The organism is Zooshikella sp. RANM57, assembly GCF_050749885.1.
Taxonomy (GTDB): domain Bacteria; phylum Pseudomonadota; class Gammaproteobacteria; order Pseudomonadales; family Zooshikellaceae; genus Zooshikella.
Window position 1 is genome coordinate 173,015 of the sequence record NZ_JBOIUB010000005.1, and the last position, 115,343, is coordinate 288,357.

General features: G+C 40.8%; 91 protein-coding genes and 1 tRNA gene (2 of these 92 running past the window's edge). 34 read left to right on the forward strand and 58 right to left on the reverse strand.

From position 1 onward, the window contains the following. The 4 genes from ACQ96U_RS12525 to ACQ96U_RS12540 form a co-directional block, all read left to right on the forward strand. Positions 1–535 carry the 3' end of an alpha-glucosidase gene (locus tag ACQ96U_RS12525; RefSeq protein WP_431721594.1) on the forward strand. It extends 1,097 nt beyond the left edge of the window, so only the last 535 of its 1,632 coding nucleotides appear in the window; its start codon lies beyond the left edge, outside the window; it ends in the stop codon at positions 533–535. Between the two features lie 19 nt (positions 536–554). Next, a complete protein-coding gene (malK, locus tag ACQ96U_RS12530) occupies positions 555–1,670 on the forward strand; it encodes a maltose/maltodextrin ABC transporter ATP-binding protein MalK (protein ID WP_431721595.1) in 1,116 nt (371 codons plus the stop codon). 223 nt (positions 1,671–1,893) lie between these two features. Next, entirely contained in the window at positions 1,894–2,115 is a 222-nt protein-coding gene (locus ACQ96U_RS12535; RefSeq protein ID WP_431721596.1) for a hypothetical protein, read from the forward strand. Between the two features lie 627 nt (positions 2,116–2,742). Next, a complete protein-coding gene (locus ACQ96U_RS12540; RefSeq protein WP_431721597.1) occupies positions 2,743–4,557 on the forward strand; it encodes an AAA family ATPase in 1,815 nt (604 codons plus the stop codon). 3 nt (positions 4,558–4,560) lie between these two features. Here ACQ96U_RS12540 and ACQ96U_RS12545 read toward each other — a convergent pair whose 3' ends face one another. Continuing rightward, the gene (locus ACQ96U_RS12545) at positions 4,561–5,409 is read right to left on the reverse strand and encodes a class I SAM-dependent methyltransferase (protein ID WP_431721598.1); all 849 of its coding nucleotides are present in this window, start codon (positions 5,407–5,409) and stop codon (positions 4,561–4,563) included. An 848-nt stretch (positions 5,410–6,257) separates the two neighbouring features. Between ACQ96U_RS12545 and ACQ96U_RS12550 the strand changes: the two genes are divergently transcribed. After that, positions 6,258–6,476, forward strand: a complete 219-nt coding sequence (locus ACQ96U_RS12550) for an Lpp/OprI family alanine-zipper lipoprotein (protein ID WP_215821402.1) — start codon at positions 6,258–6,260, stop codon at positions 6,474–6,476. Between the two features lie 399 nt (positions 6,477–6,875). Here the strand turns inward: ACQ96U_RS12550 and ACQ96U_RS12555 are convergent, their stop codons facing one another. From ACQ96U_RS12555 to ACQ96U_RS12600, 10 genes are all read right to left on the reverse strand, one after another. Then, positions 6,876–7,853, reverse strand: coding sequence for a L,D-transpeptidase family protein (locus ACQ96U_RS12555; protein WP_431721599.1), 978 nt, complete (start codon positions 7,851–7,853; stop codon positions 6,876–6,878). A gap of 558 nt (positions 7,854–8,411) precedes the next feature. Next, positions 8,412–9,302 carry a maltose ABC transporter permease MalG gene (malG, locus tag ACQ96U_RS12560; RefSeq protein ID WP_431721600.1) on the reverse strand — a complete coding sequence of 297 codons (891 nt, stop codon included), beginning with the start codon at positions 9,300–9,302 and terminating at the stop codon, positions 8,412–8,414. Between the two features lie 13 nt (positions 9,303–9,315). Continuing rightward, positions 9,316–10,857, reverse strand: a complete 1,542-nt coding sequence (gene malF / locus ACQ96U_RS12565; protein ID WP_431721601.1) for a maltose ABC transporter permease MalF — start codon at positions 10,855–10,857, stop codon at positions 9,316–9,318. A gap of 170 nt (positions 10,858–11,027) precedes the next feature. Beyond that, the gene (malE, locus tag ACQ96U_RS12570; protein ID WP_431721602.1) at positions 11,028–12,221 is read right to left on the reverse strand and encodes a maltose/maltodextrin ABC transporter substrate-binding protein MalE; all 1,194 of its coding nucleotides are present in this window, start codon (positions 12,219–12,221) and stop codon (positions 11,028–11,030) included. Positions 12,222–12,428: 207 nt separating this feature from the next. Continuing rightward, a complete protein-coding gene (locus ACQ96U_RS12575; RefSeq protein ID WP_431721603.1) occupies positions 12,429–13,355 on the reverse strand; it encodes a MalM family protein in 927 nt (308 codons plus the stop codon). Between the two features lie 106 nt (positions 13,356–13,461). Continuing rightward, positions 13,462–14,748 carry a maltoporin gene (locus tag ACQ96U_RS12580; protein ID WP_431721604.1) on the reverse strand — a complete coding sequence of 429 codons (1,287 nt, stop codon included), beginning with the start codon at positions 14,746–14,748 and terminating at the stop codon, positions 13,462–13,464. A 321-nt stretch (positions 14,749–15,069) separates the two neighbouring features. Next, positions 15,070–15,639, reverse strand: coding sequence for a hypothetical protein (locus ACQ96U_RS12585; protein ID WP_431721605.1), 570 nt, complete (start codon positions 15,637–15,639; stop codon positions 15,070–15,072). Positions 15,640–15,896: 257 nt separating this feature from the next. Continuing rightward, complete coding sequence (locus ACQ96U_RS12590; RefSeq protein WP_431721606.1) at positions 15,897–16,835, reverse strand: hypothetical protein; 939 nt, start codon at positions 16,833–16,835, stop codon at positions 15,897–15,899. Between the two features lie 472 nt (positions 16,836–17,307). Continuing rightward, positions 17,308–18,063 carry a substrate-binding periplasmic protein gene (locus ACQ96U_RS12595; RefSeq protein ID WP_431721607.1) on the reverse strand — a complete coding sequence of 252 codons (756 nt, stop codon included), beginning with the start codon at positions 18,061–18,063 and terminating at the stop codon, positions 17,308–17,310. Between the two features lie 162 nt (positions 18,064–18,225). Beyond that, positions 18,226–18,858, reverse strand: a complete 633-nt coding sequence (locus tag ACQ96U_RS12600) for a hypothetical protein (RefSeq protein ID WP_431721608.1) — start codon at positions 18,856–18,858, stop codon at positions 18,226–18,228. Between the two features lie 748 nt (positions 18,859–19,606). Here ACQ96U_RS12600 and ACQ96U_RS12605 point away from each other — a divergent pair. Then, positions 19,607–20,872 (forward strand): valine--pyruvate transaminase, encoded by a 1,266-nt coding sequence (locus ACQ96U_RS12605; protein WP_431721609.1) that lies wholly within the window; start codon positions 19,607–19,609, stop codon positions 20,870–20,872. A gap of 69 nt (positions 20,873–20,941) precedes the next feature. Here the strand turns inward: ACQ96U_RS12605 and ACQ96U_RS12610 are convergent, their stop codons facing one another. From ACQ96U_RS12610 to ACQ96U_RS12630, 5 genes are all read right to left on the reverse strand, one after another. After that, positions 20,942–21,598: an ABC transporter permease gene (locus ACQ96U_RS12610; RefSeq protein ID WP_431721782.1), complete on the reverse strand. Its 657-nt coding sequence runs from the start codon at positions 21,596–21,598 to the stop codon at positions 20,942–20,944. Between the two features lie 67 nt (positions 21,599–21,665). Continuing rightward, positions 21,666–22,358, reverse strand: a complete 693-nt coding sequence (locus ACQ96U_RS12615; RefSeq protein ID WP_431721610.1) for an ABC transporter permease — start codon at positions 22,356–22,358, stop codon at positions 21,666–21,668. 88 nt (positions 22,359–22,446) lie between these two features. Beyond that, positions 22,447–23,217: an ABC transporter substrate-binding protein gene (locus ACQ96U_RS12620; RefSeq protein WP_431721611.1), complete on the reverse strand. Its 771-nt coding sequence runs from the start codon at positions 23,215–23,217 to the stop codon at positions 22,447–22,449. A 75-nt stretch (positions 23,218–23,292) separates the two neighbouring features. Next, on the reverse strand, positions 23,293–24,063 hold the full coding sequence (locus ACQ96U_RS12625; RefSeq protein ID WP_431721612.1) for an ABC transporter ATP-binding protein: 771 nt from the start codon (positions 24,061–24,063) through the stop codon (positions 23,293–23,295). A gap of 492 nt (positions 24,064–24,555) precedes the next feature. Beyond that, positions 24,556–25,611, reverse strand: a complete 1,056-nt coding sequence (locus ACQ96U_RS12630; protein WP_431721613.1) for a GlxA family transcriptional regulator — start codon at positions 25,609–25,611, stop codon at positions 24,556–24,558. Between the two features lie 438 nt (positions 25,612–26,049). On the opposite strand from ACQ96U_RS12630, the gene ACQ96U_RS12635 reads away from it, so the two are divergent. The 8 genes from ACQ96U_RS12635 (at position 26,050) to astB (ending at position 40,136) form a co-directional block, all read left to right on the forward strand. After that, positions 26,050–30,870 carry an NAD-glutamate dehydrogenase gene (locus ACQ96U_RS12635; RefSeq protein ID WP_431721614.1) on the forward strand — a complete coding sequence of 1,607 codons (4,821 nt, stop codon included), beginning with the start codon at positions 26,050–26,052 and terminating at the stop codon, positions 30,868–30,870. An 80-nt stretch (positions 30,871–30,950) separates the two neighbouring features. Further along, the gene (locus ACQ96U_RS12640; protein ID WP_431721615.1) at positions 30,951–32,177 is read left to right on the forward strand and encodes an aspartate aminotransferase family protein; all 1,227 of its coding nucleotides are present in this window, start codon (positions 30,951–30,953) and stop codon (positions 32,175–32,177) included. Between the two features lie 272 nt (positions 32,178–32,449). Then, positions 32,450–33,694, forward strand: a complete 1,245-nt coding sequence (locus ACQ96U_RS12645) for a hydrolase (RefSeq protein ID WP_431721616.1) — start codon at positions 32,450–32,452, stop codon at positions 33,692–33,694. Then, entirely contained in the window at positions 33,681–34,700 is a 1,020-nt protein-coding gene (locus tag ACQ96U_RS12650) for an arginine N-succinyltransferase (protein ID WP_431721617.1), read from the forward strand. The genes ACQ96U_RS12645 and ACQ96U_RS12650 overlap by 14 nt, the downstream gene beginning before the upstream one ends. A 167-nt stretch (positions 34,701–34,867) precedes the next feature. Beyond that, a complete protein-coding gene (locus ACQ96U_RS12655) occupies positions 34,868–35,689 on the forward strand; it encodes a DUF1338 domain-containing protein (protein WP_431721618.1) in 822 nt (273 codons plus the stop codon). 417 nt (positions 35,690–36,106) lie between these two features. After that, a complete protein-coding gene (gene astA, locus ACQ96U_RS12660) occupies positions 36,107–37,147 on the forward strand; it encodes an arginine N-succinyltransferase (RefSeq protein WP_431721619.1) in 1,041 nt (346 codons plus the stop codon). Further along, complete coding sequence (gene astD, locus ACQ96U_RS12665; protein WP_431721620.1) at positions 37,144–38,613, forward strand: succinylglutamate-semialdehyde dehydrogenase; 1,470 nt, start codon at positions 37,144–37,146, stop codon at positions 38,611–38,613. The genes astA and astD overlap by 4 nt, the downstream gene beginning before the upstream one ends. Positions 38,614–38,795: 182 nt before the next feature. After that, a complete protein-coding gene (astB, locus tag ACQ96U_RS12670) occupies positions 38,796–40,136 on the forward strand; it encodes an N-succinylarginine dihydrolase (RefSeq protein WP_431721621.1) in 1,341 nt (446 codons plus the stop codon). A 56-nt stretch (positions 40,137–40,192) separates the two neighbouring features. On the opposite strand, the gene ACQ96U_RS12675 is transcribed toward astB, so the two are convergent. Then, complete coding sequence (locus ACQ96U_RS12675; RefSeq protein ID WP_431721622.1) at positions 40,193–41,602, reverse strand: YfcC family protein; 1,410 nt, start codon at positions 41,600–41,602, stop codon at positions 40,193–40,195. 1,277 nt (positions 41,603–42,879) lie between these two features. Here ACQ96U_RS12675 and arcA point away from each other — a divergent pair. The 3 genes from arcA (at position 42,880) to arcC (ending at position 46,205) form a co-directional block, all read left to right on the forward strand. Beyond that, positions 42,880–44,106 carry an arginine deiminase gene (gene arcA, locus ACQ96U_RS12680; protein WP_431721623.1) on the forward strand — a complete coding sequence of 409 codons (1,227 nt, stop codon included), beginning with the start codon at positions 42,880–42,882 and terminating at the stop codon, positions 44,104–44,106. Between the two features lie 86 nt (positions 44,107–44,192). Next, complete coding sequence (gene argF / locus ACQ96U_RS12685) at positions 44,193–45,194, forward strand: ornithine carbamoyltransferase (RefSeq protein WP_431721624.1); 1,002 nt, start codon at positions 44,193–44,195, stop codon at positions 45,192–45,194. An 84-nt stretch (positions 45,195–45,278) separates the two neighbouring features. Next, positions 45,279–46,205, forward strand: coding sequence for a carbamate kinase (gene arcC / locus ACQ96U_RS12690; RefSeq protein ID WP_431721625.1), 927 nt, complete (start codon positions 45,279–45,281; stop codon positions 46,203–46,205). A 260-nt stretch (positions 46,206–46,465) separates the two neighbouring features. Here the strand turns inward: arcC and ACQ96U_RS12695 are convergent. Next, positions 46,466–46,541: transfer RNA gene (locus ACQ96U_RS12695), tRNA-Glu, on the reverse strand. A gap of 252 nt (positions 46,542–46,793) precedes the next feature. On the opposite strand from ACQ96U_RS12695, the gene ACQ96U_RS12700 reads away from it, so the two are divergent. Both ACQ96U_RS12700 and ACQ96U_RS12705 read left to right on the forward strand, forming a co-directional pair. Beyond that, positions 46,794–47,585, forward strand: a complete 792-nt coding sequence (locus tag ACQ96U_RS12700; protein ID WP_431721626.1) for a hypothetical protein — start codon at positions 46,794–46,796, stop codon at positions 47,583–47,585. 94 nt (positions 47,586–47,679) lie between these two features. Continuing rightward, complete coding sequence (locus ACQ96U_RS12705) at positions 47,680–50,079, forward strand: response regulator (RefSeq protein WP_431721627.1); 2,400 nt, start codon at positions 47,680–47,682, stop codon at positions 50,077–50,079. A 28-nt stretch (positions 50,080–50,107) separates the two neighbouring features. Here the strand turns inward: ACQ96U_RS12705 and ACQ96U_RS12710 are convergent, their stop codons facing one another. Continuing rightward, a complete protein-coding gene (locus tag ACQ96U_RS12710; RefSeq protein WP_431721628.1) occupies positions 50,108–50,599 on the reverse strand; it encodes a glutathione peroxidase in 492 nt (163 codons plus the stop codon). Between the two features lie 32 nt (positions 50,600–50,631). Further along, entirely contained in the window at positions 50,632–51,060 is a 429-nt protein-coding gene (msrB, locus tag ACQ96U_RS12715; RefSeq protein WP_431721629.1) for a peptide-methionine (R)-S-oxide reductase MsrB, read from the reverse strand. Between the two features lie 356 nt (positions 51,061–51,416). Here msrB and ACQ96U_RS12720 point away from each other — a divergent pair, with 356 nt between their 5' ends. From ACQ96U_RS12720 to ACQ96U_RS12735, 4 genes are all read left to right on the forward strand, one after another. Then, positions 51,417–52,631, forward strand: a complete 1,215-nt coding sequence (locus ACQ96U_RS12720) for a pyridoxal phosphate-dependent aminotransferase (protein WP_431721630.1) — start codon at positions 51,417–51,419, stop codon at positions 52,629–52,631. A gap of 241 nt (positions 52,632–52,872) precedes the next feature. Beyond that, entirely contained in the window at positions 52,873–53,343 is a 471-nt protein-coding gene (locus tag ACQ96U_RS12725; RefSeq protein WP_431721631.1) for a hypothetical protein, read from the forward strand. A gap of 255 nt (positions 53,344–53,598) precedes the next feature. Continuing rightward, on the forward strand, positions 53,599–54,489 hold the full coding sequence (gene htpX / locus ACQ96U_RS12730; RefSeq protein ID WP_431721632.1) for a protease HtpX: 891 nt from the start codon (positions 53,599–53,601) through the stop codon (positions 54,487–54,489). A gap of 384 nt (positions 54,490–54,873) precedes the next feature. Next, positions 54,874–55,050, forward strand: coding sequence for a PA1571 family protein (locus ACQ96U_RS12735; protein WP_431721633.1), 177 nt, complete (start codon positions 54,874–54,876; stop codon positions 55,048–55,050). Between the two features lie 227 nt (positions 55,051–55,277). Here the strand turns inward: ACQ96U_RS12735 and pdxB are convergent, their stop codons facing one another. The 18 genes from pdxB to ACQ96U_RS12825 form a co-directional block, all read right to left on the reverse strand. Further along, positions 55,278–56,429 carry a 4-phosphoerythronate dehydrogenase PdxB gene (gene pdxB / locus ACQ96U_RS12740; protein ID WP_431721634.1) on the reverse strand — a complete coding sequence of 384 codons (1,152 nt, stop codon included), beginning with the start codon at positions 56,427–56,429 and terminating at the stop codon, positions 55,278–55,280. An 85-nt stretch (positions 56,430–56,514) separates the two neighbouring features. Then, complete coding sequence (gene gspM, locus ACQ96U_RS12745) at positions 56,515–56,991, reverse strand: type II secretion system protein GspM (protein ID WP_431721635.1); 477 nt, start codon at positions 56,989–56,991, stop codon at positions 56,515–56,517. A 25-nt stretch (positions 56,992–57,016) separates the two neighbouring features. Next, positions 57,017–58,234 carry a type II secretion system protein GspL gene (gene gspL, locus ACQ96U_RS12750; RefSeq protein WP_431721636.1) on the reverse strand — a complete coding sequence of 406 codons (1,218 nt, stop codon included), beginning with the start codon at positions 58,232–58,234 and terminating at the stop codon, positions 57,017–57,019. After that, complete coding sequence (gene gspK / locus ACQ96U_RS12755) at positions 58,231–59,406, reverse strand: type II secretion system minor pseudopilin GspK (RefSeq protein WP_431721637.1); 1,176 nt, start codon at positions 59,404–59,406, stop codon at positions 58,231–58,233. The genes gspL and gspK overlap by 4 nt, the downstream gene beginning before the upstream one ends. Continuing rightward, positions 59,385–59,996, reverse strand: coding sequence for a type II secretion system minor pseudopilin GspJ (gspJ, locus tag ACQ96U_RS12760; protein ID WP_431721638.1), 612 nt, complete (start codon positions 59,994–59,996; stop codon positions 59,385–59,387). Before gspJ ends, gspK begins: the two co-directional genes overlap by 22 nt. 49 nt (positions 59,997–60,045) lie before the next feature. After that, positions 60,046–60,435, reverse strand: coding sequence for a type II secretion system minor pseudopilin GspI (gene gspI, locus ACQ96U_RS12765; RefSeq protein WP_431721639.1), 390 nt, complete (start codon positions 60,433–60,435; stop codon positions 60,046–60,048). Continuing rightward, positions 60,416–61,015: a type II secretion system minor pseudopilin GspH gene (gene gspH / locus ACQ96U_RS12770; RefSeq protein ID WP_431721640.1), complete on the reverse strand. Its 600-nt coding sequence runs from the start codon at positions 61,013–61,015 to the stop codon at positions 60,416–60,418. Before gspH ends, gspI begins: the two co-directional genes overlap by 20 nt. A 16-nt stretch (positions 61,016–61,031) precedes the next feature. Beyond that, positions 61,032–62,252, reverse strand: coding sequence for a type II secretion system inner membrane protein GspF (gspF, locus tag ACQ96U_RS12775; protein ID WP_431721641.1), 1,221 nt, complete (start codon positions 62,250–62,252; stop codon positions 61,032–61,034). 42 nt (positions 62,253–62,294) lie between these two features. After that, a complete protein-coding gene (gspE, locus tag ACQ96U_RS12780) occupies positions 62,295–63,815 on the reverse strand; it encodes a type II secretion system ATPase GspE (RefSeq protein ID WP_431721642.1) in 1,521 nt (506 codons plus the stop codon). Positions 63,816–64,091: 276 nt separating this feature from the next. Further along, positions 64,092–66,263, reverse strand: a complete 2,172-nt coding sequence (locus tag ACQ96U_RS12785; RefSeq protein WP_431721643.1) for a hypothetical protein — start codon at positions 66,261–66,263, stop codon at positions 64,092–64,094. 15 nt (positions 66,264–66,278) lie between these two features. After that, positions 66,279–67,970 carry an O-antigen ligase family protein gene (locus ACQ96U_RS12790; protein ID WP_431721644.1) on the reverse strand — a complete coding sequence of 564 codons (1,692 nt, stop codon included), beginning with the start codon at positions 67,968–67,970 and terminating at the stop codon, positions 66,279–66,281. A gap of 177 nt (positions 67,971–68,147) precedes the next feature. Next, a complete protein-coding gene (locus ACQ96U_RS12795; RefSeq protein WP_431721645.1) occupies positions 68,148–68,291 on the reverse strand; it encodes a hypothetical protein in 144 nt (47 codons plus the stop codon). A gap of 250 nt (positions 68,292–68,541) precedes the next feature. Continuing rightward, the gene (locus ACQ96U_RS12800) at positions 68,542–69,027 is read right to left on the reverse strand and encodes a jacalin-like lectin (RefSeq protein WP_431721646.1); all 486 of its coding nucleotides are present in this window, start codon (positions 69,025–69,027) and stop codon (positions 68,542–68,544) included. Positions 69,028–69,325: 298 nt separating this feature from the next. Continuing rightward, positions 69,326–69,700 (reverse strand): VOC family protein, encoded by a 375-nt coding sequence (locus ACQ96U_RS12805; RefSeq protein ID WP_431721647.1) that lies wholly within the window; start codon positions 69,698–69,700, stop codon positions 69,326–69,328. Between the two features lie 92 nt (positions 69,701–69,792). Continuing rightward, positions 69,793–70,116 (reverse strand): DUF2834 domain-containing protein, encoded by a 324-nt coding sequence (locus ACQ96U_RS12810; protein WP_431721648.1) that lies wholly within the window; start codon positions 70,114–70,116, stop codon positions 69,793–69,795. Positions 70,117–70,388: 272 nt separating this feature from the next. Next, the gene (locus tag ACQ96U_RS12815) at positions 70,389–71,021 is read right to left on the reverse strand and encodes a LysE family translocator (RefSeq protein WP_431721649.1); all 633 of its coding nucleotides are present in this window, start codon (positions 71,019–71,021) and stop codon (positions 70,389–70,391) included. A 290-nt stretch (positions 71,022–71,311) separates the two neighbouring features. Then, positions 71,312–71,773: a hypothetical protein gene (locus ACQ96U_RS12820; RefSeq protein ID WP_431721650.1), complete on the reverse strand. Its 462-nt coding sequence runs from the start codon at positions 71,771–71,773 to the stop codon at positions 71,312–71,314. 75 nt (positions 71,774–71,848) lie between these two features. Further along, positions 71,849–72,700: a Dimeric alpha-beta barrel gene (locus ACQ96U_RS12825; protein WP_431721651.1), complete on the reverse strand. Its 852-nt coding sequence runs from the start codon at positions 72,698–72,700 to the stop codon at positions 71,849–71,851. Positions 72,701–72,920: 220 nt separating this feature from the next. Here ACQ96U_RS12825 and ACQ96U_RS12830 point away from each other — a divergent pair, with 220 nt between their 5' ends. Together ACQ96U_RS12830 and ACQ96U_RS12835 are read left to right on the forward strand one after the other, a co-directional pair. Continuing rightward, a complete protein-coding gene (locus ACQ96U_RS12830) occupies positions 72,921–74,084 on the forward strand; it encodes a hypothetical protein (protein ID WP_431721652.1) in 1,164 nt (387 codons plus the stop codon). Then, a complete protein-coding gene (locus tag ACQ96U_RS12835) occupies positions 74,081–75,379 on the forward strand; it encodes a hypothetical protein (protein WP_431721653.1) in 1,299 nt (432 codons plus the stop codon). The genes ACQ96U_RS12830 and ACQ96U_RS12835 overlap by 4 nt, the downstream gene beginning before the upstream one ends. A 141-nt stretch (positions 75,380–75,520) precedes the next feature. Here ACQ96U_RS12835 and ACQ96U_RS12840 read toward each other — a convergent pair whose 3' ends face one another. Continuing rightward, entirely contained in the window at positions 75,521–75,895 is a 375-nt protein-coding gene (locus tag ACQ96U_RS12840; protein ID WP_431721654.1) for a hypothetical protein, read from the reverse strand. 369 nt (positions 75,896–76,264) lie between these two features. Here ACQ96U_RS12840 and ACQ96U_RS12845 point away from each other — a divergent pair, with 369 nt between their 5' ends. The 3 genes from ACQ96U_RS12845 to ACQ96U_RS12855 all read left to right on the forward strand — a co-directional run bounded on the left by ACQ96U_RS12845 (position 76,265) and on the right by ACQ96U_RS12855 (position 78,386). Next, positions 76,265–76,777 (forward strand): MerR family transcriptional regulator, encoded by a 513-nt coding sequence (locus ACQ96U_RS12845; protein ID WP_431721655.1) that lies wholly within the window; start codon positions 76,265–76,267, stop codon positions 76,775–76,777. A 432-nt stretch (positions 76,778–77,209) separates the two neighbouring features. Then, positions 77,210–77,398 (forward strand): hypothetical protein, encoded by a 189-nt coding sequence (locus ACQ96U_RS12850; protein WP_431721656.1) that lies wholly within the window; start codon positions 77,210–77,212, stop codon positions 77,396–77,398. A gap of 358 nt (positions 77,399–77,756) precedes the next feature. After that, positions 77,757–78,386, forward strand: a complete 630-nt coding sequence (locus ACQ96U_RS12855; RefSeq protein ID WP_431721657.1) for a LysE family translocator — start codon at positions 77,757–77,759, stop codon at positions 78,384–78,386. Between the two features lie 222 nt (positions 78,387–78,608). Here ACQ96U_RS12855 and gcvP read toward each other — a convergent pair whose 3' ends face one another. Next, positions 78,609–81,488 (reverse strand): aminomethyl-transferring glycine dehydrogenase, encoded by a 2,880-nt coding sequence (gene gcvP / locus ACQ96U_RS12860; RefSeq protein ID WP_431721658.1) that lies wholly within the window; start codon positions 81,486–81,488, stop codon positions 78,609–78,611. 186 nt (positions 81,489–81,674) lie between these two features. Continuing rightward, a complete protein-coding gene (locus tag ACQ96U_RS12865) occupies positions 81,675–82,070 on the reverse strand; it encodes a glycine cleavage system protein H (protein WP_431721659.1) in 396 nt (131 codons plus the stop codon). Positions 82,071–82,685: 615 nt separating this feature from the next. Here ACQ96U_RS12865 and ACQ96U_RS12870 point away from each other — a divergent pair. Then, complete coding sequence (locus tag ACQ96U_RS12870) at positions 82,686–83,303, forward strand: helix-turn-helix domain-containing protein (RefSeq protein WP_431721660.1); 618 nt, start codon at positions 82,686–82,688, stop codon at positions 83,301–83,303. Between the two features lie 135 nt (positions 83,304–83,438). On the opposite strand, the gene ACQ96U_RS12875 is transcribed toward ACQ96U_RS12870, so the two are convergent. Further along, entirely contained in the window at positions 83,439–83,690 is a 252-nt protein-coding gene (locus tag ACQ96U_RS12875; RefSeq protein WP_431721661.1) for a hypothetical protein, read from the reverse strand. Positions 83,691–83,957: 267 nt separating this feature from the next. Between ACQ96U_RS12875 and ACQ96U_RS12880 the strand changes: the two genes are divergently transcribed. Further along, positions 83,958–85,358 (forward strand): alanine/glycine:cation symporter family protein, encoded by a 1,401-nt coding sequence (locus tag ACQ96U_RS12880; RefSeq protein ID WP_431721662.1) that lies wholly within the window; start codon positions 83,958–83,960, stop codon positions 85,356–85,358. Between the two features lie 62 nt (positions 85,359–85,420). After that, positions 85,421–86,545: a glycine cleavage system aminomethyltransferase GcvT gene (gene gcvT, locus ACQ96U_RS12885; protein WP_431721663.1), complete on the forward strand. Its 1,125-nt coding sequence runs from the start codon at positions 85,421–85,423 to the stop codon at positions 86,543–86,545. A gap of 89 nt (positions 86,546–86,634) precedes the next feature. Here the strand turns inward: gcvT and ACQ96U_RS12890 are convergent, their stop codons facing one another. The 11 genes from ACQ96U_RS12890 to ACQ96U_RS12940 all read right to left on the reverse strand — a co-directional run bounded on the left by ACQ96U_RS12890 (position 86,635) and on the right by ACQ96U_RS12940 (position 106,712). Beyond that, entirely contained in the window at positions 86,635–86,967 is a 333-nt protein-coding gene (locus tag ACQ96U_RS12890; protein WP_431721664.1) for a YdbL family protein, read from the reverse strand. An 8-nt stretch (positions 86,968–86,975) separates the two neighbouring features. Next, entirely contained in the window at positions 86,976–87,176 is a 201-nt protein-coding gene (locus ACQ96U_RS12895; protein ID WP_431721665.1) for a YnbE family lipoprotein, read from the reverse strand. Between the two features lie 19 nt (positions 87,177–87,195). Next, positions 87,196–89,607, reverse strand: a complete 2,412-nt coding sequence (locus tag ACQ96U_RS12900; RefSeq protein ID WP_431721666.1) for a YdbH domain-containing protein — start codon at positions 89,605–89,607, stop codon at positions 87,196–87,198. 150 nt (positions 89,608–89,757) lie between these two features. Beyond that, positions 89,758–91,653, reverse strand: coding sequence for a type II secretion system secretin GspD (gene gspD / locus ACQ96U_RS12905; protein ID WP_431721667.1), 1,896 nt, complete (start codon positions 91,651–91,653; stop codon positions 89,758–89,760). 70 nt (positions 91,654–91,723) lie between these two features. Beyond that, positions 91,724–92,353: a type II secretion system protein N gene (locus ACQ96U_RS12910; RefSeq protein WP_431721668.1), complete on the reverse strand. Its 630-nt coding sequence runs from the start codon at positions 92,351–92,353 to the stop codon at positions 91,724–91,726. A 275-nt stretch (positions 92,354–92,628) separates the two neighbouring features. After that, complete coding sequence (gene adhE / locus ACQ96U_RS12915; protein ID WP_431721669.1) at positions 92,629–95,280, reverse strand: bifunctional acetaldehyde-CoA/alcohol dehydrogenase; 2,652 nt, start codon at positions 95,278–95,280, stop codon at positions 92,629–92,631. 187 nt (positions 95,281–95,467) lie between these two features. Then, a complete protein-coding gene (pflA, locus tag ACQ96U_RS12920; RefSeq protein ID WP_431721670.1) occupies positions 95,468–96,256 on the reverse strand; it encodes a pyruvate formate lyase 1-activating protein in 789 nt (262 codons plus the stop codon). 159 nt (positions 96,257–96,415) lie between these two features. Beyond that, on the reverse strand, positions 96,416–98,689 hold the full coding sequence (pflB, locus tag ACQ96U_RS12925) for a formate C-acetyltransferase (protein WP_431721671.1): 2,274 nt from the start codon (positions 98,687–98,689) through the stop codon (positions 96,416–96,418). An 854-nt stretch (positions 98,690–99,543) separates the two neighbouring features. Continuing rightward, positions 99,544–100,668: a beta-ketoacyl-ACP synthase III gene (locus ACQ96U_RS12930; RefSeq protein WP_431721672.1), complete on the reverse strand. Its 1,125-nt coding sequence runs from the start codon at positions 100,666–100,668 to the stop codon at positions 99,544–99,546. Positions 100,669–100,727: 59 nt separating this feature from the next. Beyond that, positions 100,728–104,648, reverse strand: coding sequence for an ATP-dependent RNA helicase HrpA (hrpA, locus tag ACQ96U_RS12935; RefSeq protein ID WP_431721673.1), 3,921 nt, complete (start codon positions 104,646–104,648; stop codon positions 100,728–100,730). 375 nt (positions 104,649–105,023) lie between these two features. Further along, positions 105,024–106,712: an AMP-binding protein gene (locus tag ACQ96U_RS12940; protein ID WP_431721674.1), complete on the reverse strand. Its 1,689-nt coding sequence runs from the start codon at positions 106,710–106,712 to the stop codon at positions 105,024–105,026. A gap of 581 nt (positions 106,713–107,293) precedes the next feature. On the opposite strand from ACQ96U_RS12940, the gene ACQ96U_RS12945 reads away from it, so the two are divergent. Both ACQ96U_RS12945 and ACQ96U_RS12950 read left to right on the forward strand, forming a co-directional pair. Further along, positions 107,294–108,229: a lysophospholipase gene (locus tag ACQ96U_RS12945; RefSeq protein WP_431721675.1), complete on the forward strand. Its 936-nt coding sequence runs from the start codon at positions 107,294–107,296 to the stop codon at positions 108,227–108,229. Between the two features lie 53 nt (positions 108,230–108,282). Further along, on the forward strand, positions 108,283–108,765 hold the full coding sequence (locus tag ACQ96U_RS12950; RefSeq protein WP_431721676.1) for a MaoC family dehydratase: 483 nt from the start codon (positions 108,283–108,285) through the stop codon (positions 108,763–108,765). A 4-nt stretch (positions 108,766–108,769) separates the two neighbouring features. Here ACQ96U_RS12950 and ACQ96U_RS12955 read toward each other — a convergent pair whose 3' ends face one another. Beyond that, positions 108,770–109,948, reverse strand: coding sequence for a vWA domain-containing protein (locus tag ACQ96U_RS12955; protein WP_431721677.1), 1,179 nt, complete (start codon positions 109,946–109,948; stop codon positions 108,770–108,772). A gap of 13 nt (positions 109,949–109,961) precedes the next feature. Continuing rightward, the gene (locus ACQ96U_RS12960; RefSeq protein ID WP_431721678.1) at positions 109,962–110,834 is read right to left on the reverse strand and encodes an AAA family ATPase; all 873 of its coding nucleotides are present in this window, start codon (positions 110,832–110,834) and stop codon (positions 109,962–109,964) included. A 397-nt stretch (positions 110,835–111,231) separates the two neighbouring features. Here ACQ96U_RS12960 and cysK point away from each other — a divergent pair, with 397 nt between their 5' ends. Further along, entirely contained in the window at positions 111,232–112,200 is a 969-nt protein-coding gene (gene cysK, locus ACQ96U_RS12965) for a cysteine synthase A (RefSeq protein ID WP_431721679.1), read from the forward strand. Between the two features lie 97 nt (positions 112,201–112,297). On the opposite strand, the gene ACQ96U_RS12970 is transcribed toward cysK, so the two are convergent. The 3 genes from ACQ96U_RS12970 to ACQ96U_RS12980 all read right to left on the reverse strand — a co-directional run. Beyond that, positions 112,298–113,068, reverse strand: a complete 771-nt coding sequence (locus tag ACQ96U_RS12970) for a class II glutamine amidotransferase (protein WP_431721680.1) — start codon at positions 113,066–113,068, stop codon at positions 112,298–112,300. A gap of 160 nt (positions 113,069–113,228) precedes the next feature. Next, entirely contained in the window at positions 113,229–115,154 is a 1,926-nt protein-coding gene (locus ACQ96U_RS12975; protein ID WP_431721681.1) for a VWA domain-containing protein, read from the reverse strand. A gap of 68 nt (positions 115,155–115,222) precedes the next feature. Continuing rightward, positions 115,223–115,343, reverse strand: the end of a protein-coding gene (locus ACQ96U_RS12980) for a YEATS-associated helix-containing protein (protein ID WP_431721682.1). The gene runs 545 nt beyond the window's last position; 121 of the gene's 666 nt are visible here — the last part of the coding sequence; its start codon lies beyond the right edge, outside the window; its stop codon occupies positions 115,223–115,225.

A 115,343-nucleotide genomic window follows, 5' to 3' on the forward strand; every position in this document is an offset into this window, starting at 1 on the left:
CTGTGTTTATCAGGGAGAAGAATTAGGACTGACCGAAGCAGAGCTTGCTTTCGAAGAGTTACAAGACCCTTATGGCATCACCTTTTGGCCAGAGTTTAAAGGTCGTGATGGCTGTCGTACGCCAATGCCCTGGCAACATGATCAGCATAATGCCGGTTTTTCTGACGTTAAACCTTGGTTACCCGTACCTCAAGAGCATTATCAGCTCAGTGTTGACCAACAGCAAACACAAACTGACTCGGTGCTAAATGCCTATCGCGACTTCCTCGCTTGGCGGAAAACCCAGCCAGCCCTCCTAACAGGGAGCATTGATTATCTCACGGCACCTGAAGGGATTTTGTTGTATCAACGCAGTCATGAAAACCAACACCTACTGGTGGCTATTAACCTTAATCAACAAGCGGTGACAATACCTTTATCTCAAGTCACCGATGCCCAAGTCGAAGTTTTACCAGCACCGCACTGCCTAGGTCAGCTTCAACATAACACGCTTAATCTGGGTGCATTTGAAACACTCATCATGATGCTGAATTAATCGACAGTAGGAGTACAAAATGGCCAGTGTCAAGCTGTGCAATGTTTATAAACGCTATGGTGCAGCAGAAATCTCCAAAGATATTAATTTGGATATCCAAAGCGGGGAATTTGTGGTGTTTGTAGGTCCTTCAGGCTGTGGTAAATCAACCCTGTTACGGATGATTGCCGGTCTGGAAGACATCAGCGAAGGTGACTTATTCATTGATGACACACGGGTGAATGATGTTCCCCCAAAAGACCGCTCTGTGGGTATGGTATTCCAATCTTATGCACTCTACCCACATATGACCGTTGCAGAGAACATGGCATTTGGCCTCAAACTGGCAAAAGTAAATAAATCCACTATCAGACAGCGTGTAGAAACCGCGGCAGAAACCTTACAACTGTCTCCTTTGCTTGAACGAAAACCAAAAGACCTTTCTGGAGGTCAGCGACAACGAGTGGCGATTGGGCGAACTATTGTTCGCGAGCCTAAAGTATTGTTATTTGATGAACCATTATCTAACTTAGATGCAGGGCTGCGGGTTCAGATGAGGATAGAAATCGCCAAGCTCCATAAGCGTCTGCAGGCCACCATGATTTATGTCACCCATGACCAGGTCGAAGCGATGACGTTAGCGGATAAAATCGTAGTGTTAGATGCAGGGTTTATTTCTCAAATCGGTCGTCCTCTTGAGCTTTACCATTATCCAGCCAATCAATTTGTGGCTGGTTTTATTGGCAGCCCACAAATGAATTTTTTTCCCTGCACCATAGAACAAGCTCATCCATCCTCTGTCACAGCCCGACTCACCAATGGACGTCCCATTACGCTGAATGTGGATGGTTCACAACTACAGTCTGGAGAAACAGCCACTCTGGGCATTCGCCCAGAACATTTTGCGTTACCCCATAATGCCAATGTCACTATAGATGGTTATGTTAATGTGGTTGAGCGGTTAGGTGATCACACACTAATATATGCTGATATGCCAGGTCTGTCAGACAATATTACGATTCGTGCTGATGGTAATACTAAAGTGTACGAAGGAGAAACGTACACCATTGGCTTAGACGTCTCACGTTGTCATTTATTTCGAGCGGATGGCACAGCCTGTCGTCGATTAGTCAAAGAACCAAGCCTTAATTTTTAATCCCTCAACCCATACCACTACCCTGTTCAATGCTATTCTATTTGCACTCGATAATAAGACAGGGTAGTGTTTCCCCCTAGACACGCCTAGTGTATTTGTCGTATTTTTTTACAGTATAATTTTTATTTGAGTTATTATTCTAATATTTAACGCTACAATAATACCAAAATCAGTCAGATAGCCAATCTGGTACCACACATGCATAGTGTTCAGGGCCTTAGAAATGAACGGCTTGGAGATATTCATGGACTTGAAAGAAACACTAAAAGCCATGCGATTTAAATTATATCGTATGGACATGGCCTCTCAGCAGGATAACACTTCAGAATTAAGTGGCGCTGAGCTGGTCGAAAAATATGGTATCAGCCGATTTGAAACCTCCTGTACAATGCTTCAAGAAACCATCACCAAAAGCGATACGCTTTATTTCGTGCGGGTTACCTAGTAAAAGTTAATTAATGCAACGCTAACATTGAGCAGTAGCTTTTTATTATTTATACCCTTCACTGTGAGTATAGTTATTTTATATAATTGTTTTACCCATTTAGACTAAAGTCGTATTGACAAAAAATTTGATTTCCCTACTAATGACTGTATTTTTAAGATACCAGTCTAATAAATCCATCTTGGATTTTTTGTTAACCACTAACAAAGTCGCTGTTAATCAGCACTTTGTTAAAAAAAATCAGTATTGAGTCTCAAAACTGATTTGCAAATAACCACGAAAAACAACTAAAGTATCGCCTTTATGCCTTTTGTATACAAATGAATGATACAATTTATTTGTAGATTGAAAGTATTCAATTACCACCTTACCATTTTTTTATGAGAGAATACGTAAAACTACTTAATTTTCATCTGCAAATTTTAGCTGATACATAATCCACCTGTCTTCCAAGCCTTTCCAATTAAACTGAAATCCTTAACCATAACCATTAATGCAAATAACGTAAATTTCTGTTTTCCGTGTCTATTGCAAAACTTTTTTTAGCGCAGGTTTGTTATTTATACGTATTACTCAATGCAGTGTTACATTGGTTTGAACCTTCTCTTCTTACCTTAGGAGTTAAATGTGGAACACCCTCAGTTGATTGCGCTGCAAGAAAGCACTATCACTGCATACTACCAACATGTTTATGGAACATTGACAGAGTTTAATTACTCAATATTGGGTACCCAAGAACGCCCATCCACCACACCCATATGGCCTTATACCACCACATCTGGCAACACCATCCAACAACGTAAAGTAAAGCTTATTCAGTGCATCACCCATATTACTCCCCATAACCCGTTAGCCAGTGAAAAACAGTATTATGTCATCAGTCGTTTACAACGAGGACTGGCTATTGCTACGGCACTTGTTGAACAATTTAGTACGGTTACCAGACTTAAACAATTACAGGAAGAAAATATACAAAGCCTGCTACCGCCTGAAAAGCGTAATGAATTGACATTACTACTTAGTCAAGCATCATACGTTGCCCTGCACTGTTTAGCTCATTATTTATTACATCAGCTTGCTTCTTCCGAATACAGTTTTGAACAACGTTTACCTTCAATCAAGCAACTGAAACTTAATTCACCACTGGATTCAGTAAAACATTTCTTAGCTTATTTAGCCGAAGTGATTAATTCCTATGCTAAAACAGATCAATGCTTAATCGCTGTTGTCGTACAGGCCAGTGAAATATTAATTGATACATTGCGAGCCTTACGACCCACACAAACACAAAACAACCCATTTTTTCATACTCATTACCATGTCGCTCAGGAAGATTTTTCATGGACAATCTTTTTACCGCCCCATAAGGCTTACCATAAAAAATTACCACCCGTCACTTTCAAACAACCTCATGAAGTTTTTGGTAATTGTATGGCTAAACAAGAAATCCAAAAACTTGCAAAGATACTCGTTTGTTATGACTTTAAACGACAATTAAATCCATTTATAGCATTAGGTGGTGCACATTTTAACTTCGTGCTTTCAGGAATACCTGGCTCAGGTAAAACAACGTTAATTCAATTTCTGGCAGGATTGGTTAAACACTATTGTAAAGTAGCAAACTACCCTTTTTATTTTGAAAATCTCGATATTAACTGCCTCCATCCTTTCCAAGGACACTCTGCTGCCAATGCTAATCAATTTATTCAAAATGTGCTCAATCCTTATACTATCGCTATTGGTTGTATAGATCAGGCAGATTTTTTAACTGGAAAACAAAACCCTCAGCAAAGTGCACCAGGCCAACACGAAATTAGCACAGCACTATTGGATACTTTTTGTGGTATCAGAGCCCATACTAAAGGCAATTGTGTTTTTGCTTTAGTCTCCAACAACCCTGATAACCTCAATCCCCAACTTAAGCAATGTATCTCAACTCATCTGGAAACCGATAAGGTACAAAGCTCAGCGAACCTGACAAAATTACTTCATCATACGCTGAGTGATATAGCGACAAAAGGTGAGGAGGTAATACTAAACCCAAGCTGTTCACCCAGTAATGGGGATGAAAAAGAACAATCAAGTGCAGACCTAAGGCTAAGTGACCAACTGCAAACACTTTACCAAGAGACCCTTATTGAGATTGGAGAGCTAAACACATTAAGTCAGTTTGGTTATTATTTACACAAAATACAGCAAACCTATCCGCAGTTTACGTATCGTATTATCAAACAGATTATTGATGCCGTTAAAGCCTCTTGTTTGGATATTTCCCTACCGGATGAGTGGTTTGAAAATCCAGAACTTTTTCTCCATAAATCTTATGAAGAAAAAGTCAATATGCTTGCTGAACTCAGGCGTCCATTTGATGCAAGCATATTACTGCAAATAACCCACAACTATGCTGAACGTATTTTAAAGCAAACGCCCCCCATTAATTAACCGCTAATATACTCTGCGTTCTGGGTGTAATGTTGCTTTTGTAGACTCATACTGAGCAGCTTCCACGGAGCTTGCCTTTTGGATAACGGCATAAATACAGCGCATAGGGATTGCGATACCCTCTCCTTGACGCGCGTAGATGGCTAAAGCATTGTCCAGTACCTGTTCGATAAACAATGCATGTTGCTCTTCTGGCAACCATTCATGGAGGGGTAATAATGCAAGAAGAAAGCGTGAAAAATAATCTAAACTGGCGGTAAAGGGAAACCAGGTTCGATCTTCTAAGACAGAAATGCTTAAACCTTGATATTGACATAGCGTTTGTAAACAGCGCAGGTCTGCACTGGGAGGCATTGCTGTCAATGCAACAGATAACCCTTCCCAACGGGAGTCTGCCATAAGCTGTTTAATAGGGAGATAAATTGCTTCATTATAAGGCCAGTGAACAATAAAACACTGACCTCCTGGTTTTAAAACACGTTCTATTTCTGCAAAAGCCTTATCCAGTTCACCAACCCAGTGAAGTATGCTACACACCAATACCCAGTCCACGGATTGGCTTTTAACTTCATGTAAATTCGTCACATCAGCTACAGCAAAACGTATCTCTGAAGTTTCATAGTTTTGCTTTGCATGATTAATCATATCAGTTGATCGATCTACTGCTTGGACATGACTTAACTCAAACTGCTGTACAACTTTGTTAATTAAGCTACCGTCTCCACAACCAATGTCCAATACTTGGTCTTGATGACTAAGATTACAGTAACGATGTAACCCTAAAAGGGCAGACTCATGCTGTAACTGGTTGACCTGCCGATATGCTTCCGGATTCCAGCGTAATTTGGCCATGATTCCCCTATATAATCCTTACTCGTTATAGTTATTATTTGTTGTGTATCCTAGCGACTACTTTTCACAAAAACTGAAGTAGTTCACATGCAGAAATAAGTATTACTCTAAATTCATCGCACGTCTTTAAACAGTACAATGTAAAAATATAGTCCAAGGTTGGTCGCCAATGATAATATGTGTTACTTGTTTTGAAAAATCCCCTTTGCTGAGAATAAAGGGAAACGAATCAGTCAATTCAAGACTGTAAATAAAACATACGATGCAGTTAAAGCACAAATAGATTATTTATTAATCAGATGTAAACTCTATTGATATGCAAGACCTAGAAATACAACACATGCTGCGACTTGGAAAAACAAATGACTCTCTCGTATAATTCCACCCAACCAAAATTCATGTTTTACATGAAGTAAAAGCACTACTTGCAGTTTGTTAAAGTGCATAAGATAATTGACGCAATATTTATTTGTACAATTAGACAACAAGTCGTTACAAACTGATAAAGGCAAAATAACACACTTGTAATACAACAATCATGGAATAAATTTTATAGTACTTCTATCTAATGCCCAAAACTTTTGTCTGTTGGATCACAGCAGATTTTTTTGTGCCTGATATTATATTTAAGTCTTACAGCGTTTGTGAGACAGTTCAATCAGTCCTATACTGGCTGATAATAAAAAAGTAGTCCATACTCTAGCTTGGACATCGGCTTGCCCTTGAGACCTTTGGTCTGTAAGCCTTTGGGGGCATCTGGCCTGGCAGGTTTAATCAGTACAACCTGACCAGTTATTTTAACCCTCTTCAAATGAAGCTTTGCAACACAAACTGATAAGGAGTTCATAATGACTGCTAAACTCGTTAAGTTAGGTGTCGTCGCTGCTGCGTTAACTATTATGGCTGGTTGTGCTACTAACAGTCGTGTTGATGCGTTGGAGCAAGACATTAATGAAGTAAAGGATCGCCTCAGCCGCGTTGAGCAAACTGCTGCTAGCGCTGATGCAAAAGCCGATCAAATCATGGAGAAGCTAGATCGCATGAGTGGCCATCAGTACATGAAATAATTTATGATACTGATGTGAAAAGGCCGCAGTTGCGGCCTTTTTTTTTAATAAATCTATATAATTCAACCTGTATTTTTAAATACGTACTAATACTATGTAATGAAAAATATATTTTTTCCTATATTTATAAACAGCTATCTCAATTATTATTTTTTTGATGAGACTAATCAGACAGGTAATTACAGCAACAAAAATGCTCAAGTTTTAGCTGGGCACTTCAAGTGATGAAACACCCTAATGGCTTTCAATAAGAGGCAGGAGAAAGGGTAAGGACAGCTAAGTATCCTTCTCAAACTGTCTTTAATGGCGAAGATAAACCAGTCATATCCTACACAAACACGTTTATTTCAAAACCCCATAGCTTAATAAAACATTAGCTATTACTTGTATAGTTAAGCTTTAAAATAAATCCTTTACATATACTGAAGAAATCGAAACGCGCTGCGGCAAACCTGTTTCTTGCTGAATAACATCCAAAGCTACACTTTGGTTTATTGCCGTACTCGCTTCAGGCATTTTGTCTAACAAGTTACTCAGAACATACCTTGCGGGTTTACGAACAGTATCGGCTCGCTCAGATAATGGCTCATGTGCCTCAACATATATTTCACCATTCAAACGGCCAATTTTATATGACTCATGAATAATTCGAACAGGTGTACCACGAGAAACCTGGGCAAATAGTTGTTCGATATGATCTGGAAATAAACGAATACAGCCATGGCTAACCCGCATGCCTACCCCATACTTACGGTTTGTACCATGAATTAAATAGCTGCCCCCATTACCTAGTCGCATAGCAAATAAACCTAAAGGATTATCTGGCCCAGCAGGGACAACGCCAGGAAGAATATCTCCTTTTTCGGCATGCTCACGACGAATTGATGCAGGTGGCGTCCAAGAAGGATTTTTTATTTTTTGCATAATATGCGTCTTACCTTCTGGTGTTTGCCAACCTCTACGGCCGATGCCTACAGGAAAAACAACCACAACATCTTCATTAGGAGGAAAATAGTAAAGGCGTAATTCTGCTAGGTTGATAATAATCCCTTCTCTCTTACCTGGCGGTAATACCATTTGTGTTGGCAGTGTCACTAAAACACCTTCACCAGGCAGCCAAGGATCGATATCTGGATTTGCGGCTCGAACGGTTAAAAAACCTAACCCTTCTCGTCGAGCAATTTCCATAAACGTATCTTCATACGTAGTACTCACTTGGCGTATATAGCCTACAACATTATCACCATTGGCAGGCAAAGGATAAACAGCAGCCCAGCTTTGGCCACTGCATAGAAGAATAATGCCACACCACAACCATGCGCGACATTTAGATACAACGTATCTAAATACTTTAACAAGCATACTTACTTCGTTCATAAGAAGTTACTATAGATTAAATAAAGTCAATCAACCCGGAAAAATTAGCTACCTAACGTAGCAGCCAATTATCATACAGACAGAAAGAAAACGACATAAGTGTTCCTTCTTTTTTTGCTAAAAAAGTCACTTTATATAGCGCAATCAGTTAAACAATTTAAATATGCAAAGGTTTATTGTCTTTTTTAAAGCCTATTCAAGTATGCAGTTCACATTTATAACTATAACGGCGCAGGATACCCCTCTCCGCCGTCATGAGCACATACGAACACTGTAAATCATCAAGTAACACCTTGATTTTCTCTCTATGGGATAAAACAGGGCTAAGCCCATAGCTGTCACTCATCCCTCTTATCCATAGGAATACTTAAAGCCAAATGGAAAAAATGTCGTTTCTGTCCTTCATAATAGCGTGGGTTAGTCGACTTATACGCAACCAAATGATTAATTTTTAACCACAAGAACATGGCAAAATTATTCATAAGGATTATTTGATTATTTCTTCAAATTCATGAACAACAACTGTTTAAAATCAAATGTTAGGATGGTCTATATCAATTACCCTTTAACACCACCAGCCGTGAGGCCACTAATAATCCACTTCTGACAATATAAAAAGATCACTGTGATGGGTAATCCAGAAAGCACCGCCGCTGCAGCAAAATCTCCCCATAAATAATTTTGTTCATAGAGATACTGTTGAGCCCCCACCGCCAGTGTAAGTTGATCAACATCGAGTAATAATACTGAGGCAATAGGATATTCTGCAATTGTGGTAATAAATGCCAAAATAAATACCACAGCGAGTATTGGAATACTTAATGGCAGTAATATATAACGAAAGGCTTGCCAGATAGTTGCTCCATCTACAACAGCAGCCTCTTCAAGAGAAGCATCAATCGATTCAAAATATCCTTTGATTGTCCAAATATGTAACGCCATTCCCCCAAGCGAAGCGGTAATAACTGCACCATGAGAGTTAATCCCCAGCCAACTGATATGTTGCCCCAACTGATCAAAAAGCGCATAGATAGCAACTAACGATAATACGGGTGGAAACATTTGAAAGATCAGCATGGACTTAAGCATGATCCCTTTAAAGCGAAAGCGCATACGCGCAAAAGCATAAGCACTGGTCGTTGATAGCATCAAAATCAACAGTGCAGAAATCAATGCAATTTTTATGGAATTCCACAACCAAGTTAATACAGGGAAAGGTGGCTGAATAACCGTACCATCTGCTTGGGTATACGGAAAACCTAACGCCAGCGACCAATGTTCCAGTGATGGATTAACCGGTAATAAGTGTCCTGTTGCAAAGTTACCCGTTCTAAAAGAAATGGATAACACCATCAATAATGGAAAAATAATGATTGCAAGAAAGCCAATTAAGCCCGCATGTGTCAACCATACACGGTACTTAACAGATGGAGGGTGGACCATCGCCATCGTTATATCTCCCTTATACCTTGACCTTGCTGAGGCGCAATTGCATAACAGCCAGCGCACCCACCAGTAAAAAGATTAATGTTGCTATAGCCGCTGCCATACCAAAATTTTGTCCCGAATCCTGAAATGCTAATCGATAGGTATAACTCACCAATAAATCTGTAGTACCCGCAGGAGTCGTTGCACCAATAATATCTGGCCCCCCAGATGTTAATAAGGTTATCAGCACAAAATTATTAAAATTAAACGCAAATGAGGCGATTAATAGTGGGGTTAAAGGCTTAATTATTTGAGGTAACGTAATACTCATTAAATTACGCCACGGTGATGCACCGTCAATCGCAGACGCTTCATATAAATCTTTTGGAATAGCTTGTAATAGCCCCATACACAACAACAGCATATAGGGATAACCCAACCACGTGTTGACAATCAAGATCATAGTACGAGCCAGCAAGGGATCACTAAACCAGTCTGGCCGAACACCCAATAGTGAACCCAATAAATAATTCACTTCACCTGCATTCTGATTAAATAAGCCTTTAAACACTAAAATGGAAATAAAAGCAGGTACCGCATACGGTAAAATCAACATCATTCGGTAAAAGCCTTTTCCCTTCAAAAGCTCCCACTGTAAAAGATTCGCGAGGATAAGGCCCACCAGCAAGGTAAAAACAACGGTACATAGCGAAAATACAATAGTCCAAACAAAAATTTGTATAAAAGGCCCACTAATACTTGGATCAAATAACACAGTAATATAATTTTTCCAACCAACATAGGTTTTAAAACCTGGTGAAAATTTTACCCCCTGATTATTTTTATAAAACCCAGTTTGCCAATCGATGCTGAGTACATCACCGGTTTTTTGATTTATTAATTGCTGCTGATCATTTAATTGGTAAAGTGGTGCAACAGCCGCAAAATGCCGAAGCCCAACCCACTGTAAGTGCTGACCATTTGGTAAGTTCAACGTGATATTTTTGAGTTGCTTTTTATGTTTTATAATAGCTTTTATCGTTGCAGGTTTTTGATCAAGCAATTCACTCACCAAGGTTAACGCTACAGTCTTGTTGATAGCGTCTACAAGTAAGATGTTTGAACTTAGATATGTCGTATGATTCTCATCATCGACCAAAGCAATAACGGCTGTTTTTTCGCTCGTTTTTTGTTGTTGGAAGTAAAGATAATATTTATATTTTTTATCACTCACTTTATACGTTTGTTGTAAAAAATACTGCTGTGCTTTAGGTAAATCCAACAAATGTTTAGCGCTATAGTTAGTAAAACTTATGCCTATCGTGTAGAGCAGTGGAAAAATGACAAAAATAACCATACCCGCAACAGCAGGAAATACGTAGCGATGTGCATACGCTTCCTGCCGACAAAAAACAAAAGCGGCTGCACTCAACACCACTAAAAATAATCCCGCAAACGCTAGCTGTTGTTGTACATACATGACAACAACAAGGTATAAACCCACCCCTATAACACTTAGAGGTAAAACCCGTTTAAAAAAACGAAGAAAAGCACTTAGTTGAAGCTCGGTTAACATGATACTTCACCATGTTTTTCCAGTAGCAAAACTGTTTGCTGGTATACCCTCACCTTTTTCCCTTCAGAGAGAATACCCTCCACACACAACATATAGTAAAGTTGGGTATACCAAGCTAAACAGTCACTACTAGATGAATAAACAAATGTACCCAGCGCTATGGGTATAGGTTACTTGTTGCGTACAATACGTTTGGCCGCATCATCCAAAGCGGCTTTAACCGGCTGACGCCCTGAGGTGATATTTTGTAATGCCGCTTTCATCGCAGCCCAAAATGCCCCCATTTCTGGCACATTTGGCATGACTTCACCCGCTTGTGCATTATTAAATGTGGCCGCTATATTAGGGTCTTTGCTTAGCGCTTCCATAAACTGTTTATTGGCAACAGCCCCTAAGGGAACATCATCATTCACCTTTTTAAGTCCCTCAATTTGTAACATATAATTTTCTAAAAATTCTACCGCCAATTCTTTATTCGGGCTTGCAGCATTAATGGTTGCCGCTAATACACCCACAAATGGTTTACCTACCTGGCCATTAATCTTGGGCAACGGTGCTACGCCAAAGTCAATGCCACTTTTTTTAAGATTGCTCCATGACCATGGGCCATTAATCATCATAGCAACCTCTCCTTTATTAAAAGCTGCATCCATGACGCCATAATCAACACCTTTAGGCATTACCTTTTCGTCAATCATTTTTTTCAATAGCATTCCAGCCTGGTAACCGCCTTTATTGTTTACCCCGGTATCTTTTACGTCATAGCCACCAGCGGGTGTTTTTTTAAATGTATAGGCGCCATAGCCAGCAAATAATCCCCAGGTAAAATACGTGTTATTGTAATCCCATAAAATGGCTTTTTTATTTTTTTTCGCAAGCTGAGTACTCAAAGAAAAGATTTCATCCACGGTTTTTGGCGGCTGCTTAATAATTGCTTTATTATAAATTAAACCTACTGCTTCCATTGCCATGGGATAACCATACACTTTTCCATCAACCGTCACTGCATCCCAACTAAAATCAACAATACCAGATTTAATGGACTTACTCGGTGAAAGCGGAGCAATGAGTCCACTTTTAGCCCATTCACCTAACCGATCATGAGCCCAAATAAAAATATCAGGTCCATTTCCTGTCGCTGCAGCCTGTTGAAATTTATCTGTGGCTTTATCCGGGTGAGCGACCTTTACTGGAATTCCTGTTTCTTTAGCAAAACGGTCACCGACAGCTTGTAATCCGTTATACCCTTTATCACCGTTAATCCAAATGGTTAACTCACCTTCAGCAATTGCTGCGAATGCAGCTGTACTGATACACTGCGACATCAGTAAGCTTGAAGCCAGTAATGTTATTGTTTTTTTCATAAACGACATCCTATTAACAGCCTATCCCTTCGTGAATCATTATTCATAATGTATTTCACCCTGGGCATACTTCGTGATTATCCTTGTTTCTTAACCGACAACACTCTAATTAGTTGCTGTATCCTTCTTTGCATGATCCTGCCTGATACAGTCAAACTTCGCATCCCCCTTTATTTTTTTTAGGGGGGCGTAGTTTTCCGGTTGAGTTTATTGCTTCGGCCGAATACGCTCTAAGAAAAACGTGCGTATACCTTGAACACCGGCACGCTCTCCTTCTTCAACCAAACGTAGTGCTTTAGCCATGTCCTCTTTGGCGAGTGCCTGGTTAATCGCTTGTTGGTAATAGTGCTGCGTTTCAGGAAGTGCGGGTTTGCTTGCAGGTGTAGATGCTGTTGATGGATAGACAACAGCTGGGGGAACATAGTCTGCCCGCTCACCAAACGATTTACGTTCCTGCTCTATGCGTAACTGTAAAACCCCTACTGCTGAATGTTTAGCAACAGGGTCAGGAATGGCTGGAGGCTGATTATGTCGTGCTAACGCGTATGCTTTGGCGGGATGTAATAATGTCGTCTCACCTTGTCTATCTGATGCTGTGGTGTACAGTACCATGTAAGTTTCATTGAGTGGGTTACCAGGCAAACTTCGATCAACCCGAAACTGCCCATCTAAACTATCGCCTTTAAACCCTTTAGCAGGTCGATATTGAAAATCATTGCCTCGCAATAATCGAGTGACCCGAAATTGACTATCCATCAACATAACTACAGGTTTAAACACTGTTTTTCCAGCAATACTATACAGTGTAATCGTTAGCGAATTGGCTTCTTCAGGTAGTTTATAAGCTGCAAAAAAACTTTTTCCTGTGTCAAATAAATAGCTGGGAGAATCGAGATTAATCTCAACCTTATGTTGTTGCCCTGGCTTAATGGTCTGAAATGGTAAGTCTGCTAAGTGTTGACAGCAAACAGTCGATTTAACGAGTCCCTCATTAGCAACTTGTTGACTGACGGTAGATGCACGAGGCCATGTACCTGTCCAATTGGCAATATCTGCATACCCAGTGGATACAGAGGCCAGTATAAAAATAACCGAAAAATACCGGATAAATCGGTAATATACATTTTGGTACATAAGAGAAGTCCTAGCCTTGGGAAGAATACGGGCCACTTAATAAGTGGCCTGATGTATACCCTTCTCAGTGGATGTCATGTGAATAAGTGTAAATTGGCCTTATTAATTACCACCAAGCTTCTACCTGTACACCAAAGGTTAGACCGTCGTCTTCTCCAGTCTCAATCGCCTCACTGGCGGCATTATAATCATCACCATCCCAGCGAGCGTAAGTAGCAAAAGCTCTGATGACAGGTCTTGCCCAAAAGCTTCTTCCTGCAGACCACTGCTGAGCCAGTGTGACTTTGGTTAAGTCAACCGTTTCTGCGCCACTTGCCTGCGGCTTAACACGGTCGTAACCTACTTCTAAGGCAGTACTCATTACATCATTCCACTTATAAACAGGCCTAATCCCTGCCGACATCCATGTTTGCCCCTGATTGTTATCCAAATCTTTTTTCTCATAGATACCCACATACATCCCTTCCAGGTTTTCGGACAGTTCAATCACCCCCTGATTGACGATACGAAACATGTTACCATCCACTGCTCTGCTACCATTATGCCCTGTTCCTACCATGCCATCTGTAGCATACTGCAGCGCTAACTTGTTATAGCCTCCAAACCAATTACTTTGCGTGTGCTGTATAGTAAACAGGTAACCTTTTTCGTCATCAAAATCCTTATCATCTTGTTCAGAATTTAGGTTTGCACGGCCATAATCCAGACCGAGTTCCAATTTGCCATTCTCATTGACCGACAGGTCTGATAAACGTATGTCGAAGGTATCATTCGCCACATTCGTACCAGATGAACCACCTTTTGCTTGATAGTCCTCATCTGTATTACGTAACCAGGCCAAAGATAACTTACCAAACCCTACATCAATATTTTCGATACCCGCACCTGGACCGGATACATCCCAATAGTAATAATCATTAATATGCACATCATGTCGTTGATAGTAGCGCTTACCTGCCCAAATATTAGCGCCTGGAAAGCTTTCAAGTACATTTTCACCAATGACGTACATCTGTCTTAATGACGAGGTAGCACCATCACCATTAAGCTCTTCCCAATCATTTTCCTGATCAGAAACATAGGCAATCATAGAGTCAACGTAGAAACGTTTTCCCCCTTCATTAAAAAGTTCTTGTCCTAGCTGTATTTCTGCATAAGTCTCACACTCGTTACCTAATCGATACTTAGCACCAGCACCTCTTGCTTTGAAACAGGCTTGGTCCCCCCCTCCTTGAGTGCCACCAATACCAGACCGTAAATAACCATGAAAGTCAACCGCTGATACAGGAGAAGAAAACAAACTAGGAAAACAACAGATGAGGGTAATATAAGGAAGGTTATGTTTTATTTTTTGCCATCTACCACGATTACTATTTTTATTATCTCGACGCATAATCTAACACCTCTATGCGCATGGGCCATAAAAATGGACCTACATGCTTTTCACTGCTTTAGTCACAAACTAGATGGTGAAAAATTACGTGTCAAAAAACATCCTCCCCCCTGGATAAAATCCAGGGCGTAGTTGCAAGGGGGAGAATTGTTTAGCTTTAGACGTAGGGTCTACACGTGATAGGAGAGATCACATACCAAGATTATTTGGTACACAAGTAAGACCAAGAGGAACAAGTGAAGTTCAATCCCAACAGCAAAAAACGTAAAAAAGTATTTATCACTTGTTTCTCTTGCAAATGAGTTATCATTTATTACTAGTTCAAACAATAAAGCGCTTACGCGAAAACAACCCAGCTAATCCAATCAAGCCTAAACCAAATGTACTGGGAGCCGCGACCTTAATGATAGAAACCCCATCAATTAGAAAGAAACTATCAAAGCCGCCAAAGTTTTGCAGTGCAATAGCACCATCCTCATCTCCAGTAAACTCATAACTAAATGTCTGCCAAGCACCAATATCATCAACTAAACTGTCAACAATTCCACCGGTATAAGGCCAATCTGGATGTAACTGAAAGCTCCCAATAGCACCATCAGCGACCAAATACTGAAACTCAATTTTATCCCCTTTTCGCCACTGAACATCAGTCCAAATTAATGCAGCACCTGTGGGTATAGCTGCAAAATAATCTCCAGATGCAGCGGTATAAACTTGTCCCGAGCGATCAGTATACTCCTTAACAATAGAGGGCTCTCCCATCCCGAGTTCAAAAAAGCGATCTCCCAGATCACCATCCTCGAAATCATCGTTAATCAATGATGCCTGAATATTGCTCATCCACCCCATTGTCATGACACACACTAACAGGGTTTGCATTAACTTCAACATAGCCTCTCCAGTCAATCAGCACGAATGTACTCAATCAAAATGTACCAGAAAAAGCCATTGTAAGAAAAAGACAGCCCCTGTAGTGTAAAAAAACAATAAATCTTGCATGAGTTAACAATCAACAAGTGAACAACAACATAGTTGGTCAATAACAGGGGGTAACTGATTATATAAGGAGAAAGGTGGCTGGTTGCTTTGTTTAGTTTATAAGCACTAACAAAACGTACAAACAGAAAAGCTATAAACAGGAAACAGGACTAGCCAGCAAAAAGCAGTACTAACCCTACAATTAATACAAGTCCCATAACAAACCATAAGATACCTGCTGTAAGTGCAGCGGCAAATGCTTGCAAAATAGTGAATGTCCAGGCGATCCACTCACTTGAAGACTTATCTGATAAAATAGCTGAGCTTGATTTATCCAATGCAAGAATATCCGTTAATAAATTATAGTTTTGCATTTGTTGACTTGAGTGAGTGCGACTGAACTGTTTAGCCTTAATTGCAGCAATATTCTCAATCCATTGATTAGGTAACGTGAGTTGGTCTGTCGACACCAGTATCAACATATCCGCCATCAGTTCGAGATACTGACCACCAGGGTGTAAAAAATTTCCCAAGTACATGAAATCTGAAGCAGGCAATACATCGGCAGGTCCATCATAGTCCACAAATAGCTTAATCAGCGTACGTCCATCGTACTCTGCCAACATCATACAAGGCAGCGCTCGCCCTCCCCAATTAAGCATTGCTGGACACGGAAAGCGCTTATCTAACAACTGTTCATAGTGTGGAGGAATAACCGGATCACGCGGCATAATATTAAGGGGTTGTTCAAAAAGCACATCCAAGGAAAATAGTGGAAAACTATGACAAAAACCAAAACTGGCATCATCAACAGCCAAACAACGCGCCATGGCACGAGCTTCATAGTTCAGCAACTCAGAGGCTACGGCAGGATTAAGGCTAAAGTAATGAAATACATTCTCATCTGAGATCATCCAATACCCCAGATTTTGATCAGGTAAACGCTCACACAGCAGTTCTATACTCGGAAAGTCTGCATCAATATTATCTGGATCATCAGGCCAATCAGACACTAACTGCCAATAAAAACGGCTTCCCGAAATAAAGGGCTGCCACAGTGGCAGGAATTTTTCATCTGTCCGCTGGATGAATGAATCAAATGGCTCCATATACCTGAGCGCCTTTCAACTCATTTTAAACTCGTCGGATTTAAATTCATTCTATCCCCTCATTTACCTATTGTCGCTGTTTTAAGTTTAACTGGTTAATGATTGTTTACCTACCTAAAGCAGGAAAAAATTCGCCAAAAACGTGACTTCTGATAATATTTTTCAATATCTGCGCGTCAATAACCAGTTGAATCCAGGGAAAGAGGAATACAAAAACTAATCATTATGAGCATTAGAGCATTTATAACTTTTCCCCATTTAAAACAACACCTCAACAACAAGACTAAAACTGCTTTTTACACCTTTATTTTCAAACGGTTTTTTATAACACTCACTCAAAATTAAACATTAACAACATTAAAAAATTATCTGTAACAGCTTAGCGTTTATAGCCACGCAATATATTATAATTAAGTAACTACTCCATAAGGAGGAAAAATGATTATATCCTTTAATCGCCTCCCCCTTTTACTTATTTAAGATACTTCTCAGTAATTTTATCCATTATGGCTTTATCAGATTTTACAGCTTCAAGCGCCTTCTGATGAGCTTCAACAACACTATCATCAATACTTCTATTAAAAGCAAAGTAATGCTGCCCTAGTTTTGTAGTATAAACAAAATCAAAATCAGCCGGACTTAGTCCTTCTTTTTTTAATAACCATTTTGCTACGGTTCCATTGTAAGAAACAGCATCAACTTTACCATCCTGCAATTTTTTAACCATTGCATAAAAGTTTGTTGAGTGTGAAAGGTTAGATTTTTTAACACCGGCATTTGCTAATACTTGCTCACCAATATCATCACGAATGACAGCATATTTATATTTACCAAAGTCAGCATCTGATTCTATTTTCACCCCTTTTGGATTACCTTTTAGTACCATAATATCATTGGTGGCATCCGTTAAAGGTCCTACCCATTTAAATATCTTTTCACGTTCAGGCGTTCGTGTAGTTGAAAATAAAATATTCATACTACCGTCTTCTTGAGTAGTACGATAACCTCGCACCCATGGTTGTATCTTAATGTCCCTATAACTATTTTTACTGCCCATTTTTTTGAACATTTCAACTAAAACATCTGTATTGATACCTGTGGGGTTACCATCACTCCCTTTAAAATTAAATGGAGGAAACTCTTCCGTAAGATAGTTAACCCCTTGTGTTGGATCTGCCCAAGAGTTGAGTCCAAACGTTAAAAATAAAGCCATAACTAAAATACGCATAACTTATTACCCTTTTGCCATTTACTACTATACGTAATAGATAGACTAGCAGGGTATTTTTAAATGCGACGATAAAAGCAGGATTAATTTTGTTATTCAAACATATAAAAAAGCCGGTAAATACCGGCTTTAGATAATCCCAACATTTTGTATTATGTAAGATTAATATCTGCGCATTCGTCCAGCCAACAACAACATCCATGCGAACATTAACAAACCTGTTGCAGGCACAGGAACTGAAGTTATCGGTTGAGCTGCAGCTATCACTGGTGGTGGTATTTTAGTGTTGTTAGGTTGTTGAGGGATATCAGATAGAACAACAACAGGTGTAACAAGCTCTGCCCCCTCACAACGAGATAAAGCAGGGTCACAATCATCAATTAACAGCTTATCATCAATATCAGGGGCTTCTGCTACTGGTTGATTAGGTACTGCCAGTAGTGGAAGTATTGTTTGAAGTGGAGGCATGTTATCAGTATGTATAGGTGAAAGCTGACTCACTGCCTCATGCTTCCACTGGCTTCCATTAGGACCTTGGACTATAGGTAAGGCAGGTTCAACAGCTAACGCTCTAGGTTCATGATCAGTTTTAAGTTCTACATTAACTGTTGTCACAGTGCTTGTCTCTGCCTGCTCATCAACAAGCCATTCAATCACTCGCTTTGCACCATCACGCCAGCTACTTTCTTTCACTGACTGATCGTTTTTTTCAGGGTCAGCCTGTACTGGCAATGCGACAACTACTGCCAATAACAAACTACTCATCCCCAAAAATAATGAACCTCTTGTTTTCACTGCAAATACTCCTGTGTAACCCGTCCCCCATGATTGGGACTTTTTGTGGCCTACGTTGCCCAGTCCTTACTAATGACTCAAAACACAGTAAGCGTTTCATCAAGTACTGTATTGGGTTAGATCACTAAGTCACCATGCTAAACGCTTAGTGTCTTCTTCTCGTGTTAGCAGGTGAGTCCATCCACACATTTACCACTCATTTGATTCACAAATAGATTATTATTTTTTAACGAACTGACTTTATGCTTGTTATCTAATTACGAATTAATCTCAAGACTTCTGCCAATGCCGTATTTATTGGTTTTGTCATACATTCACGATTTAGTCATATTGTCATCAATAACAGCCTAATTTTTAACCACCCACTTCACATTTAATTTATGTAATGACTAGTAATTAACAAGCAAAATACAAATCTGTTCGATATTTCACACTGATGTTAATTTATGTAAAAGAGCCTGACATAAGACGGAACATGTATCCCATACATTGCTTGATACCACTTATGCTCAACTCACAAAACAACACAGATAATGTTTAAAAGCAGAGTGGATCAAATAGCTTGCCAGCCCATTTTTCTAGCGGTAGAGGTATACTTTTACGTCAAAATTGCGGAAAATTAGCCATTACGCACGTTCTCTAGAACATGATACTTATAGGCTTTGCATAAAACGTCTCATAGTCCCAATCAGAAGCTAGTGACTATTATGCTTGCAAGACGCTTTGATTCGCTTATTTTGAGGTATGCATGAAACTATCGGAGTTTGGAGAAAAGTTTACGAGTCAGACCGGTATACAATCCTTAATGGATGACCTGGGTAATGCCCTCGCCAGTGGTGAAGATTTCATCATGATGGGTGGTGGCAATCCAGCACATATCCCTGCCGTAGAAGATGCCTTCAAAGCCCGACTTAGTCGCATTCTCGATAACCATCATGAGTTCGTCAGACTCATTGGTATTTATGATCCACCCCAAGGTGAGATTGAGTTTATCAATCACTTGGTTAAGCTACTTCGTAATCAGTTTGGCTGGTCGCTTTCAGCCAAAAATATTGCCTTAACCAATGGCAGTCAATCTGCATTTTTCATGTTATTCAATATGTTTGCCGGGCAATGCAAAGATGGCACACAGCGTAAAATTCAACTGCCACTGGCACCCGAATATATAGGCTATGCAGATGCTGGACTCACTGAAAACTTTTTTTCAGCGAACCGCCCTAGCATCGAATATCTAGATAACCACCTGTTTAAATATCACGTTGATTTTGACCAGTTAAAGATTGATGAAACAACAGGTGCGTTATGTGTTTCGCGCCCCACAAACCCGACAGGTAATGTCTTGACTGATCATGAGATTGAAAAGTTAGATCGACTGGCCAAGGCTCACCACATCCCTTTACTGCTTGATGGTGCATACAGTACGCCCTTTCCCAACCTTATTTTCACTGATGCCACGCCTTATTGGAATGACAATATTATTCTCTGTTTAAGCTTATCAAAACTAGGCTTGCCTGCGGCTAGAACTGGTATTGTCATTGCCAACGAAGAAGTGATCACCGCGTTATCACGCATTAATGCGATTATGAGCCTTGCAACAAACAGCACTGGCAGCTTAATGGCAATGGATATGGTTAAAGATGGTAGTATCCTAAGCTTAAGTAATGACATTGTTCGTCCGTACTATCAACAAAAAGCCGAAAAAGCGACAAATGTTTTACAGCGCGCTTTAGGAGATCATGAGTATTATATTCATAAACCTGAAGGCGCTATGTTCTTATGGCTTTGGTTTAAAGACTTACCCATTAGCAGTCTAGAGCTTTACCAACGGTTAAAAGCGCGTGGTGTTATTGTTGTATCTGGCCACTATTTCTTTCCTGGAATGGATACCTCCTGGCGCCATCAACACGAATGTATTCGCGTTTCTTATGCGCAAGATGATAGTAAAGTAGCCAAAGGCTTAAAAATTATCGCAGAAGAAGTTAAACGCGCCTATCAGGAAGGTGAAATTAAGTAGAAAGCGACTTAGTAAAAAAGAAGGCCTTTATTAGGCCTTCTTTATTTAAACAGTACATACTAAATATATTTATGAGCGTGGACGGAGATGGGCTAACCAACGGTGTTCTAACTGCTTAAACACCCCAATAATCAGGAATGTCAGCATCATATAAAGCAAGCCTGCAAATATAAATGCTTCAAAAGGGGTATAAAAACGTGAATAAATGACACGTGCAACCCCTGTAATATCCATGATTGTCACCACCCCCGCAATGGCAGAACCATGAAGCATAAAAACTACTTCATTACTATAAGCTGGCAAAGCTCGCCTAAAGGCACTGGGTAAAATAATGCGGTAAAATGTCTGAAAATAACTCATGCCATACGCTTTAGCCGCTTCAATTTCACCTCTGGGTGTTTCTTTCATCGCCCCACGAATAATTTCTGTTGTATACGCGGCCGTGTTCAATGTAAAAGCAACAAGGGCACAATAATAGGCATCCTTGAAAAAAGCCCCTATGGATGAGGCATTTAAATCAATAAATTGGCCCATCCCATAATAAATTAAAAAGAGCTGTACCAGTAATGGAGTTCCTCTAAAAAAATAAGTATAAAGCCAAACTGGCCAGGCGACCCAACGGTTTTTGGATAAGCGTAAAACAGCCAATGGCACAGCCATACATAACCCAATCACTAGGGAAATAAACACCAGCTGAACGGTCATGACCAGACCATCAAAATACATCGGGAGATTATCAAGTACTACATTGTAATCAACATATTGGAGAATAACTTCTTTAAAATCCACGAGTTTAGGCCTCCCGACTGACACTGGCACTAAAGTGACGCTCAGCCCAGTTCAATAATAAAATTGAAACAGTAGTATACAATAAGAAAATCAAACAAACCGCAAAATAAAATGTAAACGGTTCTTGCGTTGAACCAGAGGCAAGCTGTGCTTTTCTGACCATATCTTCAAGCCCAATAATCGCCACTAATGCTGTTGTTTTAAGTAAAACTAACCAGTTATTACCAAAACCAGGTAACGCATGACGCATCATTTGTGGAAATAAAATCCGTCGAAAAATCAGCCATGGACTCATACCATAAGCCTTACCTGCTTCAAGCTGACCTTGGTCGACAGCCATGATGGCGCCTCTAAATGTTTCAGCCATATAAGCACCAAAAATAAAGCCGATGGTGAGTACACCTGCTATAAATGGGTTTACATCAATATATTCCTCATAGCCTACCGACTCAGCAATAACGTTAACAAGCATTTGGCCGCCATAAAAAATTAATAGCATTAAAACCAAATCCGGAATGCCCCGTATCACAGTGGTATAAATAGTACCAATGACGCGCAAAGGTAACGCTTTTGATAGTTTGGCCAGTGCTGTCAGAATACCCAAAACAACTGAAATTAACAAAGACCACAATGCAACCTGCAATGTAACCCAAGCACCACTCACTAAACTGGCTTCATAGCCATGCAAACCTAGCATGATTGTTACTTCTCACTATCTTTATTTACTATGGAATTTGACGTATTTATCTGCAAAAAAACAAATAAATACGCCAAAGCATCAAATGTTATTGTCCGTAAATATCGAAATCAAAATAGCGTTTTTGAATTTTATCGTAGGTACCATCTGCACGGATTTGCTTAATAGCCTTATTAAACAGGTCTTTCAGATCTTTATTTTGTTTACGAATGGCAATGCCAATACCTTCACCAAACCATTTTTGATCACTGATTGTCGGGCCAAAAAATTCGTAACTATCCCCACCATCTTTTTTTAAAAAACCATCAGATAGCGGAATAATATCACCTAATAACAAGTCCAAACGTCCCGCTTTCATATCCAGGTAAGCTTCATCTTGTGTACTGTAACGTTTAATTGTCACAGCTTGCCCATAAACATCCGTTAAATAACGATCAGAGGTGGTAGAACGTTGTACACCAACCACTTTCCCCTTTAAACCTTCAGGGGAAATAACGATGTTAACTCCTTTTTTCCGAACAAAGCGGACAGGGGTATGATAATACTTATCAGTAAAATCTACTTTTTGCTTACGTTCTTCAGTAATCGACATTGATGCAATAATGGCATCAAACTTTCGTGATAGTAAAGCGGGAATCATTCCATCCCAGTCCTGGGGTACCATCTTACATTTCACCTTCATGGACTGGCATAATGCATTGGCAATTTCAATATCAAATCCCTTAACTTCACCTGATTCTGTCGTATAACTAAAAGGAGGATATGCACCTTCAACACCTATCCGTATAGTTTTCCATTCCTTTGCAGCAGCGGTCGCTGAAAGTGTTAACACGACAGCCATCATCAGTATTTTCTTCATAAAGTGACTCCTGCTTGTTGTCTTTATTGTTTTTCCATGGTTAACAGCGTAGCTAAAAATATACTGGCTACGACGTTAATAGCTGGTTGACAGGAATTGTTGAAGACGTTCAGTTTGTGGATTATTAAATAATTCCTGAGGAGGGCCTTGCTCTGCAATTAACCCCTGGTGCAAAAACATCACATGATTAGATACATCCCGAGCAAAAGCCATTTCGTGGGTGACTATAATCATAGTACGCCCTTCTTCTGCCAGATCATGCATGACTTTTAAAACTTCACCGACAAGCTCTGGATCAAGTGCCGAGGTTGGCTCATCAAATAACATGACTTCAGGATCAACAGCTAATGCCCTGGCAATAGCCGCTCGTTGTTGTTGACCTCCTGATAGCTGCCCTGGATAGTAATCTCGACGCTCATAAATGCCTACTTTCTGCAATAAATGCTCCGCTGCTTCGATAGCCTGTTTTTTAGGTATTTTCAGCACATGTATTGGCGCCTCAACGATGTTTTGCAAAATAGTCATATGTGACCATAGATTAAAACTTTGAAAAACCATTGATAAACGTGCTCGAATACGCTCAACCTGTTTAGCATCAGCAGGAATGGTATTTCCTGAACGGTCCTGTTTCATTTCGATTAGTTCACCATGAACTTTAACCAATCCAGACGTGGGAATTTCCAGCATATTAATGCAACGAAGAAAGGTACTTTTTCCAGAACCAGAGGAGCCTATCATGGAAATCACTTCACCTTTTTCCGCAGTGAGTGATACCCCTTTTAGTACTTCGTGGGCGCCAAAATATTTATGAATATCTTCAAGCTCTAAGGCAGGTACTTCTGTCATTATTTTTCTCGCCCCTGGAAAGGGGTTACTCCTTTATAAATGATACACAAGGTACAACCGCCTATTTCGAAAAGCACACTAGGCTGTACTACCCGACTACTTAGTGGCTATTAGTGTCTGATTTTTTAAGCATTACTAAAAAACGACAAGAGACGTTTTTGAAACGCTTATATCAGAAAGTCATTACGCACTAAGTATTAAGACCGATTGTACATAAAATTTATTATTTTTGTAGCGCATCACACTTTTGGCAGATTAAATGCCATAAAACGTTCACTTATAAGCTTGACTTTTGATTAATAGCTAAAAAACTCTACTCAAGTAAAAACCACAAGCATGATACGTATTAACCGTATTCTATATTCGGTTTGCACAAACATACCAGATAATCATCTAACCTAATGTCGCAAATAAGTCTATCTTTTACACATTCGCGACCATTCTTAGTAAAAATGACTTACTAGATATCAAAAGCTTGAGCTAATTCTAATTTTATCGCTGATGCTGCTCGTGACTACCAAACAATGTTCCTGTGGGTGGTTGCTGACTGCGCTCTTGCTGTTTAACCCGCTCCTGCCTAGGGGTTATACCAAAATGATTACGGTAGGTCGTACTGAAGTGAGAGGCTGTGGCAAAGCCACACATGGTTCCAACTTGCGCAATGGGTTTATCTGTTTGCTGCAATAATTGCCTAGCGCGTTCCAATCTCAGCTGTAAATAGTATTTTGAGGGTACACTTTGCAGATGTTTTCGAAAAAGCCGTTCTAAGTGCCGTCGAGATAAGCCTACATGATAAGCAAGATCATCCGTACTCAATGGTTCTTCAATATTAGCCTCCATAAGGGTTACGGCTTCTATCAGTTTTGAGTGGCTGGTGCCAATACGTACTTTGAGAGGAATACGCTGAGGATCTTCACCAGGTCGAATTCGCTCACATACAAACTGTTCAGAAATTGTTGAGGCTAATTCCAGGCTATGATGCTTACCTATCAAAAACAGCATCATATCCATAGCGGCAGTACCTCCACTGCAGGTATAGCGCTGACCATCAATTTCAAACAAATTGCTGGTCACTCGTGTCTGGGGAAACTCCTCCCGCAAACTCACTAGGTCCCACCAATGGATTGTCGCCTTATAGCCATCTAATAACCCAGCACACGCAAGCACATAACTACCTGTACCAATACCACCAATAGCCATGTTGCCATGTTGATGTTTTCGCAACCAGGCAATCACACTCTCATTACCCGTTCGAGCAACAGGACTTGCACCACAGACAAATATTGCATCCAACTCAGGAATAGCTTCCAAGCTACAGTCAGCCAGGGTAGAAACGCCACTACTACTCGCTACAGCCTCTCCATCAGCACTAATTACCGTACACTCATAGAGTTCTTGCTCTGTAACCCAATTTGCCATCCTAAGTGGCTCTATCGCTGACGAAAAAGCAATCAATGAAAAATTAGGCAATAGCAGAAAACCAAAATGTAGTGGTTTCGCTGATACCTTTTCTTGTGCGTTATGGTGTTGTACTTCAAACACAACCATAGGGCATCTTGTCTCTTTATTCTGTTATCAATTAGCAATAGACCTAACCAAGCATATTATTCAATAACCCATAGAATGATTCGCCACAACAGCAAAATGGAGGGTATCGAACATTAGCTTGGTACGGTAAGTAGGCAAAATTTCACACACCATAGCCCAAAAACGAAAAAATGTCATATGCACATAACAACTTGTCGCATCCTTTAAAAAAATTAGCTATGCCTTCACATGGACAATAGCTCATAATCCAGCCTAGCCAAGAAAAAAATACCCAGCTTGTGCGTGTAGAAGCGTTGTTTTCATCACATAGCACATGTGAAGCATAAATAAGTGTGATGAACGCAACTGTAGCCCAATAAAGCAAAAATAATGGCTGCTGGATAATTATACTACACCACAACTGTAATATTTCGCCTATGTACTACCAGAACCAAATCTATGAGCAGTCAGAATCAAAATAAATACGACATTATACGTCAAATCCAGCAACGCCTTAGTGCTCAGCTGTCACCTGACCTAGTCAAACCTGTCAACGCACTGGCCTATCACTTTTATCGAGAAAGTATTAGCCGAGAACTGGTTCAAGCTCCAATTGATAAGCTTTGTGGGGCTATTATGAGCCTATGGGATTTTGCCCAACAACGTACCAGTAAACCAGCTATCCGCGCCTATAACCCTACCTTTGAAGAACATGGTTGGGAATCTCGGCATACTATTATTGAGATTATTGCTGCTGACCAACCCTTTTTAGTGTCATCTATTTCTATGGCATTAAATGCTGGCGAATTTTTCATTCACCGCATTACCCACCCTGTCATCCCTGTCGTCCGCGATAGTCATGGTGTGATCACCGATATTCCTGCCCCAGAAGACGTCCAATCTGACACTCCTTTTGAAGCCGTAATGCGTTTCGAAGTTGCGCGGGTGCTTGATCAAACCGTGCTAGACGATATGGTGCAACGTATTGAATGGGTACTTCAGGAAGTCAACCTGGCAGTAACTGACTGGCAAACCATGCTTAGCAACATGAAAACGGCTTGTGATGATTTAACCAAAGCTTCAATCCCAGGGTTAGACAGTAACGAGCAACAAGAAATTGTTGCTTTCTTAAAGTGGGTAATGGACAGCCACTTTACCTTTGTTGGCTTCCGTGCTTATACCCTTAGCTCTAATCCTCAAAGCCCTACAGGAAAAATGGTTCTGCAGGCAGATGAAAGTCTTGGCACATTCCGTAATATTGATAATCAAACTACCCGTGAACTGACATTGTCACCCTACTTGCTACAGCGAATGCTTGCTCCTTTCCCGCTGATTCTAACTAAGTCTACGACAATGTCATCTGTTCACCGCCCTGCTCACCTTGATTACATTGGTATCAAGCGGTTCAACAAACAGGGACAGGTGATTGGTGAATGGCGCTTTTTTGGCTTGTACTCTTCTTCTGCATACGCTGCACCTTATCAAGACATTCCGTTATTACGCCGCAAAGCTCAGCGTCTTATTGATACCATCCATATTCCAGCCAATAGTCACAAAGGTAAAATTCTACGGAATATTTTGAACCATTATCCTCGTGATGAAATGCTTCAAGCTGACTATGAGCAACTGAATGATACAGTACAAGGCATTTTAGAAACCCAGGAAAGACGACAGTTACGGCTATTTATTCGCCCTGACATCTACGGACGCTTTATTTCTGCGCTCGTTTTTGTACCACGTGACCGTTATAACACCGAAGTACGTATGCGGATGCAAGAAATTCTACTGCAAAGCTTTAACGGTCAAAGCGTCGAATTTAATGTTCAGTTTTCCGAGCAAGTCTCTGCTCGAGTGCACTTTACTATCCACTGTGAAAATGCTCACGAGCAAGAATACAACATCGATGAAATCGAAATGCAGATGACGAAAGCCATGTTGTCCTGGGCTGACAATCTGCATCTTTCACTACAAAGTCGTGTTGGAGAGGCTGAAGCGAATCGCTTATTCCGTCGCTATGGCAACGCATTTCCAGCGGGTTATCAGGCTGATTTCACTGTCGCCAGAGCGGCTGCCGATATACAACATTTGGAGAGTGTACTTTCTGGCCAAATCATTAGCACTTACCTTTATCGTCCTTACACCAGTGCTGGCAATCTCCATTTTAAAGTGATCGGCCGTGGTGATTTTATGGCATTATCTGATGTGCTGCCTATTTTAGAGCACATGGGGGTTAAAGTACTAAGTGCCCACCCTTATGCTATCAAATGTACAGACTGTGCAACCTGCTGGATCCTCGACTTTAATATTGCCACGATCAGTGCAATCGATTTAGACAACAATAGTGCCAAACAAGAGTTTCAAACCACCTTCATTGAGGCCTACCAGGAACGCATTGAAAATGATGGTTTCAATAAACTGGTGGTTGCAGCTGCGCTAACATGCCGACAAGTGGTGATGCTTCGTGCTATCTGCAAATATTTGCTTCAGCTTAAAGTACCCTTCAGTCAGGCTTACATGGAAACAACCCTGGCGAATAACCCGATTATTACCCGACAACTGGTGGAATTATTCAGTCAGCGTTTTGACCCGAGCCAACCCGTCAATGAAGAGCGCTGTCAAGAGCTACAACAGAATATCCAGGCTGCTCTGGATGCTGTGGCCAACTTGGATGAAGACCGTATTTTAAGACACTATCTTGAAGTTATCCTGGCTATGTTACGCACTAACTTTTATGTGCAAGATCAGGCCAACGATCTCAAACCTTATGTGTCCTTCAAACTGGCCCCTGAAAAAATTCCTACCGCACCACAGCCTCGCCCAGCCTATGAGATTTTTGTATATGCGCCCTGGGTAGAAGGCGTACACATGCGTGGTAGTAAGGTAGCCCGTGGCGGGCTGAGATGGTCAGATCGCCGCGAAGACTTTCGTACCGAAATTCTTGGCCTGGTCAAAGCCCAAATGGTCAAAAACTCCGTTATTGTACCTTCTGGTGCAAAAGGTGGATTTGTGGCTAAACGCTTACCAGTCAGTGCTGAACGTGAGCAGATACAGGCCGAAGTAGAATATTGTTACCGCACATTTATTAGTGGTTTGCTGGATATCACTGATAACCTCGTTGACCAACAGCTCACACCACCCACTCAAGTGCTCCGCTATGATGATGACGATCCTTACTTGGTAGTCGCTGCAGACAAAGGTACCGCAACCTTCTCAGACTTAGCTAATGAAGTAGCAATGAGCTATGGCTTCTGGCTAGGTGATGCATTTGCCTCCGGTGGCAGTAATGGTTATGACCATAAAAAAATGGGCATTACTGCTCGCGGCGCATGGGAATCAGTCAAACGCCTATTTAAAGAGATCAGTATAGATACACAACAACAAGACTTTACCTGTGTTGGTATTGGTGACATGTCAGGCGATGTATTTGGTAATGGTATGTTGCTCTCTAAACACATTCGTCTTGTGGCCGCCTTTAACCATCAGCACATTTTTATCGACCCTACACCCGATGCCGCAAGCAGCTTTGTTGAACGTCAGCGGCTATTCAACCTTCCTCGTTCAAGTTGGCTCGATTACAACACACAATTAGTGTCACAAGGTGGTGGAATCTATCCTCGATCAGCAAAAGTCATCGAACTTTCAACAGAAGCCAGACAAGCACTTGGCATTGAGAAGCAAAAACTTACACCAAATGAGTTGGTCAAACACATTCTGCAAGCACCAGTTGACCTCCTCTGGAATGGTGGCATTGGCACTTATGTTAAAGCCAGTACTGAGACCCATAGCGATGTTGGTGATAAAGCAAATGACAGTGTGCGCATCAATGCCAACCAGCTTAAATGTAAAGTCATTGGTGAAGGTGGGAACCTGGGCTTTACCCAGCTGAGTCGAATTGAGTTTGCGCGCCGAGGTGGATTAGTCACCACCGATGCTAGCGATAACTCAGCAGGTGTCGATTGTTCAGACCATGAAGTCAACATCAAGATTGTTGTTGATCAAGTCGTCAATCAAGGTGACTTAACCCAGAAACAACGTAACAAGTTGCTGGCGGATATGACAGATCATGTTGCATCACTGGTTCTGAAACATAACGTTCAACAAAGCCAGATTCTTAGCTTGATTAATGCTAAAGGCGTACAATTACTCAATGACCAAACGCGTCTACTGAGACTGCTGGAAAAAGAAAAACGTCTAAAACGTAAACTGGAATACCTACCCAACGAAGATCAACTGCAGGAACGTGCTCAAACCCAGGAAGGGTTAACACGACCAGAACTCTCTGTACTGTTGGCTTACAGCAAGATTCATTTATCCGATGCGTTAAAAGAAGAACGTATAGGCGATGATCCTTACTTTGCACAACAAATACAGGATTATTTCCCTTCACCGTTAATAGAACGCTGTTTATCTGCTGTTAAACAACACCCCCTGCATAATGAAATCATTGCTACTCACGTTACCAATATTGTGGGTAACCGTATGGGACCCAGCTTTATTATGCGCGTTCAAGAACAAGCTAACTGCTCAGCACTGGCGATTGTTCGAGCCTTTATTGCAACAACCCAGCTCTTTAATATTGATCAAATCTGGCAATCCGTTGACCAACTTACCACTGAGGTTAGCTATCCTACACAGTGCAACCTGTACTCCGTACTGCAAGAAATGACAGAAAAAGTAACACTGTGGTTGCTACGACATGGGGGCCATCCTTTAGATGTCGAAGCCACGGTTCAAAAATATTTGCCAGGCCTCGCTTATATCCGTCAGCAATTACATTCTCTACTACACGGTGAACTGGCCACTGCGTATCAGCAACGTGTCAATCACTACTTAGAGCAACATGTACCAGAGTCTATTGCAGCAGCCTGTGCCAGCCTTTCATTTGAGTACAATAGCCTTGATATTGTCCATTTAGCATTACAAGAACAACAGGACGTCAACCATGCTGCACAACTTTTCTTCGCGCTTGAAGAAAAGCTGACCCTGCAATGGTTGCGCACCAGCATCACCGCGCTACCCCAGCGCAACGTCTGGCAGCGAAAAGCACGTAACACACTGGCTGATGAGCTGGATGCGGCATTAAGTCAAGTGACCTGTCATGTTCAACAACAAATTGCTCATGAGCGGGACCAGATTTTACCCTGCCTGGATAATTGGCTAGCACAAAAAACAAACACCTTACGACATAGTCAGTCTATCTGGGCCGATATTCAATCCAGTGCAGAGCCTGACTTGGCTATGTTATCAGTAGCCGTTCGAGAACTGCATAACTTGGCCTAACGGCACACAAAAACAACAAAACGCTTTACACAACAACAACGAGTAAAAACACAAGCGAGTAACGCAAACGAGGTAAAAGCATGACTGAAAAGCAGGTAACACGAGAAGTCTTTGACGCTGTCATGGTCCCAAACTATAACCCACAGAAAATTATTCCTGTGCGAGGTGAAGGATCTCGGATTTGGGACCAATCTGGCAAAGAGTACATTGACTTTGCAGGAGGCATTGCTGTTACCGCACTTGGACACTGTCATCCACGTCTGGTAAATGCCTTATCCCAACAAGCAAAAACACTCTGGCATTTATCCAATGTCTACACGAACGAGCCCGTACTCAAACTAGCGCAAAAACTTACTGAGCTAACATTCGCTGATAAAGTATTTTTCGCTAACTCAGGCGCTGAAGCGAATGAGGCTGCGTTCAAGTTAGTGCGAAAATACAGCTATGATCATGTAGGCCCAGAAAAAAATGAGATTATTTCATTTACCCAGTCCTTTCATGGTCGAACGTTATTCACGGTATCAGTGGGTGGCCAACCCAAATATAGAAAAGGGTTTGAGCCTGCTCCAGGTGGTATCCGCCATGCAGAGTTTAATGATCTAGCTTCTGTTGAAGCGGTTATTTCAGATAAAACCTGTGCAGTAGTGCTTGAGCCTATTCAAGGTGAAGGTGGAATTATCCCTGCCGATCCGGACTTTCTCCGCGGTGTTCGTGAACTGTGTGATAAGCACCAGGCCCTGTTAGTGTTTGATGAAGTCCAAACAGGGGTTGGTCGTACAGGTCACTTGTACGCCTATATGGAATATGATGTAGTGCCTGACATTCTGACCTCAGCCAAAGCACTAGGTTGTGGCTTCCCAATGGGTGCCATGCTGACCACAGATAAGGTTGCAAAAAGTCTGGTATTTGGCACTCATGGTAGTACATCAGGAGGCAACCCACTCGCATGCGCGGTTGCCAACGAAGTCATCGACATTATTAAAGAGCCTGCTCTGCTAAAAGGTGTCAGCGAAAAGAATCAACGTATTATTAATGGCCTCAATGCCATCAATGCTCAATATGGAATTTTCAAGGAAGTTCGTGGTAAAGGCTTATTGATTGGTGGCGCATTAAAGGATGAATGGCAAGGCCAAGCGGGCCGATTCTTACAAGCTGGGTTAGCGGAAGGTGTGATGGTGCTCGTTGCAGGCCCCAATGTTATACGCATGGCTCCCTCATTGATTATTCCAGACAGCGACATTGATCAAGGTCTTGCCTTGTTAGAAAAGGGTATTGCCAAAGTTGTTGCTGAAGGGCCAAACACATAGTCGTCCAAACACAGGCTGATAGAACAGGTAAGCACCCTCTTCCGTGCTTACCCATCAATCAGCTTATTTTTATACCCCCAACAGCATGGTAGCACTGGTTGGGGTTTCTTTATTAAGTGATGCGTTTTGCTAAAAACGCCTATTCTGCGACTTCACAAAATTATAATTTGTCCAAATAAAAATAGTCTGGGTCGCATCACTAACAATCCTTGTCTAGGCCCTGACAAGGAAATACGGAATAATCAAAAGTAAAAACAAAGGAAATTAGGAGTATGAGAGAGTCCCCGTTCTATGAATGGTTGAATTGGCTTGATAATCGCCAAGAAGAGATGCTGGCAGCGACCATTAACCTGGCAAATATTAATTCAGGCAGTCTGAATCATAATGGTGTTCAAACAGTCGGCGACGAGCTATGTAAACTGGCTGCTCCGCTTGCAGGCAAAGTTGAACAGATCCCTATGCCTGCACACCAAGTAATTGACGATAGTGGGCAAATCAAACAGTACCCCCTTGCCAATGCCATAAGAATTACTAAGCGTCCTCAAGCACCCATTAAAGTTTTCCTATGTGGTCATATGGATACTGTTTTTGCTATGGACCACCCATTTCAACAAGTCAAATGGCTGGACGAAAACACCATTAATGGACCAGGCGTTGCGGACTTAAAGGGCGGCTTAGTGGTCATGTTAAATGCACTGGCCTGTCTGGAGCGAAGCCCTCTTGCGGAACAAATTGGCTGGGAAATTCTTTTCAATCCAGATGAAGAAATTGGCTCTCCAGGATCTTCCACACTATTTGCAGAATGTGCCCAACGCAATCACATAGGGATGATTTATGAACCCTGTTTCCCTAATGGCGATTTTGCTGGCCAACGCAAAGGCAGTGGTAACTTTTCAATTGTTGTCACGGGCAAAGCAGCCCATGCTGGGCGAGAGCATCATTTGGGGCGTAATGCCATTCGAGCGATGGCAGACTTTATCTCTGCACTCGATGATTTCAACCAGCAACGGGAAACGATCACCGTTAATCCTGGTTATATTCATGGTGGTGGACCAGTCAACGTTGTACCTGATAACTGTGTCAGTCAATTTAATATTCGTACGACAACAGCCGAAGATGAAGCCTGGTGTCAGCAAAAACTCGCTGAATTGACAGCAAACATTAACCAGCGGGATGGTATCACACTTAAACTTCATGGCGGCTTTGGTCGGCCACCCAAGTGCTTAACAGCTGCCAATCAACGGCTCTTTTCACTCGCAAAACAATGTGGTCAGCAAATTGGCCTTGATTTAACTTGGCATCCTACTGGCGGATGTTGCGATGGAAACAACTTAGCTGCTTACGGCTTACCTAATATCGATACGCTTGGCGTTCAAGGCGGTAAAATTCATAGTGATCAGGAATATATGCTAGTCAGTAGTTTAGTTGAACGCGCAAAGCTAAGTGCTCTTATGCTTTTTCATTTAGCAAATGATCATCCTGAAAACTGGGAACGGGGGGAACATGCTCCAGGTTAGACCCATCCATCATAATGACTTACCAGCACTTGAACGACTTGCTGTGCTCAGTCGAGGTCGTCTGACAACGCTTCCTGCTCATCGAGACCATTTAAGTAGCATTATCAGTGCAACACAGCGTGCACTACAAAATCCTGCACCAGAATTAGCAGGAAATAGTTACCATTTTGTGCTGGAAAATACAGAAAATAAACAAATCATTGGCGTTGCAGGCATTGAGTCTGCCGTTGGTATTAACTGCCCTTTCTACAGTTACCGCTTAAGCGAAATTGTCCATGCTTCTGCAGAACTTCAAATTCACAACCGCATCCCAGCACTTCATTTATGCCAGGACTACGCAGGCAGTTCCCGACTCTGTACCTTTTTTATTGATCCAGAATATTTATCCAATACAACACGCCAGCTTTTGCTGAAAGCACGCCTGCTATTTATGGGCATTCATCGAAACCGATTTGCTGATAGAACAATCGCAGAACTACAAGGTGTTCTAGATAACCATCAACTGTCTCCTTTCTGGGAATGCCTTGGCCGTCATTTTTTCTCAATGGATATCAGTAAAGCAGTATTTCTGGTTGGTATTAATTCAAAAGCATTTATTGCCAGTATGATGCCTCAATACCCTGTATATGTGCCTTTACTTTCTCCTGAAGCCCAGGCTGTCTTAGGTCAACCTCGAGCGGATATGCAAACACATATGGCATTATTACAAGCGGAACACTTTTGTTACCGCCACTATCTGGATATTTTTGATGCTGGTCCAACGCTTGAAGTTGAAACAGATCAAGTTGAAACAATAAGACGCTTGAAGTCTATAACTATAAAGAAAATAACTACAACACCTACAGAAAATCCGGCACTACCATTATGTTTACTGAGTACCGGTGAACTAAAGAATTTTCGTTGTATACTTCGCCGAGCTGACCCGGAAAACCTACAACTTTCATGTGAAGAAGCTGAATGTTTAGGCACAGCAGAAAATGACCAGATTCAGTGCGTCACGCTTTGAAATTAAACCATTTATGGAGGTTATAATTCTCAAAAAATACTTTTAATAAATAATAGATAGAGAAAATAATGTAGTTAAAAAAAGAAGTCATCGCCTGTTACAGAAATAAAGTACAAATAGTCTGTAACACATAATAACAACTCTAGCGGAGATGAAGGTGTACTGCTATGCAAAACACTCAAATAGATAACCTGTTAAATGCAATGTGGCAAGATTATCTGGAACTTAATCCCGATGCACAACGTATATATAATTTATTTTCCTCGCACAATAGTGGCCAGGTGATTAACGATCATATTGCATTACGCACTTTCCAACACCCCAAAGTCACTATTGATAAAGTGGCTAGACCCTTTCTTGCTGCAGGTTACCAAGAATCAGGAGAATATCACTTCCCTGAAAAAAAATTATACGCAAAACATTTTCAGCATGAAGACAACACTTTACCAAAAGTGTTTATAAGCGAGTTATGTTTAGACCAACTCTCTTCACAGTCTAAACAGGCTATAGAAAATTTATTACAGTATTTAGATAGTAACAGTTTACTTCAGGATAATTTTTGTTATTCTGGCCGCCACTGGCCATTAACACTTTCCACTTATCAGCAATTGCTTGAAGAAAGTGAATATGCGGCCTGGACAGCAGCCTTTGGCTACCGTCCAAACCACTTTACGGTATTGGTCAATGCCTTGCGTTCTCACCAAACCCTGCAAGAGGTTAATAGCTTTCTTCAGCAACAGGGATTTACCCTAAATAGTAGTGGCGGACTCATCAAAGGCTCGCCAGAAGTTTTTCTGGAGCAATCATCAACGTTAGCCAATAAAATTGAGGTTACCTTTGATGATACAACAGCAGTTATTCCTAGCTGTTTTTACGAATTTGCTTTGCGCTATCCGATGGATAATGGTGAACTTTACCAAGGGTTTGTTGCTGCATCTGCAGATAAAATCTTTGAAAGTACTAATGTCAAAATAGCTATGGCTAATTGATGAAAAAGTGCATTTTTAACGTTGCCCAAAAGTTTTTAATTGCACTTTTTTGTCATAAACAACATTACATTGTAAATACCCTCAGAGAAAGGTATAAACAGTGGCAACCTTAAATGCTTAAGTATTGTAAATATTCACTTACAGGGTATTTTCATTTTTGCATTCCTTAAAGATCGACTTGCAAGCGGTCTAGAAAAGAAGGGGGATAAAAATCAAAGCCCCCCACCTGAACTTATGCTCAGGAAAGTATAAAAAAGAGTATTTTTCTAATAAAAACAGGTTATTGGCAATTAAAATATTCGCGTTATTCTCAAGCTTTTAAAGAAAACGCTTAGCCAGGTTAAACCAAATAAGTCAATAAGCCTGAAGAACTATTTACTGATTAGGAGGCACCATATTTTTGGTGATAATGACCCCATGATGATTATTCGCCCCATCAACCAAAATGACTATGAACGCCTATACGATTTAGCAGAAAAAACAGGCACTGGATTTACTTCTCTACAGCCCAATGAAGCACAACTTAAACAGAAGATTACTGTTTCTGAAGATGCTATTGCTATGGATGAGCCAGAGTCACCAGGAGAAGAAACCTATTTATTTGTACTTGAGGATACAACAACACATCAGGTGGTCGGCATTTGTGGCGTTGCTGCTGCCGTTGGACTTTCTGAACCCTGGTACAATTACCATCTAGGTACCTTAGTTCACGCCTCAAGAGAGTTAAAAGTACATAACATTGTGCACACACTCCGGTTATCCAATGATCATACTGGCTATACTGAACTGTGCTCACTATTCCTCGACCCCGAATACCGCCATAGTGGAAATGGCAGTTTATTATCAAAATCGCGTTATGCCTTTATGGCACAATTTCCTAACCGCTTTGGTAAACAAGTATGTGCAGAAATGCGAGGTGTATCAGATGAAGAAGGCAGATCTCCCTTTTGGGAAGCATTAGGACGCCCTTTCTTTTCAATGGACTTCGCTCATGCTGATTACTTAACGGGTATTGGTGAAAAAGTTTTTATCGCCGAGTTGATGCCCAAACACCTGATTTATACAAATTTATTACCCGAATCAGCCCAAGCTGTGATAGGCGAAGTTCACGAAAATACACGCCCCGCCTTACGCATGTTAGAAAGCGAAGGGTTCCGCTATGAAGGCTATGTCGATATTTTTGATGCAGGCCCGACTGTTACCTGTCACTTCGATGATATTCGCGCAATTAGAGCAAGTCGTGAAGTCAAAGTGAAAGTAGCCTCTACTCTCCCCTCAAGTGATACAACATACGTCATTAGCAACACGCAACTAAAAGATTTTCGCTGTGGCATGTTACCGCTAGTAGAAAGCAATGGAATGGTGATGATTTCTCCAGAGGATGCGGCCGAACTTAAGCTTAACAACGGCGATCATGCAAGAATCTTTGAAATTTCTAGTGGGAGAGAACAGCAATGAGCAACTTGAGTGTAATGATTAATGGCCAATGGCAGTCAGGTCAAGGTGAAGCCATGCTCTCTTTAAACCCAGCTAACGGTGAAGTTATCTGGGAAGGAAAAAGCGCATCTACCGATCAGGTGGAACAAGCTGTCAACGCTGCGAGACAGGCTTTTGTGAGTTGGTCAAAGACCTCTTTTGCCGAGCGCGAAGCACTCGTACAAAAATTTGCAAAATTATTGGATGAACAGCGTGATCACCTGTCCCAAATCATTTCCCAGGAAACAGGGAAACCATTGTGGGAAACATCGACTGAAGTCGCGGCTATGATTGGTAAAGTGGCTATTTCCATCAAAGCTTACCATGAGCGGACAGGTACACATTCTAATGAAACGCCTGCAGGAACAGCTGTCCTGAGACACAAACCTCATGGTGTCGTAGCGGTTTTTGGTCCCTATAATTTTCCTGGACACTTACCAAATGGCCATATTATTCCTGCTTTGTTAGCAGGTAATGCCATAGTATTTAAACCCAGCGAACTTACACCACTCGTTGCAGAAACAACATTAAAAATTTGGCAACAAGCAGGTCTACCAGAGGGTGTCATTAATCTCCTCCAAGGCGAAAAAAATACGGGTATAGCCCTCGCAAATCATCCTCAAATTGATGGATTGTTTTTTACAGGTAGCTCTAATACAGGACATTTGTTGCATAAACAGTTTGCAGGCCACCCAGGAAAAATTCTTGCGCTGGAAATGGGAGGCAATAACCCACTCATTATTGACCATGTTGAAAATATCACCGCAGCCATTCACGAAACCATTCAATCTGCTTATATTTCTGCGGGTCAGCGTTGTACTTGTGCACGCCGTTTGTTTGTACCCAACAATGCGTGGGGAAATGAATTTATACAACAGCTAACCACTGCAGTTGAAAAAATTATTGTTGGCTCACCTGATACCAATCCTCAACCATTTATTGGTCCAGTAATTTCTTCAAATGCAGCAGATCAACTGCTTGCCGCACAAGAAAAGTTGATTGCTTTAGGTGGCAAGCCACTGGTCTTAATGAAAAAATTAAAAGAAAATACAGGTCTCATCACTCCTGGCCTGATTGATCTTTCCCCATCAACAGATATTCCTGATGAAGAACATTTTGGTCCTTTACTAAAAGTATATCGTTATGACTCATTTGAAGAGGCCATTGATCAAGCTAATAACACACAGTATGGTTTATCGGCTGGGCTACTTTCTGATAGTCGTGATTGCTATGAGTACTTTTTACAGCATATTCGTGCAGGCATTGTAAATTGGAATAAACAAACCACCGGAGCAAGTAGTGCTGCACCTTTTGGTGGTATTGGTGCAAGTGGCAACCATCGACCCAGTGCTTATTATGCAGCAGATTACTGTGCTTATCCTGTTGCTAGTATGGAGGTCTCAGATCTCACCCTACCCAACACGCTATCTCCAGGTTTATCCCTATAATAATATTTCATTAACCCTATACTTAACACGGATAGATAGAGGCTATTGGTATACCAAAAGCCTCTACTTATTAATGTTATAAAATGAGTTAAACGACAGTTAAGTTATTAAAGAGAGATGATAATACCTTTCGCAAAAGACAGAAGATATATGATCATCTCTTAATACTAAGAGACAAAAATATGCGTGCTGTTGAAGCAAATTTTGATGGCTTAGTGGGTCCAACCCATAATTATGCAGGGCTTTCTTATGGCAATGTGGCTTCAAGTAAAAATCAGCAAGTAGCTTCCAAACCAAAAGAAGCCGCGCTACAAGGGCTAGCTAAAATGAAAGCGCTTCATGATATGGGCTTTGTTCAAGGCGTGCTCGCACCTCAAGAAAGGCCAGATATCCGCACATTGAAACGCCTAGGCTTTAGTGGGTCTGATGCTCAAATTTTGAAGCATGCAGCTAAAAGTGATCCTGTATTACTCGCTTCATGTTGCTCTGCATCCAGTATGTGGACCGCCAATGCTGCAACTATATCGCCCAGTAGTGATACTCAGGATGGTAAAATTCACATTACTCCGGCCAACTTAGTAAATAAATTCCACAGAAGTATTGAACCTGAAACAACTGCACGTATCCTTCAAGCAGTGTTCAATGATAACCAATATTTCCACCACCATCCTCCACTCCCAGCAGTTGATGTATTTGGTGACGAAGGTGCTGCAAATCATACGCGCCTTTGTAACGACTATCATGATGCGGGTTTGGAATTATTTGTCTTTGGTCGTTATGGATTCTCATCCGAAAAATCAGCCCCTTGTCGTTTTCCTGCACGTCATACTTATGAAGCCTCTACTGCTATTGCCCGCCTCCATGGCTTAGCACTAGAAAGAACATTGTTTATTCAACAAAATCCAGATGTTATTGACCAAGGTGTTTTCCATAACGACGTTATCGCGGTAGGCAATCGAAACGTATTATTATTTCACGAACAAGCCTTTTTAGATAAAAATGAAATACTAAATAAACTTTGTCATTTTTTCCATGATAAACCATTTTATCCAATTGAAGTGAGTTCAAATTTTGTAAGTGTTAAAGATGCTGTTGACACTTACCTTTTCAACAGCCAATTACTATCTCTCGCAAATGGAGAAATGGTTATTGTTGTGCCAGAAGAATGTTTACATAATAGTGCTGTTAAACACTATTTATCTGAGTTGACAAATGCAGATAACCCAATTAACAAAGTACTGAGTTTCAATTTAAAACAAAGCATGCAGAATGGTGGCGGACCCGCTTGTTTACGATTACGAGTAACACTCTCTCCAGAGGAACTCAATGCTGTAAACCCACACTGTATTCTTAATGAATCCCTTTATGCAAAATTAACCCATTGGGTTAACAAACACTATCGAGACCAATTGATGATTAAAGACTTAAGTGATCCCTCATTACTTGACGAAACTCAAATTGCGCTTGATGAACTCACCCAAATACTAAAATTAGGCAGTATTTATCCCTTTCAACGAAATTAATCACCTATAAAAAAAACCCGGCTACTGCCGGGTTTTTTAGGTACTCAAAACACCACTTATGAAAGTATTGCTGCGACACTGAGTACAGCCATAATAAGAACAGTCAAGGCAACTAATAAAGGCCAAATAAACTTCAACCAACGGTTGTAGGATACTCGACCTATAGCCAAACCACCCATAACAACAGCAGAGGTAGGCGTAATCAAGTTAACAATACCTGAAGCAGACTGATATGCGGTTACCACCAAATCACGACCAACGCCAGCAAAATCAGCGAGAGGTGCCATAATTGGCATAGTTAACACAGCTAGACCTGAAGATGAAGGTACTAAGAAAGAAAGTACAACTTCTAACCAGTACATTAAATTAATGAATGCAATATTATTAAGCCCCGCAAGCGCTTGCTCAGAAGTATGAAGAATCGTGTCAGTGATCATACCGTTATTCATCACTACCACAATACCACGAGCAATACCAATAATAAGCGCGACACCCAGTAAATCACGAGCGCCATCAACAAAGTTAGAGGTAAAGTCCTCTTCACTCATGCGAGCTAATAACCCTATAACTAATGCAAATACGATGAATAGTGCAGAAATTTCTGCCATCCACCATCCTTGAGATGATACCCCCCAAATCATAATGGCAAATGCTAACCCAAAAGCAATCAAAATTAGCTTTCTGGCACCACTTAAGGTCATATCCTGGTTTTGGTCTTTACCATGCAAAAAGTGCTTTTTATTGTCTTCAGCAAGGTCTGCAACCAAAGATGCTGATGGATCTTTTTTCACTTTTGCAGCGTAACGCATAACAAAAATAACACAGGTTAACCAACCTAATCCTAAAATTGCCAAACGCCACATCATACCCACTGAGAATTTTACCCCTGCAGCATCAGATGCAATTACAGTTGCAAAGGGGTTAATAGTAGAGCCAAGAGTACCAATACCGGCACCTAACAGAATAATTGCAACACCAGTCACTGCATCATAACCAGCTGCTATCACCACAGGTATTAATAATGTGTAAAACGGTATGGTTTCTTCTGCCATACCATAAACCGTTCCCCCAGCCGCAAAAAGCAACATTAATATCGGGATCATTAAAATTTCTTTTCCCTTTAAGCCGCTAACAGTGCGAGCAATCCCTGCATCAATTGCACCTGTTTTATTAACGACACCTAAAAATCCCCCAATGATCAAGACAAATAATGCAACATCAATTGCGTTAGCTTCATAGCTACCATGGTCATAAAAACCATCAATGGGTGCTAAAAAGATGTCCCACACATTTTGAGGGTTTGCATCGACCTCTTTATAGGTCCCTGCTACCGGTACTTCTTTACCAAGTGCTTCATTTTGAACCCGATCATATTGACCAGCAGGCACTAACCACGTTAAACCTGCCACCACTATGATAAGGAGAAAGAGAATGCTATACGCTGAAGGGAACTTAAACTTTGCCATCGCAGTACTTCCTTTTTATGGGGTAAACTGGATTTTTTGTTTTATTGGCTTACGTTGTTGACTTGAACTAATATTAAACGCAATTAAAAGTTTATTATTGATAGTCATGATGTCTAATACCACTTTCACACCATAACACCAAAAACTTTTTCATAATGTTTAATCCAACCATCAACACCAACTCATTAGATTTAAGCCAAAATAAATAAAATATTGACTGAGCGCCGTATGTGATTTACCACGCGGTTTATCTCGAATGTAAGAGCACGCAAAACACGTTTCACTAGGTATTTCTTCCACTCTATGCGACATTTCTCTTTAGGCTTAAACGCTCTGTCAGTAACGGTTATCAAGCTAGAATTGAGTTAAAGGTTGTTTCAGCCAACGATTAACTCCGGATTGTAGTCCATCTAAAACACTTGTTCTTGATAAAGATCAAACGCCTGAAAAGAAAAATTATTGAATCAACAGTATTTAATTTTTCTTTTTAAAAGGCGTCACTTATAGCGCAAATATGCAAGTTTTCTAGACAGATCTCTTGTTAAAATATTAACCAACAAATTTACTTTATGCGAAATTATTTAGTAGAATTAACAAAAAAAATAATTATAGAGCAAATATTAATCATTTTTCTTGTAACTTTACTACAAGCCCTCATTCTATCACTCACAGTAGCTGAGCAACCTACCAAAAAGTGACTACTTATTTCTGTTTAGCGACAAAGCAAGTGCTAAAAAATTAAATCACATGCAGAATTATATAACTTAACTTTACTTTTGCCACAACCAGGTTAATAGTTAGCCTATATTTAACTTTTTAGGAAATAGTTCATAAGTAAGCTGTCGTTTAAACATACATACAGCCATCCATAAAAACAAAAGCCTTAAATTGTTATTTTAGTCGTTTAGTTAAAATTCACATTAAAATGGGTATTTTTACGTACAGTCAAAAAAAAATCGTAGCGCTAGCCTATGTCGCGCATTGAGAGCTTTCAAGCTAATATCAGCTTATATATTTTAAATACTTTCCTACTTGCGACAGCTTCTTATCAAAATGCCGCAAGTGTTTTTTTAAAATGAATAACACTTCATAAATAGTGTTTTCTGTCAAATTTCTTGAAGTACTTACAGATAACTTACTTTAGTTTAATAGCACTCAAGATTTTTTATGATAAAACTATTAAAAATTGTGTTATTCATCCAAACTTAGTGTTCTACACTAAAATGTTAATTTTATCCTTTACTTTAGTCGCTTGTTGACAGGCAAGGAGAGAGCAAATGTCTCGCTTTTATGTTGGTTCAGAAATTGGACAACTACGCAAAGTACTACTTCACCGACCAGAATTATCTTTACGGCGCCTGACTCCCTCAAACTGTGAAGACCTCCTCTTTGATGATGTTTTGCGTGTAGAAGAAGCTGGTAAAGAGCACGATGTATTTGCTCAAACACTGCGCGATAATGGTGTTGAAGTCTTTTTGCTACATGAAGTTTTAGCCGAAACGTTGTCCTCTCCTGAAGCCAAAAACTGGGTACTTGATCGTCAGATTTCTGAATACCGCTTTGGCCCTACTCTATCAGTAGAAGTTAGAAATTATCTTAATAACATGGATAATGTTCAGTTAGCTTCACATCTTATTGGTGGAATAACCGTTGCCGAGCTTAATTCAGAATGTCCAAGCCCTGTCTTGCAAGTGATGCGAGAAACCGATTTTATCGTAGACCCCATTCCAAATCATTTATTCACCCGTGATACTTCATGCTGGATTTATGGCGGTGTTTCCGTCAACCCTATGGCCAAACCAGCCCGCAAGCGTGAAACAGTCCATTTACGTGCAATCTACAAATTCCACCCATTGTTTAAAGATGCCAATTTCGAAGTTTACTTTGGTGATGAAGACCGTAACTTTGAATTATCCACATTAGAGGGCGGAGACGTACTGGTTATTGGTAAAGGCGCGGTATTAATCGGAATGTCTGAGCGTACAACACCACAAGGTGTTGAATTATTAGCGCGTAACCTGTTTAAGACAGGTCAAGCCAATAAAGTAATTGCGTTGCAATTACCCAAAGCACGTAGCTGTATGCACTTGGATACAGTGATGACTCATATGGATTATGACTGTTTTACTGTTTACCCTGATATTATGCGTGATGATATACCTGCTTGGGAACTTACACCTGGAAAAGCAGCGGGTGAGATTAGTTATACCCGTATCAAAGACAGCTTTATCAAATCAATTGCCCGTACGTTAGATGTACCCGAATTACGCTTGATTCACACTGGAGGTGACGCATTCGAAGCTGAGCGTGAACAATGGAATGATGCGAATAATGTACTTACTGTACGTCCTGGTGTTGTTATTGGTTATGAACGTAATGTTTATACCATTAAAAAGATGGAAGAAGCAGGAATTACTGTACTTCCAATACCTGGTGAAGATTTGGGTCGCGGCCGCGGTGGAGCTCGCTGCATGAGCTGCCCACTGGAGCGTGATGATATCTAATTCAACTCATTGAATAACCTTTGACTTATGGTTCTTAACTCAAGACCATACAACAACTGTTTTAGATAAGATTAAGGTAAAAAGCCATGGCATTTAATTTAAGAAACCGCCATTTTCTCAAATTAGAAGACTTAACTCCTCGTGAAATTAAGTTTCTATTACGTCTTGCCGATGACCTGAAAGTAGCTAAGTACACTGGCTATGAAAAACCTCGTCTTCAAGGTAAGAATATCGCGTTAATTTTTGAAAAAACTTCAACTCGCACACGTTGTGCATTTGAAGTAGCTGCTTATGACCAAGGCGCAAATGTCACTTATCTTGGCCCATCAGGCTCTCAAATAGGTGCCAAAGAGTCTATGAAAGACACAGCACGTGTTTTAGGTCGCATGTACGATGGCATTGAATACCGTGGCTTTGGTCAAGAGGTTGTTGAAGAGTTAGCCGCAAGTGCTGGCGTACCTGTGTGGAACGGTCTCACGGATGAGTTTCACCCAACTCAAATTCTTGCCGACTTCCTTACAATGACAGAGCACAGTGGTAAGCCTCTCAATGAAATTGCTTACTGTTACCTTGGTGATGGTGGTAATAATATGGGCCACTCGTTAATGATTGGTGCAGCAAAAATGGGTATGGATTTCCGTATGGCTGCTCCAGAAGGTTGTCGCCCAGATGAGAAGCTTGTCAATATCGCACAAGAAATTGCCAAAACCACTGGCGCTAAAATCATGATTACTGACGATGTTGAAGCTGCAGTGAAAAATGCAGACTTTTTATACACTGATGTATGGGTATCTATGGGTGAGCCTGACAGTGTTTGGGAAGAACGTATTAAGCTGTTGAAGCCCTATCAAGTTAACCGTGAGTTAATTGAAAAAACAAGCAACCCGAATGTGAAATTCATGCATTGCTTACCAGCATTTCATAATAGAGAAACCAAAGTTGGTGAAGAAATTTACCAAAAATATGGCCTCGATGGTATGGAAGTTACTGAAGAAGTATTTGAGTCTAAGCACTCAATTGTCTTTGATCAGGCTGAAAACCGGTTACACACTATCAAAGCCGTAATGGTTGCCACCTTAGGCAGCTAAAAGCCATCTAGTCTGCTAGAACCTGGCTGCCCCTTTTCCCCATCCAAGGCAGCCAGTCCCCACTTATAGAGAGAGGAAGCAAGCATGTTAGTTGTAATCGCGCTTGGAGGCAATGCTATTCTCCAACGGGGTGAGCCCTTAGAAGCACACATTCAGTATCAAAATATCAAGAAAGCCGCAGCGGCAATTGCTAAGGTTGCTGAAAACCATACTGTCGTATTAACCCACGGTAATGGTCCACAAGTCGGCTTATTAGCATTGCAAAATGATGCGTATAAAGATGTATCACCCTATCCCCTTGATGTACTGGGTGCAGAAACAGAAGGCATGATTGGTTATATGTTTGCTCAGTGCCTTAATAACGAAATGCCTAAACAATCCGTTGCAGCACTACTCACGCAAACGATTGTAGACAAAGACGATCCTGCCTTTGCAGACCCAACTAAATTTGTTGGCCCTGTTTATAGCCAGGAAGAAGCGACTGAACTTACCCGTACAATGGGTTATACCATTAAAGCAGATGGCCTTTATTTCCGTCGTGTCGTACCTTCTCCTTTACCCAAAGCCATTGTTGAGCTGGAAACCATCAAAACGCTAGTTGACCAAGGTAGTCTTGTCATTTGTACTGGCGGTGGCGGTGTTCCTGTGGCTAAGACAGGGGACAAACTTGAAGGTGTCGAAGCGGTAGTTGACAAAGACCGTGCCTCTGCCGTGCTTGCTCACGACCTAAAAGCAGACGCCTTGATTATTCTGTCTGATGTGGATGCTGTCGCTATTAACTGGGGTACACCTGAACAAAAAAATATCAAGAAAGCCACAACAGCTCAAATGGACACATTTGACTTTGCTAAAGGTTCCATGGGACCCAAGGTTGAAGCTATTTGTGACTTTGTTAAGCAAGGTGGCAAAATAGGTGCCATTGGATCGCTTGATAATGCAGAAGGCATCCTTCGAGGTGTGACTGGTACTGTCATTACCGAAGATCATCAAGGTGAGATCGAGTACTACTAATTAAGTGAAATGATCAAATTGAGATACCAAGCAGCTTGGTATCTCAACCCAAATATCAGTTAAGACACTTCCGCCAGCCTTCCCCTCTCATCACCAAACTATCCAGCCACGCCAAAGCAACCAGACCGTCGTAGAAAGTGCTTACAGGCAGGAAGTTCAAATAGAAACTCAAATTTCGCAACAGCTAACACGCTGTGGTATTACGGCGTATTGCTCAGACACAAAAAAGCCAGCACTAAGCTGGCTTTTTTATTAGATTATGGCGTCCCCTAGGGGACTCGAACCCCTGTTACCGCCGTGAAAGGGCGGTGTCCTAGGCCACTAGACGAAGGGGACGCAGGCCTTCGTTCTTAACCATCAGTGGCGAACGGGAGCGTATCCTACGAGTTAATTACTCATCGGTCAAGCTTTTTATATCTCCTCTCCGCAATAAATATCAACAAACAAGCTTACCTGATATCCCTCATTCTCTTCACGTAACACAAATACAGCACCATCCATACTAGAATTTACCTAAACACCTTTTGGTAAGCGGCCTATACTCAATTAAGAAATAAGGTGAATAATAACCAGTAAATGGAGAGTTCGGTGTCACCTATTACGATTACAGCGGCGATTTTGGTATTTGTCATCATATTAGTAGGCGTTGCCTATGCCTATCATAGTGCTGAAAATGCCAAAATTGAAAAAAACCGAAAAGCCTCAATGTATACCAACCGTATCCGACGTATAGAAGAGGTCATGAGCACGTTACCACTTCCTTATCTTGGTCATGGTTTGGGTGAGTTTCTGATGAGCGAAAAGCTTGACGCTTTAGAGTCAATTAAAAGCTTATCACTAAAAGAACATAATTCTTCCATTGAAGAACGCATAGCCAACACAAAAGGTGAAATTGCAGAATTTTTGGATAAATTAGTTCAGGAGCAGCATAAAGCTGTCAACATCACCTCTGAAGCGCAAGCTCAACAACTTCACAATACCTTCCATGAATGCCACCGCTTGGTTTTGGCCAGTTTTAAAAGTAGCCGATTAAGTAAAGTGGATGCGTCAAAGCTCATTAATCACATTAAAGAACGCCTTGTCATTATTACCTATGAGCTTTTTTCTTATAGCGCTTATAATGCACAACAAGTAGGTAAATACACGCTCGCAATTCACTATTATGAACGCGCCATTGATGAATTACGTAAACATAATGCCAGCCATACGTATGACGCATATATTCAAAAACTAAAAAGCCGTATTGCTCACGCAGAGGAACAACAAAAAACCCAAACAACACAGGAGACACCCGAAAACGAAAGTAGCAGTCTAGTCAGTAAGCTTGATGAGCTTGTTGACGAAGACGATACTTGGAAAAAGAAAAACGTCTACGACTGATACTTACCCTGCCAGAATGATCCAGGGAATGGTATCCTACCTTACAAACCATTAATCGCTATTAATATTTAACAGGTCATACAACACCTGACTAATGAATATCAAGTTTACAAAACGACTATCGTATAAACAGGCTAGAAACACTGTACTTGTTGCCTTTTTACTTGGGCTGGCACTCAGTATTGCTCAAGTAACACTTGATTATATATATGAAAAAGCGTTTATTGATGTACAAATTCGCTCTATTCTGGATATCACTCGCAATCCCGCTGCACGTATGGCCTACATCATTGACCATGAGCTTGCACAAGAATTAGTCAATGGTTTACTTAAGTCTCCCAGTGTCATTGGTGTTGAGCTGATTGACAGCAATGCCAATGTCCTTGCTTCAGCCAAAGAAGCAATGTACGACGCCCCTTATCGAGGTATTAGCGATTTCCTATTTGGCAAAACCCGTTACTACCAAGAACCTTTAACTATTGACTATAACCCGAATGAACTACTAGGTTATCTCAATCTGGAAATTGATACCTACGCTATTGGCTCTAGCTTTCTGCAACGTTCACTCACCACATTAGCTACAGGTTTTGTACGTAGTTTGGTGCTATCCGTCATTTTATTAGTTTTATTCTACTGTACATTAACGAAGCCTTTAGTCAGCCTGATAAAAGCATTAACCCAGGTTAACCCTGAAGATGAAAAAAATGCTGTCCAACTCCCCTACCCTAAACACCATGAAGATGATGAAATAGGCTGCCTAGTCAAAACAACCAACCAGTACCTGCAAAGCCTTCACTCGAACCTGACCCGACGGCAAGAAGCTGAAGCACAACTTCGTCATTACCTTGGGCAATTAGAAACCATTGTTGATCAGCGTACTGGAGAGCTGCGACGAACCAATGAGCAATTACAAACCAGTAATGCCATGCTTGAACGAGCACGTCACCAAGCAGAACAAATGGCCGAAGCACGTTCTGCTTTTCTTGCCAGCATGAGTCATGAAATCAGAACGCCTTTAAATGGGGTATTAGGTATGATCGGACTGACGCTGGATAGTGAACTAAATCATGAACAGCAACAGCAACTCACGATTGCCTATAATTCGGGTAAAGTTTTGGTGGAGTTACTCAATGATATACTCGATCTGTCGAAGTTTGAATCCGGTAAATTATTGCTAGAACAAATCGAGTTCGACCTGCGTGGCACAGTAGAAGATGCCGTTAATTTACACAGTCAAAGCGCTAATGAGAAAAAACTTGCCCTAGAGTGTGATATTGCACCAGAGATTCCAGAAAATTTACAGGGAGACCCAACACGCATTCATCAAGTTATCAGCAACCTGTTAAGCAACGCAATTAAATTTACCAGTCAGGGATTTGTCCAACTCAGTGTTCAAGTAGCTGATGAAAATGATCAGGAATTCATTGTGGCAATTAATATCAAAGACTCAGGTATTGGTATTAGTAAGGAAGCTCAAGAAAAAATCTTCCAGCCTTTCTCACAAGCCCATGTGGATATTACCCGCAAATATGGTGGTACTGGTTTAGGTTTAGCATTATGTAGAAATTTAAGTGAAGCCATGGGTGGACACCTTAAAGTCAGCAGCGAACCCTCCTTGGGGAGTACATTTACCGTCATTTTGCCGCTGGCTAAACCCGAGCACATTTTCCGCCCACAAATTAACCCTCAACTGCAGTATTATCAAATTCTCTTGCTATGTCATGACGCCCTTCAGCAAACATTATGTAATCACTTAAATTACTGGGGAACTCCATATAAAACGCTGAACTATAAGCAACCACTGGTACCTCAGCTAGAACAAATCAAACCCCATCTTTACTCATGTGTCATCCTTGATCGGGCCGCTGATGCAAATGCATTTATCAACGCAAACGATGATATGAGTATTATCTTTGCGACAGCCCACCAAGATATGCTCGATAAAGAAACACAACAGATTCTGGGTATTAGCACGCAGTTACAGTTACCCTTACGTAGAAATGAACTCTACAATACCTTGCTTCAAGTTTTTCACTTATCGACTCAAAAAACGATAGAAGAAGTTTCTCATACGCCTAAGCCATCATTTGAGGCAATGCATATTTTGGTAGTTGAAGATAACCATATCAATCAGCTTGTGGTTAAAGGCATGCTAGAGAAAATTGGTCACCATGTAGATGTGGCTACTCAAGGCAAAGAATGCCTGACGTTATGTCAACAACACCACTATGATTTAGTCTTTATGGACTGCAATATGCCGGTGATGGATGGCTATGAAGCCACCCAAAAACTACGTACCATTAATCATATGAAGTCAGTACCGGTTATAGCACTCACGGCAAATGCACTGAGTCATGATCGTCAAAAATGCTTGGATGCCGGTATGAATGACTATCTGGCAAAACCCTTCAAAAAAGACCAACTGGCTTATATGGTAGAAAAATGGGCAGGTCAACACCGTAATACACTCACTGCAGAGCCAGCTCGCGTGTAACCTAATTTAGCGTAGTAGTCTATGCCTCTCAGGCACACATTAAATAACCTTCAATCTGCTGACTAATCGCCAGTGGCGACGTTATTGGCGAAAACCGTTGTATAGTTTTCGCCTGAGGGGAAACCAGGAACTTGGTAAAATTCCATTTAATCTTATCCAGTCCAAATAAACCAGGTGCTCGACGTTTAAGTAATCCATACAGCGGGTGAGCATTTTCGCCATTGACACTTACTTTCGCAAACATAGGAAAACTAACGTGAAACTGCTGCTCACAAAATGCAGCTATTTCATTATCACTTCCTGGCTCTTGCTGTAAAAACTGATTACACGGAAAACCTAAAACCACAAAACCCTGTCCCTGAAATTGCTGATAAAGGGTTTCCAACTCTGCATACTGTTTAGTAAAGCCACAGTGACTTGCAGTATTTACAATTAACATTACCTGGTCTTGATAAGGAGCTAGTGTCACCCATTCGCCTTTAATCGTTTGACAAGGAATCTCATAAAGTGAATCAGCCATTGCACATCTCCTCTTGTTAAAATAAAAGTTTATTATCTATCTTCCTTGGTCGGCTCTGATGTAGCAGTAGTAAAACATAATGAAGCTGAATTAATACAATAACGTAAACCTGTGGGTTGTGGCCCATCAGGAAATACATGGCCTAAATGTGCCTCACATTGACTACACATGACTTCTGTTCGCATCATGCCGTGGCTGTGGTCTGTTTCTGTGTCAATGGCCTCTTGAACGATTGGCTGATAATAACTAGGCCATCCTGAACCAGAGTCATATTTTGTTATTGAGTCAAATAGCGGCTGTCCACAACATGTACAACAATAAACACCTTCATCTTTCTTATTCAAGTACTCTCCAGAAAACGCAGGCTCAGTTCCCTTTTCTCGACATATACGATATTGCTCAGGCGTTAACTGTTGTTGCCATTCCTGAAGAGATTTCTTAATTTTCTTATTTTTCACCATGAATAACTCCATTTACTGTCCTTTTGCGACACAGGTACAAATGACCATTTCACTATTTAATACTCACTCAAGGTTAATGTTCACTCAAGGCAGTCAGTATTTAATCTCCCTAATACACCTCAGTGAAGATAACATCTATGGCACTACATGACACTTTGCGTATGATACTGAAATCATTATTTCAGAGATTGCTTATAACACCCAGATTACAATACTATGGCATATACTCAGCAATAAGATGAAACGAACATCCTTTGTGCCACAGTAGCTTTTATGAAATCAGGAGGCTAATGAAATGGCTATTCACCTGCTGCTGAGTGGGTATACCTTAGTTGATTATTCAAAGAGTCCTAACCATGCAGGAAATCAATAAGTCCCTTAAACTCAGTAACGTTTGCTATGATATTCGTGGGCCAGTACTTGCGGAAGCGAAACGTTTAGAGGAAGAAGGTCATCGGGTTTTAAAATTAAATATTGGAAATCCAAGCCCGTTTGGTTTTGATGCCCCTGAAGAAATCATTCAGGATGTTATTCGCAACCTGCCTCAGGCACAAGGTTACGGAGACGCCAAAGGACTCTTTGCCGCGCGTAAAGCCGTCATGCAGTATTATCAACAAAAGCCAATCAATAATGTCAATATTGACGATATCCTCATTGGTAATGGGGTCAGTGAGCTTATTGTGATGGCCATGCAAGCACTGCTCAACACCCATGATGAAATCCTCATTCCAGCGCCAGATTATCCCCTTTGGACTGCAGCTGTTACGTTATCCAGTGGTAAACCTGTTCACTATATCTGTGATGAACAACAGGACTGGTTACCTGACCTTGATGATATTCGCAGCAAAATTACCCCTCAAACTCGGGGCATTGTCCTGATTAATCCTAATAACCCAACAGGTGCTGTCTATAGTAAAGCATTTCTACTTGAGGTCATTGAAATTGCCCGTCAGCATCAACTCATTATCTTTGCGGATGAGATTTACGATAAAATTCTTTACGATGATGCAGTACATCACTCCGTAGGTGCTCTGTGTGATGATGTATTAGTGATAACCTTCAATGGGCTATCAAAGGCCTACCGTGCGGCAGGCTTTCGTTCGGGCTGGATGGTAATAAGCGGGCCGAAACATCATGCCAAAGGGTATCTTGAAGGGTTAGATATGCTTGCCTCTATGCGGTTATGCCCGAGTATGCCAAGCCAATACGCCATCCAAACCGCACTGGGGGGTTACCAGAGCATTAATGACCTCATTCTACCTGGAGGCCGTCTCCTTGAGCAACGTGATCGCGCCTGTGAGCTGATTAATGCCATTCCAGGTGTGAGTTGTGTAAAGCCTAAAGGTGCCTTGTATTTATTCCCCAGACTTGATCCTAAGCGCTACCGTATCCAAGATGACGAACAGATGGTATTGGATTTACTCACTCAGGAAAAAGTCTTACTCGTCCAAGGTACGGCTTTTAACTGGCCTTACCCTGACCACTTCAGAATCGTCACCTTACCCTATGTTGAAGACCTGACAGCAGCCATTGAGAAATTTGCACACTTTCTCAGCCGTTATGAACAATAAATCCAGCGAATAAACCTTAAGTCTGTCTACAAGCTCATCGCGTCATAAGACCATTGGTTTTTAAGTGGCTTTAGCCCGTCAAACCAATGGTTAAACCACCGCTTTGCCCATTTCATTGAATAATCAAATTGAAACACAGCGGCAATTTTGAGCCGTTTATCCAATGATAAATGGTTCATTTGTTTATAAATCACTACAGTGCTGTAATAACATTAATTCACCACATATGATGTAGATTTTCATGGCTGATATTCATATTGATGACTTTTATCGAGACTGTGCACTGACATTATTACGTCTTTATAATTTTTTTCCTCGAAAGTGCACACTCTATGTAGACGACATTATATCTCCCGAACATCCTGATGAGTTCGGTATTCCAACACAACGCCATCTAGCCTGCTTTGGCTGTATGATTTGGCTTGCCGAGGAAGGCTATGCCCGCTATGAAGATACTATCCGTCATGATGCGTTAGACCAAATTGTGCTGACTCAAACCAGCTTTATTAAACTGTCAGGACTGTTACCTACCCAATTGTGCCAACCCATACCGCCTCAACCAGCAGACCAGATGCTTCCGCCTTCCGTAGCAGAGCAACAAGCGACACTTGCACAACAGTTACGCAATGCCATCAACCACCAACAGGCACTTATGGTAAAGCACTTGTTACGTTATTTTTTCAATCAAGAACTGCCACCCCCTCATACTTGAAGGTGTTATTATTAAATAATTACAATAACCACAGCCTCGCAGCAACTTAAGACACTGCTAAAAAAACACCTCATCCGGAACTGCTAGCGCAATTAAAAGCCCCCTAATATTTCAGTATTTATTTATAACAAAGCCACATAAACTAAACCTGTAAGAACACATCTAACTGTTGTGTTCAAGCATATATACTCTTGAAAAACAATTAACAAACCACATATCAGACTAATAGATTATTGATGAGATAGGTAACCAAGCATGAAACGAATTATGCTTTTTCTTGCCACCAACTTAGCTGTACTGGTCGTTGCCAGTATCACGCTCAACATATTGGGTGTTGGTAGTTACTTAACGAGACAAGGGTTAGATTTTGGCAACCTGTTAATGTTTTGTGCTGTATTTGGTATGGCAGGTTCTTTTATTTCCCTGCTACTTTCAAAAGCAATAGCCAAATGGTCAACAGGTACACAGCTAATTGAGCAGCCCACCTCAAGCAATGAGCGCTGGCTGGTAGAAACAGTACAAGATCTTGCTAATAAAGCAGGCATTGGCATGCCAGAAATTGGTATCTTCCACTCACCACAAGCCAACGCATTTGCTACCGGCTGGAATAAAAATAATGCACTTGTAGCAGTAAGCACCGGCCTTTTAGAACGAATGAGTGCCGATGAGGTTCGTGCGGTTATAGGTCATGAAATTGGTCATGTTGCCAATGGCGATATGGTGACACTGTCGCTGATACAAGGTGTAGTGAATACATTTGTGATGTTCTTTGCCCGAGTCATTGGCTATGCCGTTGATAGTTTCCTTCGTCGTGATAATGATAGTGGCGGCGTAGGTTTTGGTTTTTACATCACCACATTTGTTATGGAAATTGTACTTGGTATTCTGGCTTCTACAATTGTCATGTGGTTCTCTCGTCAGCGCGAATACCGGGCCGATCAAGCAGGTGCTGAATTAACCAGTCGTGAAGCCATGATTGGTGCCTTACAACGCTTACAAGCCGATTATGCTGAGCAGAGTGCATTGCCCTCAACCATGACAGCGTTTGGCATTAGTGGCGAACAAAAATCCAGCTTACTTGCCAATTTATTTTTGAGCCACCCACCCTTAGAAGACCGCATTGCTGCTTTGCAAAACATGAAATAATCACTCATTAGTACCTAACGATTAAGGGTGGCAAGCAACCGCCCTTGATCAAATGTCCCCCTTCTTTTTTTACAAATGAACTGCATTTTCTGCATATCCGCGTCCAACATTATTGATCCCATGAATTAAAGTGTGTAACCGCTAACTACAGAGTATTAATAATAGCAAGGAACTTTTTTTTTAGTTCATTTAGGTATAAAAACCACTGCACATACGTGTTGCAGTTAGCATGGGATGTCGTTTAATCTCACATTTAGAAAACATAAAAAAAACTTTTGTGACTCGTTAAGCGCCTTGCCAAACATATTAAAAACTTATTACATAGTGCGGCGTCATACAGGTGCGTAACGAATTTTGTACTGATTAGGCTAAGAGGTAACGAACATGCACCTACAAACCGTCCCAAGCGGCAATAAAACCACTCTGCCCCATCGTCCTGATATTTTTAATGGTGGTGCCATCATTGATGAAAATGGCAAAGAAGTGCCTATCACGGAAGAAATGTTGCAAAAAGCATTTAAACGGCTAGAAAAAGCCTGGGTGCTTCCCAGAAAAAAATGAAAACTCTTACAAAAACCAGCACACTGACAGTAAACGTGACATTACAAAAAAGAGCTGATAATCATTCGCAACACTTGAAAATAACCTAATTGCACACAGTCTGTAGTCGTGTGCAGCATTAATCAGTAATAAACTGCTACTAAACCTGAAGGCTTAGTAACAGGCTAAAAAATTATAATAATATACGGCGTGAAAAGTGTAGCGTATTTGAAACCTACCACTTAACACTAATGAATGACTACTTTAAAACCTAATGCCTTAAATGCATTAACTACATCGCCAGGGCAGTTTTTCAACTTAATTTTTAGTGTCTTAAATTCACGTCGTTCACGATAATTCTTACGTAAACCATCAAAAATTTTTCCAACCTCTGCACCCGGCTTTAGCAATTCACGTCGTAACATGACATCATCACAACGTATATCGTATAAAGAACGTATTGCTGTAGAAACCGCTTGTTGGCGAGGGACATTGCCCGCAAAACTAATGCTTTTCATTACGGGTATTGGTGCAATACCTGGCAGCTTGATTCGGGTAGGCAATCCAAAAAAGCGACAAGCCGCTTTATAAATCATTTCTGTACCCTGCATTTTTCCATCCAAGCTATAACCAGCGATGTGCGGTGTAGCAAGTTCAACATAAGGTAATAAAGCGGTATTAATCTCCGGCTCGCCTTCCCAAACATCAAGCACAACAGTGGTATCAAAACCTTCACTTTTTAATTTAAGTAAAGCCTCATTATTAATGACAGCCCCACGCCCCGAATTGATTAAAATCGTACCTGGCTTCAGTTGTCGTAAAACCTGATCATTAAACAAATGATATGTTGGATAGGGACCTGAGTGAGTCAGTGGTGTGTGCAATGAAATAATGTCACTTTCAGCAATCAGCGTGGGAAGATCTACATAAGCGCCATGAGGCTCACTTTCTTCCAGAAAAGGGTCACAGACACATGTCGCTACACCCAAACGCTGTAGTACTTGGTGTAACGTACCACCCACATTACCTTTACCAACAATCCCCACCACTTTATCGCGAATATCAAAATCCTGCTGTTCCGCTAACACATTAAGCGCACTGAGGACATACTCAACAACAGCATTGGCATTACAACCAGGTGCACTAGCAAAACCAATACCTTTAGCTGACAAAAATGGTTCATCTATATGATCTGTACCTATCGTTGCTGTCCCAACAAAACGTATAGCACTGTCCTGTAACAGCTCTGCATTTACCTGAGTAATTGAGCGCACTAGGAGCATGTCAGCTTCACGCAAATGCTCAGCCGTAATAGCCCGTCCAGGCAGACGAATAATATCCCCAAAAGAAGCAAAAAAAGCATCTAACAACGGAATATTTTCATCAGCAACGATCTTCATGTCCAATACCTGTCACAAATAAACCTCATTAAGCCATGCTCATACATCAGGTGCAAGATACATATTCAACTATTAATATAATCTGTTATGTACTTGTTAACTGAAAGCTTACCCTCAGGTCAACCAATCCATTTTCTTGTTTACGTGAGATATGAACATTGAGTAAAGGGATCTTTTGTTTTTCAACAATATCGTATAGCCAAGTTAACACCCTTTGAAAAGGCACCTGTTCCAACCATAGTGTCATAGCCTTTTGTCCAGGCTCTAAACGTTTGATGTCCAGTTGCTGCTGACGAGCAACCTGAGTAATGCGTTGTCTTGCCTGGTCTGCCGTCAACGAGGGTGCATGCTGTACCTGCTGAAGGGCTTTCGCTTGTTGTTGATGGCTACTAACAAACTGATAAGCATCCTGCCAATACAACAGTTGCTCATTAGCTTTACTAAAACGTTGCTGAGTAGGCTGCCAAATACCCCAATATAAAACCATCATCCCCATAAATGCGCTGAGTAAAATTAACGCTCTTCGATCGCGAGATGATAATGATGCTAGAAATGCCTGCATAGATGTTCTCTGTGGGTATAATCTATTAATTTGCTGCCAGCTCAATACGAGCTAAAACCTGCTTGCTTTGATTATTAGCTGAACGTAAATTAGCCTCTAACCCTTGTGCTTTACTGGTCGTAATAAGTTGCTCAATACTGGCTAAATCTTTTGCTAACAGCTCCATCATAAAGCTACCATCGTTACGAAAATCAAGAGAACGCACGGTATATTCTCCAGGCTGTCCCGTTTGTAAAATATGTCCTAACTGAAACAACGAGTGTAAAAAAGTACTATCCTGGCCACCAGAGCGTTGTTTTAATTCAGCTTTAAATTGACTGACCACATCAATCACCTTTTTCTGGTCAGGAAATATTTTTCGGTATAAATCAATCGTAGCCTGTTCTAACTTACGAGCTTGTACCTCCTGGTGCCAAGCATAACCATGCATACCTGCTAACCCCAGTGATACAACCATAATGATCCCTGCAACTGACCAGCGCCACTGCTTCCAGCCTGAATTATTGCGGTGGTATGGCTGCCATTCATGATGCAATAAATTAACACTGTCTATTTGCTGCCAACGAGTAAACAACCAACTAAGCCAGTGTTCTGAAATAATCTGCCAGTCAATGGGTAAAAGCATTACAGAGGGCAATGTTGATTGCGGACTAGCCCAAGCATGTTGCACTTCTGTCAAATCAATCAGCTCAGGTACCAGTTGAGGAGCCAATGCCTCAGGGATAATCCCCACTGAACACGTTGCTGTCACTACTGTCACCTGAGACTGATGACATACGATAGTATTTGGCTGCTGAGCTAATAACCAGCTTTCAGGCACCATAACATCCAGCGGTAGTCCAGCTTCAGAAAATGCTTCAACCAACTGTCGAATATCATCTTTCAATAATGCAATACACGGCACCTGACTATCTTCGTTGGGTGACAACATCGTCAGATGGTACTGATCAATATCTGCCACTAATCGCTCTTCCAGCAAATAAGGTACCGCTTGCTCAATATGCTTACGCTGCTTAGAGGGAGTAGCCACCCAGGCCAATGTGGTCAATGCACCTGGCACAACTAAAACCAGCCTAGCACCTGGGTAGTCAGCATACCGTTCGGCCAATTGAGCAATACTTCCCTCTTCAACGTTACTTTGCTGTTCTTCCTGTTGAACACACCAGCATAAATGACTGGCTAACAATGTCTGTGCTTGGGCTGCGATATTAACAAACCCAATAAAAAATGTTGTTTTACTCATGATGACTTACTTTGCTCTGAGATCACCAAGGGTGCTGATAACGGCAACCACTGACGACTGATAACATCAATTTCTTTTTTATTTTTCCGGTGTAACAGGCTGCTTAACACTTGCCGTTTACCAAACAAGACCACTTCCACCTGTACCCAAAAATAACTGCTTTTAACTTTGTAATCCACACTACTGTTAAAAGGCGAAACATCTTTAATCGGTTTGCTTTTACGCTGATCAATTATTTTTGAGGCATTTGTAGTATCTATGGCTTTCAACAAATCTTCTGAAGCTGTATTTATATTTAATGCAAACGTATCAATACCTGGTAACACACAACTAGTGATTGCCAGCGTATTCATTACTTTTTGATTAAAACCTTTTATTTGCCGCAACTCACTAAAGTCATAAAGCAATTGATTCGCTGTTCGATAAGGTGGCTTTAAACCGAGGTAATAATAATCTTCAGCTGAACTCACACTCTGGTCGCTATCAACCCAGTCTTTTAAACTCGCATACAATGTTGAAGGCAATTTACTGGCGTTTAATAACTGCTCAAACTGTACTTTTGAATTATTTTTTCTCGCTTTTGTTGGGACAGCACCTCTGTCATCCCTTTTATCTATAGAATCAGCAAACGACTCAGCCATCCCACCAAACTCAGAGTTTTCCCTTTCTACTAGAGCATTTCCTGTTTCTTTATCATCTTTATCATTATTTGAGCTGTTTTGGTTCCTACGGAATAGACTGTTTAAGTTAAAACAACGCTCAGCATCAATCACCCAAACCCGCGTATAGGCCTCTTTAATTGGGTACTGTTCCAACTGCATGGGCTGGCCACGATATTTACTCCAGTCTTCCTCAATTAGCGCATCAACATCTGGGGTTTTATCCTGGGACAGTACGTATTTAATCAATGCTTCACTACCCAATGCATAGCTTCTCAACTGCGCTTGAGTCACTGAGTGGCTGGTCATATTAATGAGTTGATCTAACCGCTTAATTAAAGCCGCGGCTAATATGGAAACAACCGCAAACACCAACATCACAGTAATTAATGCAACGCCTTTTTGTGCCTTTACCGGTATAGAAGGTTTAACAGCCCGTTTAAAAGCCGTATTACTTAAACGATGATTTTTTATATGGTTAGAGTGCTGCATTATTTTGACATTGATACCCATACTTCCATTTCTCCTAATGATTTATGGGTAAATATCACTTTAATCGCTTGCGGTACTGATGATGTCGATTGAGTATTATTAGGTGGCCAATCAGGGTGCCAGGTATCCTGCTTATCCAAAAATTGAAAGTGTAAGTCATTCACATCCGTTAGTAATACTTGCTTTTTTGGTTTAACTTCAGGAGGACGATCCAAAAAACGCCAATAATATCTGACTAGCTCATTATTCACGTTTTCATACTTTACACGTTGTAAACGACTACGTTTACCATCAGGATGTTCTAGCCAACTTTGTAACGGGTTATCCCAACCTAAGCGCGTAAATTCCAACGTATTTTCATCAATAATAAAAGCCTCTTCTTTATCGCCAAACTCATTACGAATAGGCCGTTCAACCCACTGTTCTATATCGTGACGAATAAAATAAAAGGTTTTTTGTAAATCAACCATCTGCTCGCCATGATCAAACACCGTTACTTGAGTTTTTAATAAGCTGTTAAAAAGCTGATAAACCGCCAACCCAATAATACTAAAAATAGCAACTGCAATGAGGACTTCTAATAAAGTAAAACCATGTGTACGTTGCCTCATGGTTTGCCTATCCTAACGATTGTTAGCTTCACATTAAAATACTTTGTATTCATGATGCATCAGCCTCCATAAAGGCAACAAGCGTCGCCAATTGATAAGGCTCATCTTCACGCCAGGACAATTTACGCTCTACCGATATTTCAATACGAATAATTCCTTTGTTATCAGTCTTTTTAATGGTGCTCTTTACCAACCACTCTCGATCTGCAAACGTTATTTTTTTTTCAGCATCGCCCGATTTCTTTTTTTTCGTCCAGCGTAATTCACTTAAATAATTTTCAGCCACCTGAACAGCCAACGTTTTTTCTTCCAATAACTGTACTTTTTGCAAAGAGCCACTACCAGCCATGAGCAAAATTGAAGCCGCCGCTGCAAATACAGCCACTGCAAGCATAACCTCTAGTAACGTAAATCCCTGGTTAGCGTTCTTTAATTTCAAACCCTGCCGTTCCATCAGTAGCAATCATCCACTCTCGTTCAGTTTGTTGCTGTTCATTAATAATGACTAACCGAAATGGCGTCACTTCGTAACTTGATAAAAAAACAATATGAGGGGTTACTCGATCCTTATCTTTATCTCGTGATGTGTTTTTGCGAGAATCCTCTTTTGTATCATCTTCCGCTTCTTTTTTACGCATGGTGGGCGGTTGCCAATAATCTTCCCGGTCGTCCAGTAATAAGCGAAATACCAATCCATCAGGTAAAGTGATGGATGTAAAAGGTTGCTCGTCATTTTTTTGGCACTGCCAGTTTTCCTGTGTACAGGTAAGCAATGATAACTGCTGATCCGTGACAACCAGTCCATACTGTCGTTGTTGATAGACCGCAGCTAATGAAGTTTCACTGAATACTGTCTGTAGATTACCGAGTAACTGACGTATTTCCCGATCTCGCGAGCCATCCCCAAGTGAAATCACGGTTAAACTCACCATCACACCAATAATCACAAGTACAACAAGCAGCTCAATTAATGTAAAACCTTGTTGTGTGTTTTTTAGTAATGGCCTTGAGAGATGCACGTTATCCACCACGGCTTTAAACAACGAGCGCATTAAGATTAAGAATGGGCAATAACACTGCCAGTACAATAACCAACACCACAGCGCCCATAAATAACAACATCATGGGTTCGAATAAGCCCACCAGCATAGCGACAAAGCCTTCTACCTCCTGTTGCTGATTTTCTGCCGCACGCCCTAACATATCATCCAGTTCACCACTGGATTCACCACTGGCCACCATATGTAAAATCATCGGGGGAAACACATTGGTTCGCTCTAAGGCCTTTCGTAAACTATTACCTTCACTCACCCATAATGCAGTATCTTTCACCTGATGTTTAATGGACAGATTATCAATAACTTCCACAGCAATATGTAATGCATCCACTAACGGCACGCCACTGCGTACCAAAATACTGAGCGTACTGATAAAACGTGCCGTTTCCATATTTAAGAGTAATTTACCCATCACGGGTAGTTTTAGCCAAAAACGATGGACTCGCTTTTTAAACGATTCATGACGCATACCATAGCGATACCCCATCCAAGCCAATACGCCAACAATGGCCACATAATACCAACTGCTTTTTACCCAATCACTGGCCGCAATAATCACTTCAGTTAATACTGGCAGTTGCTGTTTAGAATTAATAAACACTTTAACAATATCAGGCACAACATAACCTAATAAAAAGCCCACAATCAGTAATGAGGCACAGAGAAGAATAATAGGATAAACCAATGCTAACTGAATTTTTTGACGGGACTTTTTTCGGTCTTCGGTATAGTCTGCTAGACGGTTTAGCACTAAATTCAAGTGCCCTGATTGTTCTCCCGCGGATACCGTTGCTCGATACAAATTCGGAAATACCTGAGGAAAATCGGCCATACTATTCGCCAAGGAGTAGCCTTCTAACACCCGGGAGCGTACCGATAATATAATCGCTTTAATTTTCCGTTGGTCATTTTGATCAGCAACGGCCTTCAAAACTTCTTCAATAGGCATACCCGCCTGTATCAACGTTGCCAACTGACGAGTAATAAGCGCTAACTGGTGTGCGGAAATTCGTTTACCGACTTGCAAGCTAAAGCGGGGCTGAGTATCACTACTGCGCTCTTTTGTTGCTGTTACTGTCAGCGGTGCCAGTTGTTTATCCCGAAGCAACTGACGTACCTGCTTGATACTGTCCGCCTCAATAATGCCCTTTTCTTCCTTACCCCGCGGGTTTAGCGCGATATATTCAAATGCAGCCATATCTGTACTACTATTAACCCCTTTGCATTAACCCTTCAAGCATTACCCTTCTTGTGTCACCCGCAACACTTCTTCTACGGTAGTTAACCCCGCTAACACTTTGGCTTTTCCATCTTCACGAATGCCTGGCCCAAGCTTACGCGCATGAACAGCAATTTCCTGCTCTGAAGCTTCAGTGTGAATTAATGTACGAAGGGTTTCGTCAATAGCAATCACTTCATAAATACCTAACCGCCCCCGATAACCCGAGTGATTACATTCCTCACAGCCTTGTGGATGGTACAATGTAGGCGCAGCGTCTTCATCAAACCCCAGTGCACGACAATCCCGTACTGTTGCGGTATAAGGTGTTTTACACTCATCACACAGTACACGGACTAAACGCTGAGCAACCATGCCAATTAAACTGGAGGCTAATAAAAAAGGCTCAATACCCATATCTTTTAATCGGGTAACTGCACCTATCGCGGTATTAGTATGTAATGTTGATAATACCAGGTGCCCGGTTAAACTCGCTTGTACAGCAATTTGTGCCGTTTCCATATCACGAATTTCACCCACCATGACCACATCAGGGTCTTGTCGTAATATAGCTCTCAAACCTCGCGCAAAGGTCATATCTGTCTTAGTATTAACCTGTGTTTGGCCAATGCCTTCAAGATTATATTCAATAGGGTCTTCGACCGTGAGAATCGTACGCGTTTCAGCATTTAACTCGGCCAAACTGGCATAGAGTGTGGTGGTTTTTCCTGAACCTGTAGGACCTGTGACCAAAATAATGCCATGTGGCCGAAACAACAAATCACGAATTGTCTGGTCATCACGCTTGGCGAGTCCCAATTTATTTAAGTCCAAACGACCCGCTTGTTTATCCAACAAACGCAGTACAACGCGCTCACCGTTACTGGAAGGTAATGTGGATACCCGTATATCCACTTCACGACCAGCAATACGCAACGAAATACGTCCATCCTGAGGAATGCGTTTTTCTGCAATATCCAGCCGCGCCATTACTTTTATCCGAGATACCAGCAGTGAGGCTAATTCTCGTTTAGGTTCAATCACTTTACGCATCACACCATCGACGCGAAATCTCACAACTAAACGTCGTTCAAAGGTTTCGATATGGATATCTGAGGCTTGCAGATGAATCGCTTCAGATAAAATAGCATTAATCAGCCGTATAATCGGTGCATCATCTTGTTGTTCCAGCAAATCCTCTGCTTCTGGAACTGCCTCAGCTAACCGCGCTAAATCAATATCATCGCCTAGCCCTTCCATCGCCTCCATGGTTTCAGACGAACCACCCTGGTAGCTTTCTGCCAACTGCTGATTAAAACCACCTTCGTCTAATTTAACGACCTGATGAATCTGATTGGCAGCACGCACCACCTCAGAATAAATGTCTGTGGTTAGCTGCTCACGAAAAAACAAGGTTGTTACTGCATCATCCCGCTTCAGTAATACACCATGCCGCTTCGCATAACTGTAGGGTAATGGTTTGAAGGCAATTGGAGTTGCTTCCTGAATATCTGCTGCTTCTGTATTGTATTGATCTGCCATGCACAACCACCAGCACTGTGACCGAGGGCACGGATGATAACAAAACTATTTCGAAAAAGCTCGCTGAATCCCTTTTCTTAGGACGGGCATTTAGAACAAGAAATTAAACATTAATTTTTTGAGTTCAATTGAGGCAACATTTTCATTCTTGCTAGCTGATAGCAAGCACTTAGCCTGCTATCAGAATATATCAGCCTGACAAACGTTCCAATTATAAATAACATAAATAGGAGTATTCAGGCTTTAACTCGTTTAAAGCAAGGTAGTGTAATGTACTCATAAAGAATAAAGATCACTATACCCTGTATCTATTGCTCCTTTATAAGGGTCTAAGTTACCATGACCAAGATTATAGGGATCAACATTGCCTTGGTAAGGATCAAAGTAACTTCCATACGAGTCTTGATACGCATCAACTGGAGAGTAATGGTCACTATACCCTGTATCTATCGATACTCTATAAGGATCTAAGTTACCATTACCAAAGTTATAAAGATCAACATTGCCTCGATAAGGATCAAAATAACCTCCATAGAGGTCTTGGTAAACGTCAAATGGAGAATAAGGGTCACTATACCCTTTATCCACTGATCCTTTATTATATGGATCTAGATTACCATTACCTAAATTATAGGGGTCAACATTGCCTCGGTAAGGATCAAAGTAACCTCCATAGGGGTCTTGATAAACGTCAAATGGAGAATAAGGGTCACTATACCCATTATCCACTGATCCTTTATTATATGGATCCAGATTACCATTACCTAAATTATAGAGATCCACGTTACCTTCACCTGAACAGTGAATCTCTTTACTATCAACTTCTTTACAGAGCTCATTTAACTTCAATACAAAGCTTCCAAACTCATAAGCATTTAAAGTCGTTAACTCAACAGTATAATAACCAGGTTCAAACCACTGAGAAGCCTGATTACCATCATGTCGTTGCGACTGTTTTTGAAACAATTTTATGCCGCGACTGTTTGGGCCCTTCACCAAAGTCATAAACATCGCAAAGTCACTTGATGTAGCTTCTAGTCTATAATATCCAGCATGGTTAATTTTAAAGCTATACGTTTTTGCATAAAATTGCTTTAAACTAACAGGATTATAAGGGTCATAGTAGCTTTCATCTACTCTCAATGACGATGTACAACGTGAATAGTTATCTATCTCTCCACTCAGAGCTGAATTGACACTTATTAATCCATGGCATGGTTCGCTATCAGCTTCAGATAATACAAGATCAAATTGGCCATTTACATGAGGATTACGGGTGGTTACATCAAGCACATAGACTCCCGTATTTAAAGTACGAACCATTTCACGACTTAAGGCTGTACTATAGGATTCATCAAATGTTTCATCCAGTAAAACCAAACGTCCACTCTCTTTTTTCGCTAAATAGACATATGCGCTATTATTTGAAAAAAAAGCATTAACTCGTACGTCTGTTGGTTTTTCTAATTTGAACTCAAACTGTTTAGCATTAAAGTCTGACTGGTCAATTGAATTATAAGGGTCATAATAACCAGTCTCTCTAAACTGTGAGTAGCAGCTATCAGATAATAACCCTCCCAATGTTTGACCAATAGTCATATGTGTATAACAGCCACTCACTGGGTAAGCGCTTAGCCTAAAACGATAATTTCCTGAAGCAATCTGATTATGAGCAGTTACTTCTAATGTATAAAATCCTGGTATCAAATGAAAGTCTAACGTATCACTCGTACGAGACCAGCTAACCCCATCGCTATTACTAATCACTTTTTGACTAAAATCATTATCTCTATAAAAATTAAATAAAGGGGCTGGCTTATTATAATCCCCAAGATTTTCAAGTCTAAAATCCGTTTCTTTACTTACTGAAAAAGCGTAATAATTAGCTCGCTCTGGATTGATTGGCGCGTAAGGATCAGTATTTGAAATATTGTAATTTTGTATTAAACAGTTAGCAGACCAATGACCTTGCATAACACTATTTATATCAAGAGGATTAATACAGCTTGCATTATCTTCCACAGAAGTCAGCAATAGGGTAAAAGGTTCAGATAACAATTGATCTTGCGTTGCTAACTCAATGGTATACTGTCCAGCTTGAAGAGAAATAGTATTATCCTTTCCTCTATAGTTTCCAAGTACTTGCCCATATTCACCATGCCCTTCTAATAAATAAAAATACGTATCTCCTTGTGCAGTCACTTCTACATTTATCTCTTCAGGTTTATCTAAAGTAAAAGTAAAGTACTTAGCATAAATAGGCTTAGTATTATATGGGTCTCTCCATCCTCCATCGTCCCGGTGATTAGATAAACAATTATTGCCCCATCGAGATGAAATGACCTTACTCAAGGAAATATTTTCTTGACATTCTGTCACATACGAAGTAGCAAATACCGTTGATGGTAACATGAAGCATGCTGCCGTCATCAACATAGTTTTTTTCATTTTTACTCCTGATGTCTATGTTGTTTTTCTTAAGTGTTGATTAACCATGAAGTGTAACCTCTTAGCTCTATCAAATTTTGGATAAAAAGATAAGAGTTTACTTAACGTATAATTAGCACCAATATAGTCTTTTAATAACCACTGTCTTTCGGCCTTTATCATAAGGCCACTGATATGGTATGGATACAACGATAAAAACTCATCAATGTTTTTCAGGCTTCCCTTACTATCTTTAAACCGATACCATCTAATTTGTGATAGGTTATATAATGCACGATCATTACTCGAGTTAAACTTTAAGGATAATTCAAGATCGCTAATATCTTGCCTCACCAAACCTCTAAATGCGTAAAACTCCGAAGCCATCCAACTCAATGACATTGCGGGTACTAATAGCAACAAGACGTACGCACCTCTAGGTATTTTAACTGCGATTTCAAACCTAACATTAAAATTAATATAAAAACGTTTAATAATAACTGCAAACAATATACTTGAAAAAAACAAACTAACGGGTGTCAAAAACACAGCACTTAATAATGAGTGAAAGAGCGTTGACATTGTAGCAATTAGTAGCCATTTATCATAAATCTCACCTTTTAATGCGTTATAAAATGCACAAAAAAATAAACACATTAGTAAAAAAGCAAAAAATGTTCCCCCAATAATTCCCAGCTCACTATACATTTTTAATATAATATTATGTGGCGTGCGAAGAATAACTTTTTCACTAACCATTGGAGAGGCATGATCCGTACCAGGAAATGCATATTTAGGATGAATATATTCAAAGTTATTCACCCCAACTCCCAGAGGATTATCTTTAGCCATTTCCCACGTATTAACAAACATATCATAACGACTACCCATACCTTTATAGGTCTGGCTATCAGTAAATGATGTCAGCTTATCATACATTCGATCAGTACTGCTGACATTAAGAAAACTATAAACTAAGCATCCAGAAAGCAGTAGTATATTAATCAATATAAAACGTATAGATTGTTTAAATGACCGTGATTTGACTAATACAATAAAGAATACTACAAGCTCACTGATCATCAAACCTACAATGGTTGCCCTTGTTGCTGCTTCCATTAAGACATGGACTATCAACAACAATATAATGATTGACAAAATTAATACTTTTCTATTCCGTGCTTGAAAACAGTATGCAACAAGGACAGGTATCCAAATATTGAAAACCTGACCAGCATTATTCATAAAACCAATAGGTGAAAAATTACCCACATTATAGGTAATTTTCATCACATAATGTTCAATCATAAAAACAGTACTAAACGCAAAAGCTGACACAAGTACTAGAATCATTAACAAGTGCCACAATTTTTTTTCTGATTCGCATACAATCAAACAATAACCAAATAGAAACGTTAAAACAAAACGCAAAATAAATTCTAAACCTGCAACCTTATGCGGAGACCAAACCAAACTTAAAAGCATAAAATATAAAATAATTAAAACAAAACATCCAATATATGAAAAAGACAGAACACGCCTACCTCCCATACAAAATAATGCATAAGCAGAAAGAAATAAATCAAAAACCACCCATTTTGGAGTATCATGACTGTAGTAAAATACATTGATATGCAATATAGAAATTAAAGCACCCACAATTAAAAATATAGTTGTACTTTTATACTCTATAAAAAATTGTTTACTGACAAGAACTGTATTTCTCATATATTCACGACTACTACAACTAAAATACTCAAAAAATTCTCTTCGCTACAACACATGCACCGCTTTGTATAAATTACACTCAATCTTTTCTCTAACTGTGTTCAATAGAAATCAATAGCACTAACAGTATTAGATCAAATAATAGCCAAGCGATATTTGATAACGCGGTAGTTCAGACTAAAAATCACACATGGGACAAAGAGTCACCTTAATATCAAAACTGGAGCCACGCCGCTTCGCATAACTGTAGGGTAATGGTTTGAAGGCAATTGGAGTTGCTTCCTGAATATCTGCTGCTTCTGTATTATATTGATCTGCCATGCACAACCACCAGCACTGTGACCGAGAGCACGGATGATAACAAAACTATTTCGAAAAAGCTCGCTGAATCAAAGTCGTTGGATCTACCGTCCACGACAGTACCCGCTTTTGAAGGGAAGAATACGAAGTTAGAACACTTGCTTTTATAAACTCAGTAACACCACAAAGTAGCCTGGTCAAGGCTACTTTAGATATACAAAAATAAGTGGTTCGTAAAAGTCTGTTATTTATAAGATGCTAACTCTTACTTTTAGTATGTTTGGCGATACACAACACCTATAGCATCAACCAACCTTGCACTTTTACCTTTAAATCCGACAATACTAAACTGGGCGTTAGCAGTGTACTTATAGTCGCTATACCCACCAGAACCGCCTTTTGCTAACACATTGCCTCTGTTTGTTCTAATAATCATGGAGTCAACTGTACTGCCAAACTTACCAGATACTGAGGTAATATACTCCCCTGCGGTAAAGTCCAATGTACTACAGCTACCACCATTTCCACCACGCTTTCCATAGCTATGAATATTACCCGACCTATCTGCATATTTAACTTCAATGGAATCAATAACACTGCCAGAACATACGGTAATAGAGTGAAGCGCCATAAAATCAGAGGGGACATTATCAAAAAAGGGTTGACCGCCGCCGCCACCAGAAATACCTGCTTCAAACTGTGCAGCACTTGCTGCCAAAGAAACACTCATTGCCATTACTGAAAGTAATGTCCTCATAATCATATCCTTATGTCGATACTTATAAACATTGAACTGACAAAGTAAATTATGTGTAAAATATTTAATTTATAAAAAGTAAAATTTCCAATGTCATTGCAGTATCATACCCAGAATACCTAATACGCCAATACGCAAAAAATACGTATAGTCCTTTCATTAAAATGATCTAATTCGTATATTTGCTGATAGCAAAACACCATTTAATTTGTGGACTATAGCTCTAGATCTGGTCGGAGAAAGCCCAGTTTACGTAGACCGATGGACCGATTGAGATGCCGTTTGTTTATTATGTGTGTCATTCATTGATTACACAGAAACCGTTACCGAATGGGTCTGCACAATATGCAATAGAACCCCAATCACCCGTTTCGCCACCTTCATGCAGGCCGCCTAACTGAAGTATTTTTTCGACAACCTCATCTACATTTTCTGCAAGGAAGTCTATATGAACAGGAGTCCAGTGGCGTTTATAATCACGGATGACCTCACTTGATACGACAGGTTTTGTTCCAGCTTCTTTTTCCTGTAGATATATATCGCAATTCTCTGTACCAAGCACAACCATACTAGATCCTTGGTCTCTAATTTTCTTACAACCAAGAGCCTCAATATAGAAGGTTTCTGCTTGTTTTAAGTCAGTGACATCAATACTCACCGTAATTTTTATCATAATATTTCCTAATTAAATTTGTGCTGAGAACACGTATTCATACATAACACCTCAAACACTGCCAACTGTAACCAATCCTTAGCAGCCCCTTGCTATACCTTTTTTTTGATTTGGACATCTTTACCATACCTCAAGACTAAATAAAGCAAAGGCCCTATTGAAACAAATATTACGGTGATAAAAAAATAGGGTATTAGGGAAATAAATGACCTCCCCCTTTTTTTATTATCAAAATACATCCAAGCACACGCTAAACCTGCCATGATATAGAGATCAATTACAACCTGAGCAGTATCTAAACTAGACATTAATTCTATGCCGAAATCTAAAAGGGGCTGACTTGTTGTTACCATTACGTAAAGCGTATAAGCACTGAATACAATTAATAGCAACAAAGGGATTATTACTTTTTTCATACTCTAACTTCCTTGTCTTTCTTTTTGCACTATCCCCACATTAACCGCTGAAGCATTATTAAATAAACATCTGTAATATTTCGATGGGCAACCAAGCCTCCAGGTAAGGAGTCACAGCATGTTCGAAGGGCCGTTATGCAGACTTTGGCCAAAGGAACTTTAAAAAAGTGGCTTTTACAAAGTTACCATTAATAAGGACTGTCTAGATTTCTTATTTATACTTTCCAACTCTTGACAGAAGTCTTTTTGAAAAAGCGACTTACCCCCCTTATCTATCGCTCACTGACTGCGATTTTCCCTGCTAAACCTATTAACAGCACGCCAGAAAACCCTTCTAGCACACGAGAATATCTGTTGGAATTTGGGCGATTGAACAACCAACTGCCTGCTGTGGCATACAGCCCATTACACAAGGTCGCTAAAGCACTAAATATCAAGCCGAGTACCAAAAGTTGCCCTGAAGCAGAACCTGTAGATGTATCAATAAATTGTGGAAGGAACGATAGGAAAAACAAAGCGACTTTGGGGTTCAGAATACTAACTACAATACCTTGCACAAAGACATTGTGGTTAGTTTTATTTTTATTACTCTCACTTACCACAATTTGACTGCCCCCCATCCACATGGACGCTAATGCTTGGATACCTAAATACACTAAGTATGCAGCACCTAACCATTTAACAATACTAAAAGCTAAAGCGGAACTTAGAATAACGGCAGATAAACCCAAACAAGCTGCCAATGTATGAACAATGTAACCGACACCTAACCCCAACGCAGCTTTTATTCCACTAGCCATCTTACCTTTCATCGTATTCGATACGATGTAAATAACATCTGGTCCTGGAATTAAATTGATTGTTAAACATGCTACGACAAACAATAGTAATGAATTAATTTCCATTTACTTTCCCCTATGCTAAACACTGCAAGCAACGGCAAGCACTTGCGTAAGCCCAGTACAGTAACACAAAGTGCTACAACTTTAGCTTACTTTGTAAAACCCTTATAGCTTGTAATACTCCACTGTTGTATGTGGCTATGGCTTTTTGGTATACGTCCTAAAATAACATACATCAAACATAGAAATTTCTATACAATCAAGCCAATGTTATACAGTGGTCCTATACGGTTCCTCATATAGGATGATGTGGTGAGAGCTGATATCTAGCCAGCTCTAGCACAATTAGAAATCTAGGGCTCAAACATTGGTATAAAAAAAGTGTAAATTGGCAAAAGTAACGCACCGTATAGCGGTTCATACCAATCCAAATATTCAAATGGTCCACCTAGAGCGAAAGCCCATACAAAAAAAGCAACAACGGAAATAGAAATTTGCAAAATTTTAGTCACTTTAGCTACTTTCCAAAGATATAACCCTGTTCCCACCAAGCAAACTAAAAAAACAATCCAATACAACATAGTGCCTGTTTTATCAGAAGACACTAATATTGAATTTAACGCAATGTACAACGCGACAACCTCCGCCGGGATATATTTCACGAGTTTAGAGGCATAGTCATCAACTTGGGCAGGTAATGACTCTGTAGGAGTGGAAAGGATATTAACTGTTCCTTGCCCAGCCATCATTACACCATCAAGTTTTCCGTTTAAAGTTCCAACTACATCTTTTTTTGAAATAATTTGTCTTCCCATGACGCATACTCTTGATAATTTCTAATGTTTAAGCGCACCGGCGCGGAGTGTTCTGGTCTAGTCTCATCGGATACGTTATTCTACAGGCTCACCTAAAAAAATAGCGGCTCGCTCCAAACCCGCATCACGATGAATTTGCCCCTGCTGGAATGCCTCACTTTCAATTAATGTTAATAAATTTTGACGTTTTGGATAACGGACAAAGATAAATTTATCCCAGTGATCTGCTAACATACAATCAGGTTCACCATCCACAAGCCCCATGGGTTTCCCACCATAAACAGGAAAAGCCCCTCGTCTTAGCAGCTCAAAACCCGCTATTTTGGCATACCGATCATACGCATCCGATCCACTTATCGGCTTATTAATATTTGCCGAAGGTGGATAATCTGCCTCAATTCGATACTTATTTAAATTATATACATAAAGAGTCTTATCCATATCCTGATTTCTGGCTACCTCCATCTGTTTCTTATCAGGCCAAACAGCAATATTATCTGCGCTCCAATTGGATGTTAGTGGTCCTTTATCTTGCACGCCTTTAAATAGCCGTATAAACCATGATATGACTCTTACGACACAAAATGTCATCAATGGCTCGGGCTTAACCGCAAGCACGGCATAAATACTGCACAGAGCTTTGAGAGCATCGCCATAAACCGACATAAACTCTGATGCTAACTGGACAGAAGCAAACTCATCAATCACCAGCTGGTCAATAAGCATTCCCTCTCTCGGAGCAGGATCAATATTTACGCAATATAAACGTCTACTATTAAATTTATTTTGACTTTCTGTAAGCCAATGCTGATAGCCTGCAACATCATTAACGCTTATATGAAAAACTAATGCTATTTTTCCTCGTCCAACTTCTTTTTCTAAAAGACGACATGAAGTGTTGAGGTTACGAGGGACTAATCTATCCATTTCTCCTTACTCTTGTTATATAAAACCGACTCTATTTTACACCTATTAACTATTTGTATTTGTTAACACTATAAATGAGTACTTGGTAAAAGTATAAATAAAAAGTCCATTGTACTTTATAGAATGAAATACACTTCCTAGACGTCTATTTAATGGGACGTTATGCTGTCTGATTCAGGTTCATTTAATACCCACACTGATTTTTAACCATGTTTAGTGAATGACACATCAATTACCTCGATTCAGCGCAAACCGTCCTTTTAAAGTCGTTTTCTATGCGATCAACGGAACCGGCCTTGGCCACTTAGCCCGTCAACTTAATATTGCACGGGCATTGCGGTCTTTACTTGATGACTATGGTGTTATACACCAAATTGAATTTCTAACCACCAGTGATGCATCTCAAGTTGCTAATGATTTTTTAACGATCAAGCTGCCCAGTAAAACCCGTTTTAAACGCCAAGGCTTATCGGTAAAACGTTACAACTCACGCGCCAAGATGTTGGTATCGACTTATTTATCACAGTTAAACCCAGATTGGTTAATCGTAGATACTGCTCCCCAAGGTGCCTTTAATGAGATTGGTTTTATCAAAGAGTATTGCAAATATTTAGCTTTAATTGACCGTCATAAAGACGAAGCCATTGCTAATAGCCGAACGATCCTTAAACATAAAAAGCTTTACTCGCTGATTATAGCCCCAGAACACCAGAGTGAAGATCCCACAGTGCGTTGTGTGGGTAAAATTCATGGTTTTAATCCACATAAGGCATTAAAAAAGCATGAAGTAAGAGCCTATTTTAGGCTACAGCCAGAACAGCAGTTGGTTTATATCAGTGCTGGTGGCGGTGGCGATGAAACAGCCGATAAAAGTATTGATAATCTTATCAAAACACTACTGTCACGGCCCAATCTAAAACTTCTGGTTGGCTATGGTCCACTCTATCAAGGGCATATTCATTATCACGAACGTGTTATTCCTTGTCAGGAAAGCCAAATCAGTCGTTTTTTCTATGGGATTGACTTTGCCCTATCAGCAGCAGGTTATAATAGTTTTGAAGAGTTGCTTGCGGCAGAAGTACCCACACTATTCTATGCCCAACCTAAAGGCATGGACCGCCAGGATTTACGTGCTACTCAAGGAGAAGCAAATGGCTGGTGTTTGTTTTGGCGGCATCAACCTCTAGACGACATGTTAGACCTACTTGCCCAAAAACATACTCAAATTAAACATAACCTTACACTACGCCCTTCGCAGCAAGGTGCTTATCTTGCCGCGCTAGAAATATTGGATTACACCGCAATGATGCTGCCTGGCGAATTTGTTTTCGCCAACCCACTACGTGAACAAGCCAGTACAACGCTTAATCGAGAATTTACATGAATTATACGACTGAACAAGGAATACACGATAGTGCGTTTGCCATTAACTGCTACAAAGAACAGATTCAAACGCTGGAACAAGAGCGAAATGAAGCTAAAGCATCAATAAATGTTATAGAAAACCAGCAACAACAAGTATTAGAAAGATTAGCTTCTCTACTCGTCACAGGTATTGAAAAACAGCATATCGACTACCTTTGTCATTTAGGGTTTGTCCACGTACCTGATTTATTGCAAACCCAAAAAGAAAAGCAGCAAAAAGCACTTCACTTTATTGAAAAATGTAATGCCGAAAACTTTGATGATTTTTTTAGTAAAAAGTTACATCCTCAATATGGCCAACTGACACAATCCATTAATGAGTCAATGACTATTCTTGGAAATTTGCTTGAACAATTAAAAAAGTATCCAGTAAAAGACATTACATTGATTAAAGAGGCACAGCATTCTGATAAACCTCTATTAACCAAGCTCTGGCACTTACTCAGTTGTAAAGGATTTAGAGCTCATTCTGCACTAAAGTATATTGGGCAGCAAACACATCAACCACCCGATCAAGTACTTAATACCTACCAACAACTACAAACCCAACAACTTGAACTTCGTAAATTAATCGCTAATGCAGAGATTGAAGCCAATCAATTACATCGTAAAAAGCAGCATTTAGATGACTGCCAGTATTTTACAAAGCATTATCAAACGACAGTCACTCAGGTCATTCGCCAAGATATTGAAAATAATCTGAAAATCACACCTGTCGATAAGTTACAAGCTGTCTTGCCAGCGAATTGTAAGCTCTATATCAGTCAACTACATGCCTTAACCCAAAAGCTAAAGTATCTGAACAACTTGGAAGACGGTCTTGAAGCTGAAATTGATGATCGCCAACAACGGGTAGCTAAAATCAGCTCGGTTCAACGCAAATGGCGCCGTACTCGAAAATTTTACTTATCTGGAGACAAGTCAAATTGGCTGGTTAATGTCCCTAAAATGAAATTACAGTCCACACAACAGTATTCAGGAAAGTGTCGCAGTGTAAGATCCAGTTTGGTGGAGTATAACGACTACCAAGGTTATGGAGACCACTTATATTCAGCTATTGCTGAAGGTGTAACAACCGCAGCTGTCAGCTGTTTAATGATTGCTACCTTGCCAGCCGTTGCTGTCGCCTCTGTACTATCAGATATTGAAGCAGAAGTCTTTAACGAACATTTGGATGAAATCAGTACGTTGGAAGTTGCCGAGGACAGTATCAATATCGATGAATTTGAAACCAGCGAAGAAGAGCTCAGTTAATCTATACCACGCCCTAGAAATGTCCTAATCATTCACAGCTAGGGCTTGAGGTTCACTTCTATGCGTCTTTAATATTAGGAGTTACTAAACAATATCAGTGAGAAATGCCAGCGCTTATTTAGTCACTGCTGTATAGATACTCTACTTGGTCGCCATAAACACGATCACTATCAATAAAATATCCACAGTAATATGCAATACAAATGTCCCACTATAACGATAAAGAATGCTTTCTGTACTGTAATGTTTAAAAAGCTGTTGATAGTTACATACATTTAGCAATGTTTTTAATTCTTCTCTCGCTGCCGATAAACACTCAAGTGCTGACTTTTGTGAACTTAAATTAGCAATAAAGAATAATACTAAACCAAAACTCAATAAAACGGCTGTCATGGTTGATAATTGCCCATATTGACTGAAAACCCAACCTGCATTAGCAAAAATAACAACTGTATAAAAATTCCAATAACTATTAATGCGAGATTCAATCGTTTCTATAAGTGCAATAATATCCATAAATAGTCAATATAAAAATGAGTCAAAAATTACTAATAAAAATAGTATTTTTCACAATCAACCCAACAATTATTCATTAATAAAAAAGTTATTGAGCAATAGTTAACAAAGAGCATCTATCTTTTATACTCTCCTCACAATAACGCACTGTATAAAAAGAATAGACATATCCTAACCTTCTATCTAGCAACGTTTTAGTTTGCTATTTGAATCTAACTCATTTGGACCTACCAGAAGAAACAATAGAAAACCCTGTTCAATGGCACCGTTGCACTACTCCAGCGCTTGCAAATACTGTGTTAAAAAGCAGTTGACCTGTCTATAGGTATAGGGTTCATACTATCTCCTAGTTGATTGCGAGGAATTGCAATGCTAACGGTGAGTCAAATAGCCAAAAAATTTACTATTTCACGGGCTACAGTACTCTATTACGAGCGTATGGGGCTATTACAACCCTGTACTCGCTCTGAAAATGGCTATCGGTGGTATAGCGACAATGCAGTTAGACGACTTGAAGCTATTATCGCCTACCGGTCATTTGGGGTTCCTGTAGCTCAAATACACACACTATTAAACCGTGGAGATAACAAAACTCAAGAAGAAATCCTACAGGATCAGTTCAAGCATCTTGAAGAAGAAATCAAAAAACTTCGCAAGCAACAAAAAGCCATTGTTGCCTTATTACAACAACCTGAACTATTGGAGGAAAACATGGTAACTAAACAACGTTGGGTAGAAATCATGCGCGCAGCGGGATTCAACGAGCAGGATATGCAAAACTGGCATCATCAATTTGAAAAAATGGAACCTGAAGAACATCAAAAATTTCTAGAGTCCCTTGGTATTGATCCTGAAGAAATCAAACAAATCAGGCGCTTGTAAAAGTACTCAATAATTACGGCCCGAAGGGTTATGACGGTAAAAGCACTACTCGTTGTTCATTTAGAACAACTAAACTTCACGCTTCGGGCCTAGATTAGTGCTTTTACCGTCATCACAGTGATATTCTAATAGCGTTAACAGGCCCTAGCACAATAGCTTTGCCACTTACTCTACTAAGGCCGTAATTGCTATTTATACTCTTCAGCAAAGCATTTTATACTCCCTTATCTTCAATCTTGACCACTAGTCTCACAATAGGAACAGAACTACTATTTTTCGGGAAAAAATAGCCATATAACGGTTAGATCCCCGTTCTTGTACTGCCTGCTTGCCTCTGTATTTTGTGCGTTAAAAAGAAAAACTCAATTTTCTCCAGCACATTAAGGCTAAATCGTGTACAATGTACCACCTCACATCATCATAGGAGCACCCATGGCACGCAACAAAGAGCAAGACAACCTAAGCAGTGAGGCTCGTCAAAGGCAAATTGACGAACAAGTGGCAGCATTCCTCAAGTCTGGTGGACAAGTAACAGAAGTTCCTCAAGGTGTAAGTGGTCAAGAACCCGTGAGAGGCCGCCAGCATATTGTTTTAGGTAAAAAAGAGAATAACGAAAAATAGCACAACGATCCCATTAGATTTATGCTTCTGGCTTTTCTGTTTGTAGCAATGTTTTAACAAGACCAGTCAGAAGTAACTTTATCTATATTCTAACTTAATCTCATCAAGCACCCACTTTCATAGAACCACGATACCCATCTTTTTTTGTTAGCAATATACACGCTGTACCCCCACCCTCTTGCTAATACATATCATTTCCATATAAGATCACAACACTTAACAAAAAAATTGATCAATTAGCACAATAATTCTAATACGCTTTATTTTCATATACCCAGCGGTTCAAGGAGAAAATCTAAACACTGTACTTTTACAGTGTGTTAACTCCAATGTACTTAGTTAAATAAGGGGGAATGTTGTGATAACCCTAACCAGTTTATCGTTAGTTGCTTTATTTATACCGACTTTTTTCTTTGTGTCTGTTACGCCAGGGATGTGCATGATGCTCTCAATGACAATGGGCATGTCCATTGGCTTAAAACGTACATTCTGGATGATGTGGGGTGAATTATTAGGCGTCGCAATTGTCGCCATCGCCTCAGTGGTCGGTATCGCAACAGTGATGTTAGAGTACCCCAACATATTTAATTTACTAAAATATATAGGTGGTGCTTACTTAGTTTACTTGGGAATTCAGCTATGGCGGTCTAAAGGAAAAATGTCATTCAATGTAGCAAATAAGGCACACAATACAGACCGTTTGAACCTGGCAATACAGGGTTTTATTACAGCAATAGCCAATCCTAAAGGTTGGGCATTTTTTATTTCATTATTACCTCCCTTTATTAATCCCAACATTCCTGTTGTACCACAACTGGTTTTATTGATAAGTATAATTTTACTGATTGAGTTTCTGTGCCTGATTCTTTATGCCTCTGGAGGAAAAACCCTCAGCAAGCTATTACAAAAAAGTGGCAATGTAAGATTACTCAATCGAATTTCGGGTTCCTTAATGATGGGTGTTGGAATCTGGCTTGCTTTAGGCTAAAGAAATACAAATTCCAAACATGATTTCTAAGAAGCCTATTCAACCATTAATGCAGCGTACATTAATTATTTATTTATAAATTTATAATTATTTTTTATACGTTATATTTACACAGGTACTCACATAGAAAGTTAATGAACAAAAAAACGGGCCTTGAGGATTTCCCCTTGGCCCTAAGATCATTGCTCACAAGAAATACTTTTAAAAATTTCCGATTTAATGTTATTCCTGATAACTACTAATCGGTGGGCAGGAACACATTAAATGCCGATCACCGTACACATTATCAATGCGATTTACGGTTGGCCACACTTTATTTTCTTCCACCCATGCTAATGGATAAGCCGCCACCTGTCGGGTATACAAACGTGTCCACTCATCGCTGAATAAATCAGCCTGGGTATGAGGGGCATAACGCAATGGACTGTTTTCTACTGCATATACGCCTTGAGCAACTTGCTCAATTTCCTGCCGTATATAAATCATCGCTTCGCAAAAACGGTCTAATTCTGCTTTTGATTCACTTTCCGTGGGTTCAATCATCAATGTACCCGGTACAGGAAATGACATGGTTGGCGCATGAAAACCAAAATCCATCAAGCGCTTGGCAACATCCTCTTCTGTCACACCTGTTGCCGCTTTCAGTGGGCGTAAATCAATAATGCATTCGTGCGCGACATAACCCGCTTTACCCGTATAAAGCACGGGATAATGGTCTGCCAAGCGCTTAGCAATGTAATTTGCATTTAAAATAGCAATTTCAGTGGCCTGAGTTAGCCCCTTGCCCCCCATCAATTGCAAGTAAACCCACGAAATGGGCAAAATACTGGCACTACCATAGGGTGCTGCAGACACAGGCCCTACTGTCTGATTTGCATTAATAGGGTTACCAGGTAAAAAAGGCGCAAGATGCGACTTAACGCCAATCGGTCCCATACCAGGACCACCCCCACCATGAGGTATGCAAAATGTTTTATGCAGATTTAAATGCGATACATCAGAGCCAATCAGACCAGGCTTAGTGAGCCCCACTTGTGCATTTAAATTAGCCCCGTCCATATAAACCTGACCACCATGCTCATGGATAATTTCGCACAGTGTTTTAACACCTTCTTCAAATACGCCATGTGTCGAAGGATAAGTAATCATGACACACGACAATTGATCACTATACTGCTTCGCTTTATTTTCAAGGTCTGTTAAATCCACATTTCCCTGCTCATCACAAGCCACAATGACCACACGCATCCCTGCCATCGAAGCACTGGCGGGGTTTGTGCCATGGGCAGAACTAGGAATTAAACAAACATCTCGCTGCTCTTGACCAATACTTTCATGATATTTACGAATGGTCAGCAACCCTGCATATTCGCCTTGAGCACCCGAGTTTGGCTGTAATGACACATCATCATAACCAGTAATTTCTGCCAGTTGTTCACACAATGATGTAAGCAACTGCTGGTAACCTTGGGTCTGAGTGCTGGGTGCATAAGGATGAATACCCGAAAATTCAGGCCAACTGACAGGTATCATCTCTGTTGTAGCATTAAGTTTCATGGTACATGAGCCTAATGGAATCATACTATGTACCAGCGAGATATCTTTATTCTCCAAGCGCTTGAGATAACGCAGCATTTCTGTTTCAGAGTGGTAACGACTAAATACAGGATGGGTTAAAAATGCTTGTTTCCGCTGTAATTCATCAGGAAAAGCAGGGGCATTAGCCAGCGCTCTATCTAGCTGTGTTACCTGTAGGCCATCACTTTTGTCACCCAATAGAACACGCCATAATACTGTAAGCGCTTCAGGCGTCGTTGTTTCATCCAGACTAATCGCGACTTGCTGTTCGCTGACAACGCGCAGGTTAATACCTTCATTTTCTGCCCGGGCAAGCACCTCTGCAGTCTGCTCACCGGTAGTTAATAACAACGTATCAAAATAGTGTGAAAATTCTGGCGTAATACCACCTTGAACTAATCCAGTAGCAAGAATTTGCGTCAACCGGTGCACCCGTCTCGCAATTTTCTTTAAACCTTCCGGCCCATGATAGACTGCATAAAATCCAGCCATATTCGCTAATAAGGCTTGTGCTGTACAAATATTTGAGGTCGCTTTCTCGCGACGAATATGTTGTTCACGCGTTTGCATCGCCATTCTAAGTGCAGGACGGCCACGACTATCTACTGAAACACCTATTATTCGTCCTGGCGCAGAACGCTTAAACTTATCCTTTGTGGCAAAAAAGGCCGCGTGAGGACCACCATAGCCCATAGGAACTCCAAACCGCTGAGCAGAACCAACCACAACATCCGCCCCGAAACTACCTGGCGGTTCCAACAGCACTAAGCTTAATAGGTCAGCCGTCACGATGGCTAAAGCCTGCTGCTGATGTAAGGCATCAATTATTGTTTGTAGTGGCGCTACTTCACCCAAGGTACTTGGATAAGCAACTACGCCAGCGAATACATCATGGTTTTCTATATCACTCACCGCGCCCACAATAACCTGTATGCCTAAATATTCGGCACGTGTCTTAATCAAAGCAATTGTTTGGGGATGAATATCACTGGCGACAAATAAGCGATCACTACGTTTTTTATTAACACGCTTACACATAGTCATGGCTTCTGCTGCTGCCGTAGCTTCATCTAGCAGTGAAGCATTTGCCAGTTCCATGCCTGTCAGGTCAGTCACCATTTGCTGAAAGTTTAATAACCCTTCCAGTCGGCCTTGGGATATTTCTGGCTGGTATGGCGTATAAGCCGTGTACCAACCCGGATTTTCGAGTACATTTCGCAAAATTACTGGCGGCACTACGGTGTCATAGTAACCCATGCCAATATACGACTTATAAGGTTTATTCTGTGCCGCCAGCTGTTTAAGTTGTGCTAATACCGTTGTTTCATCAACAGGTTCAGTCAGCGTCAAAGGTTCAGATAAACGAATGGCTGCAGGTACTGTATTCTTAATAAGCTCATCAACGGTACTGATGCCCAGCTCAGCCAGCATCGTTTTAACATCATCAGGTGATGGCCCAATATGGCGCTGGATAAAGTCTTCATAAGGAAGCAAACTACTGAGTGTAACCATATGCGTTGTCATGCCCCTACTCACATCCTATCAACGGAAATTAATAATGATTTGAACCTTCTATCCGCAGTGCAGCAAGCCATACTTGGGAGTCATAGCACCGCTTCGCATCAGTGATTTTTATTACTAATTTTTTTAGGTCACGATTAAATAGCTTTAAATTCTTTATTTATTATTCAAAGATACTTTTAACAAACACTAATCAATTTCTGTTTCAAGTAGTGCCTGGTAAGCATCAGCATTTAAAAACTTTGAAGCAGGTACTGGGTGAACTGGTTGCAACTGAATTAACCAACCTTGCTGATACGCCTGTTGATTGAGCAACACAGGCTTATCCTTAATTTCATCGTTTATGGCAAGCACCGTTCCTGCAAATGGCATTAAAATATCCACTTCTGCCTTGCATGACTTAATGGCAATACAAACTTCCCCCATCTGAAAATGCTGTCCAATCTCAGGTAAACATACTTGAGTGATATCGCCCAACCGCATTTGTGCATGATCAGTAATACCCAGGGTTACAGAATCACCACCATTAACCTTAAGCCACTCATGTGTAAAACTATACAAAACATCAGACTTGATGGTGCACATGGTGAATGTCCTCTGCTTAGTCCTCGTATAATTTTATGGAGTTAATTTTCTCAAAATAGTACTCACACTGCTGCCAACGCGCTTTTATGACATATTAAGCAACAGGTTTATCGAATTTTTTACATTCCCGTTTCAACAAAACAGAATGTTTAATGATTATGTTTAAAATTGGCAGTCACACAGTACTCAATGTTTTCTAGTTATTATCTGTAATGTATTGATTCGCATCCTCTTCAGTTTCTCTGAAAAAACAGCCAGTCAACAAATACCTTTTACTGAATACTGTTGCACTGGCTGAATCCAAAGACCCATTGGTCGTTTCAGTACAACTCTGGTGTTTCCTCACAGAAAATCATCCAGTGTTGTCCTGTTGGATTTAAGATGGAAGTCTTGAGAATAACAGTAAGCTGAACCCTGTTAACCATGGATCAGCTCAATTGGAATGTATCAACGTTTTTCCTCTAAATCAACTTTGTTTCGTAAAGGAAACTCTTTTCTTGACGAACTCCCCTTCTTCGATCCATAGTGATAATCAGCACTCTTGTGAGTTGGCATACTATAAAGGTTGAGGTAGTATCCTTCACTTTTTGCAACAGCCCAATTGGAGTACCCCGTATGGCGGAAAGCCCGCGTCTCCCGAAAATGCAAACGCAACAAACCAGTAGTGAGGCCCAGGTTGAACCCATGCAACTCGGCAAGCGGTTACGGGAAATCCGTCTGAGTAATAACTGGACCTTGGAAGAAGTCAGTCAACGTACTGGCTTAGCCCGATCCACGTTATCTAAAATTGAAAATGATCAGCTTTCACCCACATTTTCAGCCGTTCAGAAACTCACAAAAGGATTGGGGATCGATCTACCACAATTATTTAGTAAACCGCTACAGCCCATGACTATGGGGCGCCGAGATGTCACCCGTAACCAGGCAGGTAAACCTCACCCAACCGCTACTTATGAGCACGAACTGTTAGCAACACAACTTGTTAATAAGAAAATGGTTCCATTCAAAACCATTGTCAGGGCTAGGCAATTTAGTGATTATGGTGACTGGGTTAGACATGCAGGTGAAGAATTTTTATTGGTATTATCAGGTTCTCTTTATTTTTATAGCGAGTTTTATGAACCTGTTGAGCTTTTTACCGGAGATAGCGTTTACTATGATGCCAGTATGGGTCATATGCTGGTCTCGACAAGCGATGAAGATGCTGAAATTTTATGGGTGATGGCAACATAACACTTCCCTACTTTTCTTTCGACTATACAACGTATCTTGTATAGTCTTTCATCATTAATCCTAACAAAAAAGATTTTTGATGTATGCTATCTCAGATAATGTCATATGCCCTACCTTGTTCCTGCCATTTACTCATTACTCACTTACACCATCTGCCACAGCAAATTCATGACTAATTGTTGCATCGTTATGACGAATGCGATAATTTGTTTCAAATAATAAAAAAATAGGGTGTTGATAAAATAATTTCCATTCGATGCGTATATGATTCTTTTTTGTGTACCTGACAAGTAAAAAAAGCAAGCGAGTAGACAAAAAATACTTGTCTTCCATCACCACAAATACACATCGACTTGGTATCATCACCAGCTGATTTATAACCAACATGAATTATTTTTTTTAGCAGACATCGTAGTGAAGAGGATGAGCTATACAACAACGAAGCTTTTTACAGTTTCGTAAACAGTATAATTAACTGAGAATAACACTAACGTAACTGTGCAAGGTAATTGTGAACAATTGGCTTTCAACAGTTAACGTCTGACCATCCCGCTTTATTGCATTGTTGTCTTGCTAGAACGTAAAAATAATTTGTGAATGGTTTATAGCTTTATAACAACAAATGTATCCCTTGATGGATAAGAGGCGTAATTGATGGAAGTTTATCAAATAATCAAAGATATCCTCGACCCTATAGACTCCTTTGTATGGGGACCAGTAATGCTGGTTCTAATTTTAGGTGTGGGGCTTTATTTAAGCCTTGGTTTACGGTTTCTTCAACTTAGAAAATTAAGTACAGGATTCAAATTACTGTGGCAAGGCCGTGCCCCTGAACAAGGCGATGAAAAAGAAGGTGAAATCAGCCCATTCAATGCGCTCATGACCTCCTTATCTGCCACGATCGGTACAGGTAACATTGCAGGGGTCGCTACTGCTATTTTTCTCGGTGGGCCTGGTGCTTTATTCTGGATGTGGTGTACAGCCTTAGTCGGTATGGCAACTAAGTTCGCCGAAGCCGTTTGTGCCGTCAAATACCGTGAAACGGATGAAGATGGGAACCATATTGGTGGACCTATGTACTACATCAAAAATGGTTTGGGGCAAAAATGGTTATGGCTTGGTACCACATTTGCCGTATTTGGTGCAATCGCTGGTTTTGGTATCGGTAATACCGTTCAGGTTAACTCAATAGCTGAAGCCTTACACACCCAATGGGGAATTCCTCCGCTTGGGACAGGGATTGTCGTCATGATTATTGTAGGTTTAGTGATCATTGGCGGTATCAAAGCAATCGCTGAAGTAGCTGGTAAACTAGTACCCTTTATGGGAATTTCCTATTTACTGGCGGGTCTGGTTGTACTTTTCTTAAATGCCTCAGAAATACCTGCTGCTTTAAGTATGATTATCAGTTCAGCATTTACTGGCACTGCCGCTACAGGAGGGTTTGCAGGTGCTGCCATCTGGGCAGCTATTCGCTTCGGGGTTGCACGTGGCGTATTCTCCAACGAAGCAGGTTTGGGTAGTGCACCTATAGCTCATGCCTCTGCACAAACCCATGACCCTGTCCGCCAAGGGCTAATTGCCATGCTGGGTACTTTTATCGATACTATTTTGATCTGTAGCATTACCGGTCTGGCCATAATCACTTCAGGTACCTGGACACTAGGTGAAACGGGTTCTGCGCTCACCATGGCCGCATTTGAGCAAACCATACCAGGCATTGGCGGGTATGTTGTTACCATAGGTTTAGCTGTTTTTGCTTTTACCACCATCTTGGGTTGGAGTGTATATTGCGAACGCTGTATCCAGTTTCTGTTTGGCTTAACTGCGATCAAAATCTTTCGCGTTTTTTGGCTGGTTGCCATTCCTTTGGGTGCCTATGCGAGCTTGGATCTAGTCTGGCTCATTGCAGATATTTTGAATGCTTTAATGGCAATACCAAACCTCATTGCGCTCGCCCTACTAAGCCCCGTTGTGTTTAAACTTACTCGTGACTATTTTTCACAAGCACCTGTTAAACAGAACACCTCAAACAGCGAAGCCAACGGTATATAGTCTCTTCCACCAGCAGAGAAACTCTGCTGGTTTTATTAAGCGCTTCAATTCGGAATGATGAGATGACAATAACCAACGCACCTTTACAACAAACGCCTCTGAATACCCTACACGAAGAGCTTGGGGCTAAAATGGTGCCCTTTGCGGGCTACCATATGCCCTTACAATACCCGATGGGGATTAAACAAGAACACTTACATACTCGTTCTCAGGCAGGCTTATTTGATGTTTCACACATGGGGCAGGTTTGGTTGCCTTTAGAGGCTGAGGCAGGATTGGAAAAGCTGGTACCTGTAGACATTCTGGATTTACCTGTTGGTAAACAGCGTTATGCACTCTTTACCAATGAAGAAGGTGGCATTCTTGATGACTTAATGGTGGCCCGCTTCTCTGATGGATTCATGTTAGTTATCAACGCTGCGTGTAAAGAGCAGGATATTGCACATCTTCGTCAGCATCTTGGTGCAGATATGGTTAACGTGCTTTCCGATCAAGCACTGGTTGCACTACAAGGGCCTGCTGCAGCAAATGTTTTGAGTCACTTTATCAACGAGCTGGACACCATGCTCTTTATGGATGTTCGCAAAGTTACCCTTTGTGGCGCAGAGTGTTTTATTAGTCGCTCAGGTTATACTGGCGAGGATGGATTTGAAATATCCATTCCTGCCGCGGATGCCCAAACTGTGGTCAAAGCAATACTGGAACATCCTGAAGTTGCACCCATTGGTTTGGGCGCACGAGACTCACTCCGTCTTGAAGCAGGACTATGTTTGTATGGTAATGATATTGATAAATCAACCACACCTATTGAAGCGGCTCTAAACTGGGCCATCAGCAAATCCCGGCGTACTGGGGGTAATCGAGCAGGTGGTTTTATAGGTGCAAAAACCATTTTGGCACAGCTCGATAAAATAACGCCAGTACAACGTAAACGCGTTGGTTTACGTACACAGGGCAAAGCCCCTATCCGTACAGGAACCCCTTTAGTCAATGCTACGGGCGAGTCAATCGGCAGTGTCACCAGTGGTGGATTTGGTCCCAGTTTAGGGGCACCAGTGGCCATGGGTTATGTTAATTCTGAGTATGCCTCAATTGATACTGAACTCTTTGCAGAGGTGCGAGGCAAACGACTACCTGTCAATGTCTGTAAAATGCCCTTTGTCCCCCAGCGTTATTATCGTGGATAAAAACTCAAGAACACATTATTCAGTTAGTGTTGCCACAAAAAAAGGGAGTGAATACTCCCTTTTTCTTATCCAAACAATGTCAACTAAAACTATTTTTTTACCCACTGACCACCTGTATTTTGGATATACTGACCTGGTGGTGTTTTTTCAATTGCTTTTTGTCCTGCCAACTTACCAATCGTCGAGAGTGGGACACCATTTCGCTTAGCAAGTTGCTCATATTTTTGTTTACGTTTTTGATTTATTTCAGTAATCAGCTGCTTTGCTGCAGCATTGTTAACCACTAGCCCTAAATATCCATTTAACTGCTCACCCACCAAACCTTGTTGTTTTGCATCTTCTAAGCCCATTGCTAAAACAGTGAGGGGTACACATAAAATTAAACCAAGTACTAATAAACGAAAGCTATGTACTATTTTCATTACCCCTCCTAAAACAACTCGCTGTCTTCACTAAAAATCTCATCAAGCTCTTTATCTATTTTTACTTTAATCTCATGCTCGACTTTGACGTTTAAATTTATGGTAATAGGTTTTTCTGGCACAGCAACCTCCACACGCGGCGTACACCCGACTAAAAAACTTGCGAGTAAACTGACCGCTGCCACCGACAGCATCCATTCTTTGTTCATAGTGTTATGCTACTCAATACTAATGCCTTAACTTGTCAGTAAGACGTTGAGAAAAACGTAAACTTCTTAGCAACATTAGCATATTTTCCTCATGCTGGTAATTAAAGTTCACTTGTCGGGTCTTACTTAATGAAGGGTTATAGCCTTTTATTGTTACTTTAAATTTAGCATCACCCTTTTCATTTAAATCAACAGAACTCTCTAACATTGAAAAATGCAGATTTTCTAATGCTTTAATGGCTGATGAAAACTCGGGTCGACTTTGTTTCATTGCTTCAACTGCAGGATTATTTTCTAATTTTATAAACCCTCCGGATTTACTGGCTTGTATTTGTCCTGCTTTGATGGTGATCCCACTGGTTGAAAAGCGTAGAGGTAATCGACCTTGTAATCGACCCTGTGCAGATAAACCTGGTTGCTGCTGCAAAGCCACCAAATTACTAAGTGAAATCCCATCAAATGTTGCATAACTATTAACAGGATATGGCGGTAATAGGGGTATTTGTTTTACATAAACATTACCTTGTAATACCTTAACATTCACTCGTTCCAGATTTAACCAAGGAGAAGGCCTGTTTTTGACAACCATGTACCCTCTCAACCTTTGCAATGGAATACCGACGTTCAGTTGCTCAACCTTAAACTGGTTTTTCGCCATTGGTGAAAAACTTAGCTGACTACCAATGGCCTCAATTTTCCAGCCTAAATCCATTTCAGCACCCAACCACTGGTAATCTTGATACTGTCCAGCCAACTGATTAGCCGACAGTTGCGCATTTGCCAACCACTGTGTTCCAGTTTGCCAATTAGCTTCAACCTGGAAATGTGGCGTCAAGGTACCTGAGGACAGCGACAGACCATCAGGCCAAATAGGGTAGCGAGAAAAAGAACGTTGCAGTTGCTTAGCGCTGATCGTGTTCCAACGTGTATCAACCCTAAGCTGTTTTTGTAACAGGTTAAGCTTTGCTTGACCCTGCCAGCGTAAGGAAGATGTCCAACTACCTTCCATATGATAATCCAACTGTTGGTCCTTTAACTGAATATCATGTGTTGCATTCAAGCTTGGCAACTTCACTTTTTTTATTTTCAAGCCCGTTAGAGCGCTGACTAACGATCCCTGAATATCCCACCGAAAAGGATTGACTTGAAAATTGGCCTGTATTGGCTGCTCAGTTGTAATATCAACTCGACGAGCCGTTAATGTGTTATGCACAACATCATGAAACGTAAAAACAGGTCTCAATGTAAACTTAATATCCATAGGTAAAATGGCTAAATTACCGTCCATTTTAAATTGGTAACTACCAAACAAGATACCTTTATGTGTAAGTGTTTTCACACCTGACTTTAAATTTAAATTAAATACAGCGTTACTGCTCATATCATTAAAATTTAACTGGAATGGCTTAAACGCCAAATACCCTTGATAATAGCTATGATTAACATAAATCTGCCAAGATGAACTTTGTAATACACTCTGTTGGTATTTTATGTTACCTGGCATCTGCAAAGTGATTTCTTGGGGGAAAGCCATTTCACCAAATGCTTTATTACGTAACCCAAATATAGATGATGGCCCCAAATAGGCATCTATATTCTGTAAAGAATAATCTTCAAACTTAACCACACCCCAAGCATGCCCTTTCACTTGTGCTTCAACTTTGTGTCCCATTGAAATAGCATTATTACTGGTAAGCAGATTAAATCCCAAAAAACCATTATTAATAATTGCCTTTGTGCTTTTACCTTTTTCAGTAACAGGTATTTTATAATAGGCAAATAATTGTGTTAAACCTGGCTGAAACCGTACTCTATGGACTAAAGAAGGTAATACAGTACTTGTCGGAATAGTCCAAAAGCCTATATTCCCTGACACTTCCTGTTCCGTTAAGCGCCCTTTTACATATAGCTGAGCACCTATTTCTGACGTTACTCTAGCAGTATAGTTTGCTTCTTCAGGTAAAATACTGGCATCAAGTATAATCTCAAACTTATATCCCGAGTACACAATGGAGAATGGTTCAACCGTTAAGTAACTTCTTACGGGCAATAAAGGAAATAATTTTTTTTCACTGCTCGCTGTTTTTGCCTTTGGAAAGACCTTTATAAGATTAGTTAAATTATGATAATTAAGCTGTTTAGGATGAATGTTAAATTTTACTGTTCCTTTCCAGAGTTCAGATAAATTTATCTGTAAATAATGAAATTCAAGGACAGATGCTTGTTGGCAATGAATATTTATATTTCCAAGTTTTAAACGCCCAAAGCTATCCCACTCAGCCTGATCGAGGTACACAGCTATATTTTCATCAAAATCAATATGGTTGACCGCAACAGGGATTATCCACGGTAAAGAAACGACTAACGCAACAATAACAGCCAAGCATATAACCAACCAAACTGTTATTTTTTTTAACTTAGCAGCCAACATATTTTTGCTCTTCCTCTTATCCGCTTAAAGAGCCAGGCATACCTATAACGTACACTTCCAGTATAAATGATGGACAGTAATGAGGATATTAGGAGATATAAACTCATTAACCACAGCAAGGACGCTATGGCTAATGAGAGAATAGTACAACTAGAAGGATTGTCGCAGTAAAGGCTTGACTACCGTTGGCTTGTTATAGTCAGACGGTGCGATATCACTGTATATTTCATTAAAGATATTACGAAGTTCTTTCTGACGGTCTTTAATAAAATGGTAACGGGTACTGGTCACTTGGTCAGCAGCCGCTTTACTACGTAAGATAGTTGGTTTAAGAAAAACCATAATATTGGTTTTAGTGACTTCTTTTCTTTTGTTTCTAAATAAATGCCCTATAACAGGAATATCTCCTAAAAAAGGCACTTTTGTTTCAATATCTTTCACTCTATCTTCAATTAACCCACCCATGACTAGAACCGCTTTATCTTCAACCAAGACATTCGTGGTGATGGTTTTTTTATCAATCACGATATCCTTGGCATTTTCAAGCTCTGTCTGAGAAACATCCGATATTTCTTGTGATATTTCCATTGTAACCGTGTTACCAGGATTAATTCGCGGCGTCAGCTTTAATATAATGCCCACATTTTTTCGGTCATAGGTAGTAAATGGGTTACTGGTAGTAGAAGACGAGTTTGTTTCTTGTCCTGTGACAACAGGTACTTCTTTACCTACATTAATTTCAGCTTCTTTATTGTCTAAGGTAATGATATTTGGCTTAGAGAGTACGTTAACAGACTCATTACTTTTAAAAGCCTTGATCAATGAGCGTAGTGAACCATTTCGGAAAAAACCAAATGTAAAGCCTTTACCAATATCGAGATTCCCATCTTTATCTTTTGAAAGGCTACTAAAATTTCCAGTCGTATGTGTTCGAGCAAAGGCTCCATCCTTACCAACAGCTGAATTAGAGGTACTCCAGTCCACACCGATTTCGTTATCAATTTCATCACCCACAGAAACAATTAATGCTTCCACTAATACTTGAGCTCGTCGAATATCTAACTTCCTAACAACATGCTGGATCGTTTTCATTAATGTTGGCGGCGCAGTAACCACAAGTGCATTAGTACTTTCATCTGGCTCTATGCTGACTTCCGCATTGGCCATACCCACATCCTTACCTTCTTTTTTTATTGAGCCAGACATTTTTTGTAAAATGGGTGCAACATCTTTTGCTTTGGCATAATTTAAATAAAAAACTTGCGTATCACCGTTACTGGATTCAGAGTTATCCAGCCTGTGAATTATTTCCCGTAGTTTACGTCGCTTAACAGCATCACCACTCATTAATATACTGTTACTACGCTCATCAGCTGCAAAGTCAATTGTAAATGCTTTGCTCTGTGGTGAAGCACCTTTAGGCATTAATGCTTTCAAAATAGTCACTACATCTTTTGCATTAGCATGTGCTATTGGTACAATTTCAATATCCAATGCACCTGCGTTATCAATTCGCGAAATAATTTTTGATATTTGCTCGATATTACCTGCTCGGTCAGACACAATCAGGGCATTACTGTCAGGATAAGCAATCAAGTGACCTGTCTGTGGTACTAATGGCCGCAACATACTGACCAGCTTAATAGCAGGAATGTTCTTAGGCTTTATAACCTTAACAATCATTTCATCATTGCCACTGTGGCTCTGTCCCTCCATCAGTGGAACAGCACTATGACGAGCAGAAGCATCAGGTATAATCTTTACGACTTGTCCACTCTCAAGTGCCGTATACCCATGCACTTGTAAGACAGATAAAAAAACCTGATAGGCTTCTTCTGCCGTGAGTGACTCTTGTGAAATAACAGAAACCTTGCCTTTTACCCTGGGATCAATCACAAAGTTTTTATTTGTTCTTTCGGCTATCCATTGAATAAATGTACGAATATCACCGTCTTGCATATTGATTTTAATTTCTGCTGAGCTTGCAGAAATGCTTTGATCTTGAGGCGTTGAAGCATTAACAAAGAATGCAGGTGATGTGCTCACTAGCCCCCAAATGAGCCACGTGCTGAAAAACTGTTTCATAGTACTTCAGTCAAACTACCAGTAAGATGGATTAATTAAATTGTGCTCGCAGCGCTTCTAAACGGCGACGTATTTCATCTCTACGTTTATCAGGCGAAGATATCCCTGAAGGTGTAATGGGTGGCCGAGATGGGTAACCAGAATAATGCCGCTGACTCACTCTACTATCACCACCTTCACCTTTAATCAAAGGTAAATTTTCCAGTTTACCCCCACGCTCTAATGTAATGTGGGTTGGCTTTATATCACGAATGGCAACACCTCCTGATAAAGTATCACCTACTCGTAAAAGCTTACTTTGATTATTGTTTGTCTGGACAACAGCAGCTGAATCACCCGCATGGGTAGAGAAAAATACAGCTTGTAACTTCATATTAAGTTTTGTGATAGGTATTTCTGGCGTGACTTTAACTTCCTTTTCTTTTTTGGGTGGTTCGCCAAAAATTGCATGGGCTATTTTTGGTAAATCCTTTTCATTAGCATCAACTTGCTGCATGACCTCAGAATCATTTTTTACAGCAACACCTGCACTTGAGAGTAACTGCTGTGTTCGATGCTCATTATCCTGAGCCTGCAGATACCCCCAATAACCCACAGTGCAACTGCTAGCAAGCAAGATGACCCCAACTGTCCGGTCAATCAAAGTATGAATAGTGCTCACAATATTTCAGTGACTCCTAAAGCTACATCCAGGTATCCCATTACCAATGAATAGCAGTGGCTCATACCTCTTTACGACGCTTGTCATATAATTACTGTGGGCATTCTAACTAATCACTGATAGTTTTTGAAGACAATCACATCAATACCAAACTGATCTCTCTATATTCAACAGTCATTATTAACAAAAAAATTTTTCCCATAAAAAAACGGACTCTAATGAGTCCGTTTTTTAGGCTGGCCATATTCCCTATACAGAGGGTGTTGTATCAGGGATTATGACGCTGCTTTTTTACCTTTTTTACTTTCTTTGTCTTTTACTAACTTTAGAGATGCTTTCTGGCTATTGCCATAGTAGGCATTAGTCAACAACTCTTTTATTTCAGAAATGAGCGGATAACGAGGGTTCGCAGGAGTACATTGATCATCAAATGCTTCTTCTGCAACATTATCAAGTTTTGCTAAGTAGTCTTTCTCACTCACGCCATAAGCCTGAATAGACTCAGGAATACCCACAGCTTTCTTCAGATCTTCCACAGCTTTAATCAGGTTCTCAACTTTTTCATCCTCAGTTGCACCACTCAGACCAATGTACTCAGCAACACGTGCATAACGTACTTTAGCTTGTGGGTATTTATACTGAGGGAAAGTACCTTGTTTAGTAGGTACATCAGAAGCATTATATCGAATCACTTCTGATATTAAGAACGCATTCGCCAAACCGTGTGGAATGTGGAAAGCTGCACCGATTTTGTGAGCCATTGAGTGGCAAACACCCAGGAATGCATTTGCAAAAGCAATACCTGCCATTGTCGCCGCATAATGCACTTTAGCACGTGCTTTAGGGTTCTTAGCACCTTCCGCATAAGAATCTGGCAAGTATTTAAATAACAAGCGAATCGCTTCTAATGCCTGACCGTTAGTGTACTCATTTGCAAATACAGACGCATAAGCCTCAAGTGCGTGAGTCAACGCATCAACACCACCAAATGCAGTTAATGCAGGGGGTAGATTCATCACCAAATCAGGGTCAATAATGGCCATGTCTGGTGTTAACTCATAGTCAGCAATTGGATACTTAATACCAGTTGAAGTATCAGTTACCACTGCAAAAGGTGTTACTTCTGAGCCAGTACCTGAAGTGGTAGGAATAGCAACCATTTTCGCTTTGATACCCAGTTTAGGGAACGTATAAATACGTTTGCGGATATCCATAAAGCGTAATGCTAGGTCTTCAAAGCGTACTTCAGGGTATTCGTACATAACCCACATAATTTTTGCTGCATCCATAGGCGAACCACCACCCAAAGCAATGATTACATCAGGTTTAAAGGCATTCATCATTTCAACACCTTTATTTACTGTAATCAGTGATGGATCTGCTTCAACCTCATAGAAAACTTCAGTTTCTAAACCAATACGGTCAAGTACATCAGTTACCTGATCAACATACCCACTGTTGTACAGGAAGGGGTCAGTAACAACGATAGCGCGCTTACGATCTTTCAGCTCTTCTAGAGCAACAGGCAGTGAACCATTCCGGAAATAAATGTCTTTAGGTATTTTGTGCCACAACATATTTTCTCGCCGACATGCTACTGTTTTAACGTTAATAAGGTGTTTAACCCCTACGTTTTCACTTACAGAGTTACCACCCCAAGAGCCACAACCCAATGTCAATGAAGGTGCCAGACGGAAGTTATACAGGTCACCAATCGCACCTTGAGAAGCAGGCATATTGATCAAAATACGACCTGTTTTCATGGCCTTACCAAAAACATTGATACGATCTTGATTAGCAAACTGGTCAGTATAAAGGACAGAAGTATGGCCTATACCACCAAGCTCCACTAAAGCAACCGCTTTTGCTACAGCATCGTCATAGTTTTTAGCACGATACATGGCTAATGTGGGTGATAATTTCTCGTGTGCAAATGGCTCTTCAGTTGCAGTAGAATCACATTCAGCAATCAAAATCTTGGCTTCTTTTGGTACTTCAACACCACCAATCTCGGCCACTTTCCATGCAGGTTGTCCCACAATGGCAGGGTTCATGTTGCCATCAATAAGTACTTTGGCACCCACACTTTTCTTTTCATCTTTCGATAAAATGTAAGCACCACGCGCTTGAAATTCACGCTTAACTTCTTCGTAAACACTATCAACAACGATCACAGACTGTTCAGAAGCACAAATCACACCGTTATCAAACGTTTTACTCATGATGATTGAGCTAACCGCCATTTTGACAGCCGCTGTTTCATCAATTACAGCTGGTGTATTACCCGCACCAACACCAATCGCTGGCTTACCAGAAGAGTAAGCAGCTTTCACCATACCTGGGCCACCAGTAGCAAGAATCATATTGATGTCAGGGTGACGCATTAAGTGCTGTGACAGCTCTACAGATGGCTCATCGATACAAGCAATAATACCTTTTGGAGCACCTGCTTTTTCTGCTGCTTCACGCACAATACGCGCAGCAAGAGCAGTAGATTTTTTAGCACGAGGGTGTGGAGAGAAGATAATACCGTTACGTGTTTTTAAGGCTAGCAGTGCCTTAAAAATGGCAGTAGAAGTGGGGTTTGTGGTGGGAACGACACCAGCAATCAAACCAATGGGCTCAGCCACTTTTAGAATGCCGTAAGTCTTATCTTCTTCAAGAACACCACAAGTTTTGTCATCTTTATACTGGTTGTAGATATACTCAGAAGCAAAGTGGTTTTTAATCACTTTATCTTCCGCAATCCCCATCCCAGTTTCTTCTGCAGCAGCTTTTGCTAACTTAACACGCTGGTCGTTAGCTGCTAATGCAGCAACGCGGAAGATTTCGTCAACTTGCTCTTGGGTAAAATCTGCATAGGCCTGCTGTGCTTTTTTTACTTGAGCAATTAACTGATCCAGCTTATCGAGGTTACTGACACTCATGTCGTACTCCTATAAACGCAAAATAAAAAATTCTTTTCAGCACTGGCTTGAGCTGTTTGCTAGCGGTTTCATTCAGGAGTGCTTTGTTTAAGGCAAGTCTAGTACAGTTCTATAGCAGCAAACTTGATACATGTCATTATGTAGTAAACTTACCAAATCATTACACAAATAAAGCAAAACTGTTGTTTTAAAACGTCGCTTTGATGTGATATTCCGAAAAAATGGCCTGCAGTTTCAGCAGTGTATCCTTTGACGGCGGCTCAACACCGGCTAATGGATAACGATCACCGAACGCTTCCCACTTATGCTTCCCTAATTCGTGATAGGGCAATAACTCAACTTTTTCCACGTTACTCATCGGTTGGATAAACTCAGCCATTTGCCGAGCTGTTTTTTCATCATCTGTGTAGCCAGGCACAACTACTAAACGAATCCAGGCAGGAATACCTTTTTCGGCCACATATTGAGCAAACTTCAATGTTCTCTTGTTACTTACACCCGTCAATGCTTTGTGGCGCTTATCATCAACTTGTTTAAGATCTAATAACACTAAATCAGTATGTGCTAATAGGTCATCCAGTTCTTGGTTATATTTAGTTGCATAACCATTCGTATCCAAACAGGTATGGATATTTTCTTCTTTAAGGGCAGTAAACAGTGCTTTAACAAACGGTACTTGCAGCAAAGGCTCTCCGCCAGTCACCGTTACACCTCCATTAGAGGCTTCCATAAACGGCTTATAGGCAACAATTTCTTTCACCAGGTCGCCAGCAATTTTTTTCTGCCCACCATCAAGATCCCAGGTATCTCTGTTATGACAATATTTACAGCGAAACAAACAACCTTGTAAAAACACTACATAACGTGTTCCAGGCCCATCAACGGTTCCAAAACTGTCCACAGAGTGGACGTTACCCGACACTTGCAGAGGATCAACACTGACAGCGTCTTTAAAAGGATAGATTAGTTGTGTCATTCACCACCTAATACCACTGGCATTGATCGGCTCTCTCCACGAGAGAACAAAGCCAAATAAGTTATGCTGAAGATTAGTCTATACCATCTTCACGCAACCTTCAGACACTAAGAAGCAGGGCTATGCCCTGCTTCTTAGGAGCGTGATAGTCTTCAGAAATTACATTCTGGCATGGAATGTCCGGGAAATAACATCCATTTGCTGCTCACGTGTCAATTTGACAAAGTTAACAGCATAACCTGACACACGAATGGTCAATTGTGGATATTGCTCTGGATGTTCCATCGCATCCATTAAGGTCTCTTTATTTAACACGTTAACATTAACATGGTGACCTGTTGCTTTGAAATAACCATCAAGCATCGCACTTAAGTTTGTCACTTGAGCAGTTTTATCTTTACCTAAACCTGCTGGTACCAAAGACATGGTATAAGAAATACCATCTTCTGCATCATTGTAAGGTAGTTTAGATACTGACAGTAATGAAGCTAATGCACCTTTTTCATCACGACCATGCATTGGATTAGCACCAGGTGCAAATGGTTCACCCGCTTTACGTCCGTCAGGTGTTGTACCTGTTTTCTTCCCATAGACAACATTAGAAGTAATTGTCAGGATAGACTGAGTAGGTACAGACTTACGGTATGTTGGATTCTTACGAACGTGTTCCATAAAGCGATGTACGACATCAACCGCAATCTGGTCAACACGGTCATCATTATTACCAAATTTAGGAAAGTCACCTTCAATCTGGTAATCCACAACATAACCTTCATCGTTACGTACTGGCTTCACTTTTGCGTACTTAATAGCTGCCAGAGAGTCAGCAACGATAGACAAACCGGCAATACCACAGGCCATAGTACGATACACATCACGATCATGTAGAGCCATCAGCGCAGTTTCATAGCTGTAGCGATCATGCATATAGTGAATGACATTCAAAGATTTAACGTACTGATTAGCAACCCAGTCCATGTAGTGATCGAAACGCTCCCAGACTTTATCAAAATCCAGGTATTCATCAGCCATGACTTCCATTTTTGGTCCTACTTGTAGACCAATTTTTTCATCCATACCACCATTAATGGCATAAAGCATTGTTTTTGCTAAGTTACAGCGAGCACCAAAGAACTGCATTTGCTTACCAATGCGCATAGCTGATACACAGCAAGCGATACCATAGTCATCACCAAACTTAGGACGCATTAGGTCATCACTTTCATATTGGATAGAGCTGGTATCGATAGATACTTTTGAGCAGAAATCTTTAAAGTTCTTTGGTAACTGTTCTGACCATAGTACTGTCAGATTAGGCTCAGGTGCTGGCCCCAAATTATAAAGTGTATTCAGGATACGGAATGAGCTTTTGGTAACCAAGGTGCGGCCATCTTCGCCCATACCGCCAATGACTTCAGTTACCCATGTTGGATCACCAGAGAACAGTTGATCATACTCAGGTGTTCTTAAGAAACGTACCATACGCAGCTTAACAACTAAGTCATCCATCATTTCTTGAGCTTCAGACTCAGTCAGCGCTCCACTTTCGAGGTCGCGCTTGATGTAAATATCCAAAAACGAGGAAATACGGCCAATACTCATGGCTGCACCGTTTTGGGATTTAACAGCCGCTAAGTAGGCAAAGTAAGTCCACTGAATCGCTTCACGTGCAGTGACTGCAGGGCGTGAAATATCAAAACCATAGCTCTGAGCCATCACTTTCATTTCTTGTAGCGCACGGACTTGATCAGACAGCTCTTCACGCAAACGCATGACATCTTCATCAAAGAAATCAGGGTTGAGATCAGCTTTTTGCTGTTGTTTATCTTCAATTAAACGGTCAACCCCATATAAAGCGATGCGGCGGTAATCACCAATAATACGACCTCGGCCATACGCATCGGGTAATCCAGTAACGATACCAGCTTTACGACACTTCAAAATTTCAGGGGTATAAGCATCAAACACGCCCTGGTTATGTGTTTTACGGTATTTTGTGAAAATTTCAGAAACCTGAGGAGAAAGCTCCCGGTCATAGGCTTGGCAAGAAGCCTCAACCATACGAATACCACCATTTGGCATAATGGCACGTTTCAATGGCTTTTCAGTTTGCAGTCCAACAATTACTTCAAGATCTTTATCAATGTAACCCGCTGGGTGAGAAGTAATACCAGAAACTACTTCTGTATCAAAATCCAGAGGTCCACCTTTAGCATTTTCCTGCTTCATCAACTCAAGTACTTTTTCCCAAAGTTTTTGAGTACGCTCAGTTGGATCAGCTAGAAAGCTGTCATCACCTTCATAAGGTGTATAGTTTTTCTGAATAAAGTCACGGACATTAATAGCAGTCTGCCAGTCACCGCCGTTAAATCCTTGCCAAGGATCAGGCATATCACTACCCACATTCGCTGTAGCAAGATCATCTTTATACATGGTTATACCCTCGTATTTTTTCTAAAAGTTGCCTGATACCACTCTTCTCATCAACTGATGGTGAGTAATACCCCAAATTCGTTGCATACATATAAAACACAGCAAAAGATTGCCTTTGAGCTTAGGCCATGAATTCAAGACATAGGTGAAGAAAATGATGAAAAATAGTAAACCTAGTTGCCTACAAGCTCTTATTACGGCACGCACAGCTAATGTCACTACAGTGGAAACAGATAATGAATACTCTAAATTTAGCATAGTCAGAATCTGTCTAGAGTTTGAACACTTTGAATGAACAATCTGAAATAAGCAATGAAGTTGCTTAGACACAGAGGTCAATTGACTGAATATCGTTTGAGCAACACATTGCATGATCCACATAATTGTAGCTGGCCTCTCTACCTTATCGGCCAGGAGTCATTTATTTCAGGGATCACCTGAGTCATTTATCTGACGACTGTCTTGGCCGCGAAACTTGATAGCTCAAAGAACCGGTGCGCAACGGCGCTCAGCTTTGAAGTAGTGAGTGTGCGCTTCTGCAAGTGGTGTCTGATATACCTATAAATGTTGTATATAGAATCAAATAACTTTGACTTATTTTTACACCATTTGTTGCGTTACTTTTAGAATAAGTTTGGCAATAAAATAGGGGTTGTATATCACTTAGTATCGTTTAATGCTCACAGATCAAAACTGAATATTATGTACGTAGTTTAACGAAAAGATCTCGCCAAAAACTGACATAGATCAAGTTTGGCTGAAGTAACTCGATATAGTAGTTGTTATTTAATAAAAAAAAAGGAATGCCTTATTCATCCTGCATTCCTTACTAAACCGTCCAACTGAAACAAAAATCACGCAAGTTGTTTAACTACAATCGAACCTGCTGAATAGCCTGCACCAAATGAGCAAATTACTCCGATATCCCCTTCAACTAGATCTTGACGATGAAGATGAAAACATATTATCGAACCTGCTGAGCTAGTATTTGCATATTCATCAAGAATAACGGGCGCTTCATCTGTAGCAGGTTCCCTTCCCAAAATACGGCGAGCAATGAGTTGATTCATATTCAAGTTTGCTTGATGTAACCACAAACGGCGAATTTGTTGGGCACTAATATCTAACTGCTGTAAATGATCACTGACCAAGTTTGACACCATTGGACACACATCTTTAAAGACTTTTCGCCCCAGCTGCATAAACAACTTATCAGCACGATCAACGTCTGATTCAACACAACGATTCAGAAAGCCAAAATTATTGCGGATGTTATTGGAAAACTGGGTAATTAATCGCTCCCCCATTATCATAATAGGTCGTGATGTCATCGCATTGGTTTGATCTTCTAGTACGACAGCAGTGCATGCATCACCAAAAATAAAGTGGCTATCACGATCTCTAAAATTCAAATGGGCTGAGCATATTTCAGGACTCACTACCAGCATACACTTTGCCGAACCTGACCGGATTGCATTAGCCGCAGCCTGAATACCAAAGGTGGCAGAAGAGCAAGCCACATTCATATCATAGGCAAAACCCTTTGTTCCCAATGCGTTTTGAAGTTCAACCGCCATCGCTGGGTAAGCACGCTGCATATTTGAACAGGCGACAATCACTCCATCCACGTCTTGAACTTCTCGACCAGCATCTGCCAATGCCTGACGAGCAGCTATTAATGCCATTTCCGCCTGAATGGACAACATATCATCAGTACGATCAGGAAATTGAGGATACATCCTCGCTATATCCAAAATTCCCTTTTTATCCAAAACATGTCGTCGCTTGATACCAGAGGCTTTAACTATAAAGTCAGCGCTTGATGGCTGAAGAGGTTCTTTATCTCCCATTTCTATAGCCACACTATGTAGCTCATTATAATGACTGACATAAGCATTAAATGAAGCTACAAGCTCTTCATTTGTAATTACATCATCAGGGCTATAAAGCCCTGTTCCAGTTATGACAATCTCAGTCACGGTTGCCTCGCTTGTCGTTATTCTAGGATTGGATATGCATATCCAAAGGTCAGATATTATTATGGTTGTAACACCAGCTCCCACTGCTTACGCAAACGCTTTGCCGATATGGGTACACTGGTTTTGAGTGACTGGGCAAATAGAGAGACACGATATTCCTCTAAAAGCCAGCGATAAAGCTGAAGATGAGAACACTCAAGAGATGCTCCCTGCAATGCTGAAGCACGTTGCTGGTAGGTTTCCCAAAGTTGAGTTAACTCTTCTGTATAAGCGTTATCTCGAGAAATTTGCCCTCCCAGCTTATCAAGTCGTTGCAATATGGCATCAAAATAACGCGGGTAATGCTTCAACCAACATAAAGGAACGTCTCGTAAACATCCACGATATATCAGCTGCTGCAGCTGAAACTTTATATCGGCTAATGAGCGCGCAACAGCCAAGGAAATCCGCCCTTTAAGTTGTTTGTTAATGGCGTGATAACGCGAAAAAATCTCCACCAATAACGATGTTATTTCACTCACTAATGGGGCCAAATGACCTCTTAGCTTTTCAATAAATATCTGGAAATCAGCTTCATTACGCGAAGGATTCAATGGTTCCTCAAGTAAAATAGTATTGGCTGCCAACCAAATTATATCGTCTTCTAATAAAGACTTGGGATACACATTCACCCCCCATAATGCAACTTGCTTTAATTGTGGCATTTGAGTTCGTAGGAACTTCAATTGTTGCGTTGGCAGTGTTAACAACGCCAATCGTGTTACACCACGGTGATGCTCAGCATTGGCTTTTTCCTCAGTCGCAAATACTTTAATCGCTACACTATTATTTTCATCGACTAACGCTGGGTATCCTCGAATCACTAAACCCTGCTGCTGTTGCGTAATTTCCTCTGGTAAATAATCAAAATTCCATTGTGTTATCCCATCACGTTCCAAACCATGATCGGACAGTTGTTTCAATGACGCTTCTGCTTGATCAGCAAATTGTTGAAGCAACACCTGAAAATCACGGCCTTGGCCTAAACAGCTACCATGCTCATCAACAACACGAATGTTAATTTGCAAATGTGCTGGTAATTTAACCTGTTGCCACTCCTCCTCTGATACGCGTATTCCTGTCATTTTTCGTAGCTGATCTCCCAGCTTTTCAGTGAGAGGCGTATCATCAGGCGAAAGAGCTTCCAGTGCAGCATTCACAAAATCCGGTACAGGCACGAAGTTTTTACGAACAGCCTTCGGTAAGCCACGAATTAATGCCGTGCACTTTTCTTCAATTAACCCAGGAACCAACCATTGCAACCGATTACGTGGCAACTGCGGTAAAGCAGCGACAGGCACTTGTAATGTCACTCCGTCATCATCAGCTGTTGGGTCAAAGTGATAACTAAGGGGATAATGCACCCCCTGCCAAACGAACTGATCAGGATATTGCTCAGCGGTAATATGCTCAGCCTGATGACGCATTAAATACGCTTGAGTAAGCAGTAAATAATCTGAGTCTGTTTTCTCCTGCGTTTTTCGCCACCGCTCAAAACTTCTAGCATCAGCAATGTTGTCAGGAATACGCTCATCATAAAACTGATACAGCACTTCTTCGTCCACTAAAATATCCCGTCGTCGGGCTTTAGCTTCTAAATTTTCAACCGCATCAATTTGCAACTGGTTATATTCAAAAAAATCACCCTGCGTAGAAAAGTTGCCCTCAACCAAAGCACCACGAATAAAAAGCTGTCTAGCCACTACAGGATCAATTTTTCGATAGTCTATTTTGCGGCGAGGTACCACAATTAAGCCATAGAGGGTGACCTGCTCAAATGCAACCACTTGCCCTCGACGCTTTTCCCAGTGCGGTTCAAAATAGTGACGTTTTAATAAATGCTGTGCTGCTTTTTCAACCCACTCAGGCTCAATTTTCGCCAGTATTCGTCCATAAAGCTTGGAGGTTTCAACCAACTCTGCTGACATCACCCACTTCGGTTGTCGCTTAAATAAAGCTGATCCCGGAAACAAATAAAACTTTTTATTACGAGCCCCCTGATATTCGCCCTGCTCTAATTTAGTACCAATATTACCCAATAACCCAGGTACCAAAGCTTGGTGAACCGCTGTATATTCTGCCGGTTCCTGATTTACCGTTAAGCCTAACTGCCGACACGCTAACATCAATTGATGATGTAAATCCCGCCACTCCCGCATACGTAAATACGACAAAAAGTGCTGTTTACAATATTTACGTAACTGGTTTTGGCTGAGTTCTTGACGCTGAGTTTCATAAGCATCCCATAACTGAACAAAGCTTAAAAAGTCAGAATCATCGTGTTTAAACTGGGCATGCTGCTGGTCAGCCGCTTGTTGCTTTTCTGTAGGCCGCTCTCGGGGATCTTGAATACTCAACGCACTGGCGATAATCAATACTTCACGCAATGCCTGCTGTTCTGCCCCAGCAACCAGCATTCGTCCCATCCTCGGATCAACAGGCAGTTGTGCTAATTGTCGCCCTAACGGCGTCAGCCGCTGCTGATGATCAATTGCCAGTAATTCCTGCAGCAGCTTAAGTCCATCATTAATTAAGCGACTATCTGGAGGATCAACAAAAGGAAATTCGGTAATATCCCCAAGCCGCATTTGTAGCATTTTTAAAATAACGGAGGCGAGATTAGTTCGTTGAATTTCTGGTTCCGTAAATTCAGGACGCCCTAAAAAATCCTCCTCACTGTACAACCGGAAACATACACCCTCTGCCACCCGGCCACACCGACCTTTTCGCTGATTAGCACTTGCCTGGGAAACCGCTTCAATGGGGAGTCGTTGTACTTTGGAGCGATAACTGTAACGACTGACACGAGCCATACCAGGATCAATAACATAGCGAATGCCTGGCACAGTGATTGAGGTTTCTGCCACATTGGTGGCTAGCACTACCCTTCTACCGCGATGAGGTTGGAAAACACGTTGTTGCTCTGCAGCCGTTAAACGAGCATAAAGTGGCAGTACTTCAGTGTCACGAAAAGCGGCTTGACGGAGCGCCTTTGCAGTATCACGTATTTCACGCTCACCGCTTAGAAATACCAGCACATCCCCCAGCCGGGTATGCCCCTGACGCTCCAACTGTTCTATTTCTCTTAACGCACTGATAATACCTTGCAACTGTTTTTCATCAGTATCACGTTTCCCATCACTGCTTTCCTCTTCATTATCTAATAACGCCCTATAATGCACGGTAACGGGATAAGCACGGCCTGATACTTCAATAATGGGGGCTTGATTAAAATGCTGAGAAAATCGTTCCACATCAATGGTTGCAGATGTAATTATTAGCTTTAATTCAGGCCGCTTTGGTAATAACCACTTAAGGTAGCCTAATAAAAAATCAATATTTAAACTACGTTCGTGAGCTTCATCAATAATCAGCGTGTCGTATTGATTAAGAAAACGATCCTGCTGTATTTCTGCTAATAAAATACCATCTGTCATCAACTTAATATGGGTTTGCTCACTGACCTGATCGGTAAAGCGTACCTGATAACCGACCGCTTCACCGACTTGCGTCTGAAGTTCTTCTGCTATGCGTGATGCAACTGAACGTGCCGCCAAACGTCGGGGCTGTGTATGGCCAATCATGCCCCAAACACCCTGCCCAGCCTCAAGACAAATTTTAGGTAACTGGGTTGTTTTTCCTGACCCGGTTTCTCCTGCAACCACGATGACTTGATGTTGTTTAAAAGCCGCTAATATTTCAGCCCTTTTTTGAGCAATAGGCAGTTGCTCATTAAATGTCAGTTTCGGGCACTTTGCCTGCCTTAATTGAGCCAGTTCTGTTGATGTAGCAATTTGCTCTTGTAGCGCCGCTAATGCTGCATGAGGGATTTTTTTTCCGCGATAAGTCTTACTTAAATGATTTAGTCGTTTTTTAAAGCGAAAGCGATCTTTCAACATCGCTTGTGTAATTTGTTCTTTAAGCACTGCAAATGTAATCACTGCCAGTTACTGCCTTAGCTATCAACTGTATTTACTTTTTTCATATCGTTTATTCCTTCACCACTATTTGAAAGAGGAAGGGCATAGATAAATACATCTTTTGTTATAACTTTTTCACGCTGTTTTAAATCCTTACTAGGGCCTGTGCTATCCAAACCAAACTGTATTTCTAAATAAAAACGTCGTAATTAAAGAATAGAATGATTAATGGGCGCAGAGAATAAACTATTTACGGTGTATTTTCACGTTCAATGAAAATCTTATTGTACTCACTGCACACCACTTTTAAGGAAGGAATCATCAAATAAGAGTAGAATGAAAGCGCTGACTGTAATAGCCAGCCCTTATCTCATTATTTTAGCTTGCAGAAGTACGCTAACTTGCTTTTTTCAGCTTACCTAACTCTTCATCTCGTAGTTGTCTGCGTAAAATTTTTCCAACATTGGTCGTCGGTAATTCTTCACGAAACTCAATAAGACGAGGAATTTTATAGCCAGTCACATGTTCCCGAAAAAATTGAACAATATCTTCTTTCCGTAATTGCGGGTTTTTAGATACCACAAACGCTTTAATCGCTTCACCTGTTTTTTCACTGGGTACGCCTATCACAGCGCATTGCATCACATCAGGATGCTTCGCCAATACATCTTCTAATTCATTGGGATACACATTAAATCCGGAAACAACAATCATATCTTTTTTGCGATCAACGATTTTTAAATAGCCTTCCGTTGTAAATGTTGCTATATCACCGGTTTTTAGCCAGCCATCCTCCGTCAGTGATTCCATGGTTGCTTCTGGACGCTGCCAGTAACCTTTCATGACTTGTGGGCCTCGAACCCATAACTCACCCGCATCTCCAGGCTGATACACTTCACCACTGTCGCCCATCAGTTTAATCTCTGTACTGGGTACAGGCACTCCAATGGTCCCAATCTTTGGCCGCTGTATTGGGTTTACGCAGACAATCGGTGATGTTTCGGTCATGCCATAGCCTTCACAAATGGTACAACCTGTAATACTTTGCCAACGCTCGGCTGTATCCAGCTGTAGCGCCATCCCGCCAGAAAGCGTTAAACGCAAATTGCTAAAATCTAACTGCCGAAATCGCTCATTATTCATTAACCCAACAAATAATGTATTTAATCCCACAAACACTGAAAACCGAATTGAAGACAGCTCTTTTACAAAACGAGGTAAATCTCTGGGATTGGTAATCAATACATTATGCTGCCCAGTAAACATACCCACCATGCAATGAAAGGTAAAAGCATAAATATGATAAAGCGGCAGTGGTGCAATAATCGTTTCCTGAGCCATGGCTAAGTCTTTACCCATCATCGATTTGGCCTGCAGCATATTGGCAATGATATTTCGATGGGTAAGCATCGCCCCTTTAGCAACGCCTGTTGTTCCTCCGGTGTACTGAATTACTGCCACATCATCAGCTTGAAGCGCGACTGGACGGAAAGTGTAACGAGAGCCATTAGACAGCGCTCGTCGAAATGCAACAGCTTCAGGTAAATGGTAAGAAGGCACTAGTTTTTTAACATGCTTAACAACGGTATTGATTACTGTTCGTTTAACAAGCGGTAGCATGTCACCAATTTGGGTCACAATAACATGCTTAATGGCGGTTTTGGGAACAACTTTTTCCGCTAAACTTGCCATATTAGCTAACACGACCAACGCTTTAGCCCCAGAGTCTTTAAATTGATGTTCCATTTCCCGTTCGGTATATAAGGGATTAGTGTTCACCACAATAAGCCCTGCACGTAATGCCCCAAAAACAGCAATAGGAAACTGAATTAAATTAGGCATTTGAATGGCTATACGGTCACCTGATTGTAAGTCCGTTTCATGCTGTATAAAAGCTGCAAATTGACCACTAAGTTGATACAGCTCGCCGTAAGTTATCGTACACCCGTAATTAGTAAATGCTGGTTTATCCGCAAACTGGCGACAACATGTATCCATTACTTCAATAATTGACTGATATTTGTCTACAGCAATAGTACGTGCCACACCTGCCGGGTAAAACTCGGCCCAATTGGGTTGGTTCATGCTGTGTAAACTCCTAAGTGCGCTATACCCATCATTGTGGGTATTTTTCAGCTCTGACTGTTTTGATTATGTTTTTTTTATGCTTAGAACAAGGGGAAGCATTGATAGCAAACGTCGTAACAACATCCGAGTTTAATTCCAACCAGAGTTAATAACTCCTGGGTTAGTTTATGTTATTTTTATGTCCCTTCGATAAAGGTACATACAACTGAGTTATCGACTAAAACATCTGAATAAGTAAACGATTGACAACACGCTCATTACGCCTGCTAATGTTAACCCTTTTCATTTTTATTATGCTTGGTGCATAGTATTTTCTCGCTATGATAAAGTAAACCCTTCGCCAGCCAGCATCTGCGCGTCAAAAAGACAACATTTGCGGCCTGTTTATTAAAATGACTATGTTTCATATGGATTAACCGTATCCTAGTCACATAGCACAATATGCACCATTTATTTCACTACAGTAGCAGCTGGTAATACTATTCAGGTCATATGACATAAGCTGTCTGACAAGAAAGCTATGCAGATATACCATGACAAGTAATAAATACAAATATCACAAGGACTACAGATTATTTATGGAAACCCGCTTTGCGTCCCAAGCGCAATCAGATCAAACTCTGTTACATGGTTATCAATGGCAACCCGTTAAAGCCTCGACTCAACTCCTAATTGTTCACGGTATGACTGAACATTCGCAACGCTATCAACCCTTTGCACAGTTTCTTAATCAACAAGGTATCGGTGTAACCAGCTGGGATCTACGTGCGCATGGGCAAACAGGCAAAGCTACGCAAAGTTTAGGACAGGCAGAAACAAATCAGTGGTCGCTGATGTTGAGAGATATCCAGCAGTTCATTGCAGAAGTCAGTGCGAAGTATCCAGAACAACCCCTGTTTTTGATGGGACATAGTATGGGTTCCTTCCTCTGTTTACATTTTTTGCAAACCTATCATCCACCGCTGGCAGGCTGCATTCTTTCTGGCTCTAATTACCAGTCACCATGGCTCTACCAAATAGCCAAAGCATTTGCAGCACTGGAGTGTAAACGCCAAGGGCAAAATGCCTGTAGTGCATTTTTAGATTTTCTATTTTTTGGCCGGTTTAACCGCCACTTTAAACCTAATCGTACTGAATTTGACTGGCTTTCTCGCGATACCCGACAGGTTGATCTTTATTGTCAAGATCCTCTCTGTGGCTTTAAAGTCAGTAACCAGTTTTGGTATAACATGCTGTCAGCCTTAACAAAGCTGAGCACCCATGAGGGCTTTAACAACCTACCAACATCATTACCTGTCTATATTTTGGGTGGCGACCACGATCCCTTGAGTTTGCCTAATGGGTTGCATAAGTTGAAGCGTCAGCTAAGATTTGCAGGTGTTCATGACGTAACCGCTGCTATCTACCCGGGTGGCCGTCATGAAATGCTTAATGAAATCAATCAGCAAGAAGTCTGGCAAGCACTTTACCAATGGTTGGCTCAGCATACGCAACCCCTTGCCAATGTCGCTTGATTTTTAAATACAAATAATGCTTTTCAGCTCACTATTAATTTTGACGAAAAAACATGACAACGCTTCATAGTATTCCGTTCAATGACCTCACCATCGGTCAACACGCTACTTACACAAAAACCCTGACAGAACAAGATATAGTACTTTTTGCCCATACTTCAGGTGATATAAACCCCGTCCATTTGGACAAAGACTACGCAGAAACAACGCCCTTTAAACAATGTATTGCTCATGGCATGTGGTCAGCAGGGCTAATATCCGCCGCCTTAGCGACGAAACTACCAGGCCCAGGTAGTATTTATCTTGGTCAAAGCTTACGCTTTGTCCGCCCAGTCTTTGTGGGTGATACCCTAACCGTTACGCTCACCGTTAAAGAAAAACATGAACGTAAACGGCGGGTAGTAATAGGCTGTAGCGTCACAAACCAGGCAGGCAAAGAAGTTGTGTCTGGAGAAGCAGAAGTAATGGCACCAGAAACAGCCGCTACCCACTCCGCACCTCATCTGCCCGATGTGACTTTAACAACATCTAAGTAGACCTCTAGCGTCGTAAATATTTCATTGCCCCCTCTAACCCTTGCAAGGTTAGAGGGTACATTTGTTCCTTCACTAATTGTTGAACCATAATGTTTGAAGGCACATATGACCAATTAGCTTCTGGATATGGATTTAGCCAAACAACCCTTGAGTAAGTTTGCATAATGCGCTGCATCCATACTGCGCCTGGTTCTTCATTCAAATGCTCAACACTCCCACCAGGATAACTAATTTCATAAGGTGACATCGTCGCATCGCCCACAAAAATCACCTTATAGTCTTCACCATAACGATGCAAAATATCCCAGGTTGGAATACGCTCACTTTGCCGTCGTAAGTTATCCTGCCAAACAAACTCATAAATAAAATTATGAAAATAAAAAAATGCTAAATGTTTAAACTCACTACGAGCTGCAGTAAACAGCTCTTCACACACATGCACATGGGCATCCATCGTGCCCCCAATATCCATAAAGAGCAAAACCTTAACCGCATTGTGTCGCTCGGGTTTCATACGAACATCCAATAAGCCCGCATTTTTAGCCGTAGCGCTAATCGTATCGTCCAGGTCTAACTGTTCTGAAGCCCCAGTACGAGCAAACCGACGCAAATGTCGTAGGGCTAATTTGACATTGCGCGTACCAATTTCTACATCCCCATCTAAATTACGAAACTGGCGCTGATCCCATACTTTTACCGCACGCTGTTGACGTGACTCATGCTGGCCAATTCTGATACCTTCAGGGTTGTAACCATAAGCCCCAAATGGCGATGTTCCCCCTGTACCTATCCAACGGTTACCACCCTGATGTCGTGATTGCTGTTCTTGTAAACGTTTTTTAAATGTTTCAAGTAATTTATCCAATCCACCTAATGCGTCTATTTGCTGTTTTTCCTCAGGTGTCAGCTGTCGTATAAATTCGTTACGTAACCAATCTTCTGGAATGAGCGTTGCCAGAACATCATCCAACGCAGCAATGCCTGAAAAAAATTGACTAAATGCTTGATCATAACGATCAAAAAAACGCTCATCTTTAATTAAACATGTCCGTGCCAAATAATAAAAATCATCGATATTCGCAAATACAAGCTGCGTTTCCAGCGCTGTAAGTAAATCCAATAACTCTCGAATTGAAACGGGAATTTGTGCTGACTTTAATGTTAAAAAAAAGCGAACCAGCATGTTGATCTCCCTGTTATTTACGACGCCGTGCCATAAAGGCTAAACGCTCCAGCAAATGTAAATCCTGCTCATTTTTGACTAAAGCACCATATAAAGGAGGTACCGCTTTTGAAGCGTCTTTTTCTCTCAATACGGATAACGGAACATCATCAGCCAATAATAATTTAATCCAATCGATTAATTCAGAGGTAGAGGGCTTTTTCTTTAACCCAGGCACATTACGAATATCAAAAAATATTTCCAAAGCTTCTTTCACTAATTTAGGCGCAATATCAGGAAAGTGAACCGCAATAATATCACGCATAGTCGCTTCATCTGGAAACTGAATATAGTGGAAAAAACAGCGTCTTAAAAATGCATCAGGTAATTCTTTTTCATTATTACTAGTGATAATAACAATAGGTCGCTGCTGCGCTTTAATCAATTGCTGGGTTTCATAGACATAAAATTCCATACGATCCAGTTCCAACAATAAATCATTTGGAAACTCAATATCCGCTTTATCAATCTCATCAATCAGTAATACTGTTTGTTGCTCATGCGTAAAAGCCTGCCATAATTTACCAGGCACAATATAATTACTAATATCATGCACCTTCTCGTCCCCCAACTGAGAGTCCCTTAACCGGGAAACTGCGTCATATTCATACAAACCTTGTTGAGCTTTAGTTGTTGACTTGATATGCCATTGAAGCAATGGTAATTCCAGATGCTTGGCTACCTGCTCCGCAAGCAATGTTTTGCCTGTGCCAGGTTCTCCTTTAATCAGTAGTGGGCGAGCCAACTTAATGGCGGCATTCACCGCCATTTTTAATTCAGGGCTTGCAATATACTCAGACGTGCTGGTAAAGGGTTGATAGGCATCACGTGATTTATTGACTGTCATTGCTTCCTCCTTTTAGCTAATCCCCTCTGCTGAGGGGTCATCAAACCTGCCTCGCTAAACTATTCAACTCACATAGATACACAGGCTTATGATTCCAACGATACCCATAACGAAGGGTTTTTAGGGGCGGCCGTCAAGAGATGAAGCCTCAGGAGCTTATATTAATAAGTGACTGGGGTGAAGAACGCCGACAACAAACCCTAAAAATGATTCGTAAAGGGTATATGTTACACTGCAACTAACGGGTGATTACAAGCATATTCCGCAAAAATATTTTTCATAGTCCACAATTCCCGATAAGCTTATTACCAATACCGTTTCTATCGTAAACTTTATTTTTTGTACAAATTCTTCCTGGCCTTTAAGGCCTGTAAACCATCAGGCAAGGACATTTCGTGTGAATATTTTTAGTGATAACTCTTTTTCAATTGGAAATACCCCACTCGTACGTTTACATAAACTGTCGCCTAAATACCATATTTATGGAAAAATTGAGGGACGTAATCCTGCCTACTCAGTCAAATGCCGCATTGGAGCCAGCATGATTTGGGCTGCTGAGCAAGAAGGCACGTTAAAGCCTGGTATGGAAATTATTGAACCTACCAGTGGTAACACAGGCATTGCCCTTGCTTTTGTGGCAGCTGCACGAGGCTATCGTCTCACCCTAACAATGCCCGCCAGTATGAGTTTAGAACGCCGTAAAGTGCTTGCAGCTTTAGGTGCAAACCTCATTCTGACCGATCCAGCTAAAGGCATGAAAGGAGCCATTGCCCAAGCAGAAGAAATAGCTGCATCAAACCCCAACCGATACTTTATGCCGCAACAGTTTGAAAACCCTGCAAACCCTGCCATCCATGAGAGTACAACAGGCCCTGAAATTTGGCGTGACACAGACGGCTTAGTTGATATTCTCGTGGCAGGTGTGGGTACAGGTGGGACTATTACCGGTATTTCACGCTATATTAAAGAAACTCAGGGTAAAGTTATCCAAAGTATTGCTGTTGAGCCTGCAGAGTCACCTGTTATCACCCAAACTTTGAATAACCAAGAGCTTGCACCTGCACCACACAAAATCCAAGGGATTGGCGCAGGTTTCGTTCCTAAAAACCTCGACTTAAACATTATTGATCATGTTGTTCAGGTCAATGCCGAGGAGTCCATTCAAATGGCTCACCGATTGATGCGAGAGGAAGGTATTTTAGTAGGTATGTCATGTGGTGCAGCCATGGCAGCCGCACTAAAAGTGGCTAGCTGGGCTGGAAATGAGGACAAACATATCGTTGTAATCTTGCCAGACTCTGCTGAACGCTATCTTTCAACCGCTTTATTTGATGGAGTTTTTACTGAAAAAGAGATGAACCCTTGATGACTAGACATTGATTTCTACTCATTCGTTTACCTTGAATGACCCAACAGACAGCATTTGTCTTATTGTCAGTTGGGTCACCGTAATACTTATCTGTCTAGCAGCAAATCAACCCATGATGAAAAACACACATCTGACCAGTTTGCATTTGGTGCCACTGTTCATTTGCAGTTAAAGGCTCAGTCGCAATGACTGTCACAATATCATCTGGCGTGGTTTCATGCTTAAAATCAACTTCAAGCTCAGCATCTTTTAACACGGCTCTATTAAAAGGTGCTTTTCGTGTAATCCAAAACAGCTTTGTACTACAAAAGCAGTACAAATATTTCGAGTCACTCATCAGTAAGTTAAAAACACCAAACTCTTTAATCGCATTACACAGCTCATTTAACTCTCGCCAGAGCGTTTGAGGTCTACGTGGTTGCTTGGTAAAACGTCGGCGTATTTCACTGAGTATCCAGCAAAATGCAAACTCACTGTCAGTGGTACCAATAGGGTGATAAAAGCCTAACTCCAATGCTTTCTTGATACCTGGCAACTGGCCATTATGCGCAAATGTCCATTGTCGCCCCCACAATTCACGTGTAAATGGGTGTGTATTTTCTAAACAGACACGTCCTGCGTTCGCACGACGAATATGACTAATGACAATATGACTTTTTATTGGATAGCCTTGTACTAACCGGGCTATTTCAGACCCTATACTAGGTCTGGTATCACGAAATTCTCGAACGGCACGCCCTTCATAAAAAGCAATGCCCCAGCCATCTTTATGTGGACCTGTACCTCCACCTCGCTGCATTAAGCCTGTAAAACTAAAGCAAATATCCGTTGGCACATTCGCGCTCATCCCGAGGAGCTCGCACATATTCCTAACCTTACTCCTAAAAACTATTAGTCCTCATATACTCCTCGTCACATTGTGGCGTAACTTCAGAAATGAAACTATGATGTTTTACTAATAAATACCACCTTTTCCTTGAAACGTGCACTACATGCCGTATTTTGAGTAAAACGACGTAAAAATACTAAGCCTCAGGTTTTTGATCTGATGCATTGTCGTTTTCATCCTCCCCCTCTGCTTGAGCTTGCCCATTTTTCTTAGTGCTCTCTTTATTTACACCATCATCATCTGGATTATCCTCAAGCTTATCGAGCGGCATATCTAAGTCAATGTCATCCTCCTCAAGGTCAATATCAACGACTTCATCAACACCCTCTTCTTTTGGCTCTGTTGATTTATCTTTAGGACTTGCTTCTGTAAAAAACCACCTATAAGCCCAATATAACCCACCAGCCAGTAATATATTTCCAATAATCAAACTGCCATACAACAGCCAACTACTATCATCTTCTTTTTCATCATCCTCAACCTCTTCTGTCGCTTTATCTTCAGGTGTCGGTTTGGGCTTTTTGTCTTCGTCCCCCTCCCCTGACTTATAGTTCTCAGGAAATTTAAAAACCAAAGGTTCCAGTTTTACAGGGATTTCTTTACCATTATTATCTTTTGCATCTACCCCAAAGACCACACGGTATATACCATGTTGTTGCGGTGTAATGGGTAATAACCAACTTTTCTTATCATCTTGCAGAGGAATAACGATATTAGAAGGTTTACCCGCAGGTGGCGCAATCGTTGCCTTAATAACCGTTGCCTCTGTATCCAAAAATAAACTTTGCGGTTTAACTTGAATAACATCAATTTCCTTCTCTTCTTTCACTATTCGTTCATGAGTAACAAGCAGTGGCTCTCTAACAGACAGCGCCTTAGATACTTGACGTAAAAATGTTTTTCCATCCGCTGCAATCGTTAAAGTATATTCCCCCACTGATTTGATTGCTGGCACCGTCAACGTAAATGCACCCTGGTCATGAGACATTTTAGCCGTATAAAAAACCTCTTCAGCAATTGGCTTTTCTTCTTGCGCGATAGTTAATGTTAACTTCATTATTTGAAATAACTCTTCATTCACCAGTCGCTTTTTATTTTGCTCAAACCAAATACGTGCTACAGCTTGCTGTCCTTTAAATAAATTACTAGGCACACCTGAAAACTTCATTTGCAAGTTACTAACAATCGTTACGCGATTATTCGGATCAGACTCGGCCTGGAGCCGCCATTCACCTTCGTAAGGCTGATTTACGGTAATCAAGTCATAATGGGGGGTATTGTACCAACGTAAATCCGAAGCCCGACTCCCTTGTTTGTATATTTTACCATCAGGTGAAGATAACTGAACCACTTCATCTGTCTTTTTTTTAAATACTAACAACGTAAATTCTTCAACCTGAGAATCAATAAGAAAGTTGTTTGCTTGTAGGGGTACTTTAGGCGCTTGATCTGCTTGCTCCAGTGCTTTTAAAAACAACTTACTGAGTTCTTCTGCTGAGTTTGCAGTAGAAGACAATCCATCTGTATTAATCGCCAGTTGTTGTAAAAGTTCATGATCGGCTTTATCGGATAACGCTATAGTATGAATAACATAACCATTATGTTTCAAACGTGGTAGCTGATCATTCAGAATATGTTGGCGAGCTTCAACATTTTTTATAGGGTCTTTTGCTACATCAACCATGCCATCAGTCAGTAAAATAATATGCCGAGCATCATCACTTTGCCGATGACCATCAAATGCTGCCACTTCCAAGGCTTTACCAATATCAGTAAATAACCCTTTCGAACTAATTTGTTTACTATTATTAATTGCTCGTTCACGCCAGTTATTGTCAATTAAGTCGTAAACTGCAAGATTTTTAACTGCTTGATCAAATGTCCATATACCTAATTTACTATCATCAGGTAAGAGTCGTATCAGTAGATTGATCGCAGGCTCTCTTAAATTTTTCGGGTCATTGACTTTCATACTACCTGATGTGTCAATCAATAGCCTGACATCAGGCTCCTTGGTATAACCTGTTTTTGCCCCCCCCAAAAGCACCAATCCAACAACCAAAAGGCACACCCTAAATAGTCTTAGGTGTGCCCTTGTATATTTCATATTAACAATGCGTTTCATTGATTTTATTGTTGTAATAATAAACGGCGTCCTCGCTCAGTGACAAACCAACGCTGACCAACTTTACTGGTAATCTTTCCGGCAAGGCCTCGACTTGCCAGACTATGTAGCGTTCTCTCTAAGGTA

Bases quoted from the DNA above. Each gene is read 5' to 3' on its own strand.
- ACQ96U_RS12590 (WP_431721606.1), bottom strand. From the start codon at position 16,835: ATGGAGCCATTTGATTCATTCATCCAGCGGACAGATGAAAAATTCCTG.
- ACQ96U_RS12550 (WP_215821402.1), top strand. From the start codon at position 6,258: ATGACTGCTAAACTCGTTAAGTTAGGTGTCGTCGCTGCTGCGTTAACT.
- gspF (WP_431721641.1), bottom strand. From the start codon at position 62,252: ATGGCTGCATTTGAATATATCGCGCTAAACCCGCGGGGTAAGGAAGAA.
- ACQ96U_RS12705 (WP_431721627.1), top strand. From the start codon at position 47,680: ATGAATATCAAGTTTACAAAACGACTATCGTATAAACAGGCTAGAAAC.
- ACQ96U_RS12785 (WP_431721643.1), bottom strand. From the start codon at position 66,263: ATGAAAAAAACTATGTTGATGACGGCAGCATGCTTCATGTTACCATCA.
- ACQ96U_RS12720 (WP_431721630.1), top strand. From the start codon at position 51,417: ATGCAGGAAATCAATAAGTCCCTTAAACTCAGTAACGTTTGCTATGAT.
- astD (WP_431721620.1), top strand. From the start codon at position 37,144: ATGAGCAACTTGAGTGTAATGATTAATGGCCAATGGCAGTCAGGTCAA.
- ACQ96U_RS12535 (WP_431721596.1), top strand. From the start codon at position 1,894: ATGAACGGCTTGGAGATATTCATGGACTTGAAAGAAACACTAAAAGCC.
- ACQ96U_RS12630 (WP_431721613.1), bottom strand. From the start codon at position 25,611: ATGGTTGTGTTTGAAGTACAACACCATAACGCACAAGAAAAGGTATCA.
- ACQ96U_RS12800 (WP_431721646.1), bottom strand. From the start codon at position 69,027: ATGAGGACATTACTTTCAGTAATGGCAATGAGTGTTTCTTTGGCAGCA.
- htpX (WP_431721632.1), top strand. From the start codon at position 53,599: ATGAAACGAATTATGCTTTTTCTTGCCACCAACTTAGCTGTACTGGTC.
- ACQ96U_RS12620 (WP_431721611.1), bottom strand. From the start codon at position 23,217: ATGAAGAAAATACTGATGATGGCTGTCGTGTTAACACTTTCAGCGACC.
- arcA (WP_431721623.1), top strand. From the start codon at position 42,880: ATGTCTCGCTTTTATGTTGGTTCAGAAATTGGACAACTACGCAAAGTA.
- ACQ96U_RS12870 (WP_431721660.1), top strand. From the start codon at position 82,686: ATGGCGGAAAGCCCGCGTCTCCCGAAAATGCAAACGCAACAAACCAGT.
- ACQ96U_RS12945 (WP_431721675.1), top strand. From the start codon at position 107,294: ATGGAAACCCGCTTTGCGTCCCAAGCGCAATCAGATCAAACTCTGTTA.
- ACQ96U_RS12625 (WP_431721612.1), bottom strand. From the start codon at position 24,063: ATGACAGAAGTACCTGCCTTAGAGCTTGAAGATATTCATAAATATTTT.
- ACQ96U_RS12575 (WP_431721603.1), bottom strand. From the start codon at position 13,355: ATGTACCAAAATGTATATTACCGATTTATCCGGTATTTTTCGGTTATT.
- ACQ96U_RS12950 (WP_431721676.1), top strand. From the start codon at position 108,283: ATGACAACGCTTCATAGTATTCCGTTCAATGACCTCACCATCGGTCAA.
- ACQ96U_RS12830 (WP_431721652.1), top strand. From the start codon at position 72,921: ATGACACATCAATTACCTCGATTCAGCGCAAACCGTCCTTTTAAAGTC.
- ACQ96U_RS12900 (WP_431721666.1), bottom strand. From the start codon at position 89,607: ATGTTGGCTGCTAAGTTAAAAAAAATAACAGTTTGGTTGGTTATATGC.
- ACQ96U_RS12595 (WP_431721607.1), bottom strand. From the start codon at position 18,063: ATGCGTATTTTAGTTATGGCTTTATTTTTAACGTTTGGACTCAACTCT.
- pflB (WP_431721671.1), bottom strand. From the start codon at position 98,689: ATGTATAAAGATGATCTTGCTACAGCGAATGTGGGTAGTGATATGCCT.
- ACQ96U_RS12955 (WP_431721677.1), bottom strand. From the start codon at position 109,948: ATGCTGGTTCGCTTTTTTTTAACATTAAAGTCAGCACAAATTCCCGTT.
- gspK (WP_431721637.1), bottom strand. From the start codon at position 59,406: ATGGGTATCAATGTCAAAATAATGCAGCACTCTAACCATATAAAAAAT.
- malE (WP_431721602.1), bottom strand. From the start codon at position 12,221: ATGAAAAAAACAATAACATTACTGGCTTCAAGCTTACTGATGTCGCAG.
- argF (WP_431721624.1), top strand. From the start codon at position 44,193: ATGGCATTTAATTTAAGAAACCGCCATTTTCTCAAATTAGAAGACTTA.
- ACQ96U_RS12815 (WP_431721649.1), bottom strand. From the start codon at position 71,021: ATGGAAATTAATTCATTACTATTGTTTGTCGTAGCATGTTTAACAATC.
- gspE (WP_431721642.1), bottom strand. From the start codon at position 63,815: ATGGCAGATCAATACAATACAGAAGCAGCAGATATTCAGGAAGCAACT.
- ACQ96U_RS12640 (WP_431721615.1), top strand. From the start codon at position 30,951: ATGACTGAAAAGCAGGTAACACGAGAAGTCTTTGACGCTGTCATGGTC.
- ACQ96U_RS12865 (WP_431721659.1), bottom strand. From the start codon at position 82,070: ATGTGCACCATCAAGTCTGATGTTTTGTATAGTTTTACACATGAGTGG.
- ACQ96U_RS12655 (WP_431721618.1), top strand. From the start codon at position 34,868: ATGCAAAACACTCAAATAGATAACCTGTTAAATGCAATGTGGCAAGAT.
- ACQ96U_RS12645 (WP_431721616.1), top strand. From the start codon at position 32,450: ATGAGAGAGTCCCCGTTCTATGAATGGTTGAATTGGCTTGATAATCGC.
- msrB (WP_431721629.1), bottom strand. From the start codon at position 51,060: ATGGTGAAAAATAAGAAAATTAAGAAATCTCTTCAGGAATGGCAACAA.
- ACQ96U_RS12825 (WP_431721651.1), bottom strand. From the start codon at position 72,700: ATGGATAGATTAGTCCCTCGTAACCTCAACACTTCATGTCGTCTTTTA.
- ACQ96U_RS12545 (WP_431721598.1), bottom strand. From the start codon at position 5,409: ATGGCCAAATTACGCTGGAATCCGGAAGCATATCGGCAGGTCAACCAG.
- ACQ96U_RS12610 (WP_431721782.1), bottom strand. From the start codon at position 21,598: ATGTATTTTGATGGTCTGGTCATGACCGTTCAGCTGGTGTTTATTTCC.
- ACQ96U_RS12735 (WP_431721633.1), top strand. From the start codon at position 54,874: ATGCACCTACAAACCGTCCCAAGCGGCAATAAAACCACTCTGCCCCAT.
- ACQ96U_RS12675 (WP_431721622.1), bottom strand. From the start codon at position 41,602: ATGGCAAAGTTTAAGTTCCCTTCAGCGTATAGCATTCTCTTTCTCCTT.
- ACQ96U_RS12840 (WP_431721654.1), bottom strand. From the start codon at position 75,895: ATGGATATTATTGCACTTATAGAAACGATTGAATCTCGCATTAATAGT.
- ACQ96U_RS12635 (WP_431721614.1), top strand. From the start codon at position 26,050: ATGAGCAGTCAGAATCAAAATAAATACGACATTATACGTCAAATCCAG.
- ACQ96U_RS12810 (WP_431721648.1), bottom strand. From the start codon at position 70,116: ATGAAAAAAGTAATAATCCCTTTGTTGCTATTAATTGTATTCAGTGCT.
- gspJ (WP_431721638.1), bottom strand. From the start codon at position 59,996: ATGAGGCAACGTACACATGGTTTTACTTTATTAGAAGTCCTCATTGCA.
- gcvP (WP_431721658.1), bottom strand. From the start codon at position 81,488: ATGACAACGCATATGGTTACACTCAGTAGTTTGCTTCCTTATGAAGAC.
- gspL (WP_431721636.1), bottom strand. From the start codon at position 58,234: ATGAGTAAAACAACATTTTTTATTGGGTTTGTTAATATCGCAGCCCAA.
- ACQ96U_RS12790 (WP_431721644.1), bottom strand. From the start codon at position 67,970: ATGAGAAATACAGTTCTTGTCAGTAAACAATTTTTTATAGAGTATAAA.
- pflA (WP_431721670.1), bottom strand. From the start codon at position 96,256: ATGACACAACTAATCTATCCTTTTAAAGACGCTGTCAGTGTTGATCCT.
- gcvT (WP_431721663.1), top strand. From the start codon at position 85,421: ATGACAATAACCAACGCACCTTTACAACAAACGCCTCTGAATACCCTA.
- ACQ96U_RS12585 (WP_431721605.1), bottom strand. From the start codon at position 15,639: ATGTTGAAGTTAATGCAAACCCTGTTAGTGTGTGTCATGACAATGGGG.
- ACQ96U_RS12795 (WP_431721645.1), bottom strand. From the start codon at position 68,291: ATGGCAGATCAATATAATACAGAAGCAGCAGATATTCAGGAAGCAACT.
- malK (WP_431721595.1), top strand. From the start codon at position 555: ATGGCCAGTGTCAAGCTGTGCAATGTTTATAAACGCTATGGTGCAGCA.
- ACQ96U_RS12555 (WP_431721599.1), bottom strand. From the start codon at position 7,853: ATGAACGAAGTAAGTATGCTTGTTAAAGTATTTAGATACGTTGTATCT.
- astA (WP_431721619.1), top strand. From the start codon at position 36,107: ATGATGATTATTCGCCCCATCAACCAAAATGACTATGAACGCCTATAC.
- ACQ96U_RS12725 (WP_431721631.1), top strand. From the start codon at position 52,873: ATGGCTGATATTCATATTGATGACTTTTATCGAGACTGTGCACTGACA.
- ACQ96U_RS12820 (WP_431721650.1), bottom strand. From the start codon at position 71,773: ATGGGAAGACAAATTATTTCAAAAAAAGATGTAGTTGGAACTTTAAAC.
- ACQ96U_RS12880 (WP_431721662.1), top strand. From the start codon at position 83,958: ATGGAAGTTTATCAAATAATCAAAGATATCCTCGACCCTATAGACTCC.
- adhE (WP_431721669.1), bottom strand. From the start codon at position 95,280: ATGAGTGTCAGTAACCTCGATAAGCTGGATCAGTTAATTGCTCAAGTA.
- ACQ96U_RS12875 (WP_431721661.1), bottom strand. From the start codon at position 83,690: ATGTTGGTTATAAATCAGCTGGTGATGATACCAAGTCGATGTGTATTT.
- ACQ96U_RS12850 (WP_431721656.1), top strand. From the start codon at position 77,210: ATGGCACGCAACAAAGAGCAAGACAACCTAAGCAGTGAGGCTCGTCAA.
- ACQ96U_RS12960 (WP_431721678.1), bottom strand. From the start codon at position 110,834: ATGACAGTCAATAAATCACGTGATGCCTATCAACCCTTTACCAGCACG.
- gspM (WP_431721635.1), bottom strand. From the start codon at position 56,991: ATGCAGGCATTTCTAGCATCATTATCATCTCGCGATCGAAGAGCGTTA.
- astB (WP_431721621.1), top strand. From the start codon at position 38,796: ATGCGTGCTGTTGAAGCAAATTTTGATGGCTTAGTGGGTCCAACCCAT.
- ACQ96U_RS12940 (WP_431721674.1), bottom strand. From the start codon at position 106,712: ATGAACCAACCCAATTGGGCCGAGTTTTACCCGGCAGGTGTGGCACGT.
- ACQ96U_RS12580 (WP_431721604.1), bottom strand. From the start codon at position 14,748: ATGCGTCGAGATAATAAAAATAGTAATCGTGGTAGATGGCAAAAAATA.
- malF (WP_431721601.1), bottom strand. From the start codon at position 10,857: ATGTTAACCGAGCTTCAACTAAGTGCTTTTCTTCGTTTTTTTAAACGG.
- pdxB (WP_431721634.1), bottom strand. From the start codon at position 56,429: ATGAAGATCGTTGCTGATGAAAATATTCCGTTGTTAGATGCTTTTTTT.
- ACQ96U_RS12890 (WP_431721664.1), bottom strand. From the start codon at position 86,967: ATGAAAATAGTACATAGCTTTCGTTTATTAGTACTTGGTTTAATTTTA.
- ACQ96U_RS12970 (WP_431721680.1), bottom strand. From the start codon at position 113,068: ATGTGCGAGCTCCTCGGGATGAGCGCGAATGTGCCAACGGATATTTGC.
- ACQ96U_RS12615 (WP_431721610.1), bottom strand. From the start codon at position 22,358: ATGCTAGGTTTGCATGGCTATGAAGCCAGTTTAGTGAGTGGTGCTTGG.
- ACQ96U_RS12805 (WP_431721647.1), bottom strand. From the start codon at position 69,700: ATGATAAAAATTACGGTGAGTATTGATGTCACTGACTTAAAACAAGCA.
- malG (WP_431721600.1), bottom strand. From the start codon at position 9,302: ATGGCGATGGTCCACCCTCCATCTGTTAAGTACCGTGTATGGTTGACA.
- ACQ96U_RS12895 (WP_431721665.1), bottom strand. From the start codon at position 87,176: ATGAACAAAGAATGGATGCTGTCGGTGGCAGCGGTCAGTTTACTCGCA.
- ACQ96U_RS12710 (WP_431721628.1), bottom strand. From the start codon at position 50,599: ATGGCTGATTCACTTTATGAGATTCCTTGTCAAACGATTAAAGGCGAA.
- ACQ96U_RS12845 (WP_431721655.1), top strand. From the start codon at position 76,265: ATGCTAACGGTGAGTCAAATAGCCAAAAAATTTACTATTTCACGGGCT.
- ACQ96U_RS12835 (WP_431721653.1), top strand. From the start codon at position 74,081: ATGAATTATACGACTGAACAAGGAATACACGATAGTGCGTTTGCCATT.
- arcC (WP_431721625.1), top strand. From the start codon at position 45,279: ATGTTAGTTGTAATCGCGCTTGGAGGCAATGCTATTCTCCAACGGGGT.
- ACQ96U_RS12605 (WP_431721609.1), top strand. From the start codon at position 19,607: ATGAAACTATCGGAGTTTGGAGAAAAGTTTACGAGTCAGACCGGTATA.
- ACQ96U_RS12650 (WP_431721617.1), top strand. From the start codon at position 33,681: ATGCTCCAGGTTAGACCCATCCATCATAATGACTTACCAGCACTTGAA.